This is a genomic window from Streptomyces sp. NPDC047706 (assembly GCF_043204795.1).
Classification (GTDB): domain Bacteria; phylum Actinomycetota; class Actinomycetes; order Streptomycetales; family Streptomycetaceae; genus Streptomyces.
Genome location: NZ_JBIDCW010000013.1, coordinates 112,802 through 193,594, shown reverse-complemented (window position 1 = coordinate 193,594; position 80,793 = coordinate 112,802). Strand labels below are relative to the sequence as shown.

The 80,793-nt window shown below is 71.0% G+C and carries 64 protein-coding genes, 1 tRNA gene and 3 pseudogenes (1 of these 68 running past the window's edge); 35 read left to right on the top strand and 33 right to left on the bottom strand.

Translation table 11 applies throughout. The features are described from left to right. The 8 genes from ACGF8A_RS18085 to ACGF8A_RS18050 form a co-directional block, all read left to right on the top strand. Positions 1-150, top strand: a 150-nt coding sequence (locus ACGF8A_RS18085) for a hypothetical protein (RefSeq protein ID WP_393109206.1), incomplete at its 5' end; no start/stop codon positions are given. Positions 151-156: 6 nt separating this feature from the next. Beyond that, entirely contained in the window at positions 157-1,038 is an 882-nt protein-coding gene (gene gnd, locus ACGF8A_RS18080; RefSeq protein ID WP_393109180.1) for a phosphogluconate dehydrogenase (NAD(+)-dependent, decarboxylating), read from the top strand. 6 nt (positions 1,039-1,044) lie between these two features. Continuing rightward, a complete protein-coding gene (locus ACGF8A_RS18075) occupies positions 1,045-1,632 on the top strand; it encodes a histidine phosphatase family protein (RefSeq protein ID WP_393109178.1) in 588 nt (195 codons plus the stop codon). A 46-nt stretch (positions 1,633-1,678) separates the two neighbouring features. After that, positions 1,679-3,142: a membrane-associated oxidoreductase gene (locus ACGF8A_RS18070; protein WP_393109176.1), complete on the top strand. Its 1,464-nt coding sequence runs from the start codon at positions 1,679-1,681 to the stop codon at positions 3,140-3,142. A 327-nt stretch (positions 3,143-3,469) separates the two neighbouring features. Then, positions 3,470-3,841 carry a hypothetical protein gene (locus ACGF8A_RS18065; protein WP_393109174.1) on the top strand — a complete coding sequence of 124 codons (372 nt, stop codon included), beginning with the start codon at positions 3,470-3,472 and terminating at the stop codon, positions 3,839-3,841. Between the two features lie 131 nt (positions 3,842-3,972). After that, on the top strand, positions 3,973-4,536 hold the full coding sequence (locus ACGF8A_RS18060) for a DUF2243 domain-containing protein (RefSeq protein WP_393109172.1): 564 nt from the start codon (positions 3,973-3,975) through the stop codon (positions 4,534-4,536). Then, entirely contained in the window at positions 4,536-5,396 is an 861-nt protein-coding gene (locus ACGF8A_RS18055; RefSeq protein WP_393109170.1) for a cytochrome c oxidase assembly protein, read from the top strand. The genes ACGF8A_RS18060 and ACGF8A_RS18055 overlap by 1 nt, the downstream gene beginning before the upstream one ends. A gap of 79 nt (positions 5,397-5,475) precedes the next feature. After that, positions 5,476-6,990, top strand: a complete 1,515-nt coding sequence (locus ACGF8A_RS18050) for an MFS transporter (RefSeq protein WP_393109168.1) — start codon at positions 5,476-5,478, stop codon at positions 6,988-6,990. 36 nt (positions 6,991-7,026) lie between these two features. Here ACGF8A_RS18050 and ACGF8A_RS18045 read toward each other — a convergent pair whose 3' ends face one another. Further along, positions 7,027-7,563, bottom strand: a complete 537-nt coding sequence (locus tag ACGF8A_RS18045) for a hypothetical protein (protein WP_393109166.1) — start codon at positions 7,561-7,563, stop codon at positions 7,027-7,029. Between the two features lie 106 nt (positions 7,564-7,669). Beyond that, positions 7,670-8,095 (bottom strand): PPOX class F420-dependent oxidoreductase, encoded by a 426-nt coding sequence (locus tag ACGF8A_RS18040; protein WP_393109164.1) that lies wholly within the window; start codon positions 8,093-8,095, stop codon positions 7,670-7,672. 72 nt (positions 8,096-8,167) lie between these two features. Here ACGF8A_RS18040 and ACGF8A_RS18035 point away from each other — a divergent pair, with 72 nt between their 5' ends. Continuing rightward, positions 8,168-8,407, top strand: a complete 240-nt coding sequence (locus tag ACGF8A_RS18035) for a hypothetical protein (RefSeq protein WP_393109162.1) — start codon at positions 8,168-8,170, stop codon at positions 8,405-8,407. 66 nt (positions 8,408-8,473) lie between these two features. Further along, a complete protein-coding gene (locus tag ACGF8A_RS18030) occupies positions 8,474-9,709 on the top strand; it encodes a serine hydrolase domain-containing protein (RefSeq protein ID WP_393109160.1) in 1,236 nt (411 codons plus the stop codon). A gap of 77 nt (positions 9,710-9,786) precedes the next feature. Here ACGF8A_RS18030 and ACGF8A_RS18025 read toward each other — a convergent pair. Then, positions 9,787-10,149 (bottom strand): annotated as a pseudogene (locus tag ACGF8A_RS18025) (FAD-dependent oxidoreductase); the annotation flags it as partial. A 28-nt stretch (positions 10,150-10,177) separates the two neighbouring features. Continuing rightward, positions 10,178-10,837 carry a GTP cyclohydrolase II gene (ribA, locus tag ACGF8A_RS18020; RefSeq protein WP_393109158.1) on the bottom strand — a complete coding sequence of 220 codons (660 nt, stop codon included), beginning with the start codon at positions 10,835-10,837 and terminating at the stop codon, positions 10,178-10,180. Positions 10,838-10,875: 38 nt separating this feature from the next. Between ribA and ACGF8A_RS18015 the strand changes: the two genes are divergently transcribed. Continuing rightward, positions 10,876-11,649 (top strand): creatininase family protein, encoded by a 774-nt coding sequence (locus tag ACGF8A_RS18015; protein ID WP_393109156.1) that lies wholly within the window; start codon positions 10,876-10,878, stop codon positions 11,647-11,649. Between the two features lie 110 nt (positions 11,650-11,759). On the opposite strand, the pseudogene ACGF8A_RS18010 reads toward ACGF8A_RS18015, so the two are convergent. From ACGF8A_RS18010 to ACGF8A_RS17990, 5 genes and pseudogenes are all read right to left on the bottom strand, one after another. Next, a pseudogene (locus ACGF8A_RS18010) lies at positions 11,760-12,497 on the bottom strand (lysylphosphatidylglycerol synthase domain-containing protein); the annotation flags it as partial. Between the two features lie 143 nt (positions 12,498-12,640). After that, positions 12,641-13,711, bottom strand: coding sequence for a hypothetical protein (locus ACGF8A_RS18005; protein WP_393109154.1), 1,071 nt, complete (start codon positions 13,709-13,711; stop codon positions 12,641-12,643). Further along, on the bottom strand, positions 13,708-14,805 hold the full coding sequence (locus ACGF8A_RS18000; RefSeq protein ID WP_393109204.1) for a glycosyltransferase family 4 protein: 1,098 nt from the start codon (positions 14,803-14,805) through the stop codon (positions 13,708-13,710). The genes ACGF8A_RS18005 and ACGF8A_RS18000 overlap by 4 nt, the downstream gene beginning before the upstream one ends. A gap of 71 nt (positions 14,806-14,876) precedes the next feature. Then, complete coding sequence (locus ACGF8A_RS17995; RefSeq protein WP_393109152.1) at positions 14,877-15,275, bottom strand: 6-pyruvoyl tetrahydropterin synthase family protein; 399 nt, start codon at positions 15,273-15,275, stop codon at positions 14,877-14,879. Between the two features lie 89 nt (positions 15,276-15,364). Beyond that, positions 15,365-16,345 carry a zinc-binding alcohol dehydrogenase gene (locus ACGF8A_RS17990; RefSeq protein WP_393109150.1) on the bottom strand — a complete coding sequence of 327 codons (981 nt, stop codon included), beginning with the start codon at positions 16,343-16,345 and terminating at the stop codon, positions 15,365-15,367. Positions 16,346-16,453: 108 nt separating this feature from the next. Between ACGF8A_RS17990 and ACGF8A_RS17985 the strand changes: the two genes are divergently transcribed. Beyond that, positions 16,454-17,236 carry a CDP-alcohol phosphatidyltransferase family protein gene (locus ACGF8A_RS17985; protein WP_393109148.1) on the top strand — a complete coding sequence of 261 codons (783 nt, stop codon included), beginning with the start codon at positions 16,454-16,456 and terminating at the stop codon, positions 17,234-17,236. Positions 17,237-17,326: 90 nt separating this feature from the next. After that, positions 17,327-17,656: a deoxyxylulose-5-phosphate synthase gene (locus ACGF8A_RS17980; protein WP_393109146.1), complete on the top strand. Its 330-nt coding sequence runs from the start codon at positions 17,327-17,329 to the stop codon at positions 17,654-17,656. Between the two features lie 28 nt (positions 17,657-17,684). Here the strand turns inward: ACGF8A_RS17980 and ACGF8A_RS17975 are convergent, their stop codons facing one another. From ACGF8A_RS17975 to ACGF8A_RS17950, 6 genes and pseudogenes are all read right to left on the bottom strand, one after another. After that, the gene (locus tag ACGF8A_RS17975) at positions 17,685-18,701 is read right to left on the bottom strand and encodes an alpha/beta hydrolase (RefSeq protein ID WP_393109202.1); all 1,017 of its coding nucleotides are present in this window, start codon (positions 18,699-18,701) and stop codon (positions 17,685-17,687) included. 182 nt (positions 18,702-18,883) lie between these two features. Beyond that, the gene (locus tag ACGF8A_RS17970; RefSeq protein WP_393109144.1) at positions 18,884-20,242 is read right to left on the bottom strand and encodes a GH1 family beta-glucosidase; all 1,359 of its coding nucleotides are present in this window, start codon (positions 20,240-20,242) and stop codon (positions 18,884-18,886) included. A 29-nt stretch (positions 20,243-20,271) separates the two neighbouring features. After that, positions 20,272-21,111 carry a carbohydrate ABC transporter permease gene (locus ACGF8A_RS17965; protein WP_393109200.1) on the bottom strand — a complete coding sequence of 280 codons (840 nt, stop codon included), beginning with the start codon at positions 21,109-21,111 and terminating at the stop codon, positions 20,272-20,274. Between the two features lie 7 nt (positions 21,112-21,118). After that, entirely contained in the window at positions 21,119-22,120 is a 1,002-nt protein-coding gene (locus ACGF8A_RS17960; protein ID WP_393109142.1) for a carbohydrate ABC transporter permease, read from the bottom strand. 14 nt (positions 22,121-22,134) lie between these two features. After that, the gene (locus ACGF8A_RS17955) at positions 22,135-23,451 is read right to left on the bottom strand and encodes an ABC transporter substrate-binding protein (protein WP_393109140.1); all 1,317 of its coding nucleotides are present in this window, start codon (positions 23,449-23,451) and stop codon (positions 22,135-22,137) included. A gap of 346 nt (positions 23,452-23,797) precedes the next feature. Continuing rightward, positions 23,798-24,115: pseudogene (locus tag ACGF8A_RS17950) on the bottom strand (DNA polymerase beta superfamily protein); the annotation flags it as partial. 247 nt (positions 24,116-24,362) lie between these two features. Here ACGF8A_RS17950 and ACGF8A_RS17945 point away from each other — a divergent pair. The 7 genes from ACGF8A_RS17945 to ACGF8A_RS17915 all read left to right on the top strand — a co-directional run bounded on the left by ACGF8A_RS17945 (position 24,363) and on the right by ACGF8A_RS17915 (position 32,159). Then, on the top strand, positions 24,363-25,430 hold the full coding sequence (locus ACGF8A_RS17945; protein WP_393109138.1) for a glycerophosphodiester phosphodiesterase family protein: 1,068 nt from the start codon (positions 24,363-24,365) through the stop codon (positions 25,428-25,430). Between the two features lie 215 nt (positions 25,431-25,645). Further along, positions 25,646-26,572, top strand: a complete 927-nt coding sequence (locus ACGF8A_RS17940) for an endonuclease/exonuclease/phosphatase family protein (protein WP_393109198.1) — start codon at positions 25,646-25,648, stop codon at positions 26,570-26,572. A 440-nt stretch (positions 26,573-27,012) separates the two neighbouring features. Beyond that, positions 27,013-28,677 (top strand): phosphodiester glycosidase family protein, encoded by a 1,665-nt coding sequence (locus tag ACGF8A_RS17935; protein ID WP_393109136.1) that lies wholly within the window; start codon positions 27,013-27,015, stop codon positions 28,675-28,677. A gap of 74 nt (positions 28,678-28,751) precedes the next feature. Next, positions 28,752-30,098 carry a glycoside hydrolase family 18 protein gene (locus ACGF8A_RS17930; protein ID WP_393109134.1) on the top strand — a complete coding sequence of 449 codons (1,347 nt, stop codon included), beginning with the start codon at positions 28,752-28,754 and terminating at the stop codon, positions 30,096-30,098. Positions 30,099-30,275: 177 nt separating this feature from the next. After that, the gene (locus tag ACGF8A_RS17925) at positions 30,276-30,911 is read left to right on the top strand and encodes an AAA family ATPase (protein ID WP_393109132.1); all 636 of its coding nucleotides are present in this window, start codon (positions 30,276-30,278) and stop codon (positions 30,909-30,911) included. Beyond that, the gene (locus ACGF8A_RS17920; protein WP_393109130.1) at positions 30,908-31,168 is read left to right on the top strand and encodes a hypothetical protein; all 261 of its coding nucleotides are present in this window, start codon (positions 30,908-30,910) and stop codon (positions 31,166-31,168) included. The genes ACGF8A_RS17925 and ACGF8A_RS17920 overlap by 4 nt, the downstream gene beginning before the upstream one ends. A gap of 76 nt (positions 31,169-31,244) precedes the next feature. Beyond that, on the top strand, positions 31,245-32,159 hold the full coding sequence (locus ACGF8A_RS17915; protein ID WP_393109128.1) for an RNA repair domain-containing protein: 915 nt from the start codon (positions 31,245-31,247) through the stop codon (positions 32,157-32,159). A 305-nt stretch (positions 32,160-32,464) separates the two neighbouring features. Here the strand turns inward: ACGF8A_RS17915 and ACGF8A_RS17910 are convergent, their stop codons facing one another. The 4 genes from ACGF8A_RS17910 to ACGF8A_RS17895 form a co-directional block, all read right to left on the bottom strand. Continuing rightward, positions 32,465-34,102: a ribonuclease HI gene (locus ACGF8A_RS17910; protein WP_393109126.1), complete on the bottom strand. Its 1,638-nt coding sequence runs from the start codon at positions 34,100-34,102 to the stop codon at positions 32,465-32,467. Between the two features lie 177 nt (positions 34,103-34,279). Then, on the bottom strand, positions 34,280-34,912 hold the full coding sequence (locus tag ACGF8A_RS17905; RefSeq protein ID WP_393109124.1) for a hypothetical protein: 633 nt from the start codon (positions 34,910-34,912) through the stop codon (positions 34,280-34,282). A gap of 264 nt (positions 34,913-35,176) precedes the next feature. Further along, entirely contained in the window at positions 35,177-35,383 is a 207-nt protein-coding gene (locus tag ACGF8A_RS17900; RefSeq protein WP_393109122.1) for a hypothetical protein, read from the bottom strand. Then, on the bottom strand, positions 35,380-36,408 hold the full coding sequence (locus ACGF8A_RS17895) for a hypothetical protein (protein WP_393109120.1): 1,029 nt from the start codon (positions 36,406-36,408) through the stop codon (positions 35,380-35,382). The genes ACGF8A_RS17900 and ACGF8A_RS17895 overlap by 4 nt, the downstream gene beginning before the upstream one ends. 277 nt (positions 36,409-36,685) lie before the next feature. Here ACGF8A_RS17895 and ACGF8A_RS17890 point away from each other — a divergent pair, with 277 nt between their 5' ends. From ACGF8A_RS17890 to ACGF8A_RS17870, 5 genes are all read left to right on the top strand, one after another. After that, entirely contained in the window at positions 36,686-38,839 is a 2,154-nt protein-coding gene (locus tag ACGF8A_RS17890; RefSeq protein WP_393109118.1) for an N-6 DNA methylase, read from the top strand. Positions 38,840-38,918: 79 nt separating this feature from the next. Next, the gene (locus tag ACGF8A_RS17885; protein WP_393109116.1) at positions 38,919-40,910 is read left to right on the top strand and encodes an N-6 DNA methylase; all 1,992 of its coding nucleotides are present in this window, start codon (positions 38,919-38,921) and stop codon (positions 40,908-40,910) included. Positions 40,911-41,002: 92 nt separating this feature from the next. Further along, positions 41,003-42,151 carry a restriction endonuclease subunit S gene (locus ACGF8A_RS17880; RefSeq protein WP_393109114.1) on the top strand — a complete coding sequence of 383 codons (1,149 nt, stop codon included), beginning with the start codon at positions 41,003-41,005 and terminating at the stop codon, positions 42,149-42,151. After that, positions 42,148-45,330 carry a type I restriction endonuclease subunit R gene (locus ACGF8A_RS17875; protein WP_393109112.1) on the top strand — a complete coding sequence of 1,061 codons (3,183 nt, stop codon included), beginning with the start codon at positions 42,148-42,150 and terminating at the stop codon, positions 45,328-45,330. The genes ACGF8A_RS17880 and ACGF8A_RS17875 overlap by 4 nt, the downstream gene beginning before the upstream one ends. 296 nt (positions 45,331-45,626) lie before the next feature. Further along, complete coding sequence (locus tag ACGF8A_RS17870; protein WP_393109110.1) at positions 45,627-47,780, top strand: AIPR family protein; 2,154 nt, start codon at positions 45,627-45,629, stop codon at positions 47,778-47,780. Between the two features lie 111 nt (positions 47,781-47,891). Here the strand turns inward: ACGF8A_RS17870 and ACGF8A_RS17865 are convergent, their stop codons facing one another. Both ACGF8A_RS17865 and ACGF8A_RS17860 read right to left on the bottom strand, forming a co-directional pair. Beyond that, positions 47,892-48,083 (bottom strand): DUF397 domain-containing protein, encoded by a 192-nt coding sequence (locus ACGF8A_RS17865; protein WP_393109108.1) that lies wholly within the window; start codon positions 48,081-48,083, stop codon positions 47,892-47,894. Beyond that, on the bottom strand, positions 48,080-48,907 hold the full coding sequence (locus tag ACGF8A_RS17860) for a helix-turn-helix domain-containing protein (RefSeq protein WP_393109196.1): 828 nt from the start codon (positions 48,905-48,907) through the stop codon (positions 48,080-48,082). Before ACGF8A_RS17860 ends, ACGF8A_RS17865 begins: the two co-directional genes overlap by 4 nt. Positions 48,908-49,069: 162 nt before the next feature. Here ACGF8A_RS17860 and ACGF8A_RS17855 point away from each other — a divergent pair, with 162 nt between their 5' ends. The 6 genes from ACGF8A_RS17855 to ACGF8A_RS17830 all read left to right on the top strand — a co-directional run bounded on the left by ACGF8A_RS17855 (position 49,070) and on the right by ACGF8A_RS17830 (position 60,685). Continuing rightward, positions 49,070-49,573 carry an ATP-binding protein gene (locus ACGF8A_RS17855; protein ID WP_393109106.1) on the top strand — a complete coding sequence of 168 codons (504 nt, stop codon included), beginning with the start codon at positions 49,070-49,072 and terminating at the stop codon, positions 49,571-49,573. A 102-nt stretch (positions 49,574-49,675) separates the two neighbouring features. Beyond that, the gene (locus ACGF8A_RS17850; protein WP_393109104.1) at positions 49,676-51,268 is read left to right on the top strand and encodes a protein kinase; all 1,593 of its coding nucleotides are present in this window, start codon (positions 49,676-49,678) and stop codon (positions 51,266-51,268) included. Positions 51,269-51,348: 80 nt separating this feature from the next. Continuing rightward, the gene (locus ACGF8A_RS17845) at positions 51,349-53,490 is read left to right on the top strand and encodes a UvrD-helicase domain-containing protein (RefSeq protein ID WP_393109102.1); all 2,142 of its coding nucleotides are present in this window, start codon (positions 51,349-51,351) and stop codon (positions 53,488-53,490) included. 252 nt (positions 53,491-53,742) lie between these two features. Then, positions 53,743-54,477: an EcsC family protein gene (locus ACGF8A_RS17840; protein WP_393109100.1), complete on the top strand. Its 735-nt coding sequence runs from the start codon at positions 53,743-53,745 to the stop codon at positions 54,475-54,477. A 541-nt stretch (positions 54,478-55,018) separates the two neighbouring features. Continuing rightward, the gene (locus ACGF8A_RS17835; protein WP_393109098.1) at positions 55,019-58,534 is read left to right on the top strand and encodes a HelD family protein; all 3,516 of its coding nucleotides are present in this window, start codon (positions 55,019-55,021) and stop codon (positions 58,532-58,534) included. A 201-nt stretch (positions 58,535-58,735) separates the two neighbouring features. Next, positions 58,736-60,685, top strand: coding sequence for a DUF262 domain-containing protein (locus ACGF8A_RS17830; protein WP_393109096.1), 1,950 nt, complete (start codon positions 58,736-58,738; stop codon positions 60,683-60,685). 731 nt (positions 60,686-61,416) lie between these two features. Here ACGF8A_RS17830 and ACGF8A_RS17825 read toward each other — a convergent pair. The 4 genes from ACGF8A_RS17825 to sucC form a co-directional block, all read right to left on the bottom strand. Further along, a tRNA-Leu gene (locus ACGF8A_RS17825) sits at positions 61,417-61,501 on the bottom strand. 183 nt (positions 61,502-61,684) lie between these two features. Beyond that, the gene (locus ACGF8A_RS17820; RefSeq protein ID WP_393109094.1) at positions 61,685-63,253 is read right to left on the bottom strand and encodes an aldehyde dehydrogenase family protein; all 1,569 of its coding nucleotides are present in this window, start codon (positions 63,251-63,253) and stop codon (positions 61,685-61,687) included. 163 nt (positions 63,254-63,416) lie between these two features. Further along, positions 63,417-64,301 (bottom strand): succinate--CoA ligase subunit alpha, encoded by an 885-nt coding sequence (gene sucD, locus ACGF8A_RS17815; RefSeq protein WP_393109092.1) that lies wholly within the window; start codon positions 64,299-64,301, stop codon positions 63,417-63,419. An 11-nt stretch (positions 64,302-64,312) separates the two neighbouring features. Then, entirely contained in the window at positions 64,313-65,443 is a 1,131-nt protein-coding gene (sucC, locus tag ACGF8A_RS17810; RefSeq protein WP_393109090.1) for an ADP-forming succinate--CoA ligase subunit beta, read from the bottom strand. Between the two features lie 176 nt (positions 65,444-65,619). On the opposite strand from sucC, the gene ACGF8A_RS17805 reads away from it, so the two are divergent. From ACGF8A_RS17805 to ACGF8A_RS17790, 4 genes are all read left to right on the top strand, one after another. Continuing rightward, positions 65,620-67,302: a thiamine pyrophosphate-binding protein gene (locus ACGF8A_RS17805; RefSeq protein ID WP_393109088.1), complete on the top strand. Its 1,683-nt coding sequence runs from the start codon at positions 65,620-65,622 to the stop codon at positions 67,300-67,302. A 9-nt stretch (positions 67,303-67,311) separates the two neighbouring features. After that, positions 67,312-68,544 (top strand): formyl-CoA transferase, encoded by a 1,233-nt coding sequence (frc, locus tag ACGF8A_RS17800; RefSeq protein ID WP_393109086.1) that lies wholly within the window; start codon positions 67,312-67,314, stop codon positions 68,542-68,544. Positions 68,545-68,548: 4 nt separating this feature from the next. Then, positions 68,549-70,693, top strand: coding sequence for an acetate--CoA ligase family protein (locus ACGF8A_RS17795; protein ID WP_393109194.1), 2,145 nt, complete (start codon positions 68,549-68,551; stop codon positions 70,691-70,693). A 123-nt stretch (positions 70,694-70,816) separates the two neighbouring features. Continuing rightward, complete coding sequence (locus tag ACGF8A_RS17790; RefSeq protein WP_393109084.1) at positions 70,817-72,202, top strand: OFA family MFS transporter; 1,386 nt, start codon at positions 70,817-70,819, stop codon at positions 72,200-72,202. Positions 72,203-72,297: 95 nt separating this feature from the next. On the opposite strand, the gene ACGF8A_RS17785 is transcribed toward ACGF8A_RS17790, so the two are convergent. The 8 genes from ACGF8A_RS17785 to ACGF8A_RS17750 all read right to left on the bottom strand — a co-directional run. Then, on the bottom strand, positions 72,298-73,503 hold the full coding sequence (locus ACGF8A_RS17785) for a sugar phosphate isomerase/epimerase family protein (protein WP_393109082.1): 1,206 nt from the start codon (positions 73,501-73,503) through the stop codon (positions 72,298-72,300). Between the two features lie 90 nt (positions 73,504-73,593). After that, positions 73,594-74,988, bottom strand: a complete 1,395-nt coding sequence (locus tag ACGF8A_RS17780) for an alkaline phosphatase family protein (protein ID WP_393109080.1) — start codon at positions 74,986-74,988, stop codon at positions 73,594-73,596. Further along, positions 74,985-76,154 carry a metabolite traffic protein EboE gene (eboE, locus tag ACGF8A_RS17775; RefSeq protein WP_393109078.1) on the bottom strand — a complete coding sequence of 390 codons (1,170 nt, stop codon included), beginning with the start codon at positions 76,152-76,154 and terminating at the stop codon, positions 74,985-74,987. The genes ACGF8A_RS17780 and eboE overlap by 4 nt, the downstream gene beginning before the upstream one ends. A 3-nt stretch (positions 76,155-76,157) precedes the next feature. Next, entirely contained in the window at positions 76,158-77,006 is an 849-nt protein-coding gene (locus tag ACGF8A_RS17770; RefSeq protein ID WP_393109076.1) for a TatD family hydrolase, read from the bottom strand. Further along, positions 77,006-77,734 (bottom strand): EboA domain-containing protein, encoded by a 729-nt coding sequence (locus ACGF8A_RS17765; protein WP_393109074.1) that lies wholly within the window; start codon positions 77,732-77,734, stop codon positions 77,006-77,008. The genes ACGF8A_RS17770 and ACGF8A_RS17765 overlap by 1 nt, the downstream gene beginning before the upstream one ends. Beyond that, entirely contained in the window at positions 77,731-78,705 is a 975-nt protein-coding gene (locus ACGF8A_RS17760; RefSeq protein WP_393109072.1) for a sugar phosphate isomerase/epimerase family protein, read from the bottom strand. The genes ACGF8A_RS17765 and ACGF8A_RS17760 overlap by 4 nt, the downstream gene beginning before the upstream one ends. After that, the gene (locus ACGF8A_RS17755) at positions 78,702-79,976 is read right to left on the bottom strand and encodes an SCO3242 family prenyltransferase (protein WP_393109070.1); all 1,275 of its coding nucleotides are present in this window, start codon (positions 79,974-79,976) and stop codon (positions 78,702-78,704) included. Before ACGF8A_RS17755 ends, ACGF8A_RS17760 begins: the two co-directional genes overlap by 4 nt. Then, positions 79,973-80,793 carry the 3' portion of an inositol-3-phosphate synthase gene (locus ACGF8A_RS17750; RefSeq protein WP_393109068.1) on the bottom strand. 406 nt of this gene lie beyond the right edge of the window, so 821 of the gene's 1,227 nt are visible here — the last part of the coding sequence; the start codon falls outside the window, past its right edge — the gene reads right to left on this strand; the stop codon is at positions 79,973-79,975. Before ACGF8A_RS17750 ends, ACGF8A_RS17755 begins: the two co-directional genes overlap by 4 nt.

Sequence of the window (80,793 nt, the reverse complement as noted above, 5' to 3'; positions counted from 1 at the left end):
AACATCGACTCCTTCGACCAGTGGGGCGTCGAGCTCGGCAAGGTCCTCGCCAAGCGCGTCGAACCCGCCCTGACCGAGGGCGCACACGTGCCCGGTCTCGACCCGTCCACGGCCGCGCTCGTGGCCGCCTACCGCGAATTGAGGAAGTGAGCTGACATGCAGATCGGTCTTGTTGGTCTGGGCAAGATGGGCGGCAACATGCGCGAGCGTCTGCGCAACGCCGGCCACGAGGTCGTCGGGTACGACACCAACCCCGAGCTCTCCGACGTCGACAGCCTCGTCGAGCTCGCGGACCGGCTCGCCGCGCCGCGGGTGATCTGGGTCATGGTCCCGGCCGGCGCCGTCACCCAGGGCGTCATCGACCAGCTGGCGAGTGTCCTCAAGCCCGGCGACACCGTCATCGACGGCGGCAACTCCCGCTGGACGGACGACGAGAAGCACGCCGAGGAACTCGCCAAGCACGGCATCCGGTTCGTCGACGCGGGCGTCTCGGGCGGCGTGTGGGGCCTGCAGAACGGCTACGCGCTGATGGTCGGCGGCGAGAAGGAGCACGTCGACCGGCTGAAGCCGATCTTCGACGCCCTCAAGCCGGATGGCCCGTACGGCTATGTCCACGCGGGCAAGGTGGGCGCCGGCCACTTCGCGAAGATGGTCCACAACGGCATCGAGTACGCCATGATGCAGGCCTACGCCGAGGGCTGGGAGCTGCTGGAGAAGGTCGCCTCGGTCGACAACGTCCGCGAGGTGTTCCGCTCCTGGCAGGAGGGCACCGTCATCCGCTCCTGGCTGCTGGACCTCGCGGTCAAGGCGCTCGACGACGACCAGCACCTTCAGAAGCTGCGCGGATACGCGGAGGACTCCGGCGAGGGCCGCTGGACGGTGGAGGCCGCCATCGACAACGCCGTGCCGCTGCCCGCGATCACGGCGTCGCTCTTCGCGCGGTTCGCCTCCCGGCAGGACGACTCCCCGCAGATGAAGATGGTCGCCGCGCTGCGCAACCAGTTCGGCGGGCACGCCGTCGAGACGGCCGAGAAGTAGCCCGCCGTGGGGGATCTGCTGCTGGTACGCCACGGTGAGACGGAGTGGAGCGTCACGGGACAGCACACCAGCTGGACCGACCTGCCCCTGACGGGGCACGGCGAGGAACAGGCCAAGTCCCTCGCTCCACTCCTGAGCGGCCGTGCCTTCGCATCCGTGCTCACCAGCCCGCTGGGCCGCGCGGCACGCACCGCCGAACTGGCGGGCCTGACCGGGGCGATACCCGACCCCGACCTTCACGAATGGGACTACGGAGGCTACGAGGGAGTCACCACCCGGGAGATCCACCGCACCCGTCCCGACTGGAACCTGTGGACGGACGGGGTCCCGCCGGGCACGGAGGGCCGTCCGGGCGAGTCACCGGCCGAGGTCGGCGCCCGCGCCGACCGGGTCCTCGCCCGGGTCGCGGACGCGCTCGGCGAAGGAGACGTGGTCCTTGTGGCGCACGCCCATTTCCTGCGTGTCCTGACGGCCCGCCGGCTCGGTCTGCCGCCCGCCGGCGGCGCGCTGTTCCAGCTGGCGACGGGGACGGTGAGCCGGCTGTCGACGGAACACGGCCGGCCGGTCGTCGCCGAGTGGAACTCGCGGCCGTAGGGGCCCTGTTGACACCCGTGGTCCGGGCGGGTCAGAGTCGCCCGCGATGGAGATCGACAATCTGACACCGGCCGAACGACGGGTGTGGCAGGCCTTTCCGCGCGGGCAGTCCGTGGACTTCCGCACCACGCAGGACGAGGACGCGGCAGCGGGGGCCGGGTGGGGACCGGAACGGACCGTCCGCGCGCAGGTGCTGAGGTCGCTGCTCCTCAACGCCCCGCAGGAGGCCGGCGAGATCGCCACCCTCAGCCTGGCGGGCGCCCGGATCACCGGCATGCTCGACCTCCAGTACGCCACGCTCGACCACCCCGTTCGTCTGCGGCGCTGCCACTTCGACGAGGTGCCGCGCTTCCACGGCTCCCGGCTGCGCGAACTCAACCTGAGCGAGTCCGTCCTGCCCGGCCTGGTCTCCCACGGCGTGCGCGTGGACGGCCTGCTGCGCATGACGCGGTCCCGGTTCCGGGGCGTGGTGCGGCTCGGCGGTGCCCAGATCGCCGGGAGCCTGTACCTGGAGGGCGTGCGGATCGGCGCGCCGGAGGCGGCGGAGCCCGCGCTCCAGCTCAACCAGGTGACCGTCGGCGACGACCTGTGGGCACCCGGGCTGCGGGCCGAGGGGGAGATACGGCTGAGCGGCGCAGACGTCGGCGGGTCGGTCAACCTCGACGAGGCCCGGCTGCACCATCCCGGACGCGCCGCGCTCGACGCCGAGACGCTCGGCGTCGGCGGCCATCTCCTCGTGCGCCACGCCCGCGTGCGGGGCTGGATCGGGCTGCGGGGCGCCCGGATCGGGGGGCGTCTGGACCTGTCGTACTCGCAGCTGTCGAACCCCGGTCATGCGGCGCTGCGGGCGGGCAGCAGCACGATCGGCGAGCTCTGGCTGCGCAAGGGTCCGCCGGTGGAGGGCACGCTCAACCTGCGGCGGGCCCAGCTCGAAGTCCTCTTCCTGGACCCGGAGATGCTGCCGGAGCGGGTCCTGCTCAACGGTCTCACCTACACCTCGCTCAATCCGCACGAGCCCGCCGGACGCCGACTGCCCATGCTGGAGCGTGACGGCGACGGCTACGTCCCGCACGCCTACGAGCAGTTGACGGCCACCTACCAGCGCATCGGCGACGACCGTGCCGCCCGGGAGGTCCAGCTGGCCAAGCAGCGCCGCCACCGCGCCACGCTGCCCGTGATCGGGCGCTTCTGGGGACACCTCCAGGAGGCCACCGTCGGCTACGGCTACCGGCCCCTGCGGGCCGCCGGCTGGCTGCTGTCGCTGCTGTGCGCCGGCTCCGTCGTCTACGCCCTGCACCACCCGCCCGCGCTGAAGCCGTCCGAGGCACCCGGCTTCAACCCCGTGTTCTACACACTCGACCTGCTGCTGCCGGTGATCTCCTTCGGCCAGGAGCCCGCGTTCGCCCCGCAGGGCTGGTACCAGGCGCTGGCGTACGTCCTCGTCCTCACCGGCTGGATCCTGGCCACGACGGTCGCCGCGGGCGTGACCCGGATGATCAGCCGCCAGTGACCGTCCTCATGGCGTGCCGGGCGGCCGGACCGGGGTGCCGGGCGCGCCGGGGCCGCGGCAGCCGTCGTGGCGCCGCGCGGCGCTGTGCGGGCGGTTTCCGTCGCGGCGGCCGGCAGAGCCGTCCGGCGTGAACCGGCCCTCTCCGGTGGACCGGCCCGGCGTACGGGGACGCGGGTCCGCGTGGCCGGAGAGGGGGGCCGTCCGCGCGGACGAGGGGCGTCGGGTTCCGGCCGTTGTCAGTGCCCTGATGAAGAATGCCGCGAAGAGAGATCAACAACGGCCGTGCCGGGTAGTCGGTCTCGATCACCCACCCGCGAAAGGTCCCCGATGACGCCGCTCACCTCCGGCAACGCGTACGCCCCGCACGACCGCCGCCCGGCCCGGCCGGTCTCCGGTACCCGGATCTCCGCCCCGGACACCGCGCGCATCATCGCCGACCCGAGCACCCCGGTCTTCGTCACCGTGCAGGCCGACGGCCGCCGTCGCTACGGCTACTGGCGGCCCTACGACCCCACCACGGGCCAGGGCGGCTGCTACGTCGCCCTGCCCACCGACGAGTGCGACAGCCTCCACGCGGCGGGGCGGATCACCCTCGGCGAACCCGTCGTCGACCCTTCGAGGACGACCTACCGCGTCCGCGCCGCACGCACCCCGGCCCGGCCCCTGCGTTCGGTGCCGGCGCGCGCGCTCGCGGCCTGACCGGAATCGATGGGTCCGTAGCCCGGCCGGGCCAATCCGCGTGCGCCCCGGTGACTACGGCGTCCGGATGCGGGAATCCAGCGCAGGCCGGCGGTACTCACCGCGCCGCAGACCGGGACGGAGACACGACGATGGCGACGACCGCAGACCGGGCAGGGACCGCTCAGGCACCGGCGAGCCTTCAGCTGCCGGGACTTGTGCTGGGGGTCGGGCTCGGCGGCTTCCTCGACGGCATCCTGCTGCACCAGCTCCTCCAGTGGCACCACATGCTCTCCAGCACGGACACCGACAACGTGGGCGTGAAGTACTACGACCCGGAGACGGTTCCCGGCCTTCAGATGAACACCGTCTGGGACGGTGTCTTCCACACCGTGTGCTGGCTCTCGGTCCTGCTAGGCCTCGCCGTCCTGTACTCCCGCGTGACCCACGACCGCCGCCGCGTGTGGACCTCACGCGTCCTGTGGGGCTGGATCCTGGCCGGCTGGGGCCTGTTCAACCTCGTGGAGGGCGTCCTGGACCACCACGTCCTGGGCATCCACCACGTCTACGCGGGCGACGGCCAGACCTGGTGGGACATCGGCTTCCTGGTCCTGGGCGCGCTGCTCGTCGCCGGCGGGTGGCTGCTCCGGCGCGGCGGACGGCCCTTCGCCCCAGGCGACACCCCGGGCACCGGCCGGGCACCGGGGACCGCCTGATGGAGCACGCTCCACACCCCGCGCAGGACCACGTGGCCGGCGGCGTCCTCGCGGTCCTGGTGCCCGCCCTCGCCCTGCTCCTGTGCGCCGGCGGCTACCTGTACCTGGCCCGCCGGGCCCGGCGCCGCAACCCGGTACGGGGCTGGAGCCGGTGGCGGACGGCCGCCTTCACGGCGGGGCTGGCCCTGCTCGCCGTGGCGCTGCTGCCGCCGGCCGCGGCCCACGCCCACACCGACTTCCGGGTCCACATGACCCAGCACCTGCTCGTCGGCATGTACGCCCCGCTCGCCCTGGTCCTCGGCGCTCCCCTCACGCTGCTGCTGCGCGTCCTTCCCCCGGCGCACGGCAGGCGGCTGTCGGACCTGCTGCACAGCCGCCCCGCCCGGACGCTCGCGCACCCGGCCACCGCCTGGCTGCTGTCCACGGGCAGCCTCGTGCCGCTGTACTTCACCCCGCTGTACGACGTCCTCACGGCCCACCCGTCGGGGCACTGGCTGCTGCACGCCCACTTCCTGCTGGCCGGCTGCCTCTTCGCCCACGTCGTCGCCGGTCCCGACCCCGCACCGGCCCGGCCCGGGGTGCGCGCCCGCCTGGTCTGGCTCGGCGCCGCGATCGCCGTGCACTCCGTCGTCTCGCAGATGATGTACGGCGGCCTGTGGGTCGACGTCCACGCGCCCGCCGCCGAGGTGCGGACAGCGGCGGAGATCATGTACTACGGCGGTGACATCGCCGAACTCCTGCTCGCCGCGGCCCTCGTCTCGACGTGGCGCCCCGCACCCCGTGCCCGCCTGACGCCGCCCCGTCCGGCCACACGATCGGTCACGCGTCCTTCGGCCACCTGGCCGGCCGGCGGGGCATGACACGTGTGCCCGGGCCGCGGGCTGGTAACCCGCACGTGGGCGTCGGTACGGCGGCAGGTGGCGGCGGCAGGGAGTGACGATGCGAGCGGAGACGGGCCCGCAAGGGGACGACCGGGTGTCCCGGCCGACGGCGGACGAGGCGGATCCGCGGCGCTGGGGCGCGCTGTGGGTCACGCTGGTGGCCGGCTTCATGAGTCTGCTGGACGTCACGATCGTCGCCGTCGCGCTGCCGTCCATGCAGCGCGACCTGCATGCCGCGGCCCCCGCGATCCAGTGGGTCGTCTCCGGATACGCCCTCTCCTTCGCGCTGGTCCTGGTCACGGCGGGCCGTATCGGTGACACCTTCGGCCGGCGGCGGATCTTCCTGATCGCCCTCGCCGGCTTCGTGGTCTGCAGCGCCTGCGCCGGTGCCGCCCCGTCCATCGTGCTGCTGGTCGTGGCCCGCGTCGCGCAGGGCGTCTGCGCGGGCTGCCTGGCACCGCAGAACTCCGCTCTCATCCAGCAGTTGTTCCGGGGTGCCGAGCGTGGCCGGGCCTTCGGTCTGTTCGGCGCCACGGTCGGTGTCTCCAGCGCCGTCGGTCCGGTCGTCGGCGGACTCATCCTGGCCCTCGCGGACGGCCCCGGGGGCTGGCGGTGGATCTTCTACGTCAATGTGCCGGTCGGTGTGGTCGCGCTGGTCCTGGGGCTGCGGCTGCTGCCCAGGACGGCGCCGGCCGGCGGTCAGCGGCTCGACCTGCCCGGTGTCGCGCTGCTGGGCGCGGGAGTGCTGGCGCTGATGCTCCCGCTGGTACTGGCGGAGCCGGGCGGTCTGCGCCGGATGTGGTGGCTGTTCCTGGTCGGGGCGGCGCTCCTCCTCGCCTTCGCCCGCTGGGAACGGCGGGTCGCCGCACGTCACGGCCAGCCGCTCCTCGATCCCCGCCTGGCCACCTCGACGGGCGGGTACGCCACGGGCGCCGCCATCGCCACGCTGTACTTCGTCGGATTCAGCGGGGTGTGGCTGGTGTTCGCGCTGTTCTTCCAGAACGGACTGGACTACTCGCCGCTGGAGTCCGGGCTCGCCGTGACGCCGTTCGCCATCGGTTCCGCCGTGGCGGCGGCGGTGGCCGGGCGGCTGGTGGAGCGGCTGGGGCGGCTGCTGACCGTGTGCGGGCTGGCGGCCGTCGTCCTGGGCCTGGGAGGGGCCGTGGCCGTCCTGCGGTGGGCGCCCGGCGACCTTGCCGTGTGGCTCCAGACTCCGGCGCTGCTCATCGGCGGGCTCGGCAGCGGCTGTGTGATCTCACCCAACGTGACCATGACCCTGCGGGACGTGCCGGTACGGATGGCCGGTGCCGCGGGCGGTGCCCTGCAGACCGGGCAGCGACTGGGCGCCGCCGTGGGTACGGCGGCGCTGCCCGGCCTCTTCCACCTGGCGCTCGGTGACGGCGGTCAGGCCCACTACCGCTCCGCCGTCGCGTTCGCCGTCGGCTGCGGCGTGCTGCCGATGCTGTGCGCGTTCGCCCTGGCCGTACGGGACTGGCTGCGTGACCCCGAACGGGACGGACGGGACTGCCCCGACGAGATCTCGCACAGCCACACGCACGCAGGCCAGCCCTGACCAGGGCCGGCCGGCGCGCGGCCCCGCCACGGCCCATCATGCCTGCTGGAAGGTCTCCGTGGTCTGCCGTCGGCGCAGTTCCTCCAGTGTGTCCTGCTGGCGTTCGGCCCGCGCCAGCAACTCGTCCAGCTGCCCCGCGTCGAGCCTGCCGTCGGCCTCGGCCACCTGGCGCAGGGTCTGCCAGGCGGCGGCCTTGCCCAGCACGCCGAGCCGCAGGATCTCCAGCTCCACCAGCGAGGTCAGCGGTGACCGGCCCACCAGGCGGCCGTTGCTCTTCAGCCGCCCGACCTTCTCCGCCGCCCAGGCCAGGGACACCTTGTAGTGCCGCACCGGCACGCCGAGCGCGTCCATGATCGCGAGCAGGCTCGCCCGGTCCTCGGTGATCTCCTCCGCGAGGGTGCGCAGGACCGGCCCCGAGGGCGATCCCCGCAGCGCGCCCGCCAGGGAACGGGCCCGTTCCATGCCCGCGGTGGCGCCTGCCAGGTGGTCGTTGAGGTAGATGCCCAGCAGGCCGGCGCCGTCCGCGCCGGGGCCGTCCGTGGGTGCTTCGTCCGTACGCGGTTGTTCGTTCATGTGCCTCTCTTTTCGGGCGCGCGTTGCTCAGCGGTCCTGGCCGGTGGTGCCCGGCTCGCTGCGCCGAGTACCCACTTGCGCCCGGGACCGGCCCCACCCGGCCCGCTCAGCCCCGGGGAGCGCCGTAGGCCCGCTCCACCCGGAGCCGGACGACGAGGCGGCGGTCGCGGACCATGGACGCGCGGTAGTCGTCCCAGTCGGGGTGCTCTCCGCCGATGTCACGGTAGAGGCGGACGAGTTCCTCGACCGTGTCGTCGTGCGGGTCCGCGGCGACGGGCGTGAGGTCGGCCGTGCCGTCGACGACGGTGTAGGCCCAGCGGTCCGCGGTGGTCACGTGGTACGAGGCGCGCGGGTCGCGGCGCAGGTTGCGGGTCTTGGCGCGGTCGTCGGTGACCGAGATCCGGACGGTCCGCTCGTCGGGGTAGTAGGCGTGCACGACGTTCGACAACTGGGGCCGACCGTCGCGCCGGAGGGTGACCAGCACCCCGCTGTGGCCTTCGGAGAGCAGCTTCAGCAGTGCGTCCTCGCTCATGACTCGCTCAACCTGTGGCTCGCGTCCCTCATTCCCCCGGAGAGGAGAGTGAAGTGAGGTGGACAGGCCCCCGTGGAGTCGGCCGGGGTGGCGGGCGGTCTGCAGCAGACCGCGATGAACGTCGGGCCGGTGCTCGGCGTGGCCGTGGCCACGGCGCTCATGGACGCGGGCCCCGCGCCGCTGCTCGTCCTCGCCGGTCTCGCCGCCACCGGTGCGGTGGCGGCGCTGACGCTGCCGGACGAGACCGAGCACCCGGCTCCGGCGCATCCCGATCATCCTGCCGACCCTTCGCGCATTCCTGCGCGACGATGAGGTCTGAGAGCGCGCGGGCGGGGTATCCCCGATCCCACCTCGAGGAACGAAAGCGGAGGTAGGGCGATGGCACTGCTGCGGCAAGAGGTGGACCCGCACGACGTCGGGCTGGACGGGAAGGCGCTGGAGCGCATCGACCAGCACTTCGCCCACCACGTGGACGAGGGCAGACTGCCCGGGTACCTCGTCTGTGTGGCGCGCGGCGGCCGCGTCGCGCATCTCACCGCGCACGGCCACCGTGACATCGCCGCCCAACTGCCCGTCGAGCCCGACACGCTGTGGCGGATCTACTCGATGACCAAGCCCTTCACCGCGGTCGCCGCGCTGATGCTGGTGGAGGAGGGCCGGCTGTCCCTGGACGACCCCGTCGCCCGCCATCTGCCGGCCTTCGCAGAGGCGCGGGTCTACGAGAGCGGCTCCGGCGCGGACACCCGGACCCGCCCGGCCGCCGGGCCGATGCTGATCCGGCACCTGATGACCCACACGTCAGGGCTGACCTTCGGCTTCTACCACACCCATCCCGTCGACGCCCTCTACCGTGAGGCCGGTCTGGAGTCGTCGGTGCCGCCCGGCGCGGACCTCGCCGAGACGATCGACGTGTACGCGGGCCTGCCGCTGCAGTTCGAGCCGGGCACCCAGTGGAACTACTCGGTCGCCAGCAACGTACTCGGCCGGGTGATCGAGGTGGTGTCCGGGCAGCCGCTCGACGTGCACCTCGCGGAGCGGATCTTCGCCCCCCTCGGGATGCCGGACGCCGGATTCGAGGTCGGCGCCGGGCAGGAGGCCCGGCTGGCGGAGATGTACGGGGAGAAGGCGGACGGCACCGGCATCGAGCCGATCCCGGGGCTGCCGCTGCACGGGCGGCCGCGGTTCCTGTCGGGCAGTGGCGGCATGGTCGCGGGCGCGTACGACATGCACCGCTTCATGGAGCTGCTGCGCCGGCGCGGCGAACTCGACGGGGTGCGCCTGCTCACCCCCCGGACGGTGGAGATGATGACCACCAACCAGTTGCCCGGAGGGGCCGACCTGCGCGCCTTCGGCAGCCACCCGGCCCACGACGAGCCCGGCAACGACGGCGTCGGATTCGGCCTGGGCGTCTCCGTGGTGATCGACCCGGACCGCACCCTGGCACCCGCCGGACTCGGCACCTTCGGCTGGACCGGGGTGGCGACCACGACGTTCTGGGTCGACCCGGGCCGGGACGTGACGGTGCAGTTCATGACGCAGGTGCGGCCGCGCACCTCGCACACCATGTTCCGCGACCTCAAGCGGCTGGTCCACGAGGCGATCAAGGACGCGTGAACGGGATCCCCGCATCCGAGAGTTCGTCCAGCCACTCGCCGGACCGGGCCGCCGTCCCGGCGGCCCGGCCGAGGCCCGGCGGCAGCGAGCCGTCCAGGACGTGCCGCACGCCCACCGCCAGCGGGCGGGACGCACCGGGCCGTCGCGCTGCGGCGGGGTACGCCCGGGTGGTTCCGCAGCCGCGGGCCCGCCTCGGGCGCGGCGGCCTCCTCCGCGCTCGCCAGCAGGAAGAGATGACCGGCCCGGCGCAGGCCGATGTCGTACCCGGTGTCCTGCTCGAAGCGCGCGAACGCCTCCAGGCTGCGCGCGCCGGGCTGGATGTCGAGCTCGTCGGAGGACTGCGCCCGCACCCCGCCGGCCGCCTTCGAGGTGGAGCCGGAGGCTAGTTCGCCGCGCTCGGCAAGGACGACGCCGGGGCTGCTCTCCCGTGTCCCCCTTCTGTCCCGTCAGGACACTTCCCGCTCCGGGTCAGGACCAGTGCGCGACCGCGTCCAGATGCGGCAGATGGTGGTCCAGGCGCTCCCGCTTCGTGCGCAGATACGTGATGTTGTTCTCGCACGGCGGGATCAGCAGGGGCACCTGCTCGGCGACCGTGATGCCGTGCCGCAGGAGCGCCTCGCGCTTGCGCGGGTTGTTCGACATCAGCCGCACGGAGGACACCCCGAGGTCGCGCAGGATCTCCGCGGCGACGCCGTAGTCACGGGCGTCCACCGGCAGGCCGAGCGCCAGGTTGGCCTCGACGGTGTCCAGGCCCTCCGCCTGCAGGGCCATGGCGCGCAGCTTGGCGAGCAGGCCGATGCCGCGGCCCTCGTGCCCTCTCAAGTAGACGACGACGCCGCGTCCTTCGGCGGCGACGGCCCGCAGGGCGGAGGCGAGCTGGTCGCCGCACTCGCAGTGCTGGGAGCCGAAGGCGTCACCGGTGAGGCACTCCGAGTGCAGCCGGGTGAGGACGTCCTCGGTACCGATGTCGCCGTACACCAGGGCCACTTGCTCGTCGCCGCGGTCGTGGTCGAGGTAGCCGACCGCCTGGAACGGGCCGTACACCGTGGGCAGTGGCGCATTCACGATGCGTTCCACTCCGGTGCGCTGCGCCGGCTTCTTGCCTATCACGCCGATGTTTTCTGTCATGATCTGGTTCCTAAGCAGAGATGAAAGGCCGTGAAGAAATGAGTGGTTCGGAAATACCGCCGGCGCGATCCGGCGCGGTGCGGCACGGTCTGGTGCCCGGGGACACCACGCAGGACGTACGGACGCGGGGCGCCGGCGTATCACGGCAGGTCGCCGTCCTTCCCGTGGGCAGTTTCGAACAGCACGGGCCGTTCCTTCCGTTGGCGACCGACACGCTCGTCGCCTGCGCCGTCGCGCGGGAGATCGCCGACACGTACCCGGTGCACCTCCTTCCTCCGGTGACGATCTCCTGCTCGCACGAGCACGCGGCCTGGCCGGGGACCGTCAGCATCTCCTCCGTGACCCTGCACGCCGTGGTACGGGACATAGCCGAGTCGCTCCGCCGGTCGGGTGTCGAGGCGCTGGTCCTCGTCAACGGGCACGGGGGAAACTATGTCCTGGGAAACGTCGTTCAGGAATCCTCCGCGCGTGGCGAGCGAATGGCGCTGTTCCCGGCCACGGAGGACTGGGAGACGGCGCGGGAGCGGGCCGGGGTACAGACCTCGCTGCTCACCGACATGCACGCGGGGGAAATCGAGACCTCCGTCCTTCTGCACACTCATCCGGAATTGGTCAGGCCCGGTCATGAGAGCGCCGATTTCGTCGCGGACGACCGGCGTCACCTTCTCGGCCTGGGTATGTCCGCCTACACCGATTCGGGCGTCATAGGCCGTCCTTCGCTGGGCGATGCGGAAAAGGGGAAGGCGTTGCTGGCGAGCCTGGCGGAATCGTTCGGGGCGCATTTCTCGCTGCTGCTGGGCGACCCGGCGTAGCCCGGACGGCCTCGCGGGGCGGTGCGCCGGCGGGCCACCAGGACGAGGACGCCGGGCAGGCTCGCCACGAGGCTCAGCACGCCGTACACCACCGCGACGGCCAGCCCGTCGCCCGCGCCGAGCCCGGCGGCGCCGAACGCCCAGGCGGTGACGCCCTCGCGCGGGCCCCACCCGCCGACGTTGAGCGGCAGGCTCATCGCCAGCAGCGCGAGCACCGCGAGCGGCAGCAGGACGGCGAAGGAGGCGTCGCTGCCGGTGACCCGGGCGGCGAGCAGGAACATCGCCACGTACCCCGCGAGGACGACGACGGACGAGCCGATGACGCCGGGCCCGTTACGCCGGGACAGCAGGGCCTCGCGCGCCTCGACGAGGAGGGCGCCGCGACGGCGGGAGGCCGGGGTCCGGTTCATGCGCACGGCGAGCCCGATCGCGAGGGCGCCGGCCGCGGCGAACATCAGCAGCAGCACGACGTGCCGGGTCCCGGAGAGCACCGGGGACGGCACGGTCAGCAGGACCGCGCCCCCCACGACGGCCAGCACGACCTGCCCGGCGGTCCGTTCCAGGACGACCGAGCGGACACCGCGCCCGAGGTCGCCGGTGCACCGTCCGTGCCGCACCGCCCGGTGCACGTCGCCGAGGACGCCGCCGGGGAGGGCGGCGTTGAGGAACAGGGCGCGGTAGTAGTCGGCCAGCGCCGGTCCCAGCGGGAGCCCGATGCGCAGGCCGCGCGCCACAAGCTGCCAGCGCCAGGCGCTGAACGCGGTGGTGAGCAGGCCGATGCCGAGGGCCGCCAGCAGCGTGAGCGCGTCGATCCGGCGCAGCCCGTCCAGCAGGGCGCCGGTGCCCATGCGCCACAGCAGAACGGCGAGGATGGCGGCACCGGCGAGGGCGCCGAGACGGGAGCGCAGGGCGCCGGCGGTGAGCCGGGCACGGGGGTGCGGGAGGACCTGGTCCGCCCTTGCCGTGGTGGGGACGCTCACCGTCGGGGCGCTCATGACGCTCCGCCGGCCGGGCGGGCGAGCGCCAGGAGGTCACTGTGGTGCACGGTGACACGCAACTCGCCGGCCGCGCAGGCCGCGAGACGGGCGGCGAGGTACTTCCCGGCCCGCTCCGCCAGTTCGGGGCGCTCCTCCACGGCCGCGCCGACCCAGCCGCGCAGCCACTGGGCGGTCAGTTCGGCCTCGCCGGGGCCGAGGCGCCAGGGGCTGGGCTGCACGTGCACGGTCGCGCCGCGTTCGGCGAAGGCCTCGCAGGCCACCGTGACCGCGTCCGGGCCGAGCAGGCCGCCCCGGCGCTGGTGGGCGTTGAACGCCTCGGTGATCTGCGCGTCGAGCGGGTCGCCCGGGGTGAGTTCGACGCGGCCGGCCACGGAGAGGGTCAGCAGCGCGGGGCAGCCCGCTCCGGTGCAGGCGTCCGCGAGGGTGTCGATCTCCTCGCCGGTGAGGACGTCGAGCAGTGCGGAGGCGGAGACCAGGGAGGCACCGGCGAGGGCGTCCGGGGTGAGGCGGGCGATGTCACCGCGCCGTGTCTCGACGGTGACGCGGCTGCCGTCGGCCCCGGACCGCGGGGAGGCGACGGCGGCGAAGTGCAGCAGGTAGGGGTCGCGGTCGTGCAGGATCCAGTGCTGGGGGCCGTCGAGCCGGGGCGCGAGCCACCGCCCCATCGAGCCGGTGCCGCAGCCCAGGTCGTGCACGACGATCCCGCCGGCCCGCCTCTGCGGGTTCGCCAGCCGGATCCGCAGCGGATCGAGCAGGTCATGCGCCCGGGCGGCCGCGTCGGCGGGTTCCCGCAACTCCAGCCACTCGGGGGCGTACCGCGGCTGCTCCTCGCCGGGTCCGGACTCCCGCAGCCGCACCGTGGGCCGCTCCCCGGGGCGGGGGCCGGCGGGGCCGGCGCCGGGGATGACGGAAGCGGAGGCGGGCGCGGGCTCGCCGGCGTCGGGGATGACGGAAGCGGAGGCGGGCTCGGCCGCGGCGGTGGTGTCCGTCGCGCTCCGCGCACCGGGCTGCGCCGCGACCGGCCCGTTCCCCGTGTCGTGCGCAGCCGTCGTCGTTCCGTTCATGCCGCCCTCCGGGGTTCGTTCGGAAGCCGGCTCAGGACGCCGGCCAGGTGCTTCGCGGTGGTGGCCCAGCCGTCGAGCGCGGCACGGCGGCCCCGGGCGGCCGACTTCAGACGGCGGCGTACGTCGGCCTCGCCGAACCAGTGGCGCAGTTCGGCGGCGAGCGCGGCGGGATCCTCCGGCGGGACGAGGATGCCGGGGACGCCGCCGCCGGGGGCGCGGCCGAGCGCCTCGGGGATGCCCCCGACGTCCGTGGCCAGCACCGGGATGCCCCGCGCGAGTGCCTCGGTGACCGCCATGCCGTACGTCTCGGCGTAGGAGGCGAGGACCATGAGGTCGGCGGTGGCGTAGCTGGCGTCGAGGTCCGCTCCGGCCTGGGGTCCCGCGAGGTGGACGCGGTCCTGCAGGCCGTGCCGTGCGATCAGGTCCCGCAGGTGGGCGACGTACTCGGGGTCATGCCCCAGCCCGCCGACGCACACGCAGCTCCACGGCAGGTCGGTGACCCCGGCGAGCGCCTCGACGAGCCGGTGCTGGCCCTTGCGCGGGGTGACGGCGGCGACGCACAGCAGGCGGGAGACCCCGTCGGTGCCGGAGGCGAGGGGGGCGATGTCGGCGCCGGGAGCCGCGACATGGACGCGGTCGGGGTCCAGGCCGTGGTGCGCGACGAGGCGGCGGACCGCCCAGTCGCTGGTGGCGATCACGGCGCCGACGGCCCGCAGGACCGCGCGTTCCCTGACGTCCAGTTCGGCGGCGCGCGCGGGATCGAGTCCCGTCTCGTCGCCGAGCGGCAGGTGCACGAGGACGGCCAGCCGCAGCCGGTCGGCCTCCGGAACGACGATCTCCGGTACGCCGCAGGCCACCAGCCCGTCCAGCAGCACCACCGCGCCGTCCGGCAGGTCCCGCAGCGTACGCGCGAGTTGGGTGCGGGCGGCGGCGCCCGGCCGCGGCCAGGAGCCGTCGGCGGGCTGCTTGTGGGCGCGCCAGCCGAAGCCGGGCAGGTCCAGGCAGACCCGGCGGTCGTAGGCGTTCCCCCCGCTGGGCATGGCCGGGTCGTCGACACCGCCCGGCATCACGAAGTGCACGGTACGCAGGGACATGGGGACGATCTCGCCGTTCCTGGGGGCCGCCTGGGCGGGCACGAAGGAGAGCTTCTCCACGGTCGCGTCGGTCACAGGCCACGCTCGTAACTCGCCCAGGCGACATGCGACTCGTGCAGGGTGACCGAGATGCCCGTGAGCCCCCTCGCCCCCTCCCCCAGCGCCCCCTTGTGGACGCGCTCGGCGAGCCGGTCCGCGACGACCTTCGCCAGGAACTCCGTGGAGGTGTTGATCCCGGCGAAGTCGGGCTCGTTGTCGAGGTTGCGGTAGTTCAGCTCGCTGACCACCGCGCCGAGTTCCTGGGTGGCCAGTCCGATGTCGACGACGATGTTGTCGTCGTCCAGCTGCTCGCGCCGGAACGTGGCGTCCACCAGGAACGTCGCTCCGTGCAGGCGCTGCGCGGGGCCGAACACCTCGCCGCGGAAGCTGTGGGCGATCATGATGTGATCGCGGACGGTGACACTGAACAACGGACGACCCTCCAGGTGCGGGGCATGGATGCCGACTAGTACGGCTCGTGTCCTTCCCTTGTTCAGCGGCTCGTACCTCTTTTCTGAGGTCAGGCGCTTTCGGGATACCGCACCCGGTGGCACAGCGCCGGGATCTCACCGGAGGCCAGCCGGGGCAGCACGTCCGGGAGTTCCTCGAAGGCGCACTCCCCGGTGACGAGCGCGTCCAGCGCCGGGTCGGCCAGCAGGTCGAGGGCGAGCGCGAGCCGGTCGGCGTAGGTCCGCCCGGCGCGGGCCGGGGAGACGGTGCCCACCTGGCTGCTGCGGATCGTCAGGCGCCGGGAGTGGAAGTCCTCGCCCAGCGGGAGGGTGACGCGCCGGTCGCCGTACCAGCTCAGCTCGACCACCGTGCCCTCGGGGGCGAGGAGTTCCAGCGACCGGGAAAGGCCTTGCTCGGTCGCGCTGGCGTGGACGACGAGGTCGCGGTCGCCGAGGGCGTCCGCGGGTCCGGCGAAACCCACGCCGAGCGCCTCGGCCACCGCGGCGCGCCCGGGGTCGGCGTCCACCAACTGCACCCGCACGCCGGGGAAGCGGGCCAGCAGCGCGGCCACCGAGCAGCCCACCATGCCGCCGCCGACGACGGCGATCCGGTCGCCGACCAGGGGCGCCGCGTCCCACAGCGCGTTGACGGCGGTCTCGACGGTGCCGGTGAGTACGGCACGGGAGGCGGGCACGTGCTCCGGTACGGGGGTCACGGCGGCGGCCGGGACGACGTACCGCGTCTGGTGCGGGTAGAGGCAGAAGACGGTGCGCCCGGCCAGGCCTGCCGTGCCCTCCTCCACGACGCCGACATTGAGGTAGCCGTACTTCACCGGCGCCGGGAAGTCGCCCTCCTGGAACGGTGCCCGCATGGCGGTGTGCTGGCTGTGCGGGACCCCGCCCCGGAAGACCAGTGTCTCCGTGCCACGGCTGACGCCGGAGAAGAGTGAGCGGACGAGTACCTCGTCCTCGGCAGGCTCCGGAAGCTCGACGTCCCGGATCTCTCCCCGCCCCGGGGAGCTGAGCCAGAACGCCCGTGCGGTGCGGATCATCGGCGTTCCTCCTGAACGATCGGCAAGTGGTGCACGTACGGAGGTGTGCACAGGCCGCGCACAGTACGCGGCGATGATCGACTCTGTCACCTGGCCGGAGGATGTGCGGTGGCCCTGAACAACACTTTTGACGCGAGGCTGGTCCAGCAGGAGACCGCGGTGGGCGCGGGCGTGCAGATCCTGCTGCTGGCCGTGCTCGGCTCGGCGATCGGCATGGGACCGGCGGGCTGGCTGACCGGCCTCGCCTTCGCGATCGCCAGCTGGGCGGTGCTCTCGCGGGCCCTGCACCGGTCGGGACTGCGGTCGTTCGGCCCGGCCAACCGGGTCACCCTCGGCCGGGCCACCCTGGTCGGCGGCGTGACCGCGCTGGTCGCCGACTCCTTCGAGAGCGCACCGCCGGTCACGCTGCTGGTCGCCCTGACGGCGGTGGCGCTGATCCTCGACGGCGTGGACGGCAAGGTCGCCCGGCGCACGGGCACGTCCTCGGCGCTCGGGGCACGCTTCGACATGGAGGTCGACGCGTTCCTGATCCTGGTGCTGAGCGTGTACGTCTCGATGTCGCTGGGCCCGTGGGTGCTGCTGATCGGCGGCATGCGGTACGGCTTCGTCGCCGCGGCCCGCTTCCTGCCGTGGCTGAACGCCCCGCTCCCGCCGAGCACGGCACGCAAGGCCGTGGCCGCGGCGCAGGGGGTGTTCCTGCTGGTCGCGGGCGCCGATCTGCTGCCGTTGGTGGGCAACGCGGCGGTGGCGGGGCTGGCGTTGGGGCTGCTGGTGTGGTCGTTCGGACGGGATGTGCTGTGGCTGTGGCGGCGGTCGCGGGCCCGCCGCGCCCCGGAGACGGTCCGCACGGCGGAGCAGGCGGGGCGGGTGCTGGAGCCGGTTGCGGGCTGAATGCGGACAGAGGCACAGGTGGAAGTGCGCCGACCCGAGGCGCCGCTCAATTCCGTCGAGTTCGCCGCGACTGCTCTCTATGCTGGCCCCATGGCCCACGCGAGGACCTCGTACGTCTGTCTGCCCTGCCAGGCCTCGTACAAGCAGCCCTACGACAGGGAGCGGCAGCGGATCTGCCCACGCTGTGCGGCAACGATGATCCACGTGGGCTCGGCCTTCGCCGCGCCACCGCGTCGGGACGCGGCGGCCTGGCGCACCCTGTCCGTGCTGCTGCACGCCGGTGTCCGCTTCCACAAGAGCTGCTGCGGCGGCCCCGGGTACCGTCCGCGCACCTTGCGGGAGATACGCGAGCGGATGGCGTACGCCCGACGCACCGGAGAGCCCTTCGCCAAGGCACTCGTGCGCCCCGAGGTGCCCTGACGGAGCAGGCCCCGGTGCGCGTCCGGGGTCAGCGGTCGAGCCCCAGCGCGGCGAGCAACATCGGCAGCGACGCGTGGAGTTCGCGTTCCCAGTACGCCCAGGTGTGGGTGCCGGGGCCGTAGAAACGGGTGGTGACATGCCGGGCGCCCACGCGCTTCAGCTCGGCGGCCAAGGCATGGTTCTGGCGGTTGAAGTCGGCCTCCAGGGCGCTCGTCGCGCCCGCTGGGTCGAGGGGGCCCGCGGTGCCGTCGCCGCAGGAGAGGTGTACGGGCAGCGACTTGAGCCGCTTCGCCAGGTGGTACGGGTCGTGGGACTGCCAGATGCCGCGCTGGGCCACCGGGTCGCCCCAGACCCGCAGGGGATCGTTGCCCTGGCCGGCGAGGAGGCCCATGATGCGGTTGACCGACTCCTCGTTCAGCAGGGGGTGCGCCGAGCCGGAGTACGCGGCGGTGGCCTTGAACATCCCCGGGTGCCGGGCGGCGTAGAGCAGGGCGCCCTGGCCTCCCATCGACAGGCCCGCCACGACGCGGTTGCTTCCGGCACCCCAGTCACGTTCCAGTAGCCGCCGCAGTTCCTCGGTGTGGAAGGTCTCCCAGGCGGGGTCGCCGCCCTCGCCGTGGTTCCACCAGTCGCTGTACCAGCCGTTCCAGCCGGCCTCCGGCATCACCACCAGGACATCGCGCAGGCTGTCCACCTGGGCGACGTCGGTCATGCGGGTCCATGAGGTGTAGTCGCCGCAGCAGCCGTGCAGCAGCCAGAACGTCGGCCAGTGGCGGCGCCGGTCGTCGGGGTTCCAGCCGTCGGGGGTGAGCAGGCGCACCTTCACGGTGCGGCCCCCCAGGGCGGTCGACCGCACCGACAGGTCGACCTGCCGGTCCGCGACCTGGGTGACCGCCACGACTTCGGCGCCCGAGGAGTGTGCAGTGCCGGTCGGCGGGGGAACGGGTGCGGTGGCGAGCGTCGGCGCGGCCGGCGCGACGGTGGCGAGCAGTACGGCGAGAACGAGCAGGACACGGGAACGAAGGCGGGTCAGGACGGCGGTCACGGTCGTGATCACAGCGGCTCCCTGCGGTGTGCTTCGCCGCAGGGCGAACAGAGCGGCGAAGCGGCTGTGGAGCATGGTGCCATCGAACGGGCCCGGGCGGGAGAAGACCGCCGGTGTCCGACTGCCGGCTCCCGCCCGGCCGTTCAGCCCCTCTGCTCCACCCGCACGCGGTCCACCTCGGCCTACGCCGCCCTGCGCACCCGCCCCCGGTGCTCGCGGACGATCTCCGCGTACCGGTCACCGGATCCCTTGATCGTGCGGACCTGGGTCGCGTAGTCGACGTGGACCAGCCCGAACCGCTTGTCGTAGCCGTAGGCCCACTCGAAGTTGTCCAGCAGCGACCAGGCGAAGTACCCCGCGAGTGGGGCCCCCTTGCGGGCCGCCGACGCGCACGCCGCCAGGTGCTGGGTCAGATAGGACTGACGCTCGGGGTCGTCGATCGTCCCGTCCGGGCGGACCACGTCCGGGAAGGACGAGCCGTTCTCCGTGACGTACAGCTTGCGCGGCCCGTACTCCTGCGTGAGGCGCAGCAGCAGGTCCTCGATGCCGCTCGCGTCGATCTCCCAGTCCATGCCGGTGCGCGGGACCCCGTCGCGGCGCACGGCGCGGACCTGGGGCGTGGGGGCGGTGGGGTCGTCGGCGACGGTCTGGGGGAAGTAGTAGTTCAGCCCCAGCCAGTCGAGCCGCGCCCCGATCACGTCCATGTCGCCCGGCTGCTCCGGCAGGTCGACGCCGTAGACCTCCCGCATGTCCGCCGGGAAGCCGCGGCCGTGCACCGGGTCGAGCCACCAGCGGTTGGTGTGGCCGTCCATGCGGCGGGCCGCCGCCACGTCCTCGGGCCGGTCCGTCGCGGCGTGGACGGTGGAGAGGTTGTTGACGATGCCGACCTGGGCGTGCGGGGCCGCCGACCTGATCGCCTGCATGCCCAGGCCGTGGGCGAGGAGCAGGTGGTACGAGGCGCGGACCGCCGCCGTCAGGTCCGTCCAGCCGGGGGCCATCTTGCCCTCCAGGTGGCCGATCCAGGCCGAGCACAGGGGCTCGTTGAGGGTCGACCAGTGGGGCACGCGGTCGCCGAGGCGCTCGGCCACCACGGCCGCGTACGCCGCGAAGTGCTCGGCCGTCTCGCGCTCCGGCCAGCCGCCGCGGTCCTGGAGCGCCTGCGGCAGGTCCCAGTGGTAGAGGGTGACCGAGGGGGTGATGCCCGCCGCCAGCAGACCGTCGACCAGTTCGTCGTAGAAGGCCAGGCCCTTGGGGTTCACCGGGCCGTCGCCGCCGGGTACGACGCGCGGCCAGGCGATCGACAGGCGGTAGGCGTTGGTGCCCAGGCGCCGCATCAGGGCGATGTCCTCGCGCCAGCGGTGGTAGTGGTCGCAGGCGATGTCACCGTGGTCGCCGTTCGCGATCTTGCCGGGGGTGTGCGAGAAGGTGTCCCAGATCGACGGCGAGCGGCCGTCCTCCCCCACGGCTCCCTCGATCTGGTACGCCGAGGTGGCCGTGCCCCACAGGAAGCCGTCCGGGAGTGCGGCGAGGTCGATGGTCACGGAAGTCCCTTCGGATACGGATGCGTCGGTCACTTGACGGCTCCGGCCGTCAGCCCGGCGACGAGATAGCGCTGGAGCAGCAGGAAGCCCGCGACCACGGGGACGCTCACCACCAGCGAGGCGGCCATGATCTGGTTCCAGTACACCTCGTTGAGCGTGGAGTAGCCCTGGAGGCCGACCGCGAGGGTGCGGGTGGTGTCGTTGGTCATCACCGAGGCGAAGAGCACCTCGCCCCAGGCGGTCATGAAGGCGTAGACGGCGACCGCGACGATGCCGGGGACCGCGGCCGGTACGACGACCTGCACCAGGGCGCGCAGCGGGCCGCAGCCGTCCACCAGCGCCGCCTCGTCCAGGTCGCGCGGCACCGATTCGAAGTAGCCGATCAGCATCCAGATCGAGAACGGCAGCGAGAACGTGAGATAGGTGAGGATCAGGCCGCCCCGCGAGCCGAACAGGGCGATGCCGGTGGCGTTGCCGATGTTGACGTAGATGAGGAACAGCGGCAGCAGGAAGAGGATGCCCGGGAACATCTGCGTCGACAGCACCGTGACCGAGAAGACGCGCTTGCCGGGGAAGTCGTAGCGGCTGACGGCGTAGGCGGCGAAGACGGCGATCACCACCGAGCAGACCGTGGCCGCCCCCGCCACGATCAGGGAGTTCACGAAGTACTGCGCGAGCGGGACCGTGGACCAGATGTCGATGTAGGGGCGGAAGGTGAGCTCGCTGGGCAGCCAGCGGAACGTGCCGGTGACGTCCTGGAGCGGCTTCAGGGAGCTGGAGAGCATGACGTACACCGGCAGCAGGACGAAGCCGGTGAGCAGGGTCAGGAAGATCCGGCGGGTCCACAGGAAGGAGCGGGGGGCCGCCATCGGGGACCTATGCATGGGTGGACCTCCGGCCGCGGGACGTCAGCAGCAGGTACACGCCCGTCACCACGAGCAGGAAGAGCAGCAGCAGGACCGACATCGCGGAGCCGGCGCCGAAGTTCCAGGTGACGAACGACGACTGGTAGATGTGGATGGAGATCAGGTCGGCTGCCGCCGGTGCCGCCTTGCCGAACAGGACGTAGGGGGTGTTGAAGTCGTTGAAGGTCCAGAGGAACAGGACCAGGACCAGCACCTGGTTGACGGGGCGCAGCGAGGGCAGCGTGATGCGGCGGATCTGCTGCCGGACGCCGGCGCCGTCCAGGGCCGCCGCCTCGTACAGGTCCCTCGGGATGTTCTGCAGGCCCGCCATCACGATCAGGAAGGCGAACGGCCAGCCCTTCCAGACCGAGACGACGAGCAGGGCGATGAAGCTGTTGTCGCCGATCAGCCAGAAGGAGGGCGTGTCGGTGAGGCCCAGCTGGTCGTGCAGGACGTGGTTCACCAGGCCGTTGTCGTGCTGGAACATGAACGCCCAGGTGATGACCGCGGCGTAGACGGGCAGCGCGTACGGGACGAGGAACAGCGCGCGCAGCAGGCCCCGGCCGCGGAACGCGTCCTGCATGCAGATCGCGGCGGCCGTGCCGACGAACCAGCACAGGCCGACGGACAGGACCGTGAAGGCACAGGTGATGAGGAACGAGTCGAGCAGCGCCTGGCCCACGGGGGCGTCGAAGTCGACCGACATGCGGTAGTTGTCGACGCCGGTCCACGGGGCGAGACTCCAGTCCCGGATGTAGAACTGGGTGAGCTCCTTGAAGCTCATCACGATGCCGATGACCATCGGCACCAGGTGGACGAGGAGTTCCAGGGCCAGCGCGGGGAGCAGCAGCAGGTAGGGCAGGCCGATCCGGCGGATCCGTCCGGTGCGGCGGCGGGGGCCGCGCGCCGCACCGGGGGAGCTGTTGCCGACCGTCCGCTCACCGGGCCGTGCCGAGGCGGTGGTGGTGGTCATGGTGGTGTCCGGGCTCACTTCGCCGGCATCTGCTGCTGGGCCTTGGCGAGCGCCGCCTTCACCGACTCGGTGGTCACCGGGCGGCCGGCCGCGGCGTCGGCGAACAGTTCCTTGACCGCCGTGCCGACGGCCGTCTCGAACTGGGACTCCTCCGGGACCTGGGGCAGGGCGGCGGCGCTGGTGGCGAGGGTCTCGCGCAGCACGGCCGTGGCCGGGGAGTTGAACGCCGCGTCGGACTGGGCGGCCTTGACCGGCGGGATGGACCCGTAGGCCTTGTTGAGGATCTTCTGCTCGGCGTCGCTGGTCATGAACTTCACGAACTCGGTGGCGCCGTCGATGTTGTCGGAGTTCTTGAGGACCGCCATGTTGATGCCGGCGACCATGGAGTTGGTGTGCGTGCCGGTGCCGGGCTCGCCGGACTGGACGGGGGCCGGGGCGACGCCCCACTCGTCCTCCTTCATGCCCATCGAGGCGAAGGTGGCCGAGGCGGTCTGCCAGAGGACCATCGCCGTCCTGCCCTTGGCGAAGTCGCTCAGCGACTGGTTCTGCGCGTACTCGGCGTTGCCCGGGGCGATGACCTTGTCGCCGGCCATCAGGTCGACGTACTGCTTGACGGCCGCGACCGCGCCGTCGGAGGTGAAGGCGGGCTTGCCGTCGGCGGTGAAGAAGTCGGCGCCGTGCTGCTTGCCGAGCACGAAGACCTGGTGGATGTTGTTCGACAGGTTCGAACCCTCGGCGCCGAGGCCCCACTTGCCGTCCTTGGAGATCTTCTTGCCGGTCTCGACCAGTTCGTCCCAGGTGGTGGGGGGCTGCGCTATGCCCGCGTCGGCGAACATCTTCTTGTTGTAGTAGAGCGCGTAGGCCATCGAGTAGAGCGGCACGGCGGCCGGGTCCTGGCCCTGGGCGCCGGTCGAGCCGAGCGCGGAGTCGACGAAGCGGTCCTTGCCGCCGATCCTGTCGAAGTTCTTCGCGTCCCAGGGCATCAGCGCGCCGGTGGCCTGGAGGGAGGCGCTCCAGGTGTTGCCGATGTTGAGCACGTCGGGGCCCTGGCCGGACGTGGTGGCGGTGAGGATCCGGTTGAGCAGGTCGGACCAGGGCACGACCTCCAGCTCCACCTTGATGCCGGTCTGCTTCTCGAACTTGTCGAGTTCGGGCTGGAGGACCTTCTTGTCGACCTCGACGCTCGCCCCCTGGTTGGAGGCCCAGTAGGTCAGCGTCCTGGGCGAGTCGCCGGACCCCCCGCCCGAGGCGGAACCGCCCCCGCAGGCCGAGGCGGTGAGAGCGAGAGACAGGGTGACGGCGCCTACGGCCGCGGCTCGGATGCTGCGCATGGCTCCTGGTGTCCCTTCCGGGAGTCGAGAAGTCCGAGGACGCCCGGAGGCGCGCGACGCCCGTTCGCGTTCACGCTCCGAAGCCCCTCATGGCTTAATTTAGGACGTGAGTTAAACCTCAGGGGAAAGCGCCGTCAAGATGTCGGGCAGCGTCTCTTGACGGTCCGCCGGGGTGCGGTGCGTCCGGACGGCCACGAGCGCCGGGCGAGGCGCCCATGACCTGGGCCTATGGTCCGGACCTGCGGCCTGTCCGGCCGAGGTGCCACTGTGCAACGGTTGGGTCTCGGCCGGCCACGTACCTCCAGCGGCGTCCAACTCCTGTGCTCCGCCGCCCTGTCGGCAGGCGCGCGCCGAGGAACGTGGAGCGGATGCCGATCAGCTCGTCACCGAGGGATGTCCGCACCTCGTACAACTCCCCTGGCAGCCAAACGAGTTCCAGAACCGTGGGGTTGCCGCCGAGCGCGAGGCGGCACCACTTCGCCGCCTCGTGCAAGGTGCGGTCGGGGGCGGTGGTGACGTGGGACTCCTTGGGGCCGTGCAGGCCGTGCAGGGTCTCGGTGGGGGCGGCGAACATGCCGAGCCGGTCCACGTCGGAGCCCTCTTGGGCGAGTCCGTACGCGGTCGAGCCGACGACGCCGGACAGCAGGATGTTGGTCACGGTCATGGGTCCCCCGTGGTGTGTCGCTCGCCCTTCGTTCCGGTGGCACGGGCGGCGGCGGACCGTCATGATGCCGCGTCCACGGCGGGGACGGCCTGTCATTTATTCCCCTGTTGTCTCCGACGACCTCCTACGGCGTGACCTTCGGGTTCCGCCGCCGTTCACAGCGGCATCACATTCAGGCCTTCAGGTGCGCCCCTTACCGAACTAGCGTCCAGGGACCGATACCACAGACCCACGAGTAAGGGTTCCGATGTCCGCACGACATGTCCTCGCCGGCCTGACCCTGCTGCCGGTGCTCGCCGTCCCGACGGCCGCCCACGCGGCGACGGACGGCCCCGCCGCGTCCTCCCACAGGGAGCGCTTCGACCTGCAGGCCCACCGCGGGGGCCTCGGCATGACGACCGAGAGCACCCTGCAAGGGTTCGGCAAGGCGCTGCGCCTGGGCGTCTCCACGCTGGAGCTGGACACCCAGGTCACCAGGGACCGCAAGGTCGTCGTCACCCACGACCGGCAGGTCAGCGCGCAGAAGTGCCGGGACACGGCACCGGTCGTGCCGGGCGACCCGCAGTACCCGTACGTCGGGAAGTACATCAAGGACCTGACGCTGGCGCAGATCAAGACCATGGACTGCGGCTACCAGCAGCTGCCCGGCCACCCCGAGCAGGAGCAGATCGCGGGCGCCCGGATGGCCGAGCTCCGCGATGTGCTGAACCTGGTCAAGCGCTACAAGGCCAAGGACGTCACCCTCAACATCGAGACGAAGGTCGAGGCGGGGGCGCCCGAGCAGACCGCGCCGCGCGAGCTGTTCGTGCGCCGGGTGTTCGAGGAGATCCGCGCCTCGGGTCTGGAGCGCCAGGTCAGCATCCAGTCCTTCGACTGGGGCGCGCTGAAGGCGATGCACAAGCTGGCACCGCGATGGCCGCTGGTGGCGCTGACCAACTACGACTTCCTCCAGGTCGGCAAGGACGGCGCCTCCCCCTGGCTGGGCGGGATCGACGCCGACGACTACGACGGCGACTTCGTGAAGGCCGCGGCGACGATCCCCGGCGTCAAGGCGCTCTCCCCCAACTACGGCTTCCCGCAGAACGGCAAGATCGGCGATCCCGGCTTCCGCTTCTACCCCGACCGCGCGATGATCGACGCGGCGCACGCGCGGGGCCTGAAGATCGTCCCGTGGACCTGCGACGACCCGGCGACGGTGGAGGCGCTCATGGACATGGGCGTCGACGGCATCATCACGAACTACCCGAACCACGTCCGCGAACTCATGGCGGAACGCGGGATGCGGCTGCCGAAGCAGTACTTCCCGCGCCACTGACCCGGGGCCCCGCGCGGGCCGGGCGGACCGCCCGGCCCGCCGGCGGCGTATGGTCGCCGTGGACGGGCCGGTGATCGCAGGGGTGGGCCCGGCAGGTCTCACAGCACTTGGGGGTGTCCGTGGCCGCGCGTCGGTTCCGTGACCGTTTCCGACAGCGGCCCTGGCGGGGACGCGACGAGGACGGGCGCACCGCCTGGACCCGTGGGCGCGTCACCGTGGCCCTGCCCCTGCTGATCGCCCTCGTGCTGCTCTTCCCCTCGCTCGTGCCCGGCACCCCGGGGAACGTGGGTGGCCTGACCGAGAACTTCCTGCCCTGGCTGGGAGTGCCGGTCGTACCGCTGCTCGCGACGGCCGCCCTGCGCCGCTCGGCGAGCGCGCTCACTGCCGGGGGCGCTGCGGCCGTGGTCTGGGTCGCCCAGTTCGCCCCGTCGCTGCTGCCCCGGGACCCGGGCGCCCACGATCTGACGGTGGTGCAGCACAACGTCAGCGACGAGAACGAGGATCCGGCCGCCACGGCCCGCGCCCTCGCCGGGGCCGGACCACACCTGCTGGCGCTCCAGGAGCTCACGCAAGCGGCGCTGCCCGTCTACGAAGCGGCGCTCCGGAGCCGTTATCCGCATCACGTGGTGGTGGGGACGGTCGGTCTGTGGTCGCGGTATCCGCTGACGGAACAGGCGGCGGCGGACATCCGGCCCGAGGGGGTGCCGGGCGACTGGAACCGGGGGCTGCGGGCGGTCGTCCGGGTCGGCCCGGAGCGCGCCGTCGCCGTGTACGTGGCCCATCTGCCGTCGGTGCGGATCAGGCCGGCCGGCGGATTCGACACCCGATGGCGGGACGAGAGCGCGGGCCTCCTGGGCGAGAAACTGGCCGGCGACGAGTCGTCGACGGTCATCCTGGCGGGCGACCTCAACGGCACCACGCGCGACCGCGGACTGGCGCCGCTGACCTCACAGCTGCACGTCCCGGACGAGGACTTCGAGTTCAGCTGGCCCACCGCGTTCCCCGTCGCCAGGATCGACCAGGTCCTGGCACGCGGAGCGACGGTGACCGGCATTCGCACCCTCCCCGGCACCGGCAGCGACCACCTGCCCGTGCTGGCACACATCAAGCTGCAGGACCGGCCCGGAGGCGGGGGCTCCTAGGAGCCTGGCCCTGGCCGGAGGCAGGCCGGCGCTCCTAGAACTTGGTCCTGGCCGGAGGCAGGCCGACGCTCCCAGGCCGACGCTCCTAGGAACTTGGCCCTGGCCGGGGAGGCGTGCGCTCCTGGAGACCTCCGGCTCCGGCCGCCCCGAGCCGTTCCGACGCGCTCCGGGCGAGGATCCCTGGCCGGCAGGGGTGCCCCTCGCCGGCCCGGTCGCGGTGCCCTGTCCGACGTATGGCATCATGTCGGCGCAGCCGATCATGGTCGAAGAGCAGCACCGACGACCACGTGCGCGAGGGGTTCTCCGTCCAGGGGCGGAGCACGTGGCGTCAGCACTCCGTACGGCAACCCTTCCGTCACCGTGCGTCAGATGGGCCGTCGGCTTCCCGACATGTGCGGCATGCACCGTCGCCGCTGACACCTTCCGAAAGGGCATGGCCCATGCAGTTGCGCACGGCACGACGCTGGTTGTTCGGTGGGATGACGACCGCGCTCGCGGTCGGTGTCACGATCACCGCGGGCACGCAGATCCAGCCGGCCGCGCAGCGCACCGCCCCGGACGGCGCGCCGACGCTGCCGCTGGGAGCCGCGGACCTGACGGAGACCCGTACCTCCCGGCAGATCGCGCCGGGTGTCACGCACATCGCCATCGAGCGCGGACAGGCGTCGGCGGACGAGTTCTGGACGGTGACGGTCGGTCTCGCCACGAGCGAGGCGGAGGCCGAGGCACTGTCGGAGAAGGTCCGCGCCGCCGGGTACGAGCCGCGCCTGGACCCCACCGCCGGACCGGATCCGCGAGGGCCGCGGGACCAGCCGCTCGGCTGGGCGGTGCGCGTCGGCCGCTACGTGGACGAGGCCGCCGCCGACCGGGCCAGGAAGGCGATCGCGGCCCGCGGGCTGTCCGCCGCCGTCCAGCACACCGGCGCGGACGGGCACGCCACGAACGGCCCCTGGTCCCTGGACGTGCTGGTCGTCGACCCCGCCCGGTTCCGCGGCAGCCTGCGGTCGGAACTGGCGAGCGGCGTCGTACCCGGACGCGAGACGACGAGCTCGATGGCGCGGCGCACCCACGCACTCGCGGCGGTCAACGGCGGCTACTTCGTCGTCGGTGGCTCCCACACCACTCCCGGCAACTGGGTGGCCGGCACCGACGGCGATCCCGCCGGCATCTCGGTGGTGGGCGGCACCCTGCTCTCCGAGTCCGTGGGCGAGCGGCCCGCCCTGGTGATCCCGGGCGACTTCGCGCGGGGCACCTCGGTACGCCGGCTCCGGACCAGCAGCACGGTCACGGTGGCCGGCGGCGCCACCCGCACGGTGACCGGCCTCAACCGGCAGCCCGGACTGATCGTGAACTGCGGCGGCGTCGGGACCATCACCCCCTTCTCCCACCCGGCGCACGACTACACCTGCGGCAACGTCAACGAACTGGTCGCCCTCACCGCGAAGTTCGGCAGCACCGCCCCCCAGGGCCCCGGATACCAGGTCACCCTCGACGCGACCGGGCGGGTGACCGCGGTACGCGGCAGCCGGGGCGGCGCCGTCCCCGCGAGCGGCACCCTGCTCCAGGGCACCGGCACCGAGGCCCAGTGGCTGCGCACCCACGCCCGCACGGGTGCCCGGCTCACGGTGCGCAGCACGGTGTCCGACGCCGACACGGGCGCCACGGTGCCGCTCACCGCGAGGACGTCCGTCGTCAACGGCGGTCCGCTGCTGCTGCGCGACGGTGCGACCGCCCTCGACCCGGTCCGGGACGGCTGGAGCCCCGAGGACATCAAGGGCGCGGACCGCGCCGCCCTGTACAACGACTGGTACCTGCGCCGCAATCCGCGCACGGCCGCCGGAGTGACCCTCGACGGACGCGTCGTCCTGCTCACCGCCGACGGCCGCCGCCCAGACCGGAGCGCGGGGCTGTCGATCACCGAGACCGCCGAGGTGCTGCGCAGCCTGGGCGCGGTGGACGCGCTCAACCTGGACGGCGGCGGCTCCACGACGATGGTCGTCCGCGGCGCGCTGCAGGGGCGCCCGAGCGACGCCGCCGGCGAGCGCCCGGCCGCCGACGCGCTCGTCGTCGTGCCCAGGCCGGCCCCTGTCCGGCCGGCCTCCTAGCGGGCCGGTGCCCGAAGGCACCACGCGACGCGGACCTATTGACGGCAATGGTCCATACCAATACGTTCCCAGCCATGCGAAGAACCCTGAGAAGAGTGGCCGTTGCCACCTGCTCCCTGTCCCTGCTCGCCGTCCTCGCCCCGGCGGCCGGAACGGCCGTCGCCGGCGAGTCGCACACCACCACCGCCAAGCACGGCAAGCGGGTGGGCTACTTCACGCAGTGGGGCGTGTACGGCCGCGACTACCAGGTCAAGGACCTGGACACGAGCGGCCAGGCAGCCAGGCTCACGCACATCAACTACGCCTTCGGCAACGTGAACGCCGAAGGCGAGTGCTTCACCGGGAACATACCGGGCGAGGCGGACGCCTGGGCCGACTACGTACGCCCCCTCGACGCCGGGAACTCCGTGGACGGTGTCGCCGACACCGACGCACAGCCGCTCGCCGGCAACTTCAACCAGCTGCGGGAACTCAAGGCGAAGCACCCCGGCCTCAAGGTGCTGATCTCCCTGGGCGGCTGGAGCTGGTCCACCCACTTCTCCGACGCCGCGCTGACCGCGCAGTCACGCAAGAAGTTCGTCTCGTCCTGCATCGACCTGTACATCAAGGGCAACCTGCCGGTCGACGGCGCGCGCGGTGGGGCGGGCTCGGCCGCCGGGCTGTTCGACGGCGTGGACCTGGACTGGGAGTGGCCCGGTTCGCCGGGCGACACGGACACGGTCCACCGACCCGAGGACAGGCGCAACTTCACCGCCCTCGTCCGCGAGTTCCGCACCCAGCTGGACGCGTACGCGAAGAGCCAGGCACCGCGCGGCAAGAAGGCCAAGCACTACGAGCTGACGGCGTTCGTACCGGCCGCGCCGGGCGCGATCGACGCCGGGTTCGACATCCCGCGGATCATGCGGGACTTCGACTTCGTCAATCTCCAGGGCTACGACTACCACGTGTCGGGCCAGCCCACGACGGCTCAGCAGTCTGCCCTGTTCGCGCCGGGCGACTTCAGCGTGCACCGGACGGTACGGGACTGGGTGCGCAGGGGCGCCCACCCTCGCAAGCTGGTGGTCGGCATGCCGTTCTACGGGCAGGGCTGGACCGGGGTGAGCGGTGGCGGCGACGGTCTCGGCCAGCCGGCCACCGGTCCGGCGAAGGGCACGTACGCGGACGGCTACGAGGACTACAAGGTCCTCAAGGGCCTGGCCGCCTCCGGCACGTACACCGTGCACCGGGACCGCTGGAACGGCAGCGCCTGGATCTTCGACGGCACCACGCTGTGGACGTACGACGACCCGCAGGTGCTCAAGACCAAGGCGGCGTACGTCCGCAAGCTCGGTCTGGGCGGCGCGATGTTCTGGTCGATGGACGGCGACACGGCCGACGGTGAACTGACGGCGGCGGTGGACAAGGGCCTCGACGGCCGCTGATCCATCACCCGGTCGCCTGCCCCGGCACTCGACACGGGTGCCGGGGCTCGCGCCACGGTCCGGCAGCTCGCCCCGTACGACGCCCGTGCGACGCCCAGGCCGACTCCCGGGTGAACCCGGGCACCCGCTCCGCGCGGCGGGCGGCACCGGCCGGTCGGGCTCAATACGGTGGCGGACGTGCTGCTGAGCTGTGCTTTTGTGAATCTGAAGCCCGGAGTCGGGAAGACGACCAGCGCTGTCTGGCTGGCCCATGCGCTCCACGAGCTGGGCCTGCCCCCGCTCCTTGTCGACAGCGATCCGGCCGGTTCCGCACTGCGCTGGAGCGAACTCGCCGGCGGCTTCCCCTTCCCCGTGATCGCCCTTCCCGTGGGCGACGTACACCGTCGCATCGATGACTTCCTCGGCGGGCGCCAGGCTGTGGTGATCGACGCCCCGCAGCTCGAGGACCACGCCCGCATCGCCCGTAGCGTCATGCTCCACGCCAACGAGTGGCTCGTGCCGGTCACGCCGGCTCCCATCGAGCTGGACCGGATGGCCCCCATCCAGACGGAAATGGGCGATGTGCAGTCCCTGCGTGCGGAGCCGGCCCGCACCGCGGTGCTGCTCAACCGCACCAACCGCCCTGACACCACCCGTACCGGCCCCGACGCCGACGCCCGGGAAGTGCTCGCGGAACGGGGCTTCCAGGTGCTCGACACGCAGATCGCCCGCCTCGACCTCTACTCCCAGTCGTTCGGCGGTCCGGTCCGCGTCCGGAAGACGGCCTACATCGACCTCGCGAACGAACTCCTCAAGCGTCAGGAAAACGCATGAACCAACGCAAGGACAACTACCGCGCGGCCCTGCGGCGCGGTCAGGCGGAGCCGCAGCCCCACACGCCCAAAGCAGCCACGCTGAACAGCAGATACGTCCGGATCACCATTGAGCTCGAGCCGGACCTGCAGCGCCACCTGGACCAGTGGACGGCTCCTGCCGTCGCCCTGCTGACGAACGCCGGTACAGCCGCCCTGCGCGTCCTGTCCGCGTTCACCACCGGTACGCCCTCTTCAGGCGCGGGCAGCCGCACCTGACCGAAGGCGCCGCGACCGCGTTCCGGTGGAGGCACCCTGGAAGAAGGGAAGGTGTGGTGGCGGGAGAGGACGCGTGATGCGGACCAGCGACGAGATCTATCACCAGGTCCGCTGGGACACCCGGTTCGACCCGGCCCGGTTCGTGCTGGGAATCAGCCGGCGCGGCGGTGGCCTCGAACGCATCCCGCTGCCCTCCTTCGTGCCCGGGGGCGACATCCCCTGGCACCGGGTGGTGTCCATCGAGGCGGACGGCGAACTGGTCTGGGACCGGGCCACGGGTGTCGACCGCATCGACGCCTCGGGCGCCGGCCGGATCCGGGGCCCGCGAGCGGACCCGAGCGTCGACACGAACTCCGGCTGGGGCGAGCCCGGCGGCGTCCTCGACGTGTCCCCGACCGCCCGCACGGCGGTGGCGTGGATCCCGCCCGCGGAGCTGTGGCCGCGCATCCAGGACATCCGCCGGGACTACGATCCGCAGATCCACCGATGGCCGCCGCACGTCAATGTGCTCTACGGATTCGCGCCGGAGTCCGACTTCGAGCGGACGGCCCCGCTGCTGTCCGCGGCGACGGCCGTGACGCCGGTGTTCACCACCCGGCTGGACGGCGTGCGCACCTTCCGGCACAGGGCGTACTCCACCGTGTGGCTCGACCCGGCGGCGGCCGGCGAGGCGCCATGGGCGGACCTGCACCGTGCACTGCGGCAACGGTTCCCGCGCTGTCGTGGGCCCGCCAAGAGCTTCACCCCCCATCTGTCCCTGGGGCGGACCCGGGATCCGCGGCGAGTCACCGCCGACTGCGCCACCCGGCTGGACGCCATGACCGCGACAGTCTGGGAACTGGTCCTGCTCTCCCGCAGGGGCGACGGGCCGATGCGGGCACGAGCCACGGTCGCCCTGCGCACGGGAGAGGTCCGCCGCCTCCCCGAACCCGGCCCCGAGGCCCCGGGCCCGGAGGACACGGCGTGGCTCTCCGAGATCACCGAGAGGTGAGGCACACAGCAAGGTAAGGCAAGCACACACCCACTCGTAGCCGAGAACCACCTCGGACTGCAGGCACCACCCGTCGTGCCGCTTGACCATGACAAAGGCGGTGCGCTCAAGAACGTCGTGTACTCCGCCTTCGCGTGGTGGCCGTAGGTGAACCAGAGTGCCTCGACCCGCGCCGTGTCCGGGGCCTCACTGACGACGGCCACCATTCCGGTGTGGACACACCCCAGGGCCGGTAGGGCTGTCCGCAGACTGCCTGGCCGAGGCTGCTCTGCGTCTCCCGCGGTTGTCCGCCTCGCCCCGTGGGCTTAGGCAGCGACCGACAGGGGCCCGGCCCCGGAGCCGAACGAGCGCAGGATCCGAACCTCCTCCTTCCGCGCGGCGGAGGAAGGGATTCGGCCGCTGGCGCGGCGGAGGGCGAGGCGGGCGAAGGCGTCGGCGGTTTCGTTGAGATCGTGTCCGATGTGGCCCTTGAGCCAGCGGACCTGGACGCGGTGGCGGTGGCGCAACAAACGCTCCATCAGCTGCCGACTCTCCGGGAAGAGGAGGGTGCGGTGGGCGACGGTCGGGTCCGCGGAGCGCAGGGCCGTGTCGATTGCCTGGACTGCCTGGACGCTGTCGCACAGGAGGACCACGGGCGCATCGTCGTGGCGCTCGAGGAGGCTGAGGGCGGCCGCGCAGATACCGATGACTTCGGCTTCACCGCTGCTAGAGGCCAGAGAGTCGCCGTATCCGGTGGTCCCGTCTTCTGCAGCCCAGCCGTAGCCGGACCGTGCGGACTCGTCACCGACGGCGGCGTCGGCGACGGCCACGACGGCGGTGCCCGGAAGGTCGGTCAGCAAGGCGTAGCGGTCCACATAGGCCGGGAGCGTCGCCGTCGGATGTTCCCCGGCCCCGTCCTCGTCCGTGCCGGCAGGCGGGGCGTCGGCGAGGACGGTGGCGAGAGCGCGGTGACAGCGCGGGCAGCCGTGGGCCTGTTCGGGGCAGTGCGCCTGGTGCCTCAAGGTCAACTCACGAACGCTGTGCCACGAATCGGGTTCGGCGTCGGCGAAGCGCGCCAGAGCCGTGGCGCGACACTGCGCGACGAGCTCCGCGAAAGGTCCCGTGGTGACGCAGGCCCACATCCGGTCGTGGAGTTCCGTGACCCGGAGCAGGGCTTCACGGGAGCGGGCAGCGAGAACCGCTGTGTCCTGGTAGGCGTCGTCCAGAGCGTCGAGTCGGGTGCGCCTGACGGAAGGGGCGCAGGCGAGTACGTCCCGTTCGGCCTGGCCGATCGCGTAGCGGCCCCAGGCCAGCGCGGCACGCCCATGGCGGCTCCACCGTTCGACCACCGCGTCGTGCGGGAGGTACGGGTTCTCTTCCTCCCGGGCATCGCGCAGGAGGGCCTGAACGAAGGCGTCGTCGTCGCAGTCCCGCAGCTCACGCACCGGTTCCGGCAGTTCGTCGCCTGCCGTTTTCCGGTCCCAGGCCCACTGGGCGAGGTCGCTCTCCGGCGCCTGCGGTGTGCCGTCCGGCAGTCCCCTGTCGCGGAGTTCCTGCCGCAGGGCCTCGGCGAAGGCCGCCGGGGATGCCATGCGCGCCACCCTCAGCTCCAGCGTGTCCACCGGCCGGGAGCGGCCGGTGAGGCTACGGGCACGCTGCTCCTTGTACAGGGTTTCCGCCTGCGACCGGGTACGTCGCACCGTGCGCGCGTGTGCGCGCAGCCTTCGCAGCCGCTCGGGGGGCTGAGGCTGAGCCGAGAGTTCCGCGCGCCGGACGGCCCCGCGAGCGAGGACGTCGGCATGGGCGAGAGCGACGGTGATGGGACCGGCGAGCGAGGCGTGCTCCAGGGCCGCGGCGACCTCCGGAGCGCAGATCCCGTTCATGCGAGCGAGGACGGCCTCCTGCAGGGCGGTGAAGTCGTCGGCGAAACGACGTATCAGCTCGGTGTGTTCGGTGATCGTCACGATGGCCTCCCAGGTGAGGCGAGTGGTGGTGAGCGGGGCCGCACGAGGCGTGTGATCGGGCGTGGGTGCGGGGGCCCGTGGGCCCGGCATGGGGTGCACCCGATGCCGGCGGAGCCATGAGCCGCCACCGTGCGGAGACGCGGACGGCACCCGGCAGGGTCCCGTCCGCGGTCCGGGCTACTGCACCTGGCCGGTGAAGATGGCCGTGCGGTACCAGCCCGAGCCGGAGGTGTCGGTCGGCGTGATCTCGATCTGGGCGCTCCTGGCCGTCTTGGGGAACACGCAGGCCGCCTTCCAGGTCTGCGACTTGCCCGGCAGCAGGTGCGTGTCCGGCGCGCCGTCGAAGCCCGCGTCCGTGTCGAAGATCTCGTCGGCGCCGTCCGGGCAGGAGAGGCTGACCATGGCCAGGTCGATCGTGGACTTGGAGCCGTTCTGCATGGTGACGGAGAAGGACAGGTAGGACTTGCCGGACGGGCTGGCGTACTCGCCGGAGGTGCCCCGGCTGAAGCCGCTCAGGTTCGCCTCGACGCCGTTGTTCCACGTGCCGGTCTTGTCCAGCGCGACGGTGAAGGTGTCACTGTCGGTGGCGTCCTGGGTGTCCTGCGCGTCCTCGGCGCTCTGGGTGTCCTGCGGGGCGCTGACGGTGGCCGCGGGCGGCGCGGTGTCGGTCTGGGTGCCGCCGGTGGTGGAGCAGGCGCACAGGGAGCAGCCCACGGCCGTCGCGGCAACGGCGAGAACGGTCCTGCGCGCACGGGCCGTGGGCGCCGCGAGCAGTGCGAGGAGCGTCGAGGCGCCGTGGGTGAGCCGCACTCCGCGCCACGAGGGCTTCCTCCCGGCCGACGGGAGCGCTGAGGCGGGGGACGGGGCTGAAGAGGAGGGAGAGGACAGCGCGCCGGGCGTTTTCGGGTAACTCATGACGTCATTCCTTGTATGGATGTGGGTGGAAGGGGACTGACGGGGGCAGATACGCGGCCGTGGGAGCCGGAGACCATGTCCCGCAAGTGGGACCTCGTCCAGAGAGAGGCGCTCGGCCGAGAAGGTCTAGGCGTCAAGGAAGCTGTGCGGCAGGCCTGTTCATCTGCGCATCCCACGGATCTTGCGGCCCAACTCGCTGTTCGGGTCGAGGAGCGCGCCCGCGACGCGGCCGGCGGAGTCCTTCACGCCGCCACTGAAGTTGAGCCGACCGGTGGAGCCGACGCTGGCGCAGACGCCGTCCCAGTAGGCGGGTTCGCGCTCCCAGCGGACGTCGGCGAGCAGGTGCTCGACCGTCTCGTAGCTCATGGCGTCGCCGGGGCGCACCAGGGGGTCGCGCGGTGCAGCAGGACGCCGAGGCCTGCCATCACGGCCGGGGCGGTGATCGCGCTGCGCCGGTCGAAGTCCGGGAAGCGGCCCCCGATCAGCCGGGACACCAGACGGACAACGACCGTCTCCACCTCGTCGGCGTCGGTGTGGGGTGGCAGGTCGCCCTCGTGGACGTTGGCCGCCGAGTACTGCACTCCCTTGGTGCCCAAGGTGGTGGTGACGATCAGCGTCCGCAGCGCCGACAGCGTCACAACCTCGTTGTCGGTCCTGGTGAGCTGGCGCTTGCCGGCGTTGACCAGCCTGCCGAACGGCATCCGCTGACCGTCCGACTCAACCACCAGCTTCTCGCCGACGACGTAGGCGAGGCGGGTGGCGAGGTCGCGCTGGTCCATGGACATGGCCAGGTTCTTTGCGACGTCGATGCCCTTGACGTTGCGGTCGTAGAAGATCTGCCGCGCGTCCGCCGGGGAGATCCCCAGGTAGAGCTCGAAGGGGATACGGACCCGCCGGCTGAGCTCGGTGTAGGTGAGGCCGAAGGATTCCGGGTCCTGGTAGATGTCGTGCCAGGCGGTGGTCTGGGTCTCGCCGTCGATGGCGATCACCATGGCGTCCGGGGCGACGGTCAGCGTCCGCAGGCCCGAGTCGGGGACCAGCTCGTCGCTCATCGCGGCGATCTCGCCCGCGTGCCAGAGAGTGATCGGGGGCGTGGACCAGGCGGAGCCGTGCTTGCCGAGGATGCCGGCGGCGATGTACTCGGCGTAGTCCGGGATGTTCTTGCCCTTCTGGGACTTCAGCGTCCGCTGCACGGTCGCTCGCAGCTCGGCGTGACGCCGGTCGTGCCCGGACGCGGCCTTGAGGGCGCGCGGGTCCTCCTCCTGACGCGGTGACGGCACGAGACGTAACAGCGTCGCGAGGGACATGGTGCCGATGACCGCGTCCTCGCGGAACGGCATGACGGTGAGCGGGATTCCTTCCGGGGTGCCGCTCGGCATGGTCAGGCGCATGGGTTCCCCCCTGGGTGGTGGTCGATCGGCCGCTGCCCGGTCCCGAGGCGCCGCGCGTCCCCCGGTGCTCCGCCGGGAGGGCGGGGCAGGACGAAGGGCTGGTCGCTCGTGGACATGGCTGTGGCAAGACAGGTGACGCTTCACGCCGTAGGGTGCCGCTCAGCGACGGAAGCAAATTCATGTAAGCACAGCAGTGAAAGCGTTGTCCAACAGCTTGCGGGAGTTGACGCGCGCTGTAGGGTGTAACCACGCCGACCATCGGAGCCAGGACCCATCCATGCCGCAGCCACCCCCACCGTCCGCCCAGGTGACAGCCGCCGAGATCTCCCGCATCGCGGGTGTCACGCGCGCCACCGTCAGCAACTGGCGACGCCGGCACGACGACTTCCCCGCGCCCTCGGGCGGCACGGACAGCAGCCCGCTGTACGACCTGGAGGAGGTCCGCGCCTGGCTCGCCTCACGCGGACAGCACACGGCGGCCACCCCCAGCGGGGAGCTGCGCACCACCCTGCGCCTCCGGGAGCAGGCCGGCGCCGCTGCGTCCGATCTGCTCGTGTTGGTCTCGGCTGCGGCCCGCCGCCCCGCCGACGACCTCACCGGACTGCTCACACTGCCCGACGCCGACCTGGTGAAGCAGGCGAATGACGCGGCGGCCGGCGTCGCGGACGTGGTGCCGGACACGGAATCCGTCCGGTTCACCGACGCCGACACCACGGTCCTGCGCGCCCTGCTGCTCTGCGTCCGTGACGAGGGCGCGCAGACGGCACTGGGCGTCCTGGCGGAACGGGAACTGGAGGACAGCGCCGCCAGCGGCGCCTACCGCACCCCGGCCCCGCTCGCCGACCTGCTGGCCCGCCTGATCCCGGGCTCCCCGGCCCGCGTCCTCGACCCCGCTTGCGGCAGCGGCACCCTGCTGACGGCCGCCGCCGCGCGCGGCGCAAGCGAGCTGTACGGGCAGGACAGCCTTCCGGTCCAGGCGCGCCGCACGGCGGTCGGCCTGACTCTGACGGCCGGGGAGGGCGCGGACGTCACCGTGCGCACGGGCGACAGCCTGCGCGCCGACGCCTTCCCGGACCTCACCGTCGACGCCGTGCTGTGCAACCCGCCCTACGGCGACCGGGACTGGGGCCACGACGAACTGGCCTACGACCCGCGCTGGGCGTACGGATTCCCGCCCCGCGCCGAGTCCGAACTGGCCTGGGTCCAGCACGCGCTGGCCCACCTCGAACCGGGCGGCCACGCCGTGCTGCTCCTCCCGCCGGCCACCGCGACCCGCACCTCCGGCCGCCGCATCCGCGCCGAGCTGATCCGCAGCGGCGCGCTGCGGGCGGTGGCGGCCCTGCCGCCGGGGGCGGCGATCCCGCTGCACATCGGCCTGCAGGTGTGGGTGCTGCAGCGGCCGGAGCCGACCCGGCCGGCGTACCAGACGGTGCTCTTCGTCGACACGGCGGACGAGCCCACGGCTCCGGGGCGCGGCGGGAGCCGGGCCGGTGCGGTGGACTGGGCGCGGGTGACCGAGCAGATCCTCTCCGCGTGGACGGCGTACGCCGAGGACCCGGACGGGTTCGAGGCACAGGCCGGTTTGGCGCGGGCGGTGAGCGTGGTCGACCTGCTCGACGAGGTCGTCGACGTGACCCCGGCCCGGCAGGTGCGTGCTTCCCAGGCGGATACGGACCCGCGGGAGCTGGCCGACCAGACCGTCGCGGCCCGGGAGACGCTGACGGGGGCGGCGCGGTCGGTCGCGCTGCTGGCCGCCACGGAGCTGTGGGACGCCGCGGGCGACGAGGCCCGCCAGTGGCGTTCGGCCACGGTGTCCGACCTGGCCCGGGGCGGCGCGTTGAAGGTCCTGCGGACAGCGCCTGCTTCGCCGAGGCAGGCGGATGGCGAAGGGGATCTGGGGGCGGGTGGTGGAGCGACCCGGCCCGCCCTCACCGGCGGCGACATCGCTCGCGGAAGCGATCCGACGGGACGCATCGAGGACGCGCAGGCAGCAGAACAGGTGCCGGAGATCGCCGTGGGCGACGTGCTGGTGCGGGGCCTGATCGGCGGCCGAGGCCCCGTCGCGCGGGTCGCGGGCGAGGACGAGGCAGGGGTACTGCTCGGTCCGGGCGTTCACCTCTTCAGGCCCGACCCGGCACGGCTCGACCCCTGGTTTCTCTACGGCTTCCTCGGCTCGGACGCCAACCTGACCGGCGCCTCGACCGGCAGCTCAACACTGCATCTCAGCCCGGGCCGGCTGCGCGTCCCCCTGCTGCCACTGGAGGAACAGCGGCGGTACGGGGAGGCGTTCCGGCACGTTGCCGCACTGCGTGAACAGGCCCGCAGGGCCGAGGAATTGGCCGAGGAGACGGCACGGCTCGTGGCCGACGGCCTCACGGGCGGACAGCTGGTCCCGCACGAACCCGAGACCGTCGAACTCCCCCACTCATGATGCGGACGGACGAGGACCCCACCCTCCCGCCGCGCTCCACGTCATCCGTACCGGCCCTGGAAGGGAAGCGGAAGAAGTCTTGAACAGCAGCAAGCACACGGAGTTGGCGAACCACGCATGGTCCGTCGCCGACCTCCTGCGGGGGGACTACAAGCAGTCCGACTACGGCAAGGTCATCCTGCCGTTCACGGTGCTGCGGCGACTGGAGTGCGTGCTGGAACCGACCCGCGAGAAGGTCGCGGAGATCGCGGGACAGTACAAGGACAGTGACATCGACCCGGACCGCTTCCTGCGCCGGGCCTCGGGCCACGCCTTCTACAACAGGTCCAACCTGACACTGAAGAAGATCGCGGCGGACCCGCAGAACGCCGCGAGGAACCTCGCGGTGTATGTGGGGGCGTTCTCCGACAACGCCCGCGGCGTGCTGGACCGCTTCGAGTTCGCCCAGCAGATCAAGCGGCTGGACAGCGCGGGGCTGCTCTACCAGGTCATCGGCAAGTTCACCGACCTGGACCTGCGTCCCGAGATCGTGCCCAACCACAACATGGGCTACATCTTCGAGGAGTTGATCCGCCGCTTCTCCGAGCAGTCCAACGAGACGGCCGGTGAGCACTTCACGCCGCGTGAGGTCATCCAGCTCATGGTGCGGCTGCTGGTCGCCCCGGACGGCGACGCGCTCCAGCTTCCGGGCGCCGTGCGCACGGTCCTCGACCCGGCCTGCGGCACGGGCGGGATGCTTTCCGCGATGGACGACCTGATCACGGAGCTGAACCCGGACGCCACGGTGGAGGTGTACGGGCAGGAGCTCAACCCCGAGTCGTGGGCGATCTGCCGGTCCGACCTCATGATCAAGGGCCAGGACCCGGAGAACATCGCCTTCGGCAACTCCTTCTCCGACGACGGCCACAAGCGCAAGACCTTCGACTACATGCTGGCCAACCCGCCGTTCGGCGTGGAGTGGAAGAAGGTCAAGGAGGAGGTCGAGGCCGAGCACAAGGAGCTCGGCGAGGCCGGCCGCTTCGGCGCGGGGCTGCCGCGCATCAACGACGGCTCGCTGCTGTTCCTCCAGCACATGATCGACAAGATGAAGCCGGTGGACGTGAACGGCGGGGGCGGCTCGCGCATCGCGATCGTCTTCAACGGTTCGCCGCTGTTCACGGGCGCGGCCGGCTCGGGCGAGTCGGAGATCCGCCGCTGGATCCTGGAGAACGACTGGCTGGAGGGCATCGTCGCCCTGCCGGACCAGCTCTTCTACAACACCGGCATCTCGACGTACTTCTGGATCCTGACCAACCGCAAGAGCCCGGACCACAAGGGCAAGGTCGTGCTGTTGGACGCGCGGGACCAGTGGCAGAAGATGCGTAAGTCGCTCGGTGACAAGCGCAAGCAGCTCGGCGCCGACCACATCGCCACGGTGGTCAAGCTGTACGGCGAGGCGCTGGCCGTGGCGGGGGACGCGGAGCACCCGCTGCACGGCAAGGTGAAGGTCTTCTGGAACGAGGACTTCGGCTACCAGCGGATCACTGTGGAACGGCCGCTGAAACTGCGGTTCGAGGTGACGGAGGAAACGCTGGCGGCGCTGGAGGCGTCCAAGGTCATCCAGAAGCTGCCGCAGGCTGCGGTTCTGGCGGACGCCTTCAAGGCTCTGATGGGCGGCAGTTGGGGTACGAAGCAGGAGGCCTGGCTCGCCCTGAAGGACGCGGTGGTCCAGGCCGGCGGGACGTGGCCCACGGGAGCGCCGTTCAACAAGGCGCTGCGGGAGGTCATCGGGGTACGGGACCCGGAGGGCGAGGTCCAGCGCGTCAAGGGTCAGCCGGAGCCGGACGCGGAGCTGCGGGACTACGAGAACGTGCCGTTGGGCGAGGACGTCGAGGAGTACCTGGCGCGGGAGGTCCACCCGCACGTACCGGACGCGTGGATCGACCACACAAAGACGAAGATCGGGTACGAGATCCCGTTCACGCGGCACTTCTATGTGTATGCGCCGCCGAGGCCGTTGGCGGAGATTGACGCGGAGTTGAAGGCGCTGGAGGCGGAGATTCAGGGGCTGTTGGGGGAGGTTACGGAATGAGGCGGACGACGACGGTACGTGCTGCCGCTGAAGTAGCTCTCGGACGCCAGCGCTCGCCACAGCACGACTCCGGACCGCACATGGTTCCGTACTTGCGAGCCGCCAACGTCAAAGACGGAGCGCTTGAACTGGCGGACGTCAAGTCCATGAACTTCACTCCGGCCGAACAGCAGATCTTCTCCCTACGTGTCGGCGATGTTCTTGTCACTGAAGGCAGCGGAAGTCTGCGGTCCGTAGGGGCCTCCGCTGTATGGCGGGGAGGAGTCGACGGGGTCGTATGCTTTCAGAACACTCTTCTGAGGATGCGTCCCCGCGCCGGCATCACTGATGGGCGTTTCCTCGAATGGTGGGCCAGGTCAGCATTCGGAAGTGGCCTCTTCGCCTCCGTCGCGACGGGCGCGAACATCTACCACATCAGCGCCGAGCGGGTACGGGCGTTGCCCATCGAACTGCCTACGCTGGAGGAGCAGCGCCGCATCGCCGACTTCCTCGACGCCGAGACCGCCCACATTGACCAACTACTAGCGCTGCGGGAACGGCAACATCAACTACTGATGTCGCACAGGGATGCTCAGGTACGCGCGCATTTTCGAAGTGTTGATACGTCACCAACCCGACTGAAGTTCCTCTTGGCAGCCCGTCCTAGGTATGGAGTCCTGGTACCAAAATTTGAGGATAACGGGGTCAAGTTCATTCGGGTGAATGACCTCTTGGACCTTCCGGGGAGGGCTGAAAGTCTCATCACCATTTCCCCCGAGGTGTCTACCCAGTACCCAACCACTGTCGTGCGCACGGGGGATGTGCTCGTAAGCGTGGTGGGCACCTTGGGGCGTGCAGCAGTAGCACCGGGTAGCGTTGCCGGAGCTAACGTCAACAGGGCTATTGCTGTGCTTCGCCCCCAGCCCCGAGTGGATCGCGAGCTGTTGACCACTTGGATCAATACGGCGGACTTCCAAGAACAAGCGTTGTTGGCCACGGGTAACGACAGCGCTCAGCGCACCCTCGGCATGGAGGACATGGCCAACTTCTATTTGAACTGGCCTTCCGAGTCAGATCAGAGAAAGCTCGCGCTCATGGTTCAACGGTCGATCGAGTGGTCTCGGGAACTTTCGGACGCGCTCAAACGGCAGTCAGCTGTAATGAAAGAACGCCGTCAGGCATTGATCACCGCCGCCGTAACCGGGCAATTCGACGTCACCACCGCCAGCGGCCGCAACGCAACCGAAGGAGTCTGCGCATGAGCCCCGTGCACGACGAGTCGTCCTTCGGTTCCGCCATCGTCGCCGCACTCTGCGAACGCGGGTGGCGGGATGCGAACCCCGAAGACTACCAGGCCGACCTCGGTCTGGACACCAACGAGCTGTTCACCTTCATCGGCGCGACTCAGCCCGACGAGTGGAACGAACTCCTCACCGTCTACGGCGGCAACCCCAACGAAGCCCAGCGCGGTTTCGCGCAGCGTCTCGACCGGGCCATCGCCGACGACGGGCTGCTCCACGTCCTCCGCAACGGCGTGAAGGACCGCGGGGTCCTACTCCGCGTCGCCTACTTCAAGCCCAACCTCATCTCCGCGGACTCCGTCCTCGACGGCTACCGGGCCAACCGCCTCACCGTCGTCCGGGAACTCCCTTACGCCACCAAGCAGGCCGACTGGGGTCACCGCCTCGACCTGACCCTGTTCCTCAACGGAATCCCCGTCGCCACGGCCGAGCTGAAGAACCCGCTCACCGGTCAGGGGGTCGAGCAGGCCAAGGAGCAGTACCGGACCGACCGCGACCCGACCGAGCTGATCTTCACACGTCGCGTCATCGCCAACTTCGCCGTCGACCCGGACCTGGTCTTCGTCACCACCCAACTGCGCGGCAAGAGCACCCGGTTCCTGCCGTTCAACACCGGCTCCAACGGGCCCGGTCACCCCGGCGGGGCCGGTAACCCGGCGCCCACCGCTCACGGCAAGTACGCCACGTCCTACCTCTGGGAAGAGGTCTGGCAACGGGACAACTGGCTCGACCTCCTCCAACGTTTCGTGCACCAGCAGAAGCACAAGACGCCCGGCGGCGGCACCACCAAGTCGACGATCTTCCCCCGCTTCCACCAGTGGGACGTGGTCCGCAAGCTCACCGCGCACGCGTCCGTCCACGGCGCCGGCCAGAACTACCTGGTCATGGCCTCCGCCGGCTCCGGCAAGTCGAACACCATCGGCTGGCTTGCCCACCGCCTCAGCGACCTGCACGCCCGCCACGATCCGCACGTTCTGCGACCCGACGCCCTCGCCGACGGCCGTATCAAGCCCGGCGAGCCCGTGTTCGACAAGGTCATCGTCATCACCGACCGCCGCGCGCTGGACGCCCAGCTCTCGGCGACTGTCGGCAGCTTCTCGCAGACCGACGGCCTGGTCGTGAAGGTCGACGAGAAGCACGGGTCCAAGAGCGAGCAACTCGCCCGCGCACTCTCCCGGGACACCGGGAAGATCGTCACCGTCACCCTGCACTCGTTCCCCGCGCTGCTGGACTACATCAAGCGCAACCCGACCGAGATCCAGGGCACCCGCTTCGCGATCATCGTCGACGAGGCGCACTCCTCCCAGTCCGGCGACGCCGCCACCGCCGTGAAGTCCGCCCTGCGCGACCTCGGCCTGGACGCCGACTCGGACGACATGGGCGCGAGCAAGGTCACCGTGGACGACAAGCTGAAGGCGAGGGCGGTCGAGCGCTCCCAGGCCGCCAACCTCTCCTACTTCGCGTTCACCGCCACCCCCAAGTCCAAGACCCTCGAACTCTTCGGCACGGAAGGCGTGGAGAACGGCAAGACCGTCTACCGCCCCTTCCACACCTACTCCATGCGCCAAGCGATCGAGGAGGGCTTCATCCTCGATCCCCTGCGCAACTACGTCACCTACAACACCTACTGGAAGCTCGCGAACCTCAACCGCGACGAGAAGGAGGTCGATCCCTCCAAGGCGAACAGCCACCTCGCCCGGTTCGCCCTGATGCACGAGCACACGGTGTCCCAGCACGCCACGGTGATCGTCGAGCACTTCCTCGCCTACACCCGCGGCCGGCTCGGTGGCCGGGCCAAGGCCATGGTCGTCACGGCGTCCCGCCACTCCGCCGTGCAGATGGCCCGCGCCATCCAGAGCTACATCGCCGACCGCGAGTACGACACCAAGTACCCGGACCTCGGTGTCCTGGTCGCTTTCTCCGGCTCCCTCACCATCGACGGTGAGGAGACCACCGAGAGCAAGGAGAACGGCGGTCTGCCGGAGAGCGCGCTGCCCAAGGCCTTCGCCTACAGCCGTGCCGACGACAAGGCCGCGAAGGCCGGCGGCAAGGGACAGCAGGAGTACCGGATCCTCGTCGTCGCCGAGAAGTACCAGACCGGCTTCGACCAGCCGCTCCTGACCGCGATGTACGTCAACAAGACGCTGACCGGCATCGCTGCCGTGCAGACGGTCTCGCGCCTCAACCGCACCGCCGACCGCAAGTCGCAGGCCGACCTCGCCGTCCTGGACTTCGTCAACGACGCCGAGGACATCCAGGACGCCTTCCGCCCGTACTTCGAGGAGGCGCACACCCTGCCCTCCGACCCGAACCTGCTGTACACGGCCCAGAGCCGGGTCATGTCCGCGCCGATCATCTCGGAGCAGGACATGGACGAGTTCGTCGCCGCGTACTTCGAGGCGCAGCAGAAGGCCGGCGGCTCCCAGGCCAAGTGGGAGAAGCTGCACGCCGAGCTGTACCGGCTCCTCTCCCCCGGCGTCACCCGCTTCAGCGTCCTCCTGGAGAGCGAGGAGGAGGACGACGTAGAGACCGCCGAGGAGTTCCGGGCCCACCTCAACGACTACGTGCGTAAGTACGGCTTCCTGGCGCAGATCGTTCCCTACCAGGACGCGGACCTGGAGCGGCTGTACCTGTACGGGCGTTACCTGCTCAACCGACTGCCCCGCCTCGCGGACGGCGGCGTCGACATAGGCGAGGTCGACCTCAGCCACCTGCGCGTCGAGAAGACCGGCGAGCACGACAAGTCCCTGCTCCCCGACGGCCCCGCCGAACTCGTGGGGTTCGGCGACGGGGTCGGCGGCGGGAAGGACGCCGAGAAGTCGCTGCTGTCCGAACTGATCGAGAAGTTCAACGCGAAGTTCGGCACGGAGTTCACCGAGGAGGACGTCCTCCCGGCCTTCAACGCGACGAAGAAGGACCCGAAGGTCCGGGCCGCCGCCCTCGTCAACGACGAGGAGAACTTCGGCGTCGTCTTCGACAAGAAGTTCGAGGAGAACATGATGGACCATGTCTCCACGATCGACACCCTCGGAAAGCGGTACTTCGGGGCGGACAGGGACTTCAAGTCCAACCTCGACCGCAGCGCGCGCCGCGCGGCCTGGCGGATGATCCGCCGGGAGGAAGGGCTGGACGACTTCTGACGGTGCCCGCGGTCCGGCACCACCCGGCGCCGGACCGCGGCCGCGCCTGCCTGGAGTTGCCCCAGCCTGATGGAGATCGACGGGCGGTCTATGCCGCGCTTTGTGATCGACGGATTCATCGCCCCTTCGACAGCACCGCACCTCAACACCCAGAGCAGTGGGACCCGGCGCTACCTCCAAGGCGGAACTCGGGCCATGGAGCTGCCCATGCCCCAACGGACAGCGCGAGACCCATCCAGCGATCCGCAGACCGTCATGAAAGATCAACGCTAGGCTGTGTCAGGGCGACGCAGCGCATGGCACTGGGGGCAGAGTTGGAAGAGACAGAACGCAGGGCCGCAACGGCCCCTATCCATATTCACCAGATCCGCACTGCCCTTCTGCAGCAGTACAAGGGGCTCATCTATGACGATGACCTCAAAGGATACGACCAGCAGGGCTACGAACAGCGCTTCCTCTCCCGCGCGTTGACGGCGGCTGCTGTACGCGAAGTGACCGGCTGCGATCACAAGGTCGCCGGCGTCTCTGTCATCGACGGTGAAGATGACCAGGGTATCGACGGCGTGGCAGTCACCGAGGGCACACAAGAGGTCTGGCTCGTTCAAGCCAAGTGGAGCGACGAGGGCAAGGGCAAGCTCGACACCAACGCGGCCCACAAGCTCATCGCTGGTCTCCGCCTCATCGAGCAGCGAAGTTTCGACCGCTTCAACGACCGCCTGGAGCCAATCGCCGCTCGTGTCAATGCAGCGATGCACGACGCCCGGCTAAAGGTGACTCTGGTCATCGCTGTCATGGGTGTGGGAACACTCAGCAAGGAAACCACCAACGTTCTTGAAGACGCTCGGAACGAGTTCAACGGCCTTGGGCCGGTCCTTGAGTACCGCGTAGTCCACGCTGCGGACATCCTCCGACAGATTCGTGAGGATCTCGCGCCCGAGCCTGTACGGGTAACCGTTCGGATGACGAACTGGCTCCGGCGGAATACTCCACTCACCGCTTACCAAGGTACGGTTCCGGCCAGCAATCTCGCCGAATGGTATCAGGCGCATGAAAGCCGGTTGTACGAGCAGAACTTGCGCCAGTCCCTCGGTACTACCCGAGTCAATTCGGGCATGCTAGGCACTCTGACGAATGAGCCGGAGCACTTCTGGCTTTTCAACAACGGCGTGACAGTGCTGTGCGATCAACTCGAAGAGGAGTGGCCAGGACGCCGCCGTCCAGACGAGCCCGTGCACCTGCGGATCTCAGGAGTCAGCGTCGTAAACGGCGCACAAACCGTCGCTGCGGCACATCGCGCTATGGAGGCGTCCCCCGAAACGGTGGAGGACGCCGAGGTCACGGTCAAGGTGATCGTTGTCGACAGGAACACGCCGGATCTCGCACAGCGCATCACCGAGACAACCAATACGCAGAACCACGTGGAGCAGCGCGACTTCATCGCCCTGGATGAGGTGCAGGCGATGATCCGCGAAGACTTCATGCTGTCCCTGCAAAAATCTTACGTGTTCAAGCGTGGTGAACCCGACCCGGCTCCGGACGAGGGTTGCTCGGTTGTACACGCCGCCATTGCCCTGGCTTGTGCGCACCGCAACACCGAACTCGCTGTACGAGCAAAGAGGGACACAGACCTTCTATGGGAGCGCGGCAGCAGAGGCGCCTACCCTCGCCTCTTCGGAGAGCGTCCCAGCGCCTTCCAGATCTGGCGCTCGGTACTTGTGCACCGCGCTGTAGGTACCGCTCTCAACGAAGAGCGCAAGCGGTTCCAGAAGCGCGCCGCCGACGTGAGCCAGCGAGGTGACCTACTCATCACCCACCTGGTATTTCAGCTTCTCGATCAGGATCGCATCGACGATCCGGAGTACGGCTGGGACGCGGCGCTGCAAGAGGTGCCTGCACTCACCAATCGGGTCCTATCCTGGTTGATCCACCACATCGACACGGAGTACGGTCCCACCTCCTTCCTTAGTGGAACACTCACTGACGCCGGGCGCTGCAAGCGGCTTGCGGAGCTAGTACTGCGTGACGCGGAACGCGAAGGAGTCATCCCCGATCTACCGGTGATCTATAAGGCCACCAAGGAGAGTAAGCGCAAGCCACGCCGCCCCAACGCTGTGCCTACTCTTGTGGACAGCGGAAGGATCAAGAACGGCACACCAGTCCGGCTGCGCCTGTGGAACAAACCCGAGATCGAAGCGCTCACCCCTTGGCTCGCGGAAGACCCCCGACGCGGTGAAGCCACCTGGGTGAACGACCGGACGCGGTGCCTCGTATGGGCGGTCGACGGGAAGGCCTACTCTCCGACCCGCCTGGTCCTAAACCTCTACGAACTCGCCGGCTGGCAGGAGGCCCCCGTGGCAGTGCAAGGACCAGCACGGTGGACGTTGGACGGTATCGCCACTCTCTCTGATCTTGCACGAGCATTGCACGATGAGCAGGTCGAACAAGAGTAAGTAAGGGTTGTGCCGTTGATCCGCCGGAAGGAAGGGCTGGACGACTTCTGACGGCGGCTGGGGCACCGGCCACCCATTCGGTGCCGGTGCCCCCAGGCGCCCCTACCTGCCTCAGCTGCGCGCGGCCTGCTCCACGAAGGCGGACCAGGCGTTGGCGTCAACGCTTAGCACTGGGCCCGTTGCCCGCTTCGAGTCCCTGACCAGTACAGCGTCCGACGCGAGGCAGACCTCGACGCATTCGCCACCCTCCCCGCTGCTGTAGCTGCTCTTGAACCAGTGCGGCTCCCTTGCCTGGCGGTTCATCTCTCTCCCAGAAGTCCCTCGACGAAAGCCATCGACTCACGCGGAGTCAGGGCTTGCGCCCTGAGGATGCCGTACTGTTCCTCGACATCCCGCACCTCTTCCCGCTCGCTGTAGAGGCGGCTGTTCCGCTGGACTTCAACGTAAGCCATCCGCTGTCCGTCGCCGGTCTCGATCAGGGTGAACGGGCCTCCGAGGCCGCAGTGTTCGACGCCAGTAGTGGGCATGACCTGAATCTCCACGTTCCGCCGTTGGCCGTGGAGAAGGATCTGTTCGAGTTGCCCTCTGTGTGTGGACGCCCCACCGAGTGGGCGGCGCAGAACCGCCTCCTCGATCACAAAGCTCAGTGTCGGAAGCGGACTTCTGGCGAAGATCTCCTGTCGGGCAAGGCGAGCGGATACTCGCTGCTCGACGGTGGCCTCGTCAAGGAGGGGCCTGCGCATGGCGAAGACCGCGCGTGCGTACTCCTCGGTCTGCAGCAGACCGGGCACTGCAAGTGCTCCGTATACATGGAGTGAAACAGCGTCCTCCTCCAATCGAGCCATGTCCCGGAAGAAGGCCGGATACCGCGCCCGGGCCACCTCCCCCTTCAACGCCACCAACAACCCGCCCGCATCCAGCACCTCGTCCGCCTGGTCGATGAACCGTGGCTGCGGAACCCGCCGTCCCTGCTCGTACGAGGCGATGCTGTCCGCCGAGTATCCGACCCTTCTGCCGAGCTCGGCCCGTTCCATGCCCGCCCGCGTCCGCAGCAGCTTCAACTGCCGCCCGAACGCGCCGATCAGGCCCCTGGCAGGCTCGTCCTCTGTTTGCCGTTGCCCCGGCACCTCGGCGTCGACGCTGCTCTCCTTGTCGTCCAACACCGCAAACCCCACTTCCCGCTAACGCGGCCGTACAGTCCCGTACACGGTCAGCGCCCGCGGGTACTCCCCACCGCGTCAGCGCGTCACCCCTGGTCACGCTATGCCACAACCACCCACGCTGTGTGCATGAACCGAACGGAACAACCCGCACCGGCGACCCCCGTACACTCCTGCTTCACCCTCCGCCTCAGCTCGACCCCCCGAGGCGCGCGCCTGGCCCGTCGGCTCTGCGGGGAACGGCTCGACGCCTGGGGTGTGCCCTACGGCAGCGAGGAACACGACGTGCTGAGCCTGCTCATCTCCGAGCTCGCCACCAACGCCGTCACTCACGGCCATGTGACCGGCCGCGACTTCCGCGTCCACCTCATCGCCCTCTCCGCGCCCGCCGCGGCATCTCTCACCGTCCGCGTGGAGGTCACCGACACGCGAGGCGACGAACTCCCCCAACCCGCTGCCGCCCCTGCCACCGACCCCGCCGCGGGCCCCGCGCGTACCGGCGGACGCGGTCTGCTCCTGGTCGAGGCCCTCGCGGACCGCTGGGGCTGCTCACCGCGCCCGGACGGCCCCGGCAAGACGGTCTGGGCCGAGTACACGGTGGCGAGATACGCCCCGTCCGCCGCTCCCTCGTAGGACCAGGCTGGACGCACTGATCCCTTTCCGGGGAAACTGGCCGCGAACCAACGGGGCTCGGGGGACGAGCGAGCGCGAGTGCAGGACGCGGGGCGGGGACAGGTGCCGGACAGACCGATCGCAGGCCGCTACGAGTTGCTGGAGCGGCTCGGCAACGGCGGTATGGGCGACGTGTGGCGGGGCTACGACGCGGTCCTGGACCGGCCCGTCGCCGTGAAGCGGATCCGGCCGCAGGCCGTCGCCGCCACGCCGCAGATGGCCGAGGAGCTGGAGCGGCGCTTCCGCCGCGAGGCCCGGATCACCGCCCGTATCCAGCACCCAGGCGTGCCGCAGGTGTACGACGCCGTCCTCGACACCACCTACGAGCACCTGTTCCTCGTCATGGAACTGGTGGAGGGCGTCGCCCTCACCCGGTACGTGCACGAGGAGCGGCCCCTGCCGGTCAGCTGGGCAGTGGCGGTCGCCGCGCAGGTCGCCACCGTGCTGTCGTACGCGCACGACGTGCCCGTGGTACACCGCGACCTCAAGCCGTCCAACATCCTGGTCGCGCGGGACGGCACGGTGAAGGTCCTCGACTTCGGTGTCGCGGCGATCCTGCAGACCGACGTCACCAAGCTGACGGCCTCCGGCCGGCCCATCGGCACGCACCAGTACATGTCGCCCGAGCAGGTGCGCGGCACCCGGGTCACCCCGCGCACCGACCTCTACGCCCTCGGCTGCGTGCTCCACGAACTCCTCTGCGGCAACCCCCTGTTCAGCGCACGCGGCGACTTCGAGCTGATGGACCAGCACGTCCGGGCCGCGCCCACCCCGCTGCGACGCCTGCGCGCCGACGTGCCGGAGGAGCTGGAGGCGCTGGTCCTGCACCTGCTCCGCAAGACCCCGGAGAGCCGGCCGGTGGACGTGCAGGAGGTGTACGAGCGGCTGATGCCCTTCCTGCCCGCGCCCGGGGAGTCCTCCGCCCTCGGGGAGGCCGGGCCTCCCGGGGCGCCGGACCCGACCCGGCTCTACCGCCGCCCCTACGCGCCCCGCGCCCGGGCCGAGAGCCACGCCCGTGTCGCCCCGGACACGGCGGCGCCCGGCCAAGTCGCCGAGTACGTGGTCTCGCCGCCCGAGCGGGAGCTGCTGCGGGCCCAGCTGCGGGAGGTCGACGAGCACTACATCGCCCTGATGGAGGAGGAGCGCTACACGCAGGCCGCCGAGGTGGCGGGCGAGATGATCGAGCCGCTGGCGCGGGCCCTGGGCGCCGAGAACAAGGCCGTCCTGCGGCTACGGCGCCGCCGGGCGGTCAGCCGGCAGCTGGCGGGCGACCACCGGGCGGCCCTGCCCGAGTTCGAGGCGCTGGCCGAGGCGTACGGCCGCATCAACGGGCCGACCGACGAGGCCGCCCGCGACTGCCGCGCCCAGGCGGCCCGCTGCCGCGGCGAACTCGGCCAGGTGACCGAGGCGCTGGCGGAGCTGCGGGGCGTCCTCGAAGTGGAACGGGCCGTCGAGAGCGACGTCAGCGACGCGGCTGTGGAGCTGCGCCGTGACATCGGCATGCTGCTGCTCAGCCAGGGCAACCCGCAGGAGGCCCTGGCGTGCCTGGAGGCCCTGTACGAGGACGTCGTGCTCGTCCACGGCCCGAGCCACGACGTGGCCGTCGAGGCCGCGGAGGTCCTGACCATGCTCCGCCGGGAACTCGGCGGCGGGTGACCGGCGGAGCCCGACCGGAAAGCCGGTGCCCGAACGCCCGAACGGCCTTCGGCCACGCCGTGGCGGCCTAAAATCCCGTCATGCTGCACCTCGCCTTCGACATAGCCTTCTGCCAGCAACTGGAGAAGCTCGAGAAGCACGTCCGGACCGGCGTTTTCGACGCCTGGGAGAAGTTCGAGCGGCTCACCCTCGACCAGCTCTTCAAGGACCCCGGCCTGAAGCTGGAATCTCTGAAGGGCGCCAAGGACCGGCAGATCCGGACCATCCGGATCACCCAGGGATACCGCGGCGTGGTCCTCGCGCCCGAGACGGGGGACACCTTCGTACTGCTCCGGGTCGGCCCGCACGACGAGGCCACCGAATGGGCGGTGAAGCAGAAGGCGACCATCAACGCCGTCACCGGCGCCGTAGAGCTCCGCGAGATCGCCACCCTGGAGGAGCTGACCCCCACCTACCAGTGCATCGCGCCCGCCGAGGAGCAGCGGCTCTTCGCGAAGGTCTCCGACCGGGAGATGGCCGCGCTCGGCATCGACGCCACCACCCTCGCGCAGGCACGCGTGCTGACCAGCCTGGAACAGCTCGACGTCTTCGGGCGCTTCTTCCCGCCGGACCAGTACAAGGTGCTGGAACACCTGGCCCTCGGCGCGGGTGTCGAGCAGACCTGGCAGGAGGTCGTCGTGCCGGCGCTGGCCGACGCGGCCTCGCAGGAGCCCGTCGACACCACCGACTACGCGACCGCCATCGCGCACACCCGCACCCGGATCGCCGTCGTCGCGGACGCCGACGAACTGCGCGACATCCTCGACAAGCCGTTCACCGCCTGGCGGATCTTCCTGCACCCCGCCCAGCACAAGGTCGCCTACCGTCCGTCGTACTCCGGCCCCGCACAGGTGACCGGCGGGCCCGGCACCGGGAAGTCCGTCGTCGTCCTCCACCGGGTGCGGCATCTGCTGCGGCACCTGCGCGACGGCGACCGCATCCTGCTCACTACCTTCACCAATGCCCTCGTGGACTCGCTGAACGAAGGACTCTCCCTGCTCGTCGACGATCCGGACCTGCGCGACCGGGTCGACGTCATGACCGTCGACGCCTTCGCCGGACGCGTGGTCAACACCTCGCGCCGGCCCCTCACCGGGTACGAGGAGACCGCCCGTTGGGAGCAGGCCGCGGAAGCCACCGGCTTCACCGGCACCCCGCAGTTCCTCGCCCAGGAGTACAAGCACGTCCTCCTCGCCCAGGACATCCGCAGCCGGGAGGAGTACGAGCGCTGCGAGCGCCGCGGCCGAGGCAGCGCGCTGCCGGTCTCCGCCCGGCCGCTGGTGTGGCGGACCGTGGAGGAGTTCACCCGGCGCCTGGCCGAGGACGGGCTGCGCACCTACCTCGGTACCTGCGTGGAGGCCACCGACCTGCTGACCGAGCAGGGTCCGTGCTACCGGCACGTAGTCATCGACGAGGCCCAGGACCTCCACCCGGCCCAGTGGCGGATGCTCCGCGCCGCCGCCCCGCAGCGCCCCGACGACCTGTTCGTCGCGGGCGACCCGCACCAGCGGATCTACGACAACCGGGTGTCGCTGAAGTCCCTCGGCATCAACGTCGCCGGCCGTTCGACCAAGCTGCGCAAGAACTACCGCTCCACCCAGGAGATCCTCAGCTGGGCGACAGGACTTCTGCTCGGCCGCCCCTTCGCCGAACTGGCCGACAGCGGACGGCACGACACCCTGATCGGGTACAGCTCGGCCCTGCACGGTTCCGGGCCCCTGGTCCACGCGGCGGAGACGGAGGAGGCCGAACTCGACGCCTTGGTGGAGCAGGTCCGTGAGTGGGTGGACGGCGGCGCCGCGTACGGGGAGATCGGGATCTGCGCGCGCTTCAACAAGACCTGTGCGAAGGCCAAGGACCGTCTGATCGCGGCCGGAGTCCCCGCCAGCCGGGTCCGCGCGGGAGTCGCCCGCACCGACGACGCGGTCAACGTGGGCACCATGCACACCTTCAAGGGGCTCGAGTACCGCTACACCGCCGTCGTCGGCGTCAACGACCGCTCTCTGCCGAACCCTTCGGCCATTACCCCGGAGGAGGTCGACCGGCTCCAGCATGAGGCCGACCTCACCGCGGAACGCTGCCTGCTGTTCGTCGCCTGCACCCGGGCAAGGGACGGCCTGTACGTCTCATGGACTGGGCAGCCGAGCCCGTTCCTGGTGGAGGCCGGCTGCGGGGCGGGGTAGCCATCATCGAGCTCCCGCCAGTCTTTCAGAGTAGTTTGACGTCGCTTTCACTTTCATGGGAAAGTGTGACCGCTTCAGCTCGCTGAGGGCGACGCGACGGCGGACGTCGCGGCGCGAGGGGTGGACGGGCGGTAGCGAGGGGGGTGGCTTCGGCCGTCCGCAGCCAGGCCGGAAGGCCTGCACCGGGTTCCTTCTCCTGCCCGCAACGGTGCGGGGTGTCCCTTGGGCGGGACGCTCACGAAAGGGAGCGCAATGGCTGACGAGAAGACTCCTGACGAGGGCGCAGTCGAGAAGACCGGGCAGTGGATCGCCGGCCTCGCCGAGAAGGTCATAGTCAACGGCGTGGGGCCGGTCACCGGATCGGCGAGCTGGGCAGAGGACCGCCTCGCGCGCCGCCAGGGCGCTGACTACAGGGCGCCTGACGACGATGAGCGCCTCTCCCCGCAGGACATGAAGGACGACATCGACGCAGTCGTGGCCCGCCTCATCAAGGAATCCGTCGCCGCGGCCGGCACTCAGGGCTTCATCACCGGGCTTGGGGGGCTGGTCACCGCCGGCGTGACCATCCCGGCGAACGTGGCCACGTCCCTCGCCATCAACCTGCGGATGGCCGGTGCCATCGCACACCTCCGGGGGTGGGACGTCCGCGACCCCTACGTGCGGAGCGTCGTGATGATGCTCGGAATCGGGATGAGCGCACAGAGCGCGGTGGCTGCCCTTGGGGTGAAGGTAGGTCAGAAGATCGGCGAGCAAATGATCAAGAAGCTGCCGATGGCGATCCTCCACAAGATCAACAAGCTGGTCGGCTTCCACCTCGTCGCGAAGTTCGGAACGAAGCGTGCCGCGATCACGCTCGCCAAGGCGATCCCGATCCTGGGAGGCGTAGTCGGAGGAGCGGTGGACGCGGGAGCGACCGCTCTCATCGGACGGGCGGCGGACAGGGCCTTGCGTGACGGCGCTTTGCAGGGAGACGACGAGCCGGAGTAACGAAGAAGTGAACCAGGTGGACGAGCGCTCGCCGCTCGTCGCCGCGCATGGAGGAACAGCGCGCGGACTTCCGGCACTTCCCGTGCTTTTCGCCGCCTGCCTCGTCACGCCACGCCCCGCCGCAATCACACGTGACCGCGCCACGGCCGCGTCCGCCTTCACCGACTGGGTCGTCTTCGTCGCCGCCTCCGGTCTCCCATGGCGGAAGTTGCCCGCGGGCTTCCCGCACTGGGACCGGATCCTCAAGCCCCCGCCCCTGGCGCGGGTCTCAGGTTGCGTCCGTGGCGGATGAGCACGCTCTCGGTGTCGTGCCGGCCGAGTCGGTCGGCCGCTCTGGCCGCGACAGGGATCAGGTGCCGAAGGAGCCGCTAATGTCCCGGCTTCTGTCCTCATACCCGACGTCCCATCCCTGCCGCTTCGCGAGCTGAGGGATGGGACGCGGCTGATGCCTTGTCAGCGAAGCGTTTCTGGTGAATGTTTCCACTGGCTACGGGCGTATCGCCCGTAGCGGTGCCGGGGAGCACCGTGGGGAAGGACGTACATGAGCACCACACGTGAGGAAGTCATCGCCCTCGAGCAGAGGGCCGTGGACCATGCGTACGACTGCTACGAGGCTCGGCTGGCCGAAATGAGCGGGAGTTCCGCCGCCATGGCCTCGGCGAGCGGCAAGGACAGCATCGCCGTCCGCAAGGCGGCGGAGGCGCGGGCCGAGGAGTACGGGGGACTCGGCAACGAGGCGCTGGTCTTCGCGCGTGTCGATGCTCCGGAGGAGCCGGGACAGGAGCCCCGCCCCTGGTACGTCGGCCGCCGCAGTGTGCTGGACTCGGAGCGGGACCCGGTGGTGCTGCTGTGGACCAGCCCGCTGGCGGACAGATGGACCAGGGTGCTGCCCGAGAAGCCGGGGGATGTGGTTCTGCGCCGACGGCTGCAGTGCGCGCGGCGTGTCGTCGAGGGCTACGTCGACGAGATCGCCGTCTTCCGGCCCGCTCTCGACCGCCCCTCCGTCTCCGGAGATCCCGTCCCCGCCCTATCGCGGATCCCGAAGCCGCGGCCGGCGGCCGACGACCGGGGCGAGGTGGACAAGCCGCAGGACTCGAACGTGGCCGATCCGTCGGCACCGGCCCCCGGATCGGTCCCGGAATTGGTCCTGGACGAGGTCGCAGAGCCTGGTGGCTCGCGGCCCGGGCGGCGCCCGCCGGCCCCCACGCCGGGTGACGTGGCGCGTGTCCGGCGGCGCAAGACGCTTCAGCCGGACGAGTTGCTGCTGCGTGAGCTGCAGCGTTCGCGCAGCGGCCGGATGCGGGACATCGTCGAGACGATCCGCCGCGACCAGATGGACCTGGTGACGGGTTCCCCGACCGACATTCTCGTCGTACAGGGCGGCCCGGGGACCGGCAAGTCCGCGGTCGGTCTGCACCGGGTCACCTGGCTGGTCAACAACGAGCACTTCAAGGCTCAGGACATCCTCGTCATCGGCCCTCACCAGCGGTTCCTGGAGTATGTCGGCCAGGTGCTGCCCACGCTCGGCACCAGGGAAGTCAACGCCGTCCAGTTGTCCCGTCTGTGGAATGCCGACACGCCTGGCACCGACACCCCGCAGGCGCGCCGGGTGAAGTCGGACGAGCGGATGGCGGCCGTGCTGCGCAACCGCGTCGAGAGCGAGTCCCGCCCCGAGGCCCTCGACGACCTCACCGCTGCCCCCGCCTTCGAGGGCGACGAGCCCGCCGTCATGGTCACCGCCGCCGGCGCGACCCTGCGCGTCCCGCGCTCCCAGGTCCACGACCTGCTCACCGCCGCCCAGGACGGCGGCGGCCCGTACCGGCAGCGCCGGGACCGCTTCCGCACCCTGCTCGTCGACCTCCTCCTGCGCGAGCTCACGGACATCGCTCCGCGCCGCGGCCAGTCGCCCACCATCCGCAGGGAGTTCGAGCGCAACCGCCGGGTGGAACGGCTCGTCGAAAGGATCTGGCCGTCCCCGAGCGCCAGGGAGGCCCTGCGCAGCCTGTACGACTCTCCCGACCTGCTCCGGTCCTGCGCCGACGGCATCCTCGACGAGAGCGAACAGGCGGTCCTGCACCGGCCCCGCACCGCCACCGCCGATGCCGAGCCCTGGACCCTCGACGACCATGTCTGCCTCGAGGAGCTGGAATTCCTCATCAGCGGGGAAGTCCCGCCGCGCTACGGGCACATCGTGGTCGACGAGGCCCAGGACCTCACTCCCATGCAGGCACGCGCCCTGCGCCGCCGCTGCGCGGCCGGAGGCTCGATGACCGTCCTCGGCGACCTCGCCCAGGCCACCGGCCCGCACACCCACACGAGCTGGGAGCGCCTCGGCACACTCCTGTCCGACCACGGTGACTGGCGCGTCGCCGAGCTCACCACCAGTTACCGCGTACCCGCGGAGATCATGGAGTTCGTCGCCCCGCTCGCCCGCGCGGTCGCCTGCGATCTGCCCTACCCGCGAGCGGTGCGCGAGGTGGGCGAGGACGCGGTACGGGCCGTGGAGACCGAGCCGTGGAAGCTCCTCGAGGACACCGTCACCCACGTGACGCGCCTCGTCGGTTCCAGCGACGACGGGAACAACCTGCGCTCCATCGCCGTCATCGTCCCCGACGACTACATGTGGCTGGACGAGATCACCCGCCTCCTGGACCGGAACGACGACCTCACCGGCCCTCGTCGCGAAGCGGTCTCGGTGCTGGCCGCCGCACAGGCCAAGGGCATGGAGTACGACCACGTCCTGGTCCTGGAGCCCGCCACCATCGCCGCCCGCGGTCCGGCCGGCCTGCGCCAGCTCTACATCGCTCTCACCCGCAGCACGCAGACCCTGACCGTGCTGCACACCGCACCGCTCCCGGAGGCCCTCGCGAACACCGTCCCCTCCCCTGCCCCCGCCGGAATCCCCAGTTCCTCGCCCACCGAGGTCCGGCCGGACGACGAGGCCGCCGTCCCGGAGATCGGCACGGACGTCCGGGTGAAGGTCGTCGGCCCCGGCCCCGGTGGCCGCTACAAGGTCACCGCCCTGGCCCCGGCCTTCGACCGCCCGATGATGCTCACGGTCAGGCACGGCTCCACCCCGCCCCGCCCCGGCCACGAGCTGGACTGCTGGGTGTTCGCCAACGAGACCAATCAGACCGTGCTCACCACCGACCAGCGTGGCCGTATGCCGATCTCGACCACCATGGCGCCCCGCTACATCGCGGCCCTGGGCGTACTCGACGAGCTGGTGTCGGTCACAGGTGGCGAGCCGCAGGACGCCCGCGCCCGCCTGTCCGAGCTGAAGGGCATGGCCAACCGCGTCCTCCGCCGCGACCAGGCGGACTGGGTGGACGTACGACGCGTCCTCGGATCGCCCGACAGGCACCGGTTGGGTCTCCTGCGCGATCTCGCCGCAAGCACCCACCGAGCGCTCAAGGACGGCACTCTGGACATCGCCGCCTTCCGGGACCGGCTCACTGGCTCCGGATGGGCCGACGCCCTCCTCGAGGCTCGCGATACCCTCCGCGCCCGCATGGACGACGCCACACCCACCGCCCCGGAAAAGGCACCCAGCGCCGCTCCCGCTCCCGAGCAGAAGGAAACCGAACCCGTGCCCACCTCCGCAACAGCGGCCGCCGCGCCCGCCACCACCTCCGAGACCGTGGAGCCGTCCGCCCTGCTCCAGGCGCTGGAAACCTGGGCCACAGCCGACCGCACCTGCAAGAAGCACGAGGCGGTCCGCCACGCCCTGAAGGCGGCCCTGTTGTGGGCGGACCTCGAGCCGGTGGACTCCCCGGTCGTCGACGTCAGTTGCGACACCGACCAGGGCCTGCACCTGTACGAGGTCCTCGGCGTCGGCCGTTCCACCTACCAGGACCTCCGTGTGGGGGCGACGCGCCTCCTTGAGATCAAGCACACCCTGCACGCCGAGGCCACCGGCCTCTACCTTGTCCTGTGCGAACCCCCGGCAGAGGACTGGGCCGCCGAAGCCGTCCGCGACATCTTTACCGTGCACGTCCTGTGGCGCACCCCGGACGGCTGGGGCGGCGAGGTCGTCGGCACGGCGCTCGGAGGGTGATCCGATCCGTCCCCTTTCGACGGCGCCGACATGCCGGCGAGCAATCGGCGCATAAAGGGGCGCGGGTGAGTTAGGCCGTGGCGTAAGAACACCCGTCACCCGTCACCGTCAGCGGCACCAACCTTCCGGCGCTTCGCCTCCGTTACTCAGGAAAGACAACCCCGTACGGAGTCACCGGCGGGCCGACCGAAGAGGCACGGCATGCAGATTTCGCAGATCCTGCACAAGATCGAGTCCGGGGACATCGCCCTTCCGGAGTTCCAGCGCGGCTACGTCTGGACCCGTGACCAGGTTCGCGCGTTCTTCCAGTCGCTGTACCGCGGCTATCCGATCGGGGGGTTCCTCACCTGGAGCACCAAGGCCGACAGCGCGAGCACCCGCGGGGGCGGCCCGGAGAAGGACGGCACCGTACAACTGCTGCTCGACGGTCAGCAGCGGGTGACCACCCTCTACGGCGTCACCCAGGGACGCTCACCTCGCTTCTTCGAGGGCAACCAGGTGGCACTGACCGGGCTGCACTTCCATCTGGCGACCGAGACCTTCGAGTTCTACGCACCGGCCAAGATGAAGGACAACCCACTCTGGGTCGACGTCACCGCCCTTTTCCAGGGCGGCCTTGGCCCACTGCTGCCCTCCATCACCGCGCTGGCCGGAAGTGATGGGTCCCTGGTGGCGGCCTACATCGAGCGCCTGAACCGGATCACCCAGATCAAGGACCGCAACATCCACATCGAGGAGGTCACGGGTAACGACATGACCATCGACGTCGTCGTGGAGATCTTCAACCGCGTCAACTCCGGTGGTACCAAGCTGTCCAAGGGCGACCTCGCGCTGGCAGCGATCTGCGCGTCCTGGCCCGACGCCCGCCCGACCATGAACACCGCTCTGAAGAACTGGTCGGACGCCGGTTGCACCTTCAAGCTGGACTGGCTGCTCCGCAACGTCAACGCCGTCCTGACCGGTGAGGCCCAGTTCTCCAAGCTGGGCGACGTCGAGATGCCGGAGTTCCGGACCGGCCTGGAACAGACCATCGAGTCCACCAGCTATCTGCTCAACGCCCTCGGCGGCCGCCTGGGCCTCGACCACGGGCGGGTACTGAACGGCCGGGCCGCCTTTCCCGTCATGAGCCGTCTGCTGCACCACCACTCCGGCAAGTTCCCCGACGCCATGACACGCGACCGGCTCTTCTACTGGTTCATCCACAGCTTCCTCTGGGGCCGGCACACCGGCGCCACGGAGACCGCCCTCAACCAGGACCTCGAGGCGGTCGACGCCGGCGGGGTCGACCGGCTGATCGAGACTCTGCGGCAGGCCCGCGGCGGCCGACTGGAGGTCCGGCCCGACAATTTCCAGGGTTCCAGCATGGGATCCCGTTTCTACCCGCTGCTCTACATGCTGTCCCGGGTCCACGGGGCGCAGGACCTGGGCAGCGGGGTCCCGCTGAAGGACGGCATGCTCGGAAAGCTGAGCTCCCTCCAGGTGCACCACATCTTCCCCAAGACCCTGCTCTACAAGCACGGCTACGACAGGGGCGAAGTCAACGCGGTCGCCAACTTCTGTTTCCTCACCCAGGACACGAACCTGCAGATCAGTGCCAAACGGCCGGAGGACTACCTGCTGGAGATCGCCCAGAAGGTTCCGGGTGCCCTTGAATCGCAGTGGATCCCGACCGACCCGGAGCTGTGGCGCATCGATGCCTACCGCTCATTCCTCGCCGCCCGACGCGAACTCCTCGCCGAGGCTTCGAACAGTTTTCTCACCAAACTGCTCGAAGGACCGTCTCCGGTCGGCTTGGCCGCACCGGCCCACGCCACGGTCCTCAGGTCGGCCGCCGCTCCGGTGCCCGCCGCTGACACGGAGGAGGACATGCCCGGCCTGGCCCAGCTGCTGGAGGACCTGCGGCGGCAGGGCTTCGCCGAGCCCGAGCTGGACAGCGAGGTGACCAATCTGGTCCCCGGCAGCCCCGTCCTCGTGGCCACCGCGTTCTGGCCCCATGGCCTGCAGGAGGAGGTGGGCGGCCCCGTGGTCCTCGTCCCGGAAACCACCCCGGACGAGCAGGCCGCCCTGGAGGCGAGTGACTACCGCGTCTTCCATAGCCTGGACGCCTTGCGGCGCTACGTCGGCAACCTTCACGAGGACCAGGCGGCGTGACAACAGCGGGGCTCACGGCCATAGATCGTTGGTTCAGGGCGTGGCTACATGATCCGGGCAGGCCGCCGCACACCGGCCAACCGAACGCCTTGTCACACTTGAACCGCCGACCTCTACAGGGGTCTCACTCAACACAGGCGTGTCCGGGTCATCTGGTTCTGGAAGTCGGCGTGTCGACCGTGGCCGCCCTGTCGTCCGACCGCAAGGAGCACAGCCCCGTGCTATTGCTGGTGTCGATCCCCGCAAGTCCACCCACTACGCCACGGCGGTCGAGCCGGAATCGAATCAGCAGGTCGGCACGATGCGGATCGAGGCGGAGTACCGTCGGCTGCCGGCCTGGGCAAGCGGCGGCTGCAGCTCAGGTGGGCTGTGGAGAACGCCAACGGACTGGGCCGTCATCTCGCCCAGTGGCTCATCGCACGCGGCGAGAGCGTCGTCGCGTGGTCTGCCGCGTCCGGGACCGCTAAATTCACCCGGTTCTTCGCCCCCGACCGGCTCACCGCCACCATCGAAACCGTCACCCACGCCGACGTCACAGCAATCACAGCAGCGACCCTCCCACCCGCGCAGGCCAAGCTCGCAAGACGGTCGAGGAGAGCGAGCGGCGCCTCGCCCGCTACCAGGCTCACTCTACGAAGCGCTCGGGATTACGGTCAGCTACAAATACGCAAATAGGGCCGCGACCGAAAGGTCGCGGCCCTGTTTCCGTGGGATACGGCGAGTGAAGTGAGTGTCCGAGGGGGGACTTGAACCCCCACGCCCGATAAAGGGCACTAGCACCTCAAGCTAGCGCGTCTGCCATTCCGCCACCCGGACCAGGTGTCTGTCGCCTTGCAGGAGGTGTTCCGCGCGGCGACAGGGACAACAATACCAAGGTTTCGGAGTGCCCTTCACCTGCGTTTCCACCCCCGGGTCAGCCAAGGGACGGTGACCGAGGGTGCCCGGGATGTCACTCCTGGGCACCCCCGGCCGGGAGACGGAGCCGCCAGACGGACGCGCCTACGGCATCAGGTGGTACTCCGGGAAGTTCCCCGGCAGCCGCTCCCCCGCCGGCCCCTGTGTCACCGCCCGCACCAGCAGTTCGCCGCCGACGAACGCGCCGCGCCAGGACGCGCCGAAGCCGCCGAACAACTCGTCGCGGTCGCCCCGGGAGCGGGGCTTGCCGTGGCCGGTCTTGAAGGCGCGGATCTGCGGGGCCAGTCGTTCGTAGGTCGCCCGGTCGTCCGTGGACAGCGTGGCGACCAGCGCGCCGTTCGACGCGTTCATGGCGGCCAGCAGCTCGGCCTCGGTGTCGACGAGGACGATGGTGTCGACCGGGCCGAAGGGTTCCGCGTGGTGCAGCGGGGAGGAGGGCGGCGGGTTGAGGAGCGTGACCGGCTGAACGTATGCGGAGGTGTCCTGGCCGGGCAGGAACCGGGCGTCGCACAGCTTGCCGCGGTGCAGCGGGACGGCGCCGCGGTCGACGGCCTCGGCCACCTGGTCGTTCAGGTCCTTGGCCTTGGCGGCGTTGATCAACGGCCCGAAGTCCAGCGCCGGGTAGGGGTCGTCGGGCTTCTCGACGGCGAGCGGGTGCCCGGCCTTCAGGGTACGGACCGCGGGGAGGTACGCCGCCAGGAACTCGTCGAACAGCGCGCGCTGGACGACGAAGCGCGGGTAGGCCGTGCAGCGCTGTTTGCCGTAGTCGAAGAGCTTGGGCACGACCGCGGTGAGCGCGTCCCAGTCCGAGTAGTTCCAGATGCCCCAGGTGTTGAGTCCTTCCTGTTCGAGGATGTGCCGCTTGCCCAGGTCGGCGACGGCCGTGGCCACCGCGGCGCCGGTGTCGCGGCCGCCGACGAAGGAGACGCAGCCGATCTCGGGCGCCCGCACCAGCGCCTGCGACAACTCGCCCCCGCTGCCGCTGACGAGGGTGACGGGCACCCCTTCGCGGGCGGCGAGCGCGCAGGCCAGGGTCAGACAGGCGACACCGCCGTCGGTCGGGGTCTTGGCGATGACCGCGTTGCCCGCCAGGGCCTGTACGAGCATGGCGTGCACGAGCACGCTCATCGGGTAGTTCCAGCTCGCGATGTTGGAGACGGGACCGTCCAGCGGGGCACGTCCGGCGACCATCGGTTCGATGCCGTCGACGTACCAGCGCACGCCGTCGACGGCCCGGTCCACGTCCGCCTGAGCGAGCCGCCACGGCTTGCCGATCTCCCAGACGAGCAGCAGCGCCAGCAGTTCGCGGTGCTCGGTGAGCGCGTCGAGGGTGGCGGCGACGCGGGCGCGGCGCTCGTCGAGCGGGACGTGCCGCCAGGCGCGGTGCTGGTCGAGCGAGGCGCGGACGGCCTGGTGGGCGCTGGTCCGGTCCAGTCGGGGCGGGGCCGCGACGGGGGTGCCGTCGACGGGGGTGACGGCGGGCAGGACGTGGCCGTCCGCCTGCCAGGTGGCGTTCCACAGGTTCAGGACGCGGTCGTCCTGGAAGGCCTCGGGGGCGATGGACAGACAGCGCTGCCAGGCGTCGGCCCAGGAGGTACCGGCTTTCAGGGTGAGTGCCTGGGAGTCGGTGGTCGGGGGGAGGGTGGGTGCCATCGTTTTCTCCGCTCTCGGTGCACAGTCGGGGCGGGAGGTGCATGGCTGCGCCGCGCACGGCTCGCACTGCCGTGCGCGGCGCCGTACTTCGAGGGTGTCGCACAGGGAAGCTACTGACGAGTCAAGAAGCGTGACAGTCACCGTGCGGCGACAGTGAGTGACGTCACGTGGTGGCTCCCAGGGCGGACAGGACCAGGCGGGCCGTCTCGGTCGGTGTGCTCCCCACCCGCACTCCGACCGCCTCCAGCGCCTCCTTCTTCGCCTGCGCCGTACCGGAGGAGCCGGAGACGATGGCGCCGGCGTGCCCCATGGTCCTGCCCTCGGGCGCCGTGAAACCCGCGATGTAGCCGACGACCGGCTTGGTGACGTGCGCGCGGATGTACGCCGCGGCCCGTTCCTCCGCGTCGCCGCCGATCTCCCCGATCAGCACGATCAGTTCGGTGTCGGGGTCGTCCTGGAAGGCGGCCAGGCAGTCGATGTGCGTGGTGCCGACGACGGGGTCACCGCCGATGCCGACGCAGGTGGAGAAGCCGATGTCGCGCAGTTCGTACATCAGCTGGTAGGTCAGCGTGCCGGACTTCGACACCAGGCCGATTCTGCCGGGTTTGGCGATGTCGGCCGGGATGATGCCCGCGTTGGACTGGCCGGGGGTGATCAGGCCGGGGCAGTTGGGGCCGATGATCCGGGTGCCCTTCGCTCGCGCGTACGCCGTGAAGGCGACCGAGTCGTGGACCGGGATGCCCTCGGTGATGACGACCGCGAGGGCGATGCCGGCGTCGGCGGCCTCGACGACCGCGGCCTTGGCGAAGGCGGGCGGCACGAAGACGACCGTGACGTCCGCCCCGGTGGCCGCCATGCCCTCGCCGACCGAGCCGAAGACGGGCACCGCACGGTCGTCGAAGTCGACGGTGCGGCCCGCCTTGCGCGGGTTGACGCCGCCGACGACATCGGTGCCGGCGGCGAGCATGCGCCGGGTGTGCTTCATGCCCTCGCCGCCGGTCATCCCCTGGACGAGGACCTTGCTCTCCTTGGTGAGGTAAATGGCCATGTCCCGTCTCCTCAGGTTGCGTTGGCGAGCTGGGCCGCCGCGCGGGCGGCGCCGTCCATGGTGGTGGCCTGCTGGAGGAGCGGGTGCGCGCGTTCGTCGAGGATCGCCCGGCCGCGTGCGGCGTTGTTGCCGTCGAGCCGGACGACCAGCGGTTTGGTCAGCCGGACGGTTTCCAGCGCCTGCACGATGCCGTCGGCGACCGCGTCGCAGGCCGTGATGCCGCCGAAGACGTTGACGAAGACCGACTTCACGGCCGGGTCGGAGAGGATGACGGACAGGCCGTCGGCCATGATCTGGGCGGAGGCCCCGCCGCCGATGTCGAGGAAGTTGGCGGGTCGGGCGCCGCAGCCCGCGACGACGTCGAGCGTCGACATGACGAGTCCGGCGCCGTTGCCGATGATGCCGACCTCGCCGTCGAGCTTGACGTAGTTGAGGCCCCGCTCGGCGGCAAGCGCCTCCAGCGGGTCGTCGTGCTCCGCGCTCTCGGTGCCCCAACGCGTCTGCCGGAAGCGGGCGTTGTCGTCCAGGGTGACCTTGCCGTCGAGGGCGAGGATCTGCCCCTGTGCGGTGCGGACCAGCGGGTTGACCTCGACGAGCAGGGCGTCCTCGCGGACCAGCACCTCCCACAGCCGTACCAGCACGTCGACGGTCTGCGGCGGAAGTCCGGCCGCCTCGGCGATCCGGCCCGCCCTGGCGGAGGTGACGCCCTCGGCCGGATCGACGGGGATGCGTGCCACGGCCTCGGGCCGGCTCGCGGCGACCTCCTCGATGTCCATGCCGCCCTCGGCGGACGCGATGGCGAGGAAGCGGCCCGCGGCGCGGTCGAGGACGTAGGAGACGTAGAACTCGCTGTCGATGTCGACCGGCTGGGCCAGCATGACTGTGCCGACCGTGTGGCCCTTGATGTCCATGCCGAGGATCTGGCGCGCCGTCAGCTCGGCGGCGGCCGGGTCGGCGGCGAGCTTCACGCCGCCCGCCTTGCCGCGTCCGCCGGTCTTGACCTGCGCCTTGACGACGACACGGCCGCCCAGCCGGCGGGCTGCCTCGCGTGCCTCCTTGGGCGAGTCGGTGACTTCGGCCCTCGGCACCAAGATGCCGTGTTCCTCGAAGAGTTCCCTTGCCTGGTGTTCGTACAGGTCCATCTCGGCTCCTGACTACTGAGTCTTCCGGGGCGCCCCCGAGACTCCCGAAAACTGCCGCACGCCCCCTGGACACCACCCACAGGATGCGGGATAACAAGCTTCATACAGTATTCGTCGACTGTATGCAATGTACCGCGAGAGCGTTCCAACCCCCTACGAAGGGACAGGACTTCGCCATGCCCGACGACACCCAGGACGTCATCTCCGGCGGTCATCTCGTCGCCAAGGCCTTGAAGGCCGAGGGGGTAGACCGCATCTACACCCTGTGCGGCGGCCACATCATCGACATCTACGACGGCTGCGTCGACGAGGGCATCGAAGTCGTCGACGTCCGTCACGAGCAGGTCGCCGCACACGCCGCCGACGGCTACGCACGGATCACCGGCAAGCCCGGCTGCGCGGTCGTCACCGCCGGCCCGGGGACGACCGACGCCGTCACCGGCGTCGCCAACGCGTTCCGCGCCGAGTCGCCGATGCTGCTCATCGGCGGTCAAGGTGCCCTCACCCAGCACAAGATGGGGTCGCTGCAGGACCTGCCGCACGTCGACATGATGACGCCGATCACCAAGTTCGCGGCCGCCGTGCCCGACACGGCACGCGCGGCGGACATGGTGTCCATGGCGTTCCGCGAGTGCTACCACGGCGCGCCCGGCCCCTCCTTCCTGGAGATCCCGCGCGACGTCCTCGACGCCAGGGTGCCGGCGGACAAGGCGCGCGTGCCGAAGGCCGGCGCCTACCGCGCCTCGACCCGCTCGGCCGGCGACCCCGAGGCCGTCGAGAAGCTCGCCGACCTGCTGGTGCACGCCGAGAAGCCCGCGATCCTGCTGGGCAGCCAGGTGTGGACGACCCGCGGCACCGAGGCGGCCATCGAGCTGGTGCGCACGCTGAACGTCCCGGCGTACATGAACGGCGCCGGCCGCGGCACCCTCCCGCCGGGCGACCCGCACCACTTCCAGCTGTCGCGCCGCTACGCCTTCTCCCACGCCGACGTCATCGTCATCGTCGGCACGCCCTTCGACTTCCGCATGGGCTACGGCAAGCGGCTGTCGGCGAACGCGACCGTCGTGCAGATCGACCTCGACTACCGGACCGTCGGCAAGAACCGCGACATCGACCTCGGCATCGTCGGCGACGCCGGACTGGTGCTGAAGTCGGTGACGGAGGCGGCCTCCGGGCGTGTCAACGGGGGCGCGTCCAAGCGCAAGGAGTGGCTCGACGAGCTGCGCGCGGCCGAGCAGACCGCGCTGGAGAAGCGGCTGCCGCAGCTGCGCTCGGACGCCTCGCCGATCCACCCGTACCGGCTCGTCAGCGAGATCAACGACTTCCTCACCGAGGACTCGGTCTACATCGGCGACGGCGGCGACATCGTCACCTTCTCCGGCCAGGTCGTGCAGCCCAAGTCACCGGGCCACTGGATGGACCCGGGCCCGCTGGGCACGCTCGGCGTCGGGGTGCCGTTCGTGCTGGCGGCCAAGCAGGCGCGGCCCGACAAGGAGGTCGTCGCCCTCTTCGGCGACGGAGCGTTCTCCCTGACCGGCTGGGACTTCGAGACGCTGGTCCGCTACGACCTGCCCTTCGTCGGCATCGTCGGCAACAACTCCTCCATGAACCAGATCCGCTACGGCCAGGCCGCCAAGTACGGCAAGGAGCGCGAGCGGGTCGGCAACACCCTCGGCGACGTCCACTACGACAAGTTCGCGCAGATGCTGGGTGGTTACGGCGAGGAGGTCCGTGACCCCGCCGACATCGGCCCGGCGCTGCGGCGCGCTCGCGAGTCGGGCAAGCCGTCGCTGATCAACGTCTGGGTCGACCCGGACGCGTACGCCCCCGGAACCATGAACCAGACCATGTACAAGTGAGGTGATCCGGTGACCGCACAGGCTCTCCAGGGCATCCGCGTCCTGGACATGACCCACGTCCAGTCCGGGCCCTCCGCGACCCAGCTGCTCGCCTGGCTCGGCGCGGACGTCGTCAAGCTGGAGGCGCCGGCCGGTGACATCACGCGCAAGCAGCTGCGTGATCTCCCGGACGTCGACTCCCTCTACTTCACGATGCTCAACTGCAACAAGCGGAGCATCACCCTCAACACCAAGACAGAACGCGGCAAGGAGCTCCTCACCGAACTGATCCGGCGCTCCGACGTCATGGTCGAGAACTTCGGACCGGGCGCGATCGACCGCATGGGCTTCACCTGGGACCGCATCCAGGAGATCAATCCGCGGATCGTCTATGCCTCCATCAAGGGGTTCGGCGAAGGCCCGTACACCGACTTCAAGGCGTACGAGGTCGTCGCCCAGGCCATGGGCGGGTCGATGTCGACCACCGGGTTCGAGGACGGACCGCCGCTGGCGACGGGGGCCCAGATCGGGGACTCGGGGACGGGTGTGCACGCCGTGGCGGGCATCCTGGCGGCGCTGTACCAGCGGGAGCACACCGGGCGCGGGCAGCGGGTCAACGTGGCCATGCAGCACGCCGTGCTCAACCTCTGCCGGGTGAAGCTGCGCGACCAGCAGCGCCTGGCACACGGCCCGCTCGCCGAATATCCCAACGAGGACTTCGGCACCGAGGTTCCCCGCTCGGGAAACGCGTCCGGCGGAGGCCAGCCCGGCTGGGCGGTCAAGTGCGCGCCGGGCGGCCCGAACGACTACGTGTACGTCATCGTGCAGCCCGTCGGCTGGCAGCCGATCAGCGAGCTCATCGGCCGGCCCGAACTGGCGGACGACCCGGAGTGGTCGACGCCGGAGGCCCGGCTGCCCAAGCTCAGCAAGATGTTCCAGCTCATCGAGGAGTGGTCCTCGACCCTGCCCAAGTGGGAGGTGCTGGAGCGGCTCAACGCCCACAACATCCCGTGCGGGCCGATCCTGTCCACCAAGGAGATCATCGAGGACGCCTCGCTGGCCGCGAACGAGATGGTCGTCCGGGTGCCGCACCCCGAGCGCGGCGAGTTCATGACCGTGGGCAGCCCGCTGAAGCTGTCCGACTCCCCCGTGGAGGTGACCAGTTCGCCGCTGCTGGGCGAGCACAACGCAGAGGTCTACGTCGGCGAGCTCGGCCTCGGTGACGAGGAGCTGCGCATGCTCAAGTCGAACGGAGTGATCTGACGTGATGGCCGAAGACCGGGTGCCGAGGGTGCGCACGCTCCTCGACACCGTCCGGGCCGAGGGGCGCACGGCGCTGACCGCTCCCGAGGGCAAGGTGCTGGCGGACGCGTACGGGATCGCCGTACCCGGTGAGGAGCTGGCGACCGACGTCGACGAGGCCGTGGCCTACGCGGCACGGTTCGCCGGACCCGTCGTGATGAAGATCGTCTCGCCGGACATCCTGCACAAGACCGACGCCGGCGGCGTGATCGTCGGCGTCGAGGGCGCCGCCGACGTGCGGGCCGCGTTCCACACCATCGTCGACAACGCCCGTGCCTACGACGCGAACGCCCGGATCGAGGGTGTGCAGGTGCAGGAGCTGCTCCCCAAGGGGCAGGAGGTCATCGTCGGCGCGGTGACCGATCCGACGTTCGGGAAGGTGGTCGCCTTCGGGCTCGGCGGGGTCCTCGTCGAGGTGCTGAAGGACGTCACCTTCCGGCTCGCGCCCGTGGACGCCGACGAGGCGCTGTCCATGCTGGACTCGATCCGCTCGGCGGAGATCCTGCGCGGGGTGCGCGGCGCGGCCGGTGCGGACCGGTGGGCGGTCGCCGAGCAGATCCGCCGGGTCTCCCAGCTCGTCACGGACTTCCCGGAGATCGCCGAGGTCGACCTCAACCCGGTGATCGCCACTCCGGAGGGCGCCGTCGCGGCCGACATCCGGGTGATCCTCTCCGGGGCCGCGGTGAAGCAGCGCCGCCGCTACTCGCGCGAGGAGATCCTCACCTCGATGCGCCGGCTGATGCAGCCGCGTGCGGTCGCCGTGATCGGGGCCTCCAACGAGCAGGGCAAGATCGGCAATTCGGTGATGCGCAACCTCGTCGACGGCGGCTTCTCCGGGGAGATCCACCCGGTGAACCCCAAGGCCGATGACATTCTGGGCCGCAAGGCGTACAAGAGTGTCACGGACGTTCCCGGTGAGGTGGATGTGGCCGTGTTCGCCATCCCCGCCAAGTTCGTCGCGGCGGCGCTGGAGGAGGTGGGGCGCAAGGGGATTCCCAACGCCGTCCTCATTCCTTCCGGCTTCGCGGAGACCGGCGAGCACGAACTCCAGGCCGAGATCGTGGCGATCGCCGAGCGGCACGGCACCCGGCTGCTCGGCCCGAACATCTACGGCTACTACTCCACCTGGCAGGACCTGTGCGCCACGTTCTGCACGCCGTACGACGTCAAGGGCGGCGTCGCGCTGACCTCGCAGTCCGGCGGAATCGGCATGGCCATCCTGGGCTTCGCCCGCACCACGAAGACGGGCGTGTCGGCGATCGTGGGCCTCGGCAACAAGTCCGACCTGGACGAGGACGACCTGCTGACCTGGTTCGGTGAGGACCCGCACACCGAGTGCATCGCCATGCACCTGGAGGACCTCAAGGACGGCCGCGCCTTCGTGGAGGCGGCGCGCCGGACCGTGCCGAAGAAGCCGGTCGTGGTCCTCAAGGCAGGCCGTACGGCCGCCGGCGCGAAGGCCGCGGGCTCGCACACCGGCGCCCTCGCCGGGGACGACGCGGTGTACGACGACATCCTGCGGCAGGCGGGCGTCATCCGGGCGCCCGGGCTGAACGACATGCTGGAGTACGCGCGCGCGTTGCCGGTGCTTCCGACCCCCAGGGGCGGCAACGTCGTGATCATCACCGGGGCCGGCGGCAGCGGCGTGCTGCTGTCCGACGCGGTGACGGACAACGGGCTCTCCCTGATGGAGATCCCGCCGGACCTGGACGAGGCGTTCCGCAGGTTCATCCCGCCCTTCGGGGCCGCGGGCAACCCGGTGGACATCACCGGCGGCGAGCCGCCGTCGACGTACGAGGCGACCATCCGGCTCGGCCTGGAGGACCCGCGCATCCATGCGCTCGTCCTCGGCTACTGGCACACCATCGTCACCCCTCCGATGGTCTTCGCCGAGCTCACCGCCCGCGTGGTGGCCGAGTTCCGGGAGCGCGGGATCGAGAAGCCGGTGGTGGCGTCGCTCGCGGGCGACGTCGAGGTCGAGGAGGCCTGCCAGTACCTCTACGAGCGGGGGGTCGTGGCGTACCCCTACACCACGGAGCGGCCGGTGGCCGTGCTCGGCGCCAAGTACCGGTGGGCGCGGGCGGCGGGGCTGTTGGGGGGCGGCTCATGACCTGAGGTGAGAGGGGAGCCGGCCGACGGTGCGCGTCGGCCGGCCCCGGGACCCGCGCGCGCACGAAAGGCATGGGACAGGGGGCGCTGGCCAGATCTTTCGACGCAAGGGGTGCAACACGACATGACAACGACCGATCTGCCGACATCGGTTGCCTACCGCGAGGTGACCGACAGGAACGGACGCGTCTACCGGGTCGGCGAGTCCGACATCGACATCATGGGGCGCAAGCGCAAGTGGATGGTGATCCTGCCCTGGGTGGGCATGATGGGCATCTCCTCCGCGGAGTACGCGTTCGCGTCCGCCGAGGAGACGATCCACCAGGCCCACCACTGGTCCGAGAACAGCATCTTCTGGATGCTGACCGTCTGGGTGTTCTTCCAGGCCGCGGTGGCCTTCCCGGCGGGACGGCTGCGTGAGACCGGCAAGCTGCCCGCGCGCTGGGCGATGATGCTGGGCGCGGTCGGCACGCTGCTGGGCTACCTGTCACTGGCCTTCGCCCCGCACGTCATACTGGCCTTCGTCGGCTTCGGCATGTTCAGCGGTATGGGCGCGGGCATGGTGTACGCCACCTGCGTCAACATGGTCGGCAAGTGGTATCCGGAGCGCAAGGGCGGCAAGACCGGCTTCGTCAACGGCGGCTTCGCCTACGGTTCGGTCCCCTTCGTCTTCCTCTTCTCGACCGTCATGGACCTCTCCAACTTCAAGGTCGTCCTGGTCTCGGTCGGCTGCTTCCTCGCGCTGACGGTCGCCGTCGCCGGCTTCTTCTTCCAGGACCCGCCGAAGAACTGGTGGCCTGCGCACATCGACCCGCTCAACCCGCCGGACGATCCTCGCGCTCGCCGTTCCCTGGAGAAGAACCCGCCGGCCGTCCACCAGTACAGCCCCTCGGAGGCCTGGAAGACCGGCCGTGTGGCGCTCATGTGGTTCTGTCTCGCCTGCACCTCGGGCGTGAACATCTTCGGTATCGCCTTCCAGGTCGAGATCGGCGAGCACGCGGGGTTCGCCGCCGGCATCGTGGCCACCGCCATGTCGCTCAAGGCGATCGTCAACGGCACCGGACGCGGCGTCATCGGCTGGCTCTCCGACCTGTACGGCCGCAAGCAGTGCCTGCTGTACGTCTGTGTCATCCTGGGCCTCGCCCAGTTCGGCATCATCTGGTCGGCCGAGCTCAGGAACCTGCCGCTGTTCCTGTTCTTCTCCGCGGTCTCCGGCTTCGGTGGCGGCGCCATCTTCCCGATGTTCGCGGCGATGACCGCGGACTACTTCGGGGAGAACAACAACGCGACCAACTACGGCATGGTGTACAGCTCCAAGCTGGTCTCCGGCCTCGGCTCCGGCATGGGAGCCGTCGTCGTGACGGCCTGGGGCCTCAACGGCGCCTTCATCCTGGCCGGCTCCATCTCGTTCTTCGCCGGCTTCGTGGCGCTGTTCCTCAGCCCGCCGGGACGGCCCAAGAGCAAGCGCATCACCCCCAACCCGCAACCCCTGGGCGAGGAGACGGCCTGACGTGACACGTGGCCCGCGGGGCCGCACGAGCCACCGCGAACGGACCGGGCGGCCCTTCCCCACCCTGGGAAAGGGCCGCCGGTTCGCGTGGTGGATCAGCGGCGCCGCTTGCGCAGCGCCGCCATGTTGTCGTAGCTGATCTTGGCCTCGCGCAGCGACTGCGCGGGGTCGGTGGCGCTCGGGGAGTTGTCGTCCTCGACCATCGGGTTGTGGTAGTTGCGGTCCCCGACCCGCGAGAAGAACGTCGTGTAGTCGATGACCCCGGTTCCGAACGGCACCATCTCGTACCCCATGCCGTTGGTCGTGCTGACGACGCCGTCCTTCGCGTGGAACAGCGGGTAGCGCCTGTTGTGGCAGGCGACGAGGCCCGCCGGGTCGAAGACGCTCCTGCGGGTGGAGCCGTCGGCGGCGGTGTACGTGTGGAACTTGTACTGGGCGACGTGCGCCCAGAAGATGTCCATCTCCAGCCAGACCACCCTCGGGTCGGTGACCTTGAGGAAGTACTCCAGCTTCCGGATGCCCGAGCTGCGGGTCGGCCTGCCCTGGTCGTCCAGCGGACCCCGGTCGAGCAGGAAGCCGTACGCGCTGTCGTGGTTGTGGGTGTAGAGCTTGATGCCCTCGCGGCGGGCGATCTCGCCGAGGGCGTTCCACTTGTCGGCGGCCACGTCCCAGTCGGCACGGTAGGAACTGCCCGTGGGGTCGCCGCCGGTGCCCATGTGGCCCATGCCGATGATGTTGGCGATCTCCAGGTGCTTCTTGAAGGTGTCCAGGTCCGCGGTGGTCAGCGGCCAGGACGACGGTATGAACCCGTGGTTGCCCTGGGCGCGCAGACCGTAGTCGTCGAGCCAGGAGCGCAGCAGCCTGGCACCCTGGACGGTCTCCAGGTCGGCACCGCCGGGGGCGTTGGCGTGCTGGCGGTAACCGGCGAACTCCACCTGCCGGTAGCCGTGCCGCGCCAGCTGCTTGAACACCTCGCGGAAGCCGGAGGGCAGGTCGGAGGCGAGGGGGTCGCGGGCGGTGGCGTCACGGACGGTGTAGAGGATGATGCCGCGCTTGTGCGGCGGGACGAGAACGTCCCTGCCGTGTCCGTGGCCGTGCCCGTGGCCGTGGTCTCTGCCGCGGTCCTGGGCCAGGGCCGGGGCGGCGCCGAAGACCGGGGCGGCGACGGCTCCGGCGGCCACGGCGGTGCAGGTGCTGAGGAATCGGCGCCGGTCCACGCCGAGGGCGCGGCGCAGTCCTTCGCCGGGGGCATCGGTGGCGGAGGCTCCGTCGGCGCGGGAAGGGTCGGAGTACAGGGTCACGAATGGCCTGCCTTCGCGGTCGTGGCCGGCCCGGTCCCGCCGGGGCCGGCCGTTGTCAGTGCCGTGTGTTTCACTCTCAGTAGCCGGATCTCAGCCGAGTCCGGCGAGCTGGAGCAGGAGTTGTTTCACATCAGTGGCCGGCACGCGGTCACCGAGTGCACGGGGGGTGGAGCAGATGAGCAGCGGACCGTCGTCGTCGCTCTCGGGAAGGCGGCCGTGGCTGCCGCGCACAGATGAGGGATCCAGCGGCACGACCGCCATGCGGTAGCGCATGCCCAGCTTCTTGCGGGCCAGCGCGGTCGCGGCCTTGACCTTGACGTAGGGGTCGAGGGGATCCATGAAGAGCTCGGCCGGGTCGTAGCCGGGTTTGCGATGGATCTCGACGAGCTGCGCGAAGTCGGGCGCGCGGTCGTCGTCGAGCCAGTAGTAGTACGTGAACCAGGCGTCCGGCTCCGCGACGGCGACCAGCTCGCCGGAGCGCGGATGGTCGAGGTGGTGGGCCTTCTTTCCCTCGTCGTCGAGGAGTTGCGCGATGCCGGGGAGCCCGTCGAGGGCGGCGCGGGTCGCTTCCAGGTCCTCGGGGCGGCGCACGTAGACATGGGCGATCTGGTGGTCGGCGACGGCGAAGGCCCGCGACACCGTCGGGTCGAGGTACTCCATGCCGTCCTGCGTGTGCACCTCCAGCAGGCCCGCGCGGCGCAGTGCGCGGTTGATGTCGACGGGCCGGCTCACTCGGGTGATGCCGTACTCGGAGAGCACGACGACGGTACGGCCCTCGGCGCGCGCGTCGGCCAGCAGTGGGGCCACCGCCGTGTCCAGGTCGGCGGCAGCCTTCAGGGAGCGCGGGTCGTCGGGGCCGAAACGCTGCAGGTCGTAGTCGAGGTGAGGGAGGTAGCACAGGGTCAGGTCGGGGCGCCGGGTCCGCAGGACGTGGCGGGTCGCGGCGATGATCCACCGGCTGGAGACGAGATCCGCGCCGGGGCCCCAGAAGTGGAACAGCGGGAAGGTCCCGAGTTCCTCGGTGAGTTCGTCGTGGAGGCCCGGCGGGCGTGTGTAGCAGTCGGGTTCCTTGCGGCCGTCGGCGTAGTAGACCGGACGGGGGGTGACGGTGATGTCGGTGTCGGCGCCCATGGCGTACCACCAGCAGATGTTGGCGACGGTGTAGCCGGGGTACGCGCGGCGGGCGGCGTCCCAGAGCTTGTCGCCGGCGACCAGGCCGTTGTGCTGGCGCCACAGCAGGACGTCACCGAGCTCGCGGAAGTACCAGCCGTTGCCGACGATGCCGTGCTCGCAGGGCATGGTGCCGGTCAGGAAGGTCGACTGGGCGGCACACGTGACGGCCGGCAGGACGGTGCCGAGGGGGGCCTGGGCGCCGGACCGGGCGAGGGCCTTGAGGTGCGGCATGTGGTCGAGGAGACGGGGGGTGAGGCCCACGACGTCGAGCACGAGGAGCGGGGTGGGGCGCGCCGGGGCGGAGGCGTTCACGGCAGCTCCTTCAGGCCGAGGTCCGTCAGCAGGTCTCGTGCGAGGGTGAGTTCGGCCGCGATGCCGTCCGTCAGCTGGGTGCGGCCGCGGGGCCGCAGCTCCGGTGGGAGGGCCTGCCACGTGTAGGTCTCGACCTCCAGGTGGTGGGTGAGCGGGCTGGGGCCGCCGACGAGCCGGGCCAGCGCGCTCTTCAGTACGGCGAGCGTGGAGGTGAGGGGCGCGGCGGGGGCCGCGTGCAGCGGGACGTGGAAGTGGGACCGCCAGGGTGAGGCGTCGGGCAGGCCGGCGTCCTCCAGGGCGGCGCCGAGGTCGTCGGTGCCGCGCAGGCCCGCTGCGGTCGTGGTGCGCGTCTGGTGCAGGAAGCGGGGTTCGTCGAAGGCGGCGAGAGCTTCGCGTACTTCGGGGAGATGGGGGTGTTCGGCATGCAGTGCGGCGGAGAGCTGGGACTTCACCACAAAGACCCCGGCCCGGGTGAGGGCGTCGAGGGCGGTGTGCGGGTCTTCGAAGGAGGTGGCGAGGTGGCAGGTGTCGACGCAGATCCCGATGCGGTCGTGGGCGATCGCGGTCAGCGGTGCTATGGCGTCGCCGGTGGTCTCGACGACGCAGCCGGGCTCCGGTTCCAGGCCGACGCGCAAGGAGCGGCCGGTCAGCTCCTGAAGGGCGTCGAGGCGTTCTCCGAGGGTGCGAAGGGCGTCGTGGGCGGCGTCGGACCGCCGGCTGTCCCGAGGGGTGCGCCAGGCGAGCGGGAGGGTGGAGATGCTGCCCTCGGTGACGTCGTCGGGGAGAAGCCCGGCGAGGACACGGGCGAGGGCGGTGGTGTGTTCGAGGCGCTCGGGATCGGCCCAGTCCGGCTTGTACACGCGGTACTTGACCTCTTCGGCGCCGAAGCCCTCGTAGGGGAAGCCGTTGAGGGTGACGACCTCGAGTCCGCGCCGGTCGAGTCCGGTGCGCAGGGTGCGCAGCGCGGACGGGTCGGTGACGAGGGCGTGCGCGGCGTCCCTGGCGAGCCACAGGCCGACGCCGAGCCGGTCGCGGCCGAGGCGGCGGCGCACGGGTTCGCAGTGGTCGCGGAGCTGCGCGAGGACACCGTCGAGGGTTTCCGCGGGGTGGACGTTGGTGCAGTAGGCGAGGTGCACCGTGGAGCCGTCGGGGTGGCGGAAGCGCATGGCTCACTCCCCGCCGCGCAGGATGGAGTTGCCCTCGTGGGTGGCGTCGGTGGCGACGATGTCGAGGTTCAGCCGGCCGCTGAGCCCGTAGAAGGCGACGGGGTTGCGCCACAGCACCTGGTCGACCTCGTCCTCGGTGAAGCCCTCGGCGAGCATCAGGTCGCCGACCTTGCGGGTCTTCAGGGGGTCGCTGCGCCCCCAGTCGGCGGCGGAGTTCACCAGCACCTGCTCGGTGCCGTAGCCGCGCAGGATGGCGACCATCCGCTCCTCGTCCATCTTGGTGTCGGGATAGACGGAGAAGCCGAGCCAGCAGCCGCCGTCCTTGGCCTCCTTGACGGTGGTCTCGTTCAGGTGGTCGATCAGGACCCGGTCCGCCGGCAGGGCGGACTCCCGCACCACGTCGAGGGTGCGGCGCAGACCGGCCAGCTTGTCGCGGTGGGGGGTGTGCACGAGCGCGGGCAGTTCGTGGTCGGCGGCGAGCTGGAGCTGGGCGGCGAGGGCGGCGTCCTCGGCGGGGGTCATCGAGTCGTAGCCGATCTCACCGACCGCCACCACCTGGTCCTTGACGAGATAGCGGGGAAGTTCGTCGAGGACGGGAAGACAGCGCGGGTCGTTCGCCTCCTTGGGGTTCAGGGCGATCGCGCAGTGGTGGGCGATGCCGTACTGGGCGGCGCGGAAGGGCTCCCAGCCCAGCAGGGAGTCGAAGTAGTCGAGGAAGGTGGCCGGCGAGGTGCGGGGCTGGCCGAGCCAGAAGGCGGGCTCGACCACGGCGCGCACGCCGGCGGCGTGCATGGCCTCGTAGTCGTCGGTGGTCCTGGACGTCATGTGGATGTGGGGGTCGAAGATGCGCATCAGGACTCCTCGGCGTGGGGGGTGTCCGATCCGTGCGGTGCGGGCGCGGGATCGGTCAGGGCCAGGACACGGTGCAGGTCCTCCGGTACGGGACGGCCGGCGGCGGTGCGTTCGGCCGCGAAGTCGCCGAGCATGCGGGCGAGTTCGGCGTCGGCGCGGGCGCGGCGCTCCAGATCGGCCACGTGGTCGACGGGCACGCCGGTGAACAGGCACTTCAGCACGGCGTGGCGCCAGTTGTGCGGGTCGAGGTGCAGGGCGGCGTACGGGCCGACGGCGGCGGCTACGAGCCGCGTGTCGTTGGTGCGCAGGGCGTCCTCGATCAGCGGGAGGGCGTCCGGACCGGACACCAGGTGGGGCAGGGCGTGCAGGACGGCGCGGCGCTCGGCGGCGGTGCCCTGGCGGTAGACGCGGCCGAGCGCGGCCGGGTCGGCACCGGCGGCGTGCAGAACCAGCACGCGGGCGGCGTCGGCGTACTCGTCGCCGCAGCGACGCCCCGCCTCGGCGATACGCAGCTCCCACACCGAGATGGGTCCGTGGGTGCCGGGGTGGGCGGCTGCCTCGGCGACGGCCTGGTCGAGCCAGGCCCGCGCGGCTCCCGGGAGCCGGGAGTCGAGATGGGCGCGCAGGGCGGCGAGGGAGGTGCCGCCGTCGGCACCGTCGCCGCCCGGGCCGTCGGATCTCGCCGCCGGGGCCGCCGGGGCCGCCGGACCGGCGTCGGGGTGCTTCACGGGATGCTCCCTTCAGGGGTGGCGGAGCGCTCGCCGTGGGGTGCGACGGGCGGAGTCGGGGGTGGGACCGGCCCCTGGGGGGAGGCGGCGGCACGCAGGAAGGGGAGGGAGAGTTCGGCGTGATGGGGTCCCGCGTGCGAGTGGCGGGGCAGTTCGACGACGGTCAGGCCCTGGTAGCCGGTGGCGGCGAGGGCCGCCAGCACGGGCGGGAAGTCGATCTCGCCCTCGCCGAACGGGAGGTGTTCGTGCACGCCACGGCGCATGTCCTCGACCTGGACGTGGCGCAGCCAGGGCCCGGCGGCGCGGACGCAGTCGGCGGGCGGGAGGGGTTCGAGGCACTGGCAGTGGCCGATGTCGAGGGTCAGTCCCAGATGGCCGGGGTCGCCGAGGGTGCGGCGCAGGCGGTGGAAGTCGTCGAGGGTGGCGAGCAGATGGCCGGGCTCGGGTTCGACGGCGAGCGGGACGCCGGCGGCGGCCGCCGCGTCCAGGACCGGGGCGAGGCTGTCGGCCAGGCGTCTCCACGCCGTGTCCTCGTCGGTGCCGGGCGGCAGGATCCCGCTGAAGCAGTGCACGGCGTGGGCGCCGAGGTCGGCGGCGACGCGGACGGCCCGCAGCAGCAGGGCGACGCGCCGGGCGCGGTCGTCCGGCTCCCGGTCCAGGAGGGAAGGGCCGTGCTTGCGGCGCGCGTCGAGCACATAGCGGGCACCCGTCTCCACGGTGACGCCCAGCCCGAGTTCGCCTAGGCGGCGGGCGACCTGACGGGTACGGGCCGGCAGGTCCGGGACGAGGGGGTCGAGGTGCATGTGGTCGAGGGTCAGGCCGACTCCGTCGTAGCCGAGGTCGGCCAGCAGGGCGAGGGCGTCGTCGAGCCGGAGGTCGGCGAGGCCGTTGGTGCCGTAGCCGAAGCGGAGGGGAGTGAGCGGGGATGCCGGTTCGCCGGGGTCCTGCTCCGGGTGGGACCGAGGGCTCATGTGATGCTCACCTTCCTCGCGTACTTGCGTCCGATCGGGGCGAGCGCGGCGATCGCCAGGGCGGTGAGGCCGGCTCCGGCGCGGGCTGCCAGGGCGGCCTGGAGGGGGATGGTGGCGCGGATGCCGCCGCCGACCGCTCGCTGGGTGAGCGGGGGTGAGGGATTGAGCGCGGCGTGGGTGTAGGGGCGGCCCGCGGTGGCGGCGTAGGCGGTGGCCAGGGCAGCGCGCAGGGCGCCGTCGAGGGAGAGGCCGGTGCCGGCACCTGAGCTCGGGCCGGCAGTACCCGCACCGGCGCCGGTGCCGGCACCTGGTCCGGTGCGGGCGGTGCCCGTGCCGGTGCGGGCGGCACCTGGTCCGGTGCGGGCGGTGCCCGTGCCGGTGCGGCCAGTACCGGTAGCTGAGTTGGTGCCGCCAGCGCCTCTGCCACGCGTGCCTGCGCGGGTGCCGCCGGTGCCGGTGACTGCGCCGGTGCCGCCGGTGCCGGTGACTGCGCCGGTGCCTGCGCCGGCCCCTGACCTGGACCCGCCGGTGCGGGTGCCGGTGCCGGTGCGGCCAGTACCGGTAGCTGAGTTGGTGCCGCCGGTGCCCGCGCCCGCACCCGACCTGGACCCGCCGGTGCCGGTGCCGACGCTGATGGCGCTCCCGGCCTCGGCGGCCCCCTTCGCGCCGCGCGCCACGAGCCGGGTGAGGACCGCCGTCGCGGTGAGGGCGGCCAGTGGTGCCAGTACCGAGCCGCCCTGGGTCTCCCGGCGCGAGACCGTCGTGACCGCGAGGGTGTGGGTGCCGAGCAGGGCGGCGGAGGGCAGGGCCTCGCGGGTGCGGCCACTGGTGGCGGCGGCACCGAGGAGGTGGTCGAGGCCGCGGGCGCCGGCCATGGCGACGGGCCCGGCAGGGGTGTGCTTCAGGGCGAGGTCGTAGGCCCAGACGGTGGCCGCGAGGGGTGCGGCGACCGTCAGGGCGGGGCGGCCCGCGCGGGCAGCGAGGGCGAGCCCGGCGGCGGTGAGGGCGCAGGCCGCCGTGAGGGCGGAGGACGGCCGGATCCGGCCGGAGGGGAGCGGGCGGTGGGGGCGCTCGGCGGCGTCCTCCTCCCGGTCCGCCCAGTCGTTGAGGGCCATGCCGGCCTCGTAGAGACAGAGGGAGGAGCCGATGGCGAGGAACGTCCGCGGGTTGGGACGGGCGCCTGTGGCGACGGCCCCGCTCAGGGCGTCGCCGGGGACGGTGAACAGGGCGGGGAGCCGCAGGAGTTCGGCCCAGGCGCGACCGCGGCTCATGCCCGCCGCCCCTGGGTCTCCTCGTCCTGCGGTCGCTCCTGAGGCCGCGCCGGTCCTTCGCCGGCGACCGCACCCGGAGTCGAGCCCGCAGCCGGCGCGCCCGCACCCCGCAGCCTCTCCCCCAGGCGCCCGAGTGCCGCGTACTGCTCCCCGAGACTCGCCGGCCCGTCCCCCACCGGGTCCTTGAAGTAGAAGCCGAGGTCGCCGAGCGGGCCGGTCAGGCCGGCCTCGTGGGCGCGGGCGGTCAGGCGGGCCAGGTCCAGCACCAGGGGTGCCGCCAGGGCCGAGTCGCAGCCCTGCCAGATGGTCTGCAGGACCATGCGGGTGCCGAGGAAACCGTCGAAGGCGATGTGGTCCCAGGCGGTCTTCCAGTCGCCGAGGGCCGGGACGTCGTCGATGTGCACCTCGCCCTCGGGCACGGTGCCGAGGGTGTCGGCGAGGACGCGTTCCTTGCCGGCGTTCTTCGCCGCCGCGGCGGCCGGGTCGGCGAGGGCCGCGCCGTCGCCGCCGCCGAGCAGGTTGGTGCCGGACCAGGCCCGCACGGTCAGCGCCCGCTGCGCGAACATCGGGCCCAGCACGGCCCGCAGCAGGGTCTGCCCTGTCTTGCCGTCGCGGCCGGCGTAGGGCAGTCCGCTGTGCTCGGCCTCGCGGGCGGCGACGGGGTGGTGCATGCCCTCGGACGGGGTGAAGTTGACGTAGGGGCAGCCCGCGCGCAGGGCCGCCAGCGCGTACAGGGTGCTGGCCGGCAGCGGGGCGCCGGGCCCCTGGGAGGCCGGCTCGGTGGAGGCGACGTTCACCACCACGGTCCGCCGAAGCC

What these genes read in the sequence shown, in the direction of transcription:
- ACGF8A_RS18060 (WP_393109172.1), top strand. Translation starts at nt 3,973, where the DNA reads ATGGCGACGACCGCAGACCGGGCAGGGACCGCTCAGGCACCGGCGAGC.
- ACGF8A_RS18045 (WP_393109166.1), bottom strand. Translation starts at nt 7,563, where the DNA reads ATGAACGAACAACCGCGTACGGACGAAGCACCCACGGACGGCCCCGGC.
- ACGF8A_RS17770 (WP_393109076.1), bottom strand. Translation starts at nt 77,006, where the DNA reads ATGCGCATCTTCGACCCCCACATCCACATGACGTCCAGGACCACCGAC.
- gnd (WP_393109180.1), top strand. Translation starts at nt 157, where the DNA reads ATGCAGATCGGTCTTGTTGGTCTGGGCAAGATGGGCGGCAACATGCGC.
- ACGF8A_RS17835 (WP_393109098.1), top strand. Translation starts at nt 55,019, where the DNA reads ATGAGCACCACACGTGAGGAAGTCATCGCCCTCGAGCAGAGGGCCGTG.
- ACGF8A_RS17945 (WP_393109138.1), top strand. Translation starts at nt 24,363, where the DNA reads ATGTCCGCACGACATGTCCTCGCCGGCCTGACCCTGCTGCCGGTGCTC.
- ACGF8A_RS18055 (WP_393109170.1), top strand. Translation starts at nt 4,536, where the DNA reads ATGGAGCACGCTCCACACCCCGCGCAGGACCACGTGGCCGGCGGCGTC.
- ACGF8A_RS17935 (WP_393109136.1), top strand. Translation starts at nt 27,013, where the DNA reads ATGCAGTTGCGCACGGCACGACGCTGGTTGTTCGGTGGGATGACGACC.
- ribA (WP_393109158.1), bottom strand. Translation starts at nt 10,837, where the DNA reads ATGACAGAAAACATCGGCGTGATAGGCAAGAAGCCGGCGCAGCGCACC.
- ACGF8A_RS17865 (WP_393109108.1), bottom strand. Translation starts at nt 48,083, where the DNA reads ATGAACCGCCAGGCAAGGGAGCCGCACTGGTTCAAGAGCAGCTACAGC.
- ACGF8A_RS17990 (WP_393109150.1), bottom strand. Translation starts at nt 16,345, where the DNA reads ATGATCCGCACCGCACGGGCGTTCTGGCTCAGCTCCCCGGGGCGGGGA.
- ACGF8A_RS17855 (WP_393109106.1), top strand. Translation starts at nt 49,070, where the DNA reads ATGAACCGAACGGAACAACCCGCACCGGCGACCCCCGTACACTCCTGC.
- ACGF8A_RS17820 (WP_393109094.1), bottom strand. Translation starts at nt 63,253, where the DNA reads ATGGCACCCACCCTCCCCCCGACCACCGACTCCCAGGCACTCACCCTG.
- ACGF8A_RS18040 (WP_393109164.1), bottom strand. Translation starts at nt 8,095, where the DNA reads ATGAGCGAGGACGCACTGCTGAAGCTGCTCTCCGAAGGCCACAGCGGG.
- eboE (WP_393109078.1), bottom strand. Translation starts at nt 76,154, where the DNA reads ATGCGCTTCCGCCACCCCGACGGCTCCACGGTGCACCTCGCCTACTGC.
- ACGF8A_RS17830 (WP_393109096.1), top strand. Translation starts at nt 58,736, where the DNA reads ATGCAGATTTCGCAGATCCTGCACAAGATCGAGTCCGGGGACATCGCC.
- ACGF8A_RS17845 (WP_393109102.1), top strand. Translation starts at nt 51,349, where the DNA reads ATGCTGCACCTCGCCTTCGACATAGCCTTCTGCCAGCAACTGGAGAAG.
- ACGF8A_RS17790 (WP_393109084.1), top strand. Translation starts at nt 70,817, where the DNA reads ATGACAACGACCGATCTGCCGACATCGGTTGCCTACCGCGAGGTGACC.
- ACGF8A_RS17930 (WP_393109134.1), top strand. Translation starts at nt 28,752, where the DNA reads ATGCGAAGAACCCTGAGAAGAGTGGCCGTTGCCACCTGCTCCCTGTCC.
- ACGF8A_RS17895 (WP_393109120.1), bottom strand. Translation starts at nt 36,408, where the DNA reads ATGCGCCTGACCATGCCGAGCGGCACCCCGGAAGGAATCCCGCTCACC.
- ACGF8A_RS17875 (WP_393109112.1), top strand. Translation starts at nt 42,148, where the DNA reads ATGAGCCCCGTGCACGACGAGTCGTCCTTCGGTTCCGCCATCGTCGCC.
- ACGF8A_RS17890 (WP_393109118.1), top strand. Translation starts at nt 36,686, where the DNA reads ATGCCGCAGCCACCCCCACCGTCCGCCCAGGTGACAGCCGCCGAGATC.
- ACGF8A_RS18005 (WP_393109154.1), bottom strand. Translation starts at nt 13,711, where the DNA reads ATGAACGGAACGACGACGGCTGCGCACGACACGGGGAACGGGCCGGTC.
- ACGF8A_RS17760 (WP_393109072.1), bottom strand. Translation starts at nt 78,705, where the DNA reads ATGAGCCCTCGGTCCCACCCGGAGCAGGACCCCGGCGAACCGGCATCC.
- ACGF8A_RS17900 (WP_393109122.1), bottom strand. Translation starts at nt 35,383, where the DNA reads ATGAGCTACGAGACGGTCGAGCACCTGCTCGCCGACGTCCGCTGGGAG.
- ACGF8A_RS18050 (WP_393109168.1), top strand. Translation starts at nt 5,476, where the DNA reads ATGCGAGCGGAGACGGGCCCGCAAGGGGACGACCGGGTGTCCCGGCCG.
- ACGF8A_RS18070 (WP_393109176.1), top strand. Translation starts at nt 1,679, where the DNA reads ATGGAGATCGACAATCTGACACCGGCCGAACGACGGGTGTGGCAGGCC.
- ACGF8A_RS17960 (WP_393109142.1), bottom strand. Translation starts at nt 22,120, where the DNA reads ATGACCACCACCACCGCCTCGGCACGGCCCGGTGAGCGGACGGTCGGC.
- ACGF8A_RS17795 (WP_393109194.1), top strand. Translation starts at nt 68,549, where the DNA reads ATGGCCGAAGACCGGGTGCCGAGGGTGCGCACGCTCCTCGACACCGTC.
- ACGF8A_RS18065 (WP_393109174.1), top strand. Translation starts at nt 3,470, where the DNA reads ATGACGCCGCTCACCTCCGGCAACGCGTACGCCCCGCACGACCGCCGC.
- ACGF8A_RS17920 (WP_393109130.1), top strand. Translation starts at nt 30,908, where the DNA reads ATGAACCAACGCAAGGACAACTACCGCGCGGCCCTGCGGCGCGGTCAG.
- sucD (WP_393109092.1), bottom strand. Translation starts at nt 64,301, where the DNA reads ATGGCCATTTACCTCACCAAGGAGAGCAAGGTCCTCGTCCAGGGGATG.
- ACGF8A_RS17965 (WP_393109200.1), bottom strand. Translation starts at nt 21,111, where the DNA reads ATGGCGGCCCCCCGCTCCTTCCTGTGGACCCGCCGGATCTTCCTGACC.
- ACGF8A_RS17755 (WP_393109070.1), bottom strand. Translation starts at nt 79,976, where the DNA reads ATGAGCCGCGGTCGCGCCTGGGCCGAACTCCTGCGGCTCCCCGCCCTG.
- ACGF8A_RS18030 (WP_393109160.1), top strand. Translation starts at nt 8,474, where the DNA reads ATGGCACTGCTGCGGCAAGAGGTGGACCCGCACGACGTCGGGCTGGAC.
- ACGF8A_RS17870 (WP_393109110.1), top strand. Translation starts at nt 45,627, where the DNA reads ATGGCACTGGGGGCAGAGTTGGAAGAGACAGAACGCAGGGCCGCAACG.
- ACGF8A_RS17980 (WP_393109146.1), top strand. Translation starts at nt 17,327, where the DNA reads ATGGCCCACGCGAGGACCTCGTACGTCTGTCTGCCCTGCCAGGCCTCG.
- ACGF8A_RS17805 (WP_393109088.1), top strand. Translation starts at nt 65,620, where the DNA reads ATGCCCGACGACACCCAGGACGTCATCTCCGGCGGTCATCTCGTCGCC.
- sucC (WP_393109090.1), bottom strand. Translation starts at nt 65,443, where the DNA reads ATGGACCTGTACGAACACCAGGCAAGGGAACTCTTCGAGGAACACGGC.
- ACGF8A_RS17915 (WP_393109128.1), top strand. Translation starts at nt 31,245, where the DNA reads ATGCGGACCAGCGACGAGATCTATCACCAGGTCCGCTGGGACACCCGG.
- ACGF8A_RS17955 (WP_393109140.1), bottom strand. Translation starts at nt 23,451, where the DNA reads ATGCGCAGCATCCGAGCCGCGGCCGTAGGCGCCGTCACCCTGTCTCTC.
- ACGF8A_RS18015 (WP_393109156.1), top strand. Translation starts at nt 10,876, where the DNA reads ATGAGTGGTTCGGAAATACCGCCGGCGCGATCCGGCGCGGTGCGGCAC.
- ACGF8A_RS18000 (WP_393109204.1), bottom strand. Translation starts at nt 14,805, where the DNA reads ATGTCCCTGCGTACCGTGCACTTCGTGATGCCGGGCGGTGTCGACGAC.
- ACGF8A_RS17840 (WP_393109100.1), top strand. Translation starts at nt 53,743, where the DNA reads ATGGCTGACGAGAAGACTCCTGACGAGGGCGCAGTCGAGAAGACCGGG.